Annotated in this window: 113 protein-coding genes (1 of these 113 running past the window's edge); 55 read left to right on the top strand and 58 right to left on the bottom strand. The window is 71.8% G+C overall.

Features of this window, described 5'->3' with window-relative positions; all coding sequences use genetic code 11:
- Positions 1-283: the beginning of a dienelactone hydrolase family protein gene (locus AB0I15_RS29855; protein ID WP_358102411.1), read on the bottom strand. 392 nt of this gene lie to the left of the window's left edge; the window shows 283 of its 675 coding nt (coding positions 1-283); its start codon is at positions 281-283; the stop codon falls past the left edge of the window.
- A 137-nt stretch (positions 284-420) separates the two neighbouring features.
- Between AB0I15_RS29855 and AB0I15_RS29850 the strand changes: the two genes are divergently transcribed.
- The gene (locus AB0I15_RS29850) at positions 421-1,257 is read left to right on the top strand and encodes a helix-turn-helix transcriptional regulator (protein ID WP_358102342.1); all 837 of its coding nucleotides are present in this window, start codon (positions 421-423) and stop codon (positions 1,255-1,257) included.
- Here the strand turns inward: AB0I15_RS29850 and AB0I15_RS29845 are convergent.
- A complete protein-coding gene (locus AB0I15_RS29845) occupies positions 1,226-1,900 on the bottom strand; it encodes a LysR family transcriptional regulator (RefSeq protein WP_358102340.1) in 675 nt (224 codons plus the stop codon). The genes AB0I15_RS29850 and AB0I15_RS29845 overlap by 32 nt on opposite strands.
- A gap of 72 nt (positions 1,901-1,972) precedes the next feature.
- On the opposite strand from AB0I15_RS29845, the gene AB0I15_RS29840 reads away from it, so the two are divergent.
- Both AB0I15_RS29840 and AB0I15_RS29835 read left to right on the top strand, forming a co-directional pair.
- Positions 1,973-2,641: a type 1 glutamine amidotransferase domain-containing protein gene (locus AB0I15_RS29840; protein WP_358102338.1), complete on the top strand. Its 669-nt coding sequence runs from the start codon at positions 1,973-1,975 to the stop codon at positions 2,639-2,641.
- A 96-nt stretch (positions 2,642-2,737) separates the two neighbouring features.
- Positions 2,738-3,703: an alpha/beta hydrolase gene (locus AB0I15_RS29835; RefSeq protein WP_358102336.1), complete on the top strand. Its 966-nt coding sequence runs from the start codon at positions 2,738-2,740 to the stop codon at positions 3,701-3,703.
- Positions 3,704-3,752: 49 nt separating this feature from the next.
- On the opposite strand, the gene AB0I15_RS29830 is transcribed toward AB0I15_RS29835, so the two are convergent.
- Complete coding sequence (locus tag AB0I15_RS29830; RefSeq protein ID WP_358102334.1) at positions 3,753-4,808, bottom strand: helix-turn-helix domain-containing protein; 1,056 nt, start codon at positions 4,806-4,808, stop codon at positions 3,753-3,755.
- 29 nt (positions 4,809-4,837) lie between these two features.
- Here AB0I15_RS29830 and AB0I15_RS29825 point away from each other — a divergent pair, with 29 nt between their 5' ends.
- From AB0I15_RS29825 to AB0I15_RS29810, 4 genes are read left to right on the top strand one after another with little or no spacing between them, the layout of a single operon-like run.
- Positions 4,838-5,938, top strand: coding sequence for an acyl-CoA dehydrogenase family protein (locus AB0I15_RS29825; RefSeq protein WP_358102332.1), 1,101 nt, complete (start codon positions 4,838-4,840; stop codon positions 5,936-5,938).
- A gap of 52 nt (positions 5,939-5,990) precedes the next feature.
- Positions 5,991-7,025: an acyl-CoA dehydrogenase family protein gene (locus AB0I15_RS29820; RefSeq protein WP_358102330.1), complete on the top strand. Its 1,035-nt coding sequence runs from the start codon at positions 5,991-5,993 to the stop codon at positions 7,023-7,025.
- Complete coding sequence (locus AB0I15_RS29815; RefSeq protein ID WP_358102328.1) at positions 7,022-7,843, top strand: TIGR03619 family F420-dependent LLM class oxidoreductase; 822 nt, start codon at positions 7,022-7,024, stop codon at positions 7,841-7,843. The genes AB0I15_RS29820 and AB0I15_RS29815 overlap by 4 nt, the downstream gene beginning before the upstream one ends.
- Before the next feature lie 2 nt (positions 7,844-7,845).
- Positions 7,846-8,004, top strand: coding sequence for a hypothetical protein (locus AB0I15_RS29810; protein WP_358102326.1), 159 nt, complete (start codon positions 7,846-7,848; stop codon positions 8,002-8,004).
- A gap of 177 nt (positions 8,005-8,181) precedes the next feature.
- On the opposite strand, the gene AB0I15_RS29805 is transcribed toward AB0I15_RS29810, so the two are convergent.
- The 7 genes from AB0I15_RS29805 to AB0I15_RS29775 all read right to left on the bottom strand — a co-directional run bounded on the left by AB0I15_RS29805 (position 8,182) and on the right by AB0I15_RS29775 (position 17,016).
- The gene (locus AB0I15_RS29805; RefSeq protein ID WP_358102324.1) at positions 8,182-10,140 is read right to left on the bottom strand and encodes a CHAP domain-containing protein; all 1,959 of its coding nucleotides are present in this window, start codon (positions 10,138-10,140) and stop codon (positions 8,182-8,184) included.
- Positions 10,141-10,403: 263 nt separating this feature from the next.
- Positions 10,404-11,153, bottom strand: coding sequence for a glucose 1-dehydrogenase (locus tag AB0I15_RS29800; protein ID WP_358102322.1), 750 nt, complete (start codon positions 11,151-11,153; stop codon positions 10,404-10,406).
- Positions 11,140-13,170 (bottom strand): acetate--CoA ligase family protein, encoded by a 2,031-nt coding sequence (locus tag AB0I15_RS29795; RefSeq protein WP_358102320.1) that lies wholly within the window; start codon positions 13,168-13,170, stop codon positions 11,140-11,142. The genes AB0I15_RS29800 and AB0I15_RS29795 overlap by 14 nt, the downstream gene beginning before the upstream one ends.
- The gene (locus tag AB0I15_RS29790) at positions 13,167-14,675 is read right to left on the bottom strand and encodes a class I adenylate-forming enzyme family protein (protein ID WP_358102319.1); all 1,509 of its coding nucleotides are present in this window, start codon (positions 14,673-14,675) and stop codon (positions 13,167-13,169) included. The genes AB0I15_RS29795 and AB0I15_RS29790 overlap by 4 nt, the downstream gene beginning before the upstream one ends.
- A gap of 36 nt (positions 14,676-14,711) precedes the next feature.
- Entirely contained in the window at positions 14,712-15,035 is a 324-nt protein-coding gene (locus AB0I15_RS29785; protein WP_358102317.1) for a VOC family protein, read from the bottom strand.
- Positions 15,032-15,394, bottom strand: coding sequence for an OB-fold domain-containing protein (locus tag AB0I15_RS29780; protein WP_358102315.1), 363 nt, complete (start codon positions 15,392-15,394; stop codon positions 15,032-15,034). Before AB0I15_RS29780 ends, AB0I15_RS29785 begins: the two co-directional genes overlap by 4 nt.
- A gap of 11 nt (positions 15,395-15,405) precedes the next feature.
- Entirely contained in the window at positions 15,406-17,016 is a 1,611-nt protein-coding gene (locus tag AB0I15_RS29775) for a protein kinase (protein ID WP_358102313.1), read from the bottom strand.
- 152 nt (positions 17,017-17,168) lie between these two features.
- On the opposite strand from AB0I15_RS29775, the gene AB0I15_RS29770 reads away from it, so the two are divergent.
- Positions 17,169-17,759, top strand: coding sequence for a cysteine hydrolase (locus tag AB0I15_RS29770; RefSeq protein ID WP_358102311.1), 591 nt, complete (start codon positions 17,169-17,171; stop codon positions 17,757-17,759).
- Entirely contained in the window at positions 17,759-18,496 is a 738-nt protein-coding gene (locus AB0I15_RS29765) for an SDR family NAD(P)-dependent oxidoreductase (RefSeq protein WP_358102409.1), read from the top strand. Before AB0I15_RS29770 ends, AB0I15_RS29765 begins: the two co-directional genes overlap by 1 nt.
- 5 nt (positions 18,497-18,501) lie before the next feature.
- Here the strand turns inward: AB0I15_RS29765 and AB0I15_RS29760 are convergent, their stop codons facing one another.
- Positions 18,502-19,665 (bottom strand): serine hydrolase domain-containing protein, encoded by a 1,164-nt coding sequence (locus tag AB0I15_RS29760; protein ID WP_358102309.1) that lies wholly within the window; start codon positions 19,663-19,665, stop codon positions 18,502-18,504.
- 31 nt (positions 19,666-19,696) lie between these two features.
- Here AB0I15_RS29760 and AB0I15_RS29755 point away from each other — a divergent pair, with 31 nt between their 5' ends.
- On the top strand, positions 19,697-20,608 hold the full coding sequence (locus tag AB0I15_RS29755) for a cyclase family protein (RefSeq protein ID WP_358102307.1): 912 nt from the start codon (positions 19,697-19,699) through the stop codon (positions 20,606-20,608).
- Between the two features lie 35 nt (positions 20,609-20,643).
- Here AB0I15_RS29755 and AB0I15_RS29750 read toward each other — a convergent pair whose 3' ends face one another.
- The 3 genes from AB0I15_RS29750 to AB0I15_RS29740 form a co-directional block, all read right to left on the bottom strand.
- A complete protein-coding gene (locus AB0I15_RS29750; protein ID WP_358102305.1) occupies positions 20,644-22,128 on the bottom strand; it encodes an AMP-binding protein in 1,485 nt (494 codons plus the stop codon).
- Positions 22,125-23,201, bottom strand: coding sequence for an LLM class flavin-dependent oxidoreductase (locus AB0I15_RS29745; RefSeq protein WP_358102303.1), 1,077 nt, complete (start codon positions 23,199-23,201; stop codon positions 22,125-22,127). Before AB0I15_RS29745 ends, AB0I15_RS29750 begins: the two co-directional genes overlap by 4 nt.
- Positions 23,202-23,346: 145 nt before the next feature.
- Positions 23,347-24,525 carry an MFS transporter gene (locus AB0I15_RS29740; RefSeq protein WP_358102301.1) on the bottom strand — a complete coding sequence of 393 codons (1,179 nt, stop codon included), beginning with the start codon at positions 24,523-24,525 and terminating at the stop codon, positions 23,347-23,349.
- Positions 24,526-24,597: 72 nt separating this feature from the next.
- Here AB0I15_RS29740 and AB0I15_RS29735 point away from each other — a divergent pair, with 72 nt between their 5' ends.
- Positions 24,598-25,620 carry an ROK family transcriptional regulator gene (locus AB0I15_RS29735; protein WP_358102299.1) on the top strand — a complete coding sequence of 341 codons (1,023 nt, stop codon included), beginning with the start codon at positions 24,598-24,600 and terminating at the stop codon, positions 25,618-25,620.
- Positions 25,621-25,735: 115 nt separating this feature from the next.
- Here AB0I15_RS29735 and AB0I15_RS29730 read toward each other — a convergent pair whose 3' ends face one another.
- From AB0I15_RS29730 to AB0I15_RS29715, 4 genes are all read right to left on the bottom strand, one after another.
- Entirely contained in the window at positions 25,736-26,866 is a 1,131-nt protein-coding gene (locus AB0I15_RS29730; protein ID WP_358102297.1) for a M20 family metallopeptidase, read from the bottom strand.
- 14 nt (positions 26,867-26,880) lie between these two features.
- Positions 26,881-28,425, bottom strand: a complete 1,545-nt coding sequence (locus AB0I15_RS29725; RefSeq protein WP_358102296.1) for an AbgT family transporter — start codon at positions 28,423-28,425, stop codon at positions 26,881-26,883.
- Positions 28,426-28,490: 65 nt separating this feature from the next.
- Entirely contained in the window at positions 28,491-29,918 is a 1,428-nt protein-coding gene (locus tag AB0I15_RS29720; RefSeq protein WP_358102294.1) for an ATP-binding protein, read from the bottom strand.
- A complete protein-coding gene (locus tag AB0I15_RS29715) occupies positions 29,915-31,564 on the bottom strand; it encodes an FAD-dependent oxidoreductase (protein ID WP_358102292.1) in 1,650 nt (549 codons plus the stop codon). The genes AB0I15_RS29720 and AB0I15_RS29715 overlap by 4 nt, the downstream gene beginning before the upstream one ends.
- Before the next feature lie 81 nt (positions 31,565-31,645).
- Between AB0I15_RS29715 and AB0I15_RS29710 the strand changes: the two genes are divergently transcribed.
- Complete coding sequence (locus AB0I15_RS29710) at positions 31,646-32,218, top strand: helix-turn-helix domain-containing protein (RefSeq protein WP_358102290.1); 573 nt, start codon at positions 31,646-31,648, stop codon at positions 32,216-32,218.
- Here AB0I15_RS29710 and AB0I15_RS29705 read toward each other — a convergent pair.
- Together AB0I15_RS29705 and AB0I15_RS29700 are read right to left on the bottom strand one after the other, a co-directional pair.
- On the bottom strand, positions 32,208-32,969 hold the full coding sequence (locus AB0I15_RS29705) for an SDR family oxidoreductase (protein WP_358102288.1): 762 nt from the start codon (positions 32,967-32,969) through the stop codon (positions 32,208-32,210). The two genes, AB0I15_RS29710 and AB0I15_RS29705, sit on opposite strands and share 11 nt — an antisense overlap.
- A 33-nt stretch (positions 32,970-33,002) precedes the next feature.
- The gene (locus tag AB0I15_RS29700) at positions 33,003-34,139 is read right to left on the bottom strand and encodes an RNA polymerase sigma-70 factor (protein ID WP_358102286.1); all 1,137 of its coding nucleotides are present in this window, start codon (positions 34,137-34,139) and stop codon (positions 33,003-33,005) included.
- 38 nt (positions 34,140-34,177) lie between these two features.
- Here AB0I15_RS29700 and AB0I15_RS29695 point away from each other — a divergent pair, with 38 nt between their 5' ends.
- Entirely contained in the window at positions 34,178-34,852 is a 675-nt protein-coding gene (locus AB0I15_RS29695) for a ThuA domain-containing protein (RefSeq protein WP_358102284.1), read from the top strand.
- Positions 34,853-34,858: 6 nt separating this feature from the next.
- Here AB0I15_RS29695 and AB0I15_RS29690 read toward each other — a convergent pair whose 3' ends face one another.
- Positions 34,859-35,260, bottom strand: coding sequence for a TIGR03668 family PPOX class F420-dependent oxidoreductase (locus AB0I15_RS29690; RefSeq protein WP_358102282.1), 402 nt, complete (start codon positions 35,258-35,260; stop codon positions 34,859-34,861).
- A 78-nt stretch (positions 35,261-35,338) separates the two neighbouring features.
- Here AB0I15_RS29690 and AB0I15_RS29685 point away from each other — a divergent pair, with 78 nt between their 5' ends.
- A complete protein-coding gene (locus tag AB0I15_RS29685; RefSeq protein ID WP_358102280.1) occupies positions 35,339-36,226 on the top strand; it encodes a hypothetical protein in 888 nt (295 codons plus the stop codon).
- On the opposite strand, the gene AB0I15_RS29680 is transcribed toward AB0I15_RS29685, so the two are convergent.
- Complete coding sequence (locus AB0I15_RS29680) at positions 36,223-36,843, bottom strand: MerR family transcriptional regulator (RefSeq protein ID WP_358102278.1); 621 nt, start codon at positions 36,841-36,843, stop codon at positions 36,223-36,225. The two genes, AB0I15_RS29685 and AB0I15_RS29680, sit on opposite strands and share 4 nt — an antisense overlap.
- A 15-nt stretch (positions 36,844-36,858) precedes the next feature.
- Positions 36,859-37,707 (bottom strand): LysR family transcriptional regulator, encoded by an 849-nt coding sequence (locus AB0I15_RS29675; protein ID WP_358102276.1) that lies wholly within the window; start codon positions 37,705-37,707, stop codon positions 36,859-36,861.
- A gap of 285 nt (positions 37,708-37,992) precedes the next feature.
- Between AB0I15_RS29675 and AB0I15_RS29670 the strand changes: the two genes are divergently transcribed.
- From AB0I15_RS29670 to AB0I15_RS29660, 3 genes are all read left to right on the top strand, one after another.
- Positions 37,993-39,063: an acetyl-CoA acetyltransferase gene (locus tag AB0I15_RS29670; RefSeq protein ID WP_358102274.1), complete on the top strand. Its 1,071-nt coding sequence runs from the start codon at positions 37,993-37,995 to the stop codon at positions 39,061-39,063.
- Positions 39,064-39,151: 88 nt separating this feature from the next.
- Positions 39,152-39,685, top strand: coding sequence for an RNA polymerase sigma factor (locus AB0I15_RS29665; protein ID WP_358102272.1), 534 nt, complete (start codon positions 39,152-39,154; stop codon positions 39,683-39,685).
- Entirely contained in the window at positions 39,682-40,599 is a 918-nt protein-coding gene (locus tag AB0I15_RS29660; RefSeq protein WP_358102270.1) for a hypothetical protein, read from the top strand. The genes AB0I15_RS29665 and AB0I15_RS29660 overlap by 4 nt, the downstream gene beginning before the upstream one ends.
- Here the strand turns inward: AB0I15_RS29660 and AB0I15_RS29655 are convergent.
- On the bottom strand, positions 40,563-41,510 hold the full coding sequence (locus AB0I15_RS29655) for a BadF/BadG/BcrA/BcrD ATPase family protein (protein WP_358102268.1): 948 nt from the start codon (positions 41,508-41,510) through the stop codon (positions 40,563-40,565). The genes AB0I15_RS29660 and AB0I15_RS29655 overlap by 37 nt on opposite strands.
- A gap of 60 nt (positions 41,511-41,570) precedes the next feature.
- On the opposite strand from AB0I15_RS29655, the gene AB0I15_RS29650 reads away from it, so the two are divergent.
- From AB0I15_RS29650 to AB0I15_RS29625, 6 genes are all read left to right on the top strand, one after another.
- Positions 41,571-42,443: a MurR/RpiR family transcriptional regulator gene (locus AB0I15_RS29650; RefSeq protein WP_358102266.1), complete on the top strand. Its 873-nt coding sequence runs from the start codon at positions 41,571-41,573 to the stop codon at positions 42,441-42,443.
- Positions 42,440-43,186 (top strand): SIS domain-containing protein, encoded by a 747-nt coding sequence (locus AB0I15_RS29645; RefSeq protein ID WP_358102264.1) that lies wholly within the window; start codon positions 42,440-42,442, stop codon positions 43,184-43,186. Before AB0I15_RS29650 ends, AB0I15_RS29645 begins: the two co-directional genes overlap by 4 nt.
- A 109-nt stretch (positions 43,187-43,295) precedes the next feature.
- Positions 43,296-44,651, top strand: a complete 1,356-nt coding sequence (locus AB0I15_RS29640) for a cellulose binding domain-containing protein (protein ID WP_358102262.1) — start codon at positions 43,296-43,298, stop codon at positions 44,649-44,651.
- 75 nt (positions 44,652-44,726) lie between these two features.
- A complete protein-coding gene (locus tag AB0I15_RS29635; RefSeq protein ID WP_358102260.1) occupies positions 44,727-45,977 on the top strand; it encodes an extracellular solute-binding protein in 1,251 nt (416 codons plus the stop codon).
- Positions 45,978-46,862, top strand: coding sequence for a sugar ABC transporter permease (locus tag AB0I15_RS29630; protein ID WP_358102258.1), 885 nt, complete (start codon positions 45,978-45,980; stop codon positions 46,860-46,862). It begins immediately after the preceding gene.
- Positions 46,859-47,677 (top strand): carbohydrate ABC transporter permease, encoded by an 819-nt coding sequence (locus tag AB0I15_RS29625; RefSeq protein ID WP_358102256.1) that lies wholly within the window; start codon positions 46,859-46,861, stop codon positions 47,675-47,677. The genes AB0I15_RS29630 and AB0I15_RS29625 overlap by 4 nt, the downstream gene beginning before the upstream one ends.
- A gap of 10 nt (positions 47,678-47,687) precedes the next feature.
- Here the strand turns inward: AB0I15_RS29625 and AB0I15_RS29620 are convergent, their stop codons facing one another.
- Positions 47,688-48,176, bottom strand: coding sequence for a GntR family transcriptional regulator (locus AB0I15_RS29620; protein WP_358102254.1), 489 nt, complete (start codon positions 48,174-48,176; stop codon positions 47,688-47,690).
- Between the two features lie 103 nt (positions 48,177-48,279).
- Positions 48,280-48,585, bottom strand: a complete 306-nt coding sequence (locus tag AB0I15_RS29615) for a hypothetical protein (RefSeq protein ID WP_358102252.1) — start codon at positions 48,583-48,585, stop codon at positions 48,280-48,282.
- A 110-nt stretch (positions 48,586-48,695) separates the two neighbouring features.
- Here AB0I15_RS29615 and AB0I15_RS29610 point away from each other — a divergent pair, with 110 nt between their 5' ends.
- Entirely contained in the window at positions 48,696-49,172 is a 477-nt protein-coding gene (locus tag AB0I15_RS29610; protein WP_358102250.1) for a winged helix-turn-helix domain-containing protein, read from the top strand.
- A 25-nt stretch (positions 49,173-49,197) separates the two neighbouring features.
- Here the strand turns inward: AB0I15_RS29610 and AB0I15_RS29605 are convergent, their stop codons facing one another.
- Entirely contained in the window at positions 49,198-50,274 is a 1,077-nt protein-coding gene (locus AB0I15_RS29605) for a BadF/BadG/BcrA/BcrD ATPase family protein (protein WP_358102248.1), read from the bottom strand.
- Positions 50,275-50,353: 79 nt separating this feature from the next.
- On the opposite strand from AB0I15_RS29605, the gene AB0I15_RS29600 reads away from it, so the two are divergent.
- The 7 genes from AB0I15_RS29600 to AB0I15_RS29570 are packed head-to-tail and all read left to right on the top strand — an operon-like array spanning position 50,354 to position 56,326.
- Entirely contained in the window at positions 50,354-51,223 is an 870-nt protein-coding gene (locus tag AB0I15_RS29600; RefSeq protein WP_358102246.1) for a MurR/RpiR family transcriptional regulator, read from the top strand.
- Entirely contained in the window at positions 51,224-51,958 is a 735-nt protein-coding gene (locus tag AB0I15_RS29595; RefSeq protein WP_358102244.1) for an SIS domain-containing protein, read from the top strand.
- A gap of 19 nt (positions 51,959-51,977) precedes the next feature.
- Positions 51,978-53,390, top strand: coding sequence for an N-acetylglucosamine/diacetylchitobiose ABC transporter substrate-binding protein (gene ngcE, locus AB0I15_RS29590; protein ID WP_358102242.1), 1,413 nt, complete (start codon positions 51,978-51,980; stop codon positions 53,388-53,390).
- On the top strand, positions 53,390-54,301 hold the full coding sequence (locus tag AB0I15_RS29585; RefSeq protein WP_358102240.1) for a sugar ABC transporter permease: 912 nt from the start codon (positions 53,390-53,392) through the stop codon (positions 54,299-54,301). Before ngcE ends, AB0I15_RS29585 begins: the two co-directional genes overlap by 1 nt.
- Positions 54,301-55,218: a carbohydrate ABC transporter permease gene (locus AB0I15_RS29580; protein ID WP_358102238.1), complete on the top strand. Its 918-nt coding sequence runs from the start codon at positions 54,301-54,303 to the stop codon at positions 55,216-55,218. Before AB0I15_RS29585 ends, AB0I15_RS29580 begins: the two co-directional genes overlap by 1 nt.
- A gap of 16 nt (positions 55,219-55,234) precedes the next feature.
- A complete protein-coding gene (locus tag AB0I15_RS29575; RefSeq protein ID WP_358102236.1) occupies positions 55,235-56,080 on the top strand; it encodes an aminoglycoside phosphotransferase family protein in 846 nt (281 codons plus the stop codon).
- Between the two features lie 45 nt (positions 56,081-56,125).
- Complete coding sequence (locus AB0I15_RS29570) at positions 56,126-56,326, top strand: hypothetical protein (protein WP_358102235.1); 201 nt, start codon at positions 56,126-56,128, stop codon at positions 56,324-56,326.
- Here the strand turns inward: AB0I15_RS29570 and metE are convergent.
- Positions 56,317-58,464, bottom strand: coding sequence for a 5-methyltetrahydropteroyltriglutamate--homocysteine S-methyltransferase (gene metE, locus AB0I15_RS29565; RefSeq protein WP_358102233.1), 2,148 nt, complete (start codon positions 58,462-58,464; stop codon positions 56,317-56,319). The two genes, AB0I15_RS29570 and metE, sit on opposite strands and share 10 nt — an antisense overlap.
- An 84-nt stretch (positions 58,465-58,548) precedes the next feature.
- Here metE and AB0I15_RS29560 point away from each other — a divergent pair, with 84 nt between their 5' ends.
- Positions 58,549-59,388 carry a LysR family transcriptional regulator gene (locus AB0I15_RS29560; protein WP_358102407.1) on the top strand — a complete coding sequence of 280 codons (840 nt, stop codon included), beginning with the start codon at positions 58,549-58,551 and terminating at the stop codon, positions 59,386-59,388.
- Here the strand turns inward: AB0I15_RS29560 and AB0I15_RS29555 are convergent.
- Positions 59,381-60,061: a DNA alkylation repair protein gene (locus AB0I15_RS29555; RefSeq protein ID WP_358102231.1), complete on the bottom strand. Its 681-nt coding sequence runs from the start codon at positions 60,059-60,061 to the stop codon at positions 59,381-59,383. The two genes, AB0I15_RS29560 and AB0I15_RS29555, sit on opposite strands and share 8 nt — an antisense overlap.
- Complete coding sequence (locus tag AB0I15_RS29550; RefSeq protein WP_358102229.1) at positions 60,058-60,726, bottom strand: TetR/AcrR family transcriptional regulator; 669 nt, start codon at positions 60,724-60,726, stop codon at positions 60,058-60,060. The genes AB0I15_RS29555 and AB0I15_RS29550 overlap by 4 nt, the downstream gene beginning before the upstream one ends.
- 96 nt (positions 60,727-60,822) lie before the next feature.
- Between AB0I15_RS29550 and AB0I15_RS29545 the strand changes: the two genes are divergently transcribed.
- From AB0I15_RS29545 to AB0I15_RS29530, 4 genes are read left to right on the top strand one after another with little or no spacing between them, the layout of a single operon-like run.
- On the top strand, positions 60,823-61,998 hold the full coding sequence (locus AB0I15_RS29545; RefSeq protein WP_358102227.1) for an acetyl-CoA C-acetyltransferase: 1,176 nt from the start codon (positions 60,823-60,825) through the stop codon (positions 61,996-61,998).
- A gap of 4 nt (positions 61,999-62,002) precedes the next feature.
- On the top strand, positions 62,003-63,367 hold the full coding sequence (locus AB0I15_RS29540) for an alkaline phosphatase D family protein (protein WP_358102226.1): 1,365 nt from the start codon (positions 62,003-62,005) through the stop codon (positions 63,365-63,367).
- Between the two features lie 26 nt (positions 63,368-63,393).
- The gene (locus AB0I15_RS29535; RefSeq protein ID WP_358102224.1) at positions 63,394-64,968 is read left to right on the top strand and encodes a glycoside hydrolase family 3 N-terminal domain-containing protein; all 1,575 of its coding nucleotides are present in this window, start codon (positions 63,394-63,396) and stop codon (positions 64,966-64,968) included.
- A 2-nt stretch (positions 64,969-64,970) separates the two neighbouring features.
- Positions 64,971-65,642 carry a pentapeptide repeat-containing protein gene (locus AB0I15_RS29530; protein WP_358102222.1) on the top strand — a complete coding sequence of 224 codons (672 nt, stop codon included), beginning with the start codon at positions 64,971-64,973 and terminating at the stop codon, positions 65,640-65,642.
- A 20-nt stretch (positions 65,643-65,662) separates the two neighbouring features.
- Here the strand turns inward: AB0I15_RS29530 and AB0I15_RS29525 are convergent, their stop codons facing one another.
- The 4 genes from AB0I15_RS29525 to AB0I15_RS29510 are packed head-to-tail and all read right to left on the bottom strand — an operon-like array spanning position 65,663 to position 68,896.
- Positions 65,663-66,691, bottom strand: a complete 1,029-nt coding sequence (locus tag AB0I15_RS29525) for a nitronate monooxygenase (RefSeq protein WP_358102220.1) — start codon at positions 66,689-66,691, stop codon at positions 65,663-65,665.
- Positions 66,688-67,410: a CoA-transferase gene (locus AB0I15_RS29520; protein WP_358102218.1), complete on the bottom strand. Its 723-nt coding sequence runs from the start codon at positions 67,408-67,410 to the stop codon at positions 66,688-66,690. Before AB0I15_RS29520 ends, AB0I15_RS29525 begins: the two co-directional genes overlap by 4 nt.
- A complete protein-coding gene (locus tag AB0I15_RS29515; protein WP_358102405.1) occupies positions 67,407-68,159 on the bottom strand; it encodes a CoA-transferase in 753 nt (250 codons plus the stop codon). Before AB0I15_RS29515 ends, AB0I15_RS29520 begins: the two co-directional genes overlap by 4 nt.
- A gap of 8 nt (positions 68,160-68,167) precedes the next feature.
- A complete protein-coding gene (locus AB0I15_RS29510) occupies positions 68,168-68,896 on the bottom strand; it encodes an enoyl-CoA hydratase family protein (RefSeq protein ID WP_358102216.1) in 729 nt (242 codons plus the stop codon).
- A 46-nt stretch (positions 68,897-68,942) separates the two neighbouring features.
- Here AB0I15_RS29510 and AB0I15_RS29505 point away from each other — a divergent pair, with 46 nt between their 5' ends.
- Together AB0I15_RS29505 and AB0I15_RS29500 are read left to right on the top strand one after the other, a co-directional pair.
- The gene (locus AB0I15_RS29505) at positions 68,943-69,674 is read left to right on the top strand and encodes an SDR family oxidoreductase (RefSeq protein ID WP_358102214.1); all 732 of its coding nucleotides are present in this window, start codon (positions 68,943-68,945) and stop codon (positions 69,672-69,674) included.
- 31 nt (positions 69,675-69,705) lie between these two features.
- Entirely contained in the window at positions 69,706-70,608 is a 903-nt protein-coding gene (locus AB0I15_RS29500) for an SDR family oxidoreductase (protein WP_358102212.1), read from the top strand.
- Between the two features lie 12 nt (positions 70,609-70,620).
- Here the strand turns inward: AB0I15_RS29500 and AB0I15_RS29495 are convergent, their stop codons facing one another.
- The 3 genes from AB0I15_RS29495 to AB0I15_RS29485 are packed head-to-tail and all read right to left on the bottom strand — an operon-like array spanning position 70,621 to position 72,869.
- Complete coding sequence (locus AB0I15_RS29495) at positions 70,621-71,691, bottom strand: hypothetical protein (RefSeq protein WP_358102210.1); 1,071 nt, start codon at positions 71,689-71,691, stop codon at positions 70,621-70,623.
- Complete coding sequence (locus AB0I15_RS29490; protein ID WP_358102208.1) at positions 71,688-72,173, bottom strand: SigE family RNA polymerase sigma factor; 486 nt, start codon at positions 72,171-72,173, stop codon at positions 71,688-71,690. Before AB0I15_RS29490 ends, AB0I15_RS29495 begins: the two co-directional genes overlap by 4 nt.
- 42 nt (positions 72,174-72,215) lie before the next feature.
- Positions 72,216-72,869: an NIPSNAP family protein gene (locus AB0I15_RS29485; protein WP_358102206.1), complete on the bottom strand. Its 654-nt coding sequence runs from the start codon at positions 72,867-72,869 to the stop codon at positions 72,216-72,218.
- 205 nt (positions 72,870-73,074) lie between these two features.
- Between AB0I15_RS29485 and AB0I15_RS29480 the strand changes: the two genes are divergently transcribed.
- From AB0I15_RS29480 to AB0I15_RS29470, 3 genes are all read left to right on the top strand, one after another.
- A complete protein-coding gene (locus AB0I15_RS29480; RefSeq protein WP_358102204.1) occupies positions 73,075-73,362 on the top strand; it encodes a hypothetical protein in 288 nt (95 codons plus the stop codon).
- Positions 73,363-73,405: 43 nt separating this feature from the next.
- Positions 73,406-73,663 (top strand): hypothetical protein, encoded by a 258-nt coding sequence (locus AB0I15_RS29475; RefSeq protein WP_358102202.1) that lies wholly within the window; start codon positions 73,406-73,408, stop codon positions 73,661-73,663.
- Between the two features lie 98 nt (positions 73,664-73,761).
- Positions 73,762-74,577, top strand: coding sequence for a hypothetical protein (locus AB0I15_RS29470; RefSeq protein ID WP_358102200.1), 816 nt, complete (start codon positions 73,762-73,764; stop codon positions 74,575-74,577).
- On the opposite strand, the gene AB0I15_RS29465 is transcribed toward AB0I15_RS29470, so the two are convergent.
- From AB0I15_RS29465 to AB0I15_RS29430, 8 genes are read right to left on the bottom strand one after another with little or no spacing between them, the layout of a single operon-like run.
- The gene (locus AB0I15_RS29465) at positions 74,578-75,324 is read right to left on the bottom strand and encodes an SDR family oxidoreductase (protein ID WP_358102198.1); all 747 of its coding nucleotides are present in this window, start codon (positions 75,322-75,324) and stop codon (positions 74,578-74,580) included.
- Positions 75,325-75,358: 34 nt separating this feature from the next.
- A complete protein-coding gene (locus tag AB0I15_RS29460; RefSeq protein ID WP_358102196.1) occupies positions 75,359-76,564 on the bottom strand; it encodes a hypothetical protein in 1,206 nt (401 codons plus the stop codon).
- Positions 76,565-76,598: 34 nt separating this feature from the next.
- Positions 76,599-77,894 carry a DUF2252 domain-containing protein gene (locus tag AB0I15_RS29455; RefSeq protein ID WP_358102194.1) on the bottom strand — a complete coding sequence of 432 codons (1,296 nt, stop codon included), beginning with the start codon at positions 77,892-77,894 and terminating at the stop codon, positions 76,599-76,601.
- Positions 77,895-77,927: 33 nt separating this feature from the next.
- Entirely contained in the window at positions 77,928-78,962 is a 1,035-nt protein-coding gene (locus tag AB0I15_RS29450) for a hypothetical protein (RefSeq protein ID WP_358102192.1), read from the bottom strand.
- Complete coding sequence (locus AB0I15_RS29445; RefSeq protein ID WP_358102190.1) at positions 78,959-79,300, bottom strand: PadR family transcriptional regulator; 342 nt, start codon at positions 79,298-79,300, stop codon at positions 78,959-78,961. Before AB0I15_RS29445 ends, AB0I15_RS29450 begins: the two co-directional genes overlap by 4 nt.
- A gap of 32 nt (positions 79,301-79,332) precedes the next feature.
- Positions 79,333-80,130 (bottom strand): SDR family oxidoreductase, encoded by a 798-nt coding sequence (locus AB0I15_RS29440; RefSeq protein ID WP_358102188.1) that lies wholly within the window; start codon positions 80,128-80,130, stop codon positions 79,333-79,335.
- A gap of 12 nt (positions 80,131-80,142) precedes the next feature.
- Positions 80,143-81,267 (bottom strand): acyl-CoA dehydrogenase family protein, encoded by a 1,125-nt coding sequence (locus AB0I15_RS29435; protein WP_358102186.1) that lies wholly within the window; start codon positions 81,265-81,267, stop codon positions 80,143-80,145.
- Complete coding sequence (locus tag AB0I15_RS29430; protein ID WP_358102184.1) at positions 81,254-81,775, bottom strand: flavin reductase family protein; 522 nt, start codon at positions 81,773-81,775, stop codon at positions 81,254-81,256. The genes AB0I15_RS29435 and AB0I15_RS29430 overlap by 14 nt, the downstream gene beginning before the upstream one ends.
- Positions 81,776-82,023: 248 nt before the next feature.
- Between AB0I15_RS29430 and AB0I15_RS29425 the strand changes: the two genes are divergently transcribed.
- The 5 genes from AB0I15_RS29425 to AB0I15_RS29405 all read left to right on the top strand — a co-directional run bounded on the left by AB0I15_RS29425 (position 82,024) and on the right by AB0I15_RS29405 (position 86,860).
- The gene (locus tag AB0I15_RS29425) at positions 82,024-83,193 is read left to right on the top strand and encodes an acetyl-CoA acetyltransferase (RefSeq protein ID WP_358102182.1); all 1,170 of its coding nucleotides are present in this window, start codon (positions 82,024-82,026) and stop codon (positions 83,191-83,193) included.
- Positions 83,193-83,627, top strand: coding sequence for a zinc ribbon domain-containing protein (locus AB0I15_RS29420; protein ID WP_358102180.1), 435 nt, complete (start codon positions 83,193-83,195; stop codon positions 83,625-83,627). The genes AB0I15_RS29425 and AB0I15_RS29420 overlap by 1 nt, the downstream gene beginning before the upstream one ends.
- Positions 83,628-84,466: 839 nt before the next feature.
- Positions 84,467-85,204 (top strand): GntR family transcriptional regulator, encoded by a 738-nt coding sequence (locus tag AB0I15_RS29415; RefSeq protein WP_358102178.1) that lies wholly within the window; start codon positions 84,467-84,469, stop codon positions 85,202-85,204.
- A 201-nt stretch (positions 85,205-85,405) separates the two neighbouring features.
- Positions 85,406-86,008 (top strand): GNAT family N-acetyltransferase, encoded by a 603-nt coding sequence (locus AB0I15_RS29410; protein WP_358102176.1) that lies wholly within the window; start codon positions 85,406-85,408, stop codon positions 86,006-86,008.
- A gap of 171 nt (positions 86,009-86,179) precedes the next feature.
- The gene (locus AB0I15_RS29405) at positions 86,180-86,860 is read left to right on the top strand and encodes a copper homeostasis protein CutC (protein WP_358102174.1); all 681 of its coding nucleotides are present in this window, start codon (positions 86,180-86,182) and stop codon (positions 86,858-86,860) included.
- Positions 86,861-86,863: 3 nt separating this feature from the next.
- Here the strand turns inward: AB0I15_RS29405 and AB0I15_RS29400 are convergent, their stop codons facing one another.
- Genes AB0I15_RS29400 through AB0I15_RS29375 form a run of 6 tightly spaced genes read right to left on the bottom strand, consistent with a single transcriptional unit; the run spans position 86,864 to position 94,174 of the window.
- A complete protein-coding gene (locus AB0I15_RS29400) occupies positions 86,864-88,006 on the bottom strand; it encodes an aldolase (RefSeq protein WP_358102173.1) in 1,143 nt (380 codons plus the stop codon).
- Entirely contained in the window at positions 87,990-89,300 is a 1,311-nt protein-coding gene (locus tag AB0I15_RS29395) for an FAD-dependent oxidoreductase (protein WP_358102171.1), read from the bottom strand. The genes AB0I15_RS29400 and AB0I15_RS29395 overlap by 17 nt, the downstream gene beginning before the upstream one ends.
- Positions 89,301-89,308: 8 nt before the next feature.
- On the bottom strand, positions 89,309-90,484 hold the full coding sequence (locus AB0I15_RS29390) for an AMP-binding protein (RefSeq protein WP_358102169.1): 1,176 nt from the start codon (positions 90,482-90,484) through the stop codon (positions 89,309-89,311).
- A gap of 33 nt (positions 90,485-90,517) precedes the next feature.
- Complete coding sequence (locus AB0I15_RS29385; protein WP_358102167.1) at positions 90,518-92,041, bottom strand: AMP-binding protein; 1,524 nt, start codon at positions 92,039-92,041, stop codon at positions 90,518-90,520.
- A 10-nt stretch (positions 92,042-92,051) separates the two neighbouring features.
- Positions 92,052-93,107 carry a hypothetical protein gene (locus AB0I15_RS29380; protein ID WP_358102165.1) on the bottom strand — a complete coding sequence of 352 codons (1,056 nt, stop codon included), beginning with the start codon at positions 93,105-93,107 and terminating at the stop codon, positions 92,052-92,054.
- Complete coding sequence (locus tag AB0I15_RS29375; protein ID WP_358102163.1) at positions 93,107-94,174, bottom strand: LLM class flavin-dependent oxidoreductase; 1,068 nt, start codon at positions 94,172-94,174, stop codon at positions 93,107-93,109. The genes AB0I15_RS29380 and AB0I15_RS29375 overlap by 1 nt, the downstream gene beginning before the upstream one ends.
- 94 nt (positions 94,175-94,268) lie before the next feature.
- On the opposite strand from AB0I15_RS29375, the gene AB0I15_RS29370 reads away from it, so the two are divergent.
- The gene (locus AB0I15_RS29370; RefSeq protein ID WP_358102161.1) at positions 94,269-94,751 is read left to right on the top strand and encodes a hypothetical protein; all 483 of its coding nucleotides are present in this window, start codon (positions 94,269-94,271) and stop codon (positions 94,749-94,751) included.
- A gap of 110 nt (positions 94,752-94,861) precedes the next feature.
- Positions 94,862-96,157 (top strand): NB-ARC domain-containing protein, encoded by a 1,296-nt coding sequence (locus AB0I15_RS29365; RefSeq protein ID WP_358102159.1) that lies wholly within the window; start codon positions 94,862-94,864, stop codon positions 96,155-96,157.
- A gap of 51 nt (positions 96,158-96,208) precedes the next feature.
- Here the strand turns inward: AB0I15_RS29365 and AB0I15_RS29360 are convergent, their stop codons facing one another.
- Entirely contained in the window at positions 96,209-97,153 is a 945-nt protein-coding gene (locus AB0I15_RS29360) for an acyl-CoA dehydrogenase family protein (protein WP_358102157.1), read from the bottom strand.
- 132 nt (positions 97,154-97,285) lie between these two features.
- On the opposite strand from AB0I15_RS29360, the gene AB0I15_RS29355 reads away from it, so the two are divergent.
- Positions 97,286-97,957 carry a hypothetical protein gene (locus AB0I15_RS29355; RefSeq protein ID WP_358102155.1) on the top strand — a complete coding sequence of 224 codons (672 nt, stop codon included), beginning with the start codon at positions 97,286-97,288 and terminating at the stop codon, positions 97,955-97,957.
- A gap of 74 nt (positions 97,958-98,031) precedes the next feature.
- A complete protein-coding gene (locus AB0I15_RS29350) occupies positions 98,032-99,777 on the top strand; it encodes a proline--tRNA ligase (RefSeq protein ID WP_358102153.1) in 1,746 nt (581 codons plus the stop codon).
- Positions 99,778-99,859: 82 nt separating this feature from the next.
- On the opposite strand, the gene AB0I15_RS29345 is transcribed toward AB0I15_RS29350, so the two are convergent.
- The 4 genes from AB0I15_RS29345 to AB0I15_RS29330 are packed head-to-tail and all read right to left on the bottom strand — an operon-like array spanning position 99,860 to position 103,659.
- Positions 99,860-101,386 (bottom strand): tripartite tricarboxylate transporter permease, encoded by a 1,527-nt coding sequence (locus tag AB0I15_RS29345; RefSeq protein ID WP_358102151.1) that lies wholly within the window; start codon positions 101,384-101,386, stop codon positions 99,860-99,862.
- 1 nt (position 101,387) lies between these two features.
- The gene (locus tag AB0I15_RS29340) at positions 101,388-101,831 is read right to left on the bottom strand and encodes a tripartite tricarboxylate transporter TctB family protein (protein ID WP_358102149.1); all 444 of its coding nucleotides are present in this window, start codon (positions 101,829-101,831) and stop codon (positions 101,388-101,390) included.
- On the bottom strand, positions 101,828-102,814 hold the full coding sequence (locus tag AB0I15_RS29335) for a tripartite tricarboxylate transporter substrate binding protein (protein WP_358102148.1): 987 nt from the start codon (positions 102,812-102,814) through the stop codon (positions 101,828-101,830). Before AB0I15_RS29335 ends, AB0I15_RS29340 begins: the two co-directional genes overlap by 4 nt.
- Complete coding sequence (locus AB0I15_RS29330; protein WP_358102146.1) at positions 102,811-103,659, bottom strand: hypothetical protein; 849 nt, start codon at positions 103,657-103,659, stop codon at positions 102,811-102,813. The genes AB0I15_RS29335 and AB0I15_RS29330 overlap by 4 nt, the downstream gene beginning before the upstream one ends.
- 68 nt (positions 103,660-103,727) lie before the next feature.
- Here AB0I15_RS29330 and AB0I15_RS29325 point away from each other — a divergent pair, with 68 nt between their 5' ends.
- Entirely contained in the window at positions 103,728-104,831 is a 1,104-nt protein-coding gene (locus AB0I15_RS29325) for a DUF5937 family protein (protein ID WP_358102144.1), read from the top strand.
- Here the strand turns inward: AB0I15_RS29325 and AB0I15_RS29320 are convergent.
- Both AB0I15_RS29320 and AB0I15_RS29315 read right to left on the bottom strand, forming a co-directional pair.
- The gene (locus AB0I15_RS29320) at positions 104,808-105,320 is read right to left on the bottom strand and encodes a ferritin-like domain-containing protein (RefSeq protein ID WP_358102142.1); all 513 of its coding nucleotides are present in this window, start codon (positions 105,318-105,320) and stop codon (positions 104,808-104,810) included. The two genes, AB0I15_RS29325 and AB0I15_RS29320, sit on opposite strands and share 24 nt — an antisense overlap.
- Positions 105,317-105,796 (bottom strand): hypothetical protein, encoded by a 480-nt coding sequence (locus AB0I15_RS29315; RefSeq protein WP_358102141.1) that lies wholly within the window; start codon positions 105,794-105,796, stop codon positions 105,317-105,319. The genes AB0I15_RS29320 and AB0I15_RS29315 overlap by 4 nt, the downstream gene beginning before the upstream one ends.
- Before the next feature lie 311 nt (positions 105,797-106,107).
- Here AB0I15_RS29315 and rimP point away from each other — a divergent pair, with 311 nt between their 5' ends.
- The 4 genes from rimP (at position 106,108) to infB (ending at position 111,189) form a co-directional block, all read left to right on the top strand.
- Positions 106,108-106,593: a ribosome maturation factor RimP gene (gene rimP / locus AB0I15_RS29310; RefSeq protein ID WP_358102139.1), complete on the top strand. Its 486-nt coding sequence runs from the start codon at positions 106,108-106,110 to the stop codon at positions 106,591-106,593.
- A gap of 12 nt (positions 106,594-106,605) precedes the next feature.
- Positions 106,606-107,610 carry a transcription termination factor NusA gene (gene nusA / locus AB0I15_RS29305; RefSeq protein WP_358102137.1) on the top strand — a complete coding sequence of 335 codons (1,005 nt, stop codon included), beginning with the start codon at positions 106,606-106,608 and terminating at the stop codon, positions 107,608-107,610.
- Positions 107,594-107,893: a YlxR family protein gene (locus AB0I15_RS29300; protein ID WP_358102135.1), complete on the top strand. Its 300-nt coding sequence runs from the start codon at positions 107,594-107,596 to the stop codon at positions 107,891-107,893. The genes nusA and AB0I15_RS29300 overlap by 17 nt, the downstream gene beginning before the upstream one ends.
- 125 nt (positions 107,894-108,018) lie before the next feature.
- Complete coding sequence (infB, locus tag AB0I15_RS29295) at positions 108,019-111,189, top strand: translation initiation factor IF-2 (RefSeq protein WP_358102133.1); 3,171 nt, start codon at positions 108,019-108,021, stop codon at positions 111,187-111,189.
- The last annotated feature ends 119 nt before the right edge of the window (positions 111,190-111,308 follow it).

Here is a 111,308-nt window from a genome sequence, read left to right as displayed (position 1 = left end):
CGGCCCGGACGCCGTCGGCGGTGACCTGCTTGACGTGCGTCATGAAGTCGAAGTCGTCGCCGCGGTCGCCGAGACCCGCCGTGCGGCCGAAGTAGTCGATCGCGATCGTCCTGAACCCGGCCTCGGCGAACCGCACGGCCAGGTCGCGGTAGTAGGGATGCAGCCCGCGTACGTCGGGCAGGATCACCATGCCGCGCCCGTTCGGCTCCGCCGGCTCGGCCCGGTAGGCGAGGAGGCGGTTGCCGTCGGCGGCGGTCAGCTCTATCTGCTCGTGCAAGGCCACCTCACCCTGAACGGGCGGAGCGGGCGGCCTGCTGTCGGTGGAATGACACATGACGCCAGCATGCCCACCCGGGCCCGCGTGATCCAGGTACACGGAGGGCCATGCTGGGCGTGTCGGGTCATGGGCAGACTTATGGCATGAACAGGGAGCTGGGCGCTTTCCTCCGGGCGCGAAGGAGCGAGGTCGCGCCGGAGGACGTGGGGATGGCCGGCGGGCCGCGCAGGAGGGTGCGCGGGCTGCGCCGCGAGGAGCTGGCCGAGCTGGCGGGGATCAGCGTCGAATACCTGGTCCGGCTCGAACAGGGCCGCACCACGCAACCCTCCGGGTCCGTGCTGGAGTCGTTGTCCACGGCGCTCGGCCTGACCGAGGCCGAGCGGGCCCACCTGTTCGACCTGGCCGCGCCGCGCGCCCGCCCGCGGCCGTCCGACGGGGTGCGGCCCGAGCTGGCCCGGCTGCTGGAGCGGGTGGCCGGCGCCGACGTGCCCGCGCTCGTCACCGGCTACCGGCTGGACGTGCTCGCCTGGAACCGGCTGGCCGACGCGCTGTTCGCCGGGCTGTGCCGTCCAGGGGCGAACCTGGCCAGGTACAATTTCCTGCACCCGCAGGCGTCCGCCTTGTATCCGGAGCGCGAGGAGGTCCTGCGTGCCACGGTCGGGCAGCTTCGCCTGGCCACCGGCCGCCACCCCGACGATCCCGTGCTGCTGTCCCTGATCGGCGAGTTGTCCGTGCGCAGCGAGCGTTTCCGTGTCCTGTGGGCCGGGCGGGTGGTGAAAGAGCGCACCCATGGCGTCAAGCGGTTCCGGCATCCCGTGGTCGGGGAGCTGTCGCTGCGCTATGAGACGTTCGACGTGCCGGGCGGCGCCGGGCAGCGGCTCAGCCTGCTGCACCCGGAACAGGACGGCGTGTCGGAGGAGTCGCTGGGCCTGCTGGCCTCCTGGGGGCTCAGTACGACGGAGCCGCCCGCAGCTCCTTGACCAGATGGGCGCGTACGCGGGCCACGGCGGGCCGGGCCTCGGCTCCGGAGCGGACGGCCAGGTAGCCGGTGTCGATCGGCGCCTCCTCCGGCTCCGCCAGCCTGACCAGGGTCCCGGCGGCCAGGTCGCGCCGACACAGGTACGCGGGCAGCACCGACACCCCCATGCCGGCCCTGACCGCGCTCAGCACCCCGCGCAGCCGGGGCCGGATCGTGGACAGCACCAGGTCCAGCCGGCCCGCCGCGAGATCGGTCAGCAGGTCGTCGGACAGGCCCAGGGTGAAGCGCAGGCGCAGCCCGTCGCGTACGAGGGGGGCCAGCATGGGCATCACCACCTCGCACAGGAACTCGGCGGGGCCGCCCAGGTGCACCGCCTCGCCGGTGGGCAGCTCAGACTCCACCACCTCGTCCAGCGAGTCGAGCGCGGGCGCCACCCGGCGGGCCAGCTCGTCGGCGGCCGGCGTGGGCGCCACGCCGCGCGGCAGCCGGTCGAACAGCGGCCGGTCCAGCGTCGACTCCAGCGCCTTGACCTGCGCGGTCACCGCCGGTTGGGACAGCCCGAGGGTCTGGGCGGCGGCCGTGACGGAGCCGGTCCTGTGCACCGCGAGAAAGGTCCGCAGCAGGTCGAGCGAGAGAGGCGACATATCAAGATTCTGATACCTGAAGGCGTCTTTCGTGATTTGTGGCTGATGGCTCGGGGCGTGATGCTGTGAGACATGAGCCAGCGCATTCTGATCGTTCTGACCAGCCACGACGACCTCGGCGGCGTGGAGCGGACCGGATATTACGTGCCCGAGGCGGCCCACCCCTGGGAGATCTTCCGCAAGGCCGGATTCGAGGTCGACGTCGCCAGCGTGCGGGGCGGCGAGCCGCCTCAGGACGGCTACGACCCTGAGGACCCCGCGCAGGTCGCCTTCGTCGCCTCTCCCGAGCAGCGCGACACCGCCCGCCTGGCCGACGTCGACGCCTCCCGCTACGACGCCGTGCTCTACGCCGGCGGCCACGGCACCATGTGGGACTTCCCCGACGACCCGGACGTGATCCGCGTCGGGCGGGAGGTATACGAGCGGGACGGCGTCGTGGCGGCCGTCTGCCACGGCCCGGCGGCGCTGGTGAACCTGACGTTGTCGGACGGGTCGTACCTGGTGGCGGGCAAGCGGGTGGCGGCCTTCACCAACACGGAGGAGGACCTGCGTGGCGTGTCGCACGTGGTGCCGTTCCTGCTGGCCGACACGCTGGTGTCCCGGGGCGCCGAGCACCGGCCGGGCGAGACCTGGCAGGCTCAGGTGGTGGTGGACGGCCGCCTGGCGACCGGCCAGAACCCGGCCAGCGCCGCGCCCCTGGCCGAGCGGGTGGTGGAGCTCCTCGCCGAACGGCGGGCCTGAGGCGGGCAATCGCCGCCGGATGGCGGTTGTGCGACCAGGGCGTGAGCTCTGACCATCGAGGGGTAAGCCCTGTACCCCCCGTGGAAGGGAAACCTCATGGCATACCACCCCAACCTGGATCCGGAGATCCGGGCCACGCTCGAGACCACGCCTTTCCCCGCGTTCGACGTGGCGAACCTGACGGCCGAGGCGCTCGACGGGCACCGCGCCCAGATCAACGCGCTCCTGGCCGGCGGGCCGCAGCCGGACACCGACGTGGTGATCGAGAACCGGCACGTGCCGGGGCCCGACGGTGAGCCGGACGTCCGGGTCCGGATCTACCGGCCCGCCGGGGAGGTCGTGACCCGGCCGGGGCTCTACTGGATCCACGGTGGTGGCATGATCATCGGGGTGCCCGAGATGGACGACGCGATGATGATCGACTATGTCGAGCGGCTCGGCATCGTGGCGGTCTCCGTCGACTACCGGCTGGCCCCGGAGCATCCGCATCCCGCGCCCGTCGAAGACTGCTACGCGGGGCTGGTGTGGACCGCCAAGACGGCGGAGGAGCTGGGCATCGACCCGGCCCGGCTGGCCGTCGGCGGAGCCAGCGCGGGCGGTGGCCTGGCCGCCGCGACCGTGCTGCTGGCCCGCGACAGGGGCGGCCCCGACGTGGCCTTCCAGCTCCTCGTCTGCCCGATGCTGGACGACCGCAACATCACGCCGTCCAGCCACGAGTTCGCCGAAGCGGTCGTCTGGGACAGGGCCGCCAACCTGTTCGGCTGGAACGCCCTGCTCGACGGCGGGGCCGGTGGCGACGACGTGCCCGCGTACGCGGCCCCGGCTCGGGCCGCCGACCTGTCCGGGCTGCCGCCGGCGTTCATCGACGTCGGGGAGCTGGAGGTGTTCAGGGACGAGGACATGGACTACGCCCTGCGGCTCGCGCGGTCGGGGGTGTCCACCGAGTTCCACCTCTACCCGGGGGCCTTCCACGGGTTCGACGGCATGGTGCCCGACACCGCGCTGAGCAGGCGGGCCAAGGAGGCCAGGGTGGCGGCGCTCAAGCGCGCGCTCGGCCTCTGACGGTTCGGCCTCTGACGGTTCGGCTTCCGCCGGCTCGGCCTCTGACGGCTCAGCCTCTGATCGGGGGGTTCGCCCGCAGGCGGGTCAGGGCGAGGGCCAGGTGGGCGCGCAGCCGGCCGGCCGGGTCGGCGAGCGAGAAGCCCAGCACGGACTCCGCCCGCGCGATACGCGCGGCCATCGAGCTGTGGTGCAGGTGCACGGCGACGGCGGCGCCGCGCACCGAGCCCGCCAGGCACAGCGCCCGCACGGCGAGCAGCGACTCCTCGCCCAGCCTGGTCATCGCCCGGACGTCGGCCAGCTCCGCGACCGCCGCCGCGGGCATGTCGGCGAACAGCGCCAGCGCGCCCAGGTCCGGCCAGCGCATCACCCGGTCGAGCGGGCCGGTGAAGCGCAGCGCGGTCCGCGCGCCCGCCCACGACTCGGCCGCCCGCGCCCCCGGCAGCTCGGGGCCGATGCCGATCCTGGCCTCCCCGGGCAGCTCGGGCAGGGTGGTCGCCACCAGCACCGCTTCGGTGTCGCCGATCCTGGCGGCCCGGACGTGGTGGCCCATCGTGCGCAGCCCGGCGGCCCGCCCGGGGCCGGGCAGCGCGATCGCCAGGGCCTGGAGGGGCGTGGCCGGGTCGAAGCCCAGCAGGCGCAGCGCGCGGGCCCGCTCGGCCTCGCCGGTCTCGGCCGACAGCACCAACTCGACCAGCGCCGGATCCTGGCCCGCCTGCGTCAGGGCGGCGGCGCGTTCGAGGGTGACCTCGGCCGCGGCCGCGTAGCGTTCCAGCACGATCTCGTCGAGCCCGTGCGCGGGCCCTTCGCGTTCCATCCAGACCGCCCCGAGCCCGGAGGACAACTCCCTGGTCACGCCGGGGAGGGAGGCGGGCGTGTCGGCCGAGCCGCCCGGCGAGGTGCGGAGGCGGCGGCCGGTGGCCGCGTCGAGCAGGCCCACCGGGCACTGCGTCAGGCGGGCGGTGGCGGCGAGCAGCACCGGGACGCTGACGTGGTCGCGCACCAGCGAGTCGAAGTAGGCGATGACCCGCACCGCGCTCTCCGCGTCGGCGTCGAGCGTCGAGAGCCGCAGCAGCAGTCCCTGCACACCACCCAGACTACTGGCCATGATACCAAGCGTGCGCTAGGTTGGTTTTTGTGGATCTCGACTTCTCCCCGGCCGAGCGGGACTTCCGCGCCGAGGTTCGCGACTGGCTGAGCACCAACGCGCCGGGGCCGCTCCCGTCCATGGACACCCCCGAGGGCTTCGAGGCACACCGCGCCTGGGAGGCGCTGCTGGCGGACGCGCGGCTGTCCGTCGTCTCCTGGCCCGAGGAGTACGGCGGCCGCGGCGCCTCCCTGATCGAATGGCTGATCTTCGAGGAGGAGTACTGGGCCGCCGGCGCCCCCGCCCGCGTCACCCAGAACGGTATCTTCCTGCTGGCCCCGTCCCTGATGCGGTTCGGCACCCCCGGGCAGCGCGAGCGGTGGCTGCCGAGGATGGCCAGGGGCGCGGACGTGTGGGCCCAGGCGTGGTCCGAGCCGGAGGCCGGCAGCGACCTGGCCGCCCTCACCGCCCGGGCCGAGCCCGCCCCGGGCGGCTGGCTGCTGTACGGGCACAAGACGTGGAGCTCCCGCGCCGCCCACGCCACCCACGGGTTCGGCCTCTTCCGCACCTCGGGGACACGGCACAAGGGACTGACGTACTTCCTGTTCCCGCTGACGGAGGTCGGCGTGCGGCCGATCGCGCAGCTCGACGGGCTGCCGGGCTTCGCCGAACTGCACTTCGACGGGGTGTTCGTGCCCGACTCCCTGGTGCTGGGCGAGGCCGGGGAGGGGTGGCGGATCGCGATGGCCACCACCTCCTCCGAACGCGGCCTGACCCTGCGCAGTCCCGGGCGCTTCCTGGCCACCGCCGACCGGCTCGTCCGCCTGGCCCGCGACGCCGATCCAGCGCTCGCCGACCGGGCCGCCCGGTGCTGGGCGGAGGCGGAGGCGTACCGGCTGCACACGTTCGGGACGGCGCGCCGGATCATGGCGGGGGAGGAGCTCGGGTCCGCGGCCAGCCTGGGCAAGGTCTTCTGGTCGGAGCTGGACCTGCGGATGCACACGCTGGCCATGGAGCTGCTGGGGGAGCGGGCGGCGGAGGCGGGCTGGCTCGACGGGTTCCTGTTCTCGCTGGCCGGGCCCATCTACGCGGGGACGAACGAGATCCAGCGCAACATCATCGCCGAGCGCGTGCTGGGGCTGCCGCGATGAGGCGGGCCGGGCTCGCTCCCGGGGCCGCCACGATTTCGGGGGTGGTGTCGCGATGAACTTCGGTTTCACCGACGAGCAGCTCGCGCTGGCCGCGACCGTGCGCGACGTGCTGCGGGCGCACTGCCCGCCGGCCGCCCTGCGCCGTGAGCGGCGGCCGGCCTGGAAGGAGCTGGCCGAGCTGGGGTTCTTCGGGCTGCTGCTGCCTGAAGGGGCCGACGGGCTGGGGCTCGGGCTGGCCGACGTCGTGCTCGCGCTGGAGGAGACCGGGCGGGCCTGCCTGCCGGGACCGGTCGTGGAGACGGCGGTGGCGGCGCCCTTCCTGGTGGCCGGGGCGCCCAAACTGGCCTCCGGCGCGGTGTGCGTCGCCGTGCTGCCGCCCGGCCAGGCGTACGCGCCCGACGCCGACCTCGCCGACCTGCTTGTGGTGACGCGGGCCGACGGGGTACGCGTGGTCGCCAGGGAGTCGGCGCGGCTGGTCGCCCGGCCAGGGACGGATCCGTGCCGGCCGCAGTTCGAGGTGGGCTTCGAGGAGTCCGAGCCGCTGGCCGTGCCCGTCGAGCCGGCCCTGCGGCGGGCCACGGTGGCGACCGCCGCCCAGCTCGTCGGGGTCGCCAGGGAGCTGCTCGCGGTGACCGTCGCGTACGCGCGGGCGCGTACCCAGTTCGGGGCGCCGATCGGGTCGTTCCAGGCGGTCAAGCACCAGCTCGCCGACGTGGCCGTGGCCGTGGAATTCGCGGCACCGCTGGTGTACCGGGCCGCCCTGACGGTGGACAGGGCGGTGGACAGGGCGGTGGACAGGGCGGTGGACGGTGCTGCGGACAGGGCGGTGGACGGCGCGGTGGACGGCGCGGTGGCGAGGGTGGAACGTGACGTGAGCGCGGCGAAGGCCGCCGCCGGGGAGGCCGCCGTGCTGGCGGCGCGGGTGGCGCTGCAGGTGCACGGGGCGATCGGCTACACCGAGGAGCTGGACCTGCGGTTCTGGCTCGCCCGCGCCTGGTCCCTGTCCGCCGCGTACGGCACCACCGCCACCCATCGCCGGCGCCTGCGTGCCGCCCTGCTCGGCGGCGACCTGCGGAGGTACCCGTGAAGTTCGGTGTCCCCCTGGGGCTGCTGCACCCGGCCGCCTGGAAGGACGTGGCGGTGGCCGCCGACGAGCTGGGCTTCGAGTCGGTGTGGCTGCCCGAGCACCTCGTCTTCGCCACCGACCTGTCCCTGGCCGTCTACCCGGGCACCTCGGATCCGGGCATCAAGCCGGAGACGCCCCTGTTCGACGCGCCCGCGTACCTGTGCTGGCTGGCCGCCCTCACCACCCGCGTCAAGCTCGGCACGGCGGTGCAGCTCCTGGCCCTGCGCCACCCCTTCGTCTCGGCCCGGGCGTTCGCCACGCTGGACGTGGTCTCCTCGGGCCGGGCCATCTGCGGGGTCGGCGCGGGCTGGTACCGGGGGGAGTGGGAGGCGGCCGGGGTGCCGTTCGAGACCAGGGGAGCGCGGCTGGACGAGGCGATCGAGGTGGTCAGGCGGCTCTGGAGCGAGCCCGTGGTCGCCCATTCCGGCCGGTTCTACTCCTTCCCCGAGGTCGCCTTCGAGCCCAAGCCGGTGCAGACGCGGCTGCCCGTGCTCGCCGGCGGGGAGTCGGCGGCGGCGCTGCGCAGGGCGGCGCGGCTCTGTGACGGGTGGATCAGCATGCCGCACACGATCGAGTCGATCAGGCCGCAGCTCGACCGGCTCGGGGCGGGCGTGCCGGTGACCGCGCACGCCTACGCCCTGGCCTCCCCCGACGAGGTGGCCGCCTGGGCGGAGCTGGGGGTGGAGCGGCTGATCGTCCGGCCCTGGACGCGCAGCCGGGACGCCGTCTCCCGGCTGACCGCCTTCGCCGCCGACCACGGCCTCGGGAGCACTGGGTAGTCGTGGTCGTGCCTGTCCGGCTGGTCGTACAGCAGAGCTGGTCCTCGGTCCTGACCAGGGTCGTCTTCCTGACGCAGCTCTCGGCCCGCGAGAGCGGTGTCCCGTCGTCCTCGCTGTCGCCCGCGTCGTCCTGCCGGCCGTCCCACACGATCGTGGGCTGACCGGGCTCCAGCTCGACCTTGGGGGATGTTCGCGCGCGTCCCGGCGGCCATGACGAAGGCCAGGCTCAGGGACGCGGTGCGTAAGACGGCCGGCGACAAGGAGCCCCGCCTTCCGGTTGCTCGGCTTGTCGCTGGACGGGACCACGACGTCGCGGAGTTGGAGTTCCCGATCATCGCTCAGGCCCGGTGGCGGCCTCCTCTGCCGCCCGCGCCCACCAGCCCGCCGTCCATCTCCGGCGCGCCGCGGTGGCGGCGGCCACGCGGCGTGAGCTCGTGCAGGTACGGCTCCATGCCCGGCCGGGCGGTCACGGAGCTCACCGAACGGCGGTGCCGGCGGCCACGGAGCTGCGGCTCGGCCGCGAGCAGGGCGTGCTCCTCGGCGGTGAAGCGGCGCCGGCGGCCCTGGTAGGTGGCGCTGATGTCGGACACGTCGAGGATGTCCCCGCCCGCTCGGCCGCCGTCGCCCCCACGCCTGCCCCCGGCCGGGGCGAAGGCGTCGAACGCGCTGGTCGCGCCCGGGATGACGATGCGCTCGAACGGGCCGGTGTCGACGACGCGCCGGAGCGGTCCGGTGTCGAGGACGACCTCGAGCGGCCCGGTGTCCACGATCTTCGCCAGCGGCGCGGTCTCGTCGGTGAACTCGTAACGGCCACGGTCGAAGTCCGCCTCAAAGGGGTCGACCTCGAACACGGGCGTGTACGGGCTCGCGCCGCCGCCCTGCCGGTGCGGCACGGGACCCGTGGAGTCGCGGCCGGGCGCGGCGTCGGTGGCCAGGTCGAAGGGCCGGGTCTCGAGCGGCAGCCTGCGGTGCCGGGCACGCCGGCCGCCCACGGGCCGAACGGAGTCCGGAACGCCGGCCTGACCCGGCCGGCCGGGACGGCCCGCGGCGGGCCGTGAGGCGTCCAGGGAGGCGCTCAGCGAGGTGCTCAGGGCGGCGTCCATGGCGGCGTCCATGGAGGCGGTGGGCTGGATCGCCTCCGAGGCCGCGAGGGAGCGCAGGGCGGCCGAGGTGGCCAGACGCTCGGCGGACTCCACGAGCTCCACCGCGTTGCCCCCCTGGGCGGCCATGACCGGGGCGGTGGTCGCCCTGCGGCGACGGCGGTGGCCGGGCTTGGCGCGGACCGGGCGGGACGGCGTGCCCGCCGTGACGGTGGCCAGGCGCAGGCGGCGGCTCTTGGCCCGGGTCTTGGCCACGGCGAGCAGCGCGAGCGCGGCCACCAGCGCCGAGCCGATCAGCGTCGGGGAGTCGAGGCTCGGCAGCGGACCGCCGGCCGAGGCGTCCACGTGGGTGGGGAGCGGCTTGGCCGTCTCCGCGGTGGTGTCGGCCGTGGTCGGCTTGGCGTGCTTGCCCTTCTTCGGCGCGCTGGGCGCGGTGGAGGCCGTGGCCTGCGGGACCTTCTTCGCGGTCCCCGAGGATGCGTCGGCCTTCTTGGCGGTCTGGTCCTGGGGGCGGGACTCGCTCTTGGTCCTGCCCTTGGCGGGCGTCTCGCCCTGCCCGGGGGTCTCGAGCTGGAGCCGGTCCTGGCCCTGCTTGGCCGTGGACTCTCCGGGGTGGGCGATCAGGGGGACCACGCCCTGGTCTCCGCCGGGCCGGGGGATCTGCGAGCTGAGGGCCTCCTCGCCGATCTCGATCGGCTCCTTGGCCTTCTTCTTGGCGGCTTCCTTGTCCAGCCTGGTCTTGATGCGGTCGGGGTAGCCGTAGCCGACGACCTTGCTGGTGTCACGTTCCTTGCGTTTGGCGACACCGCCGTCGATGTTGCCCTCGATCGTGTGGATCGTATTGCCCTCGACCCTGGTCACGATCCCGACGTGGTCGATGCGGTCGATGTCGTTCGAGCCGCTCCAGTCGTAGAAGACGAACGCGCCGACCTTGGGCGTCTTTCCCCACGCCCCCTGCTCCTTGAACCATTCGGCATGCGCCACCGTCCACGCGAACTGACCGATCCACTCCTCGTAGCCGAGCTTGTGCGCGGCCCAGGAGAGGTACATGTCGCACCAGGGGGCGTTGGTGTAGTCGGCGTCGAACTCGATGTTCTTGCCGTACCAGTCGCCGAACTTGGTGTAGTCGTCCGCTTTCTCCGAGTAGCCGAGCTGGCTCTCGAGCAGATCGATGTACTTCTGCATCTCTGGCGTCATGGAAGTGTGGGGCAACCTTCCGGGCAAGACCGGGTTTGCGCACACAGCACTGGGTACGAAGGGTGACCCGGGACTGGTGTGACAAAACCGGAGGCTTGTCGTCTTCCGTGATGAGTGAGGTTACCAAGTCGTAACCCCAGGTCAAGCACGTACCAAGGGAGACCCATGTCTCTCTTGGGATAGAACCCGCAGGTCAAGGATGCTGCCAGAAATGTCCATACTCGGGTGGTTTAATGTAAAAAGATCTACCTTGAGGTGAGGTCTTAGTACCCTGCGCCCGTGAGCAGGCCCCCGTCCACCGTGAACTCGCTGCCCGTGCAGTAGCTGGACCGGTCCGAGGCCAGGAACGCCACCACGTGCGAGACCTCCACGGGCTTGGCGAAGCGCTTGATGACCATGGACTTCACGAAGGCATCGGCGTCGACCTCCTGCATGATGTCCGGATCCATGGCCATCGAGGTGTTGATCGCGCCGGGGTGCACCGAGTTCACCCTGATCTTGAACCTGGCCAGCTCCCGGGCCGCCGACTTGGTGACGCCGCGGATCCCGAACTTCGAGGCCGCGTACGCCGACAGCCCCTCGGCGCCGACGAAGCCCTCGATCGAGGAGATGTTGACCACGGCGCCGCGCCCGGCGGCCTTCATGGGTTCGATCACCGACTTGATCCCCAGCCAGGTGCCCTTGAGGTTGACGTCGATGATCCGGTCGAAGTCGTCGGGCGACATTTCGGCGATGCGGCGAAATTTCAGGATCCCGGCGTTGTTGACCAGCACGTCGAGCTTGCCGTACGCGTCCGTGGCCGTCGCCACCGCCCGCTCCCACTCCTCCACGCTCGTCACGTCGTGCCGCACGTACGTAGCCCCGGTCTCCTCCGCCAGCGCCTTGCCCTCTTCGTCCAGCACGTCCCCGAACACCACCCGCGCGCCCTCCTCCAGGAACAGCCGCACGTGCGCCGCCCCCATGCCGCGCGCCCCGCCGGTGATCAGCGCGACCTTGCCGTCAAGCATCCCCATAACGACCTCCTGCCGCGACGGCCACCGCGGCCGCCTCCATGGAGCGGTAGACGGGGATGCCCGCCGCCGCCGCGATCCGTCTCACTTCGTCCTCGACGCCCGGGGGCGCGCACTCGCCGTTCCTGGTGACGAGGGTGATCCTGGTGCCGGGCCGCGCGGCCTGGGCCGCGGCGAGCGCCCGCGCGTAGGCGTACAGGGGCTCGGCGGCGTCGCCGTAGGTGAAGAAGGCCTGGACGTTCACGTGCGCCACCACGTCCCGGTACGGCACCCCGAGCGCGTCGACGACCTCGGCCACGAGCCCGGCCCGGCCCATCGGCCCCACGGGCACCTCCAGCGGGTTGCCCGTGGCCACCACCCCGAGCCCGCGCAGCGCCTGCGCCGCGCCGCCGGGCAGCGGATCGAGCCGCACCCCGGCCACGTCGAACGCGTCGGCCGCCAGCACGCTCGCGCCCCCGCTCGGCCCCACGACCAGCACCCGGTCCCCGGAGGTGACGCGCGTGCCGTGCGCCTGAAAATAGGCCAGCACCCCGATCAGGTCGTCCTGGCTGGACACCAGCGCCGCCCCGGACTGCTCGGCCACCGCCTCCCAGATCCGCCGGTCGCTCACCAGGCCGCCCGTGTGCGAGGCCGCCGCCTGCCGCCCCTGCCCGGTGCGCCCGCCGACCAGCAGCACCACGGGCATCGCGGCGGCCCGCAGCGCCGCGTACAGCTCGCGACCGTCCCTCGGGTCCTCCAGGTAGAGGCCGACGGCCCGCGTCTGGGCGTCCCGCGCGAGCCAGCGCAGCAGCTCGGCCGGGGTGACGTCGGCCGAGTTGCCGACGGTGGCGACCCGGCTGAACGCCAGCCCGCGCCCCTCCCCGACCTTGATCACCTCGCCCGCGAGCCCGCCGCTCTGCGAGATCAGCGCGACCGTCCCCGGCGGCCCCAGCCCGCCGCCCACGAACGTCTGGCCGCCGCGCGGGCAGTACACGCCCATGCAGTTGGGCCCGAGCAGCCGGGTCCCCGCCTCCCGCGCGGCCTCGACGAGGTCCTCCTCCAGGCCGGGGCTGCCGGCTTCGCCGAACCCGCCGCTCATGACCTGCACGAACGGCACCCCGCGCGCCTGCCGCACCACCTCGGCACAGCGCTCGGCGGGCACGGCGACGAGGGCGTAGTCCACTTCCGCCTGGTCGAGCGAGGGCACGGCCCGCACCCCGGCCACCTCGTCCGCCGCAGGATGCACGGCCACCAGCGGCACGCCGGCGGCCCGGTAGAAACCGAGGAACATGTTCCCGAAGTTCGGCCGGGACGTGGACGCCCCGACGACGGCCACCGCCCTGGGCTCGAACAGCGGCAGGAAGTCCGCCGTCCGCGTCGCGGCGTCACCGGCGGGCGCCTCGCCCGGCAGGTGACGGGCGTCCACCGCGATCACGCCGGACGGGCCGGCGATGACCGGGTTCAGCTCGAACTCGCCCAGCTCCAGCCGCTCCCACAGCCCGCCGGGTCCGCCCACGGTCATGAGCAGCTTGACCACCGCGTCCACGTCCACCGGCGGGCCGCCGCGCCAGCCGTCCAGGAGCGCGGCCCCGCGCAGGGAGGCGAGCATGTGCCGCGCGTCCCGCTCGGAGATCGGGCAGAGCCGCAGCGCCGTGTCGCGCAGCGCCTCCGCCCACACGCCGCCGAGCCCGGTGAGCAGCACGGGCCCGAACGCGGGATCCCGCACCAGGCCCACGATCAGCTCCACCCCGGGGCCGGCCTGCTCCTCCACCAGGAACCCCGCGGGCTCCAGCCGCTCCCGCATCTCCGCCGCGGCCGCCTCCAGCTCGTCGAACCGCAGCCCCAGCACCACCGCCCCGGCCTCGGACTTGTGCACCAGCCCCGGCCCGAACGCCTTCAGCACCAGCGGCTCGGCCAGCCCCCTGGCCGCCGCGAAACCACCATTCGCCCCCACGCCGCTTTCCCGCACCACCACGCCGCGCGGGACGGGTACTCCGGCGGCGGCGGCCAGCGCCTTGACCTCGTGCTCGTACGCGCTCACCCGAGCAGCTCGCGGATCTTCCTGCGCAGCAGCTTGCCGGGCCCGCCGGAGGCGTCCTGCGAGTGCGGCAGTTCCTCGGCCACCACGATGTGGTCGGGCCGCTGGTGGGCGGGCAGGATGTCGGCCAGGGCCAACGCCAGCTTGGAGGCGTCGAGGCCGTGCCCGGCGCGCGGCACGACGGCCAGCAGCACCTGCTGCTCGTCCGCCCCTTCCGGCACCCCGACCGCGCCGGCCTCGGCCACGCCTTCGAGCGCCGAGGCGGCCTCCTCGATGACGGCCGGCTGGGTCCAGATCCCGCCCTTGAGTATCGAGTCCTCGCGCCGCCCGAGCACGCGCAGCACGCCGTCGTCGGAGATCGTCCCGAGGTCGCCCCCGACGTACCAGTCGCCGCGCAGCACCTCCGCCGTCCGCTCCGGCAGGCCGTCGTAGCCGGCCATCCGGTGCGGCCCGGCCAGGTTGATCTCGCCGACCTCGTCGATCACCCGCTCGCCCCGCGGGTCGGTGATCCGCACCGCGTTCCCGGTGCGAGCGCGCCCGGAGGACCCCAGCGGCGTGGAGCCGTCGTCGACCCGCCCCATGCACGTGTACGGCGCCTCGGTCTGCCCGTAGTACGAGAACACGCCCGCCTGCGGCAGCCGCGCCTTGATCCGGTCGAGCATGGTCGCGGTCAGCGGCTCCCCGCCCAGCATGATTACCTGGATCGACGACAGGTCCACGTCCTCGTGCTCCGGCGAGGCCAGCAGCGCCGAGTAGAACGAGGGGATCTGCGACACGTGCGTGACCCGCTCGCGGGGGACGACGCGCAGGAAGTTCGCCGGGCCCCAGTCCTGCTCCAGCACCAGGCGCATCCCGGCGTACAGGGCGGGCCCCACGATGGCCGGGAAGCCGATGCCCCAGATGATCGCGCCCGTCCCGAACACCGAGTCGGCGGCGCGCGGCACGTCCAGCCAGATCTGGGCGGTGGCCAGCGAGGACGCGTGCGTGTGCACGACGGCCTTGGGCAGCCCGGTCGTCCCCGAGGTGTAGTAGAGCGCCAGCGGGTCGTCGTGGAACCCGCTCAGCGGCGGCTCGTCGTCCGGCGCGTCCGGCAGCTCCCGGACGTCGATCCACGTCGTCACGCCGGGCAGCGACGCCCTGATCTGCCCGGCCACGGACTCCACGGTCGCGTCGTAGACGAACGCCGTGCACCCGGAGGCCGCCACCACGTCCCGGAGCGTCTCGACCGGCCAGTACGGGTTCAGCGCCGCCGTCACCGCCCCGATCTTGGCCTGCGCCAGATAGACCTCGGCCACCCGCAGCGTCTCGTTGAGCAGCACCGCCACCCGCTGCCCCGGTTCGATCCCGGAGGCGAGCAGGGCGTTGGCGATGCGGTTGACGCTCCTGTTGAGCCGGCCGTAGGTGAAGCTCTGCTCGCCGCAGTACGTCAGCGCCACCCGGTCGGGCGTCCGCAGTGCTCCGGCGGTCAGGATCGCGTGGCCGTAGTTTCCGTAGGGTGATCGCGCCATGGGGGTGCCTCCATGTCAGAGGGGCGTACAGAGCACTCAGAGGGGCGAATAGAGCACGAAGACGTTGCCGGAGGGATCGCGCAGCACGGCCCGCGTCTCGTGCGGCCCGGCCTCGGGCGCCCGCACCACCTCGCCGCCCCGCTCCGTCATCTCCCGCACGGCCCGCGCGACGTCGTCCACCTTGTACGAGGGCGCGGCCGAGGCCGTGACGTGCTCGGCCGGGCCGGCCAGCGCCACGGTCACCCCGCCCCCGTCGAGCGCCGCGAACCGGTCGCCGTCGCGGAACTTCACCGGCAGCCCGTAGAAGGCGATCGCCTCGTCCAGGTCGCCGACGGGGATCAGGACGTTGCCGAGCTTCACGCGGGCCTCCAATGGGGAAGGTCGTCCAGGAACGTCACCCGTACCGGCATGCCGATGCGCACGTCGTCCGGCGGGCACCCCACGACGTGCCCGAACACCCGCGCGCCCGCCGGCAGGTCCACCCAGGCCATGACGTACGGCTCGCGGCCCTGGTAGGCGGGGGCGAAGGAGCGGTGGACGACGGTGAAGGTGTGCACCACGCCCTCGCCGGAGACGGGCTCGAAGCGGAGACGGTCGCCGCCGCACCAGGGGCAGGCCGCCTCGGGCAGGTGGACGGGGCGCTCGCAGGAGGTGCAGTGCTGGATGACCAGCTCGCCGCGCCCGCAGGCGGCCCGGTAGGCAGAGGTGTCACCGCTCATCGCTAGCCAAGCTAGCGCACGCTTGGTTGGTCGACAAGGGCCGGGTCGGACGGGGTCGCGGTGCCCGTGGCCGAGGCGGTCCCCTCCGGGGCCGGCGTGGGCGGGGAGTGCGTCGGCGAGCGGGTCGGTGAGGGCGCCGGGCAGGCGGGGCCGTCCAGGGCCGCCTCGCTCACCTGCGGCCCGTTGCGCGCGGCCGGCTCGGTCATCACGAGGATCCCGGCGTAGGCCCGCCCGCCGCACGTGACCGGGCCCGGGGCGTTCGTGACGTCGACGGTGTAGGCGGTGCGTCCGCGCAGGACGCGGCTCTGCTGCAGGATCGTCCTGGCCGCGCCCTCCTCGCCGTCGCGGCGGGTGTAGGTGACGCGCAGCCGTACGCGGCTCGTGGTGTCGGTGGTGATCGTGATCCTGCCCGACGTGCCGGTCCAGCGCACGATGCCGGCGGCCCGGACGGCGGGGCGCGGCCCGGAGGTGCCGCCCTGGCGGCCCGTGGGAGTGGGCGGCCGGCTGCTGGGCGCGGGCGGCGGGGTGGCCGTGCGCCTGGGGGCGGCGGTGGTCCGGTCGGGGGTGGGCGCGCTGCTCGGGGTGGGGTCGTCCTGGGCCTGCGGGGGCGGCATCAGGATCGCGCCCGGCCCCGGCGGCATCCGCCCGCCCGACGCCATGATCGCGATCACCGTCGCGGCCACCGCCGCGCCCGCCACCCAGAGTTGCGGCGGTAACCGGGGCACCCGGAGGCGGGACGGGGCTGCGCTCTCGCGGCCGTTCCCCTTCGCCAGCGGGAAGCGGAGGGCGAGCCCGGTGGCCAGCTCCGCCAGGTGGCGGCGGCCCCGGTTCTCCCAGTCGGGGCCGTACGCGGCGGTCGCGTCCTCCTCCAGCTCCGCCGCGAACCGCCGGGCCGAGGCGTACCTGGCGGCCGGGTCCTTGGCCAGGCCGCGTTTGAGCAGGTCGCGCAGCGTGTCCGGGGCCCGCTCCAGCGGCACCGGCTCGACCAGGTGCATGTCCCGCAGGGCCGGGACGTCCTGCGCGCGGTAGGGGGGATGGCCCTTGGCCGTCTCGAACAGCACGCACGCCGCCGCGTACAGATCCGCCGGCGGCCCCGCCTCGCCCCGCGTCCACAACTCGGGCGACATGTAGGCGGGTGTGCCGGCGGGCACGCCGGGCTCCTCGGCGTGCACCACGACGCCGAAGTCGGTCAGCTTGATGCCGCCGTCGGCCTGGACCAGGATGTTGCCCGGCTGCACGTCGCGGTGCGGCACGCCCTCCTCGTGGGCCGCCGCCAGGGCCAGCAGCGTGCTCTTGAGCACCGCCAGCGCCGCCTCCGGGCCGGTCCTGCCGTGCTCCTCCAGCAGCGTGCGCAGGGACACGCCGTCCACCAGCTCCATGACCACGGCCGCCCGGGTCTGGGTCTCCACGTACTCGTAGAGCCGCACCACGCCCGGGTCGTCGATCTCCACGAGCCGGTGGGTGTCCGACCGGAAGCGGTCCATGAACTCGATGTCCCGGCGCAGGGTGGCGTTGAGGTATTTGATCGCCACGTACGCGCCCGTCGCCTGGTAGGTGGCGAGGAACACCCTGCCGGTACGGCCCGCGCCGACCTGACGTGCTTCACGGTATCCGGAGACCAAGCGCCACCCCCATGTCGTTGATTTCGACGGTCTCATCCGGGGTTCCGGTTGTCACGGATCGGCCTGTTTCGCCCCGCGTTCGGGGGGTGGCCCGGTGTTATGCTGTGGCGGTCCCAAGCAAGCGCTCGGCTAAGACCCCGAGGAGGTCGCCGGTGGAGCGGGTGGCGGTGCTGGTGATGGAGATGCAGCGAGGCGTCATCGGCGATCTGACGAAATTTCCGGAACTGGTGGACGCCTGTGCCCGCCACGACGTCGTACGCAACGCCGCCCGCCTGCTCCACGCGGCCCGGCACACCGGCATCCCCGTGATCCACTGCACGGCGGTCTTCCGCCCCGACCGGGCCGGCTCCCACGCCGGCAACAGCCCGTTCATCGTCTCGCTGCTCAAGGACCCCGCCCACATGCTGGAGGACACGCCCGCCACCGAGGTCATCCCCGAGCTGCGCTGCGGCGGCGACCTCGAGAGCCGGCGGCACCACGGCTTCTCCCCGTTCACCGGCACCTCGCTCGACATGACGCTGCGCTCGCTCGGCGTCACCACCGTGATCGCGCTCGGGGTGTCGCTCAACCTGGGCATCCCCGGCCTGGCGCTGGAGGCCGTCAACCTCGGCTACCGGGTGACGGTGGTCAAGGACGCGGTGGCCGGCATCCCCGAGGACTACGCGCGGGCCGTGCTGAAGCACACGATCAGCCTGCTCGCCACCCGCGCCACCGTGGCCGACCTGGTCGAGGCATGGACGTGATGGACGGGCTGCGCCTGGACGGACGCGTGGCCGTGGTGACCGGGGGAGCGGGCGCGATCGGCGCCGCCATCGCCACCGACCTGGCCGCGCTCGGCGCGCGGGTGCTGGTCGCGGACGTGGACCTGCCCGGAGCGGAGAAGGTGGCCACCGCGCTGGCGGGCGCGCGGGCCCTGGCCGTGGACCTGGCCTCGCCGGACTCGGTGCGGGACTTCGCGAGCGCGGCGGGGGCGGTGGACATCCTGGTGCACAACGCCGGGGTGTCGGTCGTGGAGCCGTTCGTCGAGAGCGACCCTGCGGGCTGGGACCTGATGTGGCAGGTCAACCTGCGCGGCCCCATGCTGCTGACCAAGCTGCTGCTGCCCGGCATGATGGCCGGGGGCCGGGGGCGGCTGGTGTTCATCTCCTCCGACGGGGCCAGGGCGGGATCGGGCGGCGAGGGCGCGTACGCGGCCACCAAGGCGGGCCTGTTCGGCCTGGCTAAGACGCTCGCCCGCGAGGCCGCCAGGTCACACGTCACCTCCAACGTGGTCTGCCCCGGCCCCACGGACACGCCCATGCTCCGCCGGATCTCGGAGGCGGAGCCGGGGCTGGTGGACAAGATCGCGCGGGGCATCCCGCTGCGCCGCCTCGGCACGCCCGCCGACGTGGCGGGGCTGGTGGCGTACCTGTGCACGGACCGGGCCGCGTACATCACCGGGCAGACGCTCTCGGTGAGCGGCGGCGTGACCATGCAGTGAAGCGGTCACAAGGACTCGTACACCGCCGCGATCAGCCGCGTGCCGCGCAGGTTGCCGGAGACCGCGTTGGCCATCTTGTTCATCACGTAGCCGACGGCCAGGCCGCGCTCGGTGTCGCCCAGGCCGATGGAGCCGCCCATGCCCGAGTGGCCGAAGGCGGTCTTGGACGGCGTGATGAACGTGAGCGAGGGCCGCATGAAGCCGAGCCCGAACGAGGTGTCGAGGTAAAGGACGCGGTCGGGGCCGTTGACGCGCGGGCGCAGCGCCTCGGTCAGCGTGCCGGGGCGCAGGACGTCGCCGGCCAGCAGCGAGCGGTAGAACCCGGACAGCCCCCTGGCCGTGGTGACCACTCCGGCGGCCGGCCAGCCCGCGCGCAGGATGACCGGATGGTTCGCGCCGCCCTGGAGCAGGTGCATGCCGGGGTTGCCGAGCGCCCGGTTCATCAGGCTCTGCGGGTCGAGCGCCGCCTTGGCCATCTCGGCCAGCACCCCCGGCAGCTCGGCCGGTGGCCCCGCCGTCGTCTCGGCCGGGGCCTGGCCGCCGCGTTCGCCCGCCTTGAGCCGGGCCGTACGGGCGATCACGTCGTCCGGCGCGCCCACCCACAACGCCAGCCCCAGCGGCCCGGCGATCTCGGCGGCCACCAGCTCGCCCACCGACTTGCCGGTCACCCGCCGCACCACCTCGCCCAGCAGGAACCCGTACGTCAGCGCGTGATAGCCGTGCGCGGACCCCGGCTCCCAGAGCGGCGCCTGCCCGGCGAGCCGGGCCGCGATCGCCGCCTGGTCCTCGAACTCCTCCACCGGCACCGTCTCCTCCAGCACCGGCAGCCCGGCCTGGTGGGTGAGCAGGTGCTCGACGGTGATCGCCGCCTTGCCGTGGGCCGCGAACTCCGGCCACACGTCGGCGACGGGCGCGGTGACGTCCACCAGCCCGCGCTCCGCGAGCTGCAGCAGCACGGTGGCGGTGATGGCCTTCGTGCAGGAGTAGGCGAAGGCGGGGGTGTCGCGTTCCCACGGCCGGTCGGTGTGCCGGTCGGCCACGCCGCCCCACAGGTCCACGACGAGCTCGCCGTCCAGGTGGACGGCGAAGGCGGCGCCCAGCTCCTCGCCGTCGGCCAGGTGCCGCTCGAACACCTCACGCACGCGGGAGAACCGAGGATCGCAGTGCATCAGACCTCCGCAAGAGAAAGGGAGCGCTTACTTGGTTTCCGAGCCTAACAACTGGGGGCGATTCGGCCCAGACGATCAGCGTGGCACCCTCAACCTCCTCACCCCGGCCGTGGTCCTCGACGCCCTGCGCGCCGCCACCACCGGCCAGGTGCTGAGCCTGGCCATGCCGATCAGGGGCGCCACCTCCTCACCCGCTCCCACGACGGTCCCGCACCTGCCGGGCCGCCCGCTGCCGCAGCACTTCATGTCGGTGGACGGCGGCGACTACGCGGCCGGCGCCCGGCCGATCGGCGAGGGCCTGTGCGTGGCCGACGACGCCCTGGTCGTCACCCACCACGGCACCACGACCCACATGGACGCGCTGTGCCACATGTGGTCGGGGGAGCGGCTCTACAACGACCATCCGGCCGCCCGGGTCCGCTCCTACGGCGCCACCCGGTGCGGGATCGAGCAGGTGGGCGGGGTGGTGGCCAAGGGGGTGCTGTTCGATGTGCCGCGCCATCTCGGGGGCCTCGACCAGCTTCCGGTGGACTACCGGATCCCGGCCGGGCTGCTGGCGGAGATCGCCACGCCGGGACCGGGGGACGTGGCGGTGATCCGTACCGGATGGCCGGTGGTGTGGGAGCGCTCGCGCGAGGAGTACTGGTCGGGGCAGCCGGGGCTGTCCGCCGAGGCGGGCCGGTGGCTGGCGGAGCGGGACGTGGCCGTGGTGGCGTCGGACAACGCCGCCATCGGCGGGCTCAACGCGCGCGGGCTCGCCGACGAGTCGCTCGAGGACGACCTGCACCTCATCCTGCTGCACCGGCACGGGATCCACCTGATCGAGATGCTCTGGCTGGAGGAGCTGGCGCGCACGGGGCGTACGGAGTTCGTGTTCGTGGCGGCGCCGCTGCGGATCGAGGGCGGCACCGGGAGCCCGCTCACGCCGCTGGCCATCCTGTAGAGGATGGCCGGCCGCGTCCGGTCGAACGGGGGTGATCAGGCGCCCGGGTAGTTGCCGCCGCCGTGCGCCTCGTCCAGGGCGTCGTAGTCGGGGGTGAAGCCGCGCTTGGGGACCGCGTCCACGAACGCGACGTGCCGCGGCCTCTTGTACGCCGCCAGCAGCGTCCTGACGTGCTCGACCAGGTCCGCCTCCGAGGCGGTGGCGTCCGGCTTCAGCGCCACGACGGCCTTGACCGCCTGGTGCCAGGTGGGGTCGGGCACCCCGATGACCGCGGCGTCGGCCACGGCGGGGTGGGATTTGAGCGCGCGTTCCACCTCGGCCGGGTAGATGTTCTCGGCGCCGGACTTGATCATGCGAAGCTTGGGGCCGACGAAGGTGATCGTGCCGTCGGGTTCGCGGCGGCCCAGGTCGCCGGTGTGGTGCCAGCCGCCCCGCGTCTTTTCCGCATTCAAGTCGGGCCGGGCGAAATAGCCGGAGAAGAGGGTCTTGCCGCGGGCGCAGATCTCCCCGACCTCGCCCGCCGGGACCTCGGTGCCGTCGGGGGCCAGGATCCGTACCTGCGCCAGCGGTGACGGCCGCCCCGCGAACCCGGCCCCGCCCTCCGCCAGCCCCAGGAAGGTGAGCATGCCGCCCACCTCGGTCTGCCCGTAGCCGCCCATCTTGGAGCGGCACCAGGGGGAGTCGTCCACGGTGATCATGTCGTCCCACTCGGCCGAGTGGGCGACGAACCGCAGCGACGACAGGTCGTACTTGCCGCTCTCGTTCGCCTTCGCGACCGCGTCGATCATCTGCCCGAACAGGAACGCCTGCGTCACCCGCTCGGCGTCGATCAGCCGGCAGACCTCCTCGGCGTCGAAGGCGGGGGTGAAGACGTTCGTGCCACCGATCTGGAGGGTGGCCAGGCAGAACATCATGGTGCCGACATGGAAGAGCGGGCCGTTGTTGAGGAAGGTGAAGCCGGGCTCCATCTGGCGTACGACGAGCAGCGACGTGGCGTGCGCGACCAGGGCGGCGCTGCTCAGCAGGGCGGCGTCGGGCCGTCCGTCGAAGGCGGCGGTGTAGAGCGCCAGGACGGGCTCGGCATCGTCGACCTGGGGGAACTCCTGGGGGGCGGCCTCGGCGACGAGCCGTTCGTACTCCTCGCCCGCCCGTACCCACCCGTCCGCACGCAGGGCGTCCGTGGCGTCCGACGGCTCGTACACCACGACGGCCGGGGTGAGATCGCCGGTCACGTAGCGCAGCTCGTCCTCCGACTGCCGCCAGTTGGCCGGGCAGAAGATCGCGCCCAGGCGCGAGCAGGCCAGCAGCAGCTCCAGCACGGCGTGCGCGTTCTGGCCCAGCCAGAGCACCCGGTCGCCCCGGGCGACGCCGCGCTCGCGCAGCGCGGCGGCCAGACGGGTCACCCGGGCGTCGAGCTCCGGATACGTGAGCCGTACCTCCCCGTCCACCACCGCCGTGACCTGCGGACGGCTGCGGGCGTGATCGGCGAGGACGTCCGATAGGGACAGGCTGTGGATCATGACGGATCTCCCGGGGCGGCGGCGAAGGCGGGCATGACCTCGGCGGCGAAGAAGCGCATGACGCGTTTCATGTCCTCCAGCGGCATCGGCCGGGTGCTGCCGAAGTCGCACAGGAGGTTCGAGAACCCGGCGTCCCTGAGCACCGAGATCTGCTCGATCACCCGGGCCGGATCGCCGATCACCTCCAACTGCTCCCAGCGGAAGTCGGCCGAGACCGAGCCACCCTTGAGGTAGCGGTTCTGGTAGTACTCGAAACCCTGCGCGGCCCGGCCGGTCTTCGGGTCGATGGGGGCGCTGCGCTCGTTGAAGATGCGCGAGCGGTCGAACGACGCCTCGAACCTGGCCTGGTCCTCCCGGGCCTGCTCCAGGGTGGGGGCGACGTACACGGTGCGGGCCACCACCAGGTCGGCCGGCGCCGTGTGCCCGGCCTGCGCGGCCGTCTGCCGCCAGGTCTCGGCCGCCTTGACCACCTTCCGGAACGGGGCCGCCGGGTCGGCCAGGATGGGCAGGCCGCGCTCGGCGTACATGGTGACGGTCTCGGGCGACACGGCAGCGACGTGCAGGGGCGGGTGCGGCGTCTGCAGCGGCCTGGGCACGAGCGAGACCTCGGCCCCGGTCTTGTAGAACTTCCCCTCGTGCTGGTACGCCTCCTGCGTCCACAGCCCCATGATCACTTCCAGCGCCTCGTTGAACCGATCCCGCGCCTCCGCCAGATCGATCCCGAACCCCTCGAACTCGAAGCTCTGGTATCCGCGCCCGATCCCCAGATCCAGCCGCCCCCCGGACAGCACGTCCACCTGCGCGGCCTCCTCGGCCACGTGGACGGGGTTGTGCAGGGGGAGCACGACGATGCCGGTGCCGAGCCGGAGCCGGGTGGTGCGGGCGGCGGCGTGGGCGAGCATGGTGAAGAGATTGGGCACGACGCCGTAGTCGCGGAAGTGGTGCTCGGCCAGCCGCACCCCGTCGAACCCCAGCTCCTCGGCCAGTTCGATGAGCTCCAGGTGGTAGTCGTAGACGTCCTTGAAGCTCTGGCCGTCGAAACGGTGGAAGAGGTGGAAGGTCGAGAACTTCATGCGGCGGCCCCTCAGCGGTAAACCAAGCGCTCGCTTGGGAGCGTACCACGACCGGGCCCCAAGAACATGACGCGCCCGGGACCCGGGCGCGGCTACGACGTGGAAATGGTCGTCGGCGCACGGTCGGTCCGGGAGGCGGCCCGAATCAATCCTGCGTTCCGGCGAAGCTGCCCTGCTTCTCGGGGGTGAGGGCCGACGTGCCGGCCGAGGGGCGCAGGGCCGGGGCGAGGAGGGTCAGGAGGACGACCACGGCGGTGATGACGGCGAAGGCCGCGGGGTAGGACAGGCCGCCCGCCACCCACCCCGTCACCGCCGGGGCGACGAGGCCCGACAGGTACGTGATCGTGGCCACGCCCGCCACCCCCTCGCCCGGCGTCGCCCCCCGGTTGCCCGCTGCCGCGATCGCCAGGGGCACGATCACCGCCACGCCCAGCCCGACCAGGGCGAATCCGGCGATGGCGAGGGCGGGGGTGCGGGCCAGGACGACGATCAGGCCGCCGACGGCCGCGACCGCGCCGCTCGTACGGACCGTCGCCACCGGTCCGAGGAGCCGGATGACGCGGTCTCCGAGCAGCCGTGTGCCCGCCATGAAGAGCATGAAGACCGTGTAGCCGGCGGCGCCCACCCCGGGGCCGGCGTCGGTGACCTCGGTGATGTAGAGGGCCGACCAGTTCGCGCTGGCGCCCTCGGCGAACGTGGCGCAGAAGCCCACCACGCCGATGAGGGCGATGCCGCGTCCCGGCAGTGCGAAGCGCCGGGGTGCCGGGGCGTCGGCGGGTGTGTGGTCGGTGAGCAGGCCGCGTCCGGCGAGCAGGCCGAGCAGGAGCAGGACGGCCGACATCGTCCCGAGGTGGACGCGGGCGTCGAGCCCGGACTGCGCGGCCAGGACGCCGATGCCGGCGGCGGTCAGGCTGCCCACCGCCCACATGCCGTGCAGGCCGGACATGATCGAGCGGCCGAGGTGTCGTTCGAGGACGACGGCGTGGGCGTTCATCGTGACGTCGGACATGCCCGCGGCGGCCCCGAACAGCAGGAACGCGGCGAACAGCCCGACCGGCGAAGGTGCGAGCGCGGGCAGGGCCAGGCCGGAGCACCACAGCGCGATCAGGACGCGGGTGACCCGGCGGCCGCCGAAGCGGTGGGCCAGGCGGCCGGCCATGGGCATGCCGATGAACGCGCCGATCGGCGGGCACAGCAGCGCGAGGCCGAGGATGCGGGGGTCGAGGTCCAGCCGGTCCTGGATCCAGGGGATGCGCGTGGACAGGCTGCCCGCGACCGCCCCGTGCACGGCGAAGATGGCCGCTATGGCGCGATGATGGCTCATGTGCCGGAAACTATCAGGCAGGCTTCCTGATGAAAAGAGCTTTTAGGCAGGTTCCCTGCTTAATATGGGGGCGTGAAGACCGCGACCCCGTCCATGGCCCGTGTCATCAACGACCGGCTGGCGCTGGACCTGCTGCTCGAGCGAGGCCCGCTGACCGCCCCGCAGCTACGCGAGCTCACGGGGCTGTCCCGGCCGACCGTGTCCGACCTGGTCGAGCGGCTCATGGAGGGCGGGTTGGTCGAGGCCACGGGGGAGTCCGGGGAGGCGCGGCGGGGGCCCAACGCACGGCTGTACGGGCTGGTCGCGGACCGGGCTCACGTGGCGGGTGTCGACCTGCGCAGGGAGATCGTCAGCGTCACGATCGCGGACATCACGGGCCAGGTCGTCGGCTCGGTCACCCGGGAGGTCCGGGGTGACCTGGTGGACCTGGTGGAAGGCGCGATCGCCGAGGCGGCGGGGGAGCGGGTGCTCGACACGGTCGTGGTCGGCGCGCCCGGGCTGGTGGCGCCGAGTGACGGGGAGCTGGTGTCGGCCAACGACGTGCCGGGGTGGCGGCCGGGCCAGGTGGGCGCGTGGCGACGGCGGCTCGGCATGCCGGTGATCCTCGAGAACGAGGTGAACCTGGCCGCCATCGCCGAGCTCCGCACCGGGGCCGCACAGGGGAGCGAGGACTTCGTGCTGATGTGGGTGGGCGACGGCGTGGGCGCGGCGGTGGTCCTGGGAGGGCGGCTACGGCGGGGGGCCTCGGGCGGCGCGGGTGAGATCGGCTTCCTGGAGGTGGGGGGCGCGGCGTTCTGCGATCTGGTGACCCTCAGCGTCGCGGGCTCCCTCGAGCGTACGGAGCTGGCCGCCCGCCTCGCCGCCGGCGCCTTCGCCTTCGTCACCCTCCTGGATCCCGGGCTCGTGGTGCTCGGCGGCACGACGGGCCACGAGGGCGGCGACGAGCTCGCCGCGCTGGTGGGCGCGCGCCTGCGGGAGCTGGGGCCGGCGCCCACCGAGGTCCGGGCCAGCACGGTGACGGGCAACGCGGTCCTCCAGGGCGCCGTCCTGACCGCCCTCGACCTGGCCCGGGACCACGTCTACGGCTCAGGCTGAGAGCGCTCTCGGCGACCTCTTCCCATGGAGGACGGCAAGGCCGCCACGGTCGGGGGTCAGATGGCGGGCCGTGAGGGGGTGACGGTCCAGCGGAGGGTCGTGGGGAGGCCGGGGGTCAGGTGAAGGCGGTGAGGAGGCCGATCGTCAGGGCCGTACGTTCGGGGATGTGGTCGATCAGGACGTGCTCGTGCCGCGCATGCGCCCCATCCCCCACCGCCCCCATCCCGTCCAGCACCGCCCGTCCCAGCGCCGAGACGAAGTTCCCGTCGCTGGCCCCGCCGACGGCCGCCTCGTCCAGCAGCCACCCGAACCCGGCCGCCACCTCCTGAGCCTCCTTGAACAGCCGCTGCGACGCGGGGTTCGGCGACATGGGAGGCCGGTTCCACTCGCCGGTCGCGGAGATCGAGACGCGCGGATCCGAGGCCCGCAGTTCGGCGAAGACGTCGTCGATGCGTCCCATCTCCGCCGGATCCGTCACCCGCACGTCGATCCCGCACGTGGCGTGCCCGGCCGCCACGTTCCGCCCGGTGCCGCCGCTGATCAGGCCGACGTTCACGGTGGTGCCGCGCTCGCGTGAGCCGGACCGCGCCAGGGTCGTGACGATCTCGGCCAGGGCGTGGATCGCGCTCGCCCCCGCGTACGGATCCAGCCCCGCGTGCGCCTCGATCCCCGTCACGCTCACGTTGAACAGCCCCACGCCCTTGCGCGCCGTCTTGAGCGCCCCGTCCAGCGACGCCTCGAACACGAGGGTCGCGAGCGCGTCCGAGCAGGCCGCCTCGATGTGCTCGCGCGAGGCCGGGCTGCCGATCTCCTCGTCCCCGTTGAACAGGAACCGCACACTCGGGTGCGGCAGCCCCAGCTCGCGCAGGCCGCGCAGCGCCCAGATCGACTGGACGAGCCCCGTCTTCATGTCGAACACGCCCGGCCCCGTGGCCTTGCCCTCCACCACCGCGAACGGCCACCCGGCCAGCGTCCCCGTCGGCCAGACCGTGTCGTAGTGGCTGAGCATGAGCACGGTCCCGGGGGCGGTGCCCTGATAGGTCAGCTCCAGGATGTCGCCGTGCCGCCCGCCTTCGTGCAGGACCTCGTCGTCCGGCGTGCCGAGCAGCGCCACGGCCCGGGCGCGGATCTCGCGCAGCCCCTTGACCAGCATGGCCTTGTCGTAGCTGTGGGTCTCCAGCTCCACCACGGCCTTGAGGTCGGCGAGCATGGCCGGGAGGGCCAGCCGGGTCCAGTCGATGATCAAGACGAGGGTCCTTTCTACGGAACGGGCGCTCCGGGGCCGAGCGGGATGCCGAGCCACCAGAACACGAAGAACAGCAGTGTCCAGACGACGAGCAGGGTGAACGCGAGCGGGATCGTCATCGAGGCCAGCGTCCCGATCCCGGCCGAGCGCCGGTAACGCTGGAGGAAGCCGAGCGCCATCACGAAGTACGGGCTCATCGGCGTGATCGCGTTGGTGCAGGAGTCGGCGATGCGGTAGAGCGCCTGGGTGTACTCGGGCGGGATGTCCAGCAGCATCAGCATCGGCACGAACACCGGCCCGACCAGCGCCCACTGTGCCGACCCGCTGGTGACCATCAGGTTGATGACGGTGACCACGACCAGGATGCCCAGGAACACCACGGGCCCGCTCACCCCGGCCGTCTTCAGCAGGCCGGCCCCGTCGATGGCGATGATCTCGCCGATGCCGGTCCACTTGAAGTAGGCCAGGAACTGCGAGATCGCGAAGAACAGCACGAGGATCGGCGCCATCTCGCGGATCCCGTGCACCATGAACGCGGGGATGTCCGCGCTGCTCGTGACCGTGCCGGCGGCCTTGCCGTACGCCCAGCCGACGGCCAGGAAGGCGAGCCCGAGGAAGACCGCGATCGAGGTGAGCAGCGGCGACTGCACGATGCTGCCGCCCTCGCCGCGCAGCGGGGAGCCCGCCGGCAGCACGGCGGCCACCATGGCGGCCAGGAACACCACGAGGGTGATCAGGGCGGCCCGCAGGCCGCGGCGCTCCTCGGGGGTGAGCGTGAGCGAGCCGAGGTCGTCCTCGTCGGCGTCGGGGTCGACGGGGATCGACTCGACCCGGCGCGCCAGCAGTCGCTCGGTGACCACGGTGATCGCGCCGGCCAGCACCAGGGACGAGGCCAGCGAGAAGTAGTAGTTGGCCAGCGGCGTGACGACGTAGGAGGGGTCGATCGTGTGCGCGGCGGCCGTGGTCATGCCGGACAGGATGGCGTCGACCGGGGTGACGAGGGGGCTGGCGTCGTATCCGGCGGAGATCGACACGAACGCCACCACGATGCCGAGGATCGGGCTGCGGCCCACCGCGCGGAAGGCCAGCGCGCCGAGCGGGATGAGCACCACGTACGCCGCGTCGGAGGCCACGTGCGCGACCATCCCGGTGAACGCCAGCGCGAACGTCACCCACTTCGGCGACACCCTCGACACCCCGGCGCGCAGCACCGCGGCCAGCAGCCCCGAGCGCTCGGCCACCGCGACGCCGAGCATGACGACGAGGATCGTGCCGAGCGGCGGGAACGAGGCGTAGTTCTTGATCGCGTCGCCGACCATCATCCGCACGCCGTCGGCGGACAGCAGGTTCTGGGCCGTGACGGTCTTGCCCGTCGCGGGGTTCACCGCCGACACCCCGGCCGCCGCCAGCCCCCAGCTCGCCAGCGCCAGCAGCGCGCTCAGGATGACGAACAGCCAGAACGGGTGCGGCAGCCGGTTGCCCAGCCGTTCGATGCCGCCGAGCACTCGGAGCAGCGCGCTGAGCGCACGCGAACCCGTCACGGACGTGGACGTGCTCACCGGCCTGCCTCCTTTACCGCAATTTCGGTCACCCATTACATGCGGTCAGGAAGCGATCTGACAAGTCAGGCGGGCTCGCGCAGCGGCAGGCGTACCTCGAACCAGGTCTCACCCGGCACCGAGCGCACCTTGATCTCCCCGCCGTGCCGTCCGGCCACGATCCGGTAGGAGATGTCGAGCCCGAGCCCGGTGCCCTGACCCACGCTCTTCGTGGTGAAGAACGGCTCGAAGATGCGGTCCTTGATCGCGTCGGGCACGCCGGGGCCGGTGTCGCCGATCTCGACGATGGCCTCGTCCTCGTCGTGCGCGGTGCGGATCGTCAGCGTGCCCTCCTCGCCCATCGCGTCGAGCGCGTTGTGGATCAGGTTCGTCCACACCTGGTTGAGCTCGCCCGCGTAGCAGGGGATGAGCGGCAGCGTGCGGTCGTAGTCGGTGACCACGCTGATGCCCGGCGGGATCTTCCCGCGGAAGATCGCGACCGTGCTGTCCAGCAGGTCGTGCACGTCCACCTGCTGGAACGGCGCCCGGTCCATCTGGGAGTACTGCTTGGCCGAGCGGATCAGCGTGGTGATGCGCTCGGTCGCCTCGGTGACCTCATTGAGCATCTGCGAGATCTCGATGGCCTCGGCCAGCCAGTGCAGCGCGGCCGGGGTGTGCTCCTCGCCGACCTTGCTGCGGATCTTCTGCAGGTATTCGTTGTTGAACCCGGCGTTGACGAGCGCGGGGGCCAGCTCCCACGCGTCGTGCACGCCCAGCTCTTCCAGCGCCTCGCCGAGCTCGTCCTCGGCGTCGGAGATCTCCAGCGGCGAGCGCTGCGGCTGGGTGCCCAGGTTGTTCGTGCACGCCTCCTGCGCCTCGATCAGCGTGCGCAGCTTCTCCGGCGGGATGCCGTCCTCGGCGAGCTGCGCGAGCTGGATGCGGGAGGTCTTGATCAGCGAACGCAGCTCGCTCACCGCCCGCACGGCAGCCGCGGCCGGGTTGTTCAGCTCGTGCGTGAGCCCGGCCGTGATCGTGCCGAGCGCGGTCAGCCGCTGCCGCCGGTCGATGATCTCCCGCTGCATGCGCCCGCCGGACAACAGCCCGTCGAGCAGGTGCATCGCCATCGGGAACCACTCGGCCACGATGTAGGCGAACTTCTTGGCCGGCAGCATGAAGATGCGCGACGGCGCGGTGGCCCGCAGCGTGTGCTGGTAGGTCGACGGCGCCCGCTCGCCCAGGTAGGCGCTGGTGGCGCCGCCGTAGACGCCGGGCTGCGAGGTGCGGGGCATCGCGACGGTCCCGGCGCTGACCGTCTCGCTGATCATCTGCATCTCGCCCTCGATCAGCACCGCGAAGCACTCGGCCGGCTCGCCCTGCCGCAGGACGTCCTCGTCCTGGGCGTAGGTCTGCACCCGGCCGCTGTTGGCCAGCTTGGTGAGCTGCTCGTCGGTCAGCCGCTCGAAGAGGAAGAGCTTGCGCAGTTGGTCGATGTCGATGCTCATGGTGTCGGTCATTGCTTCTCCAAGTAGCGGTGCACGAGCGCGACGGCCATCGCGCCCTCGCCGACGGCGGAGGCCACCCTCTTGATCGATTCGGCGCGTACGTCGCCCGCGGCCAGCACCCCGGGCACGTTGGTCTCCAGGTAGTACGGCTCGCGCCGCAGCGGCCAGTTACGCGGCCGCCGCCCGCCCTGCACCAGGTCGGGCCCGGTGAGCACGAAACCCCGTGAGTCCCGCTCGACCGTCTCGCCCAGCCAGGAGGTGTACGGCTCGGCCCCGATGAACACGAACAACCACTGCGCGTCGACCGTGCGCTCCTCGCCCTTGGTCGACAGCGTCAGCCGCTCCAGGTGCCCGTCGCCGTCGCCCCCGGCGACCCGGGTCGCCAGGTGCACCTCGATGTTGGGGATCGCGGCGATCTGCTCGATGAGGTAGTGAGACATGGACTTCTCCAAACCATCACTCCTCACCAACAAATGGACCTTGCTCGCGAATCCCGACAGGTAGACGGCGGCCTGGCCCGCGGAGTTGGCCGCGCCCACGATGTACACCTCGGTGTCGCGGCAGGCGGGCGCCTCGGTGAGCGCGGCGCCGTAGAAGACGCCCCGGCCGACGAACTCGTCCAGCCCCGGCGCGTCCAGCCGGCGGTAGGTGACGCCGGTCGCCAGGATCACCGCGTGCGCCGCGATCTCCCCGCCGTCCGCGAACCCGACCACGCGCGCCTGCCCGCGCGGCTCCAGCGCGGTCACCACGCGCGCGGACAGCAGCTCGGCCCCGAACTTCAGCGCCTGCCGCCGCGCGCGGTCGGCGAGTTGCTGGCCGGAGACGCCGTCGGGGAAGCCCAGGTAGTTCTCGATCCGGGAGCTCTGGCCCGCCTGCCCGCCCGAGGAGTATTTCTCGACCAGCACGGTGTTGAGCCCCTCGGACGCGCCGTAGACGGCCGCGCCGAGCCCGGCGGGACCGCCGCCCACCACGATGAGGTCGTAGAAGTCGGTGGCCGGGGTCGTGGACAGGCCGACCACCGTGGCCAGCGCCGCCTGGTCGGGCGACTCCAGCGTGGTGCCGTCGGCGGTCACCACCAGCGGCAGATGGCATCCCTCACCGGCCGCCTTGACGAGCTGCGCGCCGTCGGGATCCTCCGCCAGCATCCACTGGTACGGCACGTGGTTACGCGCCAGGAAGTCCCGCACCCGGTACGACTGCGCCGACCACCGGTCGCCCACCACCCGCAGCTCGGACCGCTCGATCCGGTCGGTCCGCAACCAGGCGTCGAGCTGCCCGTCGATCACCGGGTAGAACTTCTCCTCCGGCGGATCCCACGGCTTGAGCAGATAGTGGTCGAGATCCACCACGTTGATGGCCTGGATCGCCGCGTCGGTGTCGGCGTAGGCGGTCAGCAGCACCCGGCGGGCGTACGGATACATGTCCATGGCGGCCTCGAGGAACTGCACCCCGTTCATCTGCGGCATCCGGTAGTCGGCCAGGATCGCCGCCACCTCGTCACCCCGCAGCCGCATCTCCTTGACCGCCTCGATGCCGTCGGCGGCGGCCTCCGCACGGACGATCCGATATTCCTGGCCATAGCGGCGCCTGAGGTCACGGGCGACCGCCCGCGACACGCCCGGATCGTCGTCCACCGTCACGATGACCGGCTTATCCATCCCTACGCCCTTTCAATGGTCCCTAAGGGAAGCATGTCATGTGCTGAATTCCTGGCGGGAACACCCTCATATCATGGGCGGATGAGCACCCGTGATCGCATCATCGACGCCGCCGAGCAGGCGATTCACGAGTTCGGCATCGCGGGCGCCACCACCAAGCGGATCGCCGGGCGGGCCGGTTGCTCGGAGGCGCTGCTCTACAAGCACTTCGCCGGCAAAGAGGCGCTCCTGCTCGCGGTCCTGCTCGAGCGGCTGCCCGCGCTCGGCCCCGCGCTGACCCGCCTGCGGCAGGGCGTCGGGCAGGGCGACGTGGCCGCCGGGCTGACCGAGTTCGCGCTGGCGGCCCTGAGCTTCTACACCCGGGGCGCGGCCATCGCCGGCGGCCTGCTGGGCGACCCGCCGCTCCTGGCCGGGTTCAGGGACATGCTGGCCAAAGACCACACCGGCCCGCACGTGCCGATCCGGATGCTGGCCGAGATCCTGCGGGCCGAGCAGCAGGGCGGCCGGCTCGACCCCGCGATCGACGCCGACGCCGCCGCCACCCTGCTCATGGGCGCCTGCTTCCAGCGGGCGCACCTGTCGTGCTTCGTCGACCTGCCCGACGCCGACGAGAGCTGGGCGGCCGCGGCCGTGAGCACGCTGATCAGGAAATGACGCGGCTCTCCCCGCCGTCGACCAGCATCGAGATCCCGTTCACGAACGAGGCCCGCTCACTGGCCAGGAACGCCACCACGTCCCCCACCTCCTCGGGCCGCCCGATGCGGCCCACCGGCACCTGCTCGCCGCGCAGGCTCAGCGCCTCGTCGCCGCCCGACAGCTCGCGCAGCCGGTCGGTCTCGATCGGGCCCGGCATCACGTTGTTGATCCGCACGCCGTCGGCGCCGACCTCGCGGGCCAGCGTGCGCACGACGCCGGCCACGGCCGGGCGGGTGGCGTTCGACAGTGCCAGGCCGTCGAGGGCCTCCCTGGCCGACCTGCTGGTGACGGTGACGATCCGGCCCCAGCCGCGCGAGCGCATCTCGGGCAGCACGGCGTGGATCAGCCGTACGGTGCCCAGCAGGTTGCGCTGGATGGCGATCTCCCACTCGGCCAGCCCGACCTCGTCGAACCGGCCGGCCGGCGGCCCGCCCGAGTTGGCCACCAGGATGTCGATCGGGCCCAGCACGTCGCGCGTCTCCTCGACCATCCGGCGGGCGGCGGCCTGGTCCTCCACGTCGGCCAGCACGGCGTGCACCACCTTGCCGAACTCCTGCAGCTCCACCACCGCGTCCGCGAGTTTCTCCGGGTCGCGGGCGACGACGCAGACGTCGCAGCCCTCCCGCGCGAGGCTCTTGGCCGCGGCGAGGCCGATGCCCGCGCTGCCTCCGGTGACGAGGGCGACCTTGCCCGAGATGCCGAGATCCATAGGGGCGACTATAGATTGTTCGCCGCGGCGAACTCAGGCCGGACGCACGCGTGCGAGCTTGTCGGGATTGATCACGGTGTAGATCTCCTTGATGCGGCCGTCCTGGACGTCGATCATGACGAGCTGGAGATGCCCGGCGACCCGCGTCTTGATCGCCGGCAGGCCGTTGACGTCGATGAGCCCGGAGTCGCTGAAGTCGTAGCGGCTCAGCAGGCCGTTGATGAACGACACCACCTTGCGCTGCCCGAAGATGGGCCGCAGCGCCGACCGTACCTTGCCGCCACCGTCGTTGTACGACACGACGTCCTCGTGGAAGAGCTCGGTGAGCGCGGCCAGGTCGCCGCCCGCCGCCGCGTCGATGAACTTTGTCAGCAGCTTGGCGTGCTCCTCCGACGAGGGCTGGAACCGGTCGCGTCCCGCGGCCAGCCGTGTGGAGGCCCGGTGGTGCATCTGCCGGGCGTTGGCCACGGAGGAGCCGACGATCGCCGCGATCTCGTCGTACGGCAACTCGAACGCCTCACGCAGCACGAACACCGCCCGCTCCGGCGGCGAGAGCCGCTCCATCAGGTGCAGGGTCGCGTAGGCGACCGTGTCCCGCAACTCGGCCGTGTCGAGCGGCCCCGCCTCCGAGGTCAGCACCGGCTCCGGCAGCCACGGCCCCGTGTACGCCTCCCGCTTGACCCGCGCGGAGCGCAACTGGTCGAGCGCCAGCCGCGAGACCACGGTGACCAGGAACGCCCGCGGCTCCCTGATCTCGCTCCGGTCGATGCCCTCCCAGCGCAGCCAGGCCTCCTGTACGACGTCTTCCGCGTCCCACATGCTGCCGAGCAGGCGGTAGGCCAGCCCCAGCAGCATCGGACGGTGCTCCTCGAACTCCACGGTCGGCATCATGCCCGGCCGCCGAAGAAGGAGCCGTACCGGGGCCGCCACTCGCCGAGCCTGATCGGCGCGTCGTGCGAGTCGGTGAACGACATCACCGAGCCCCCGTCGCCCACCACCGTACTGCGGGTGCGTCTCCTGCCACGGTGGCGCCTCCTCGCCGGCGAGGCCGGGCGCGTAGGCGTAGGCCAGGCCCTGGGCGATGAACCGGGCGCCGGGGGCCGCCTCGACGAGGTTCCGGGTGGCCTCGGTCCGCAGGACGGGACAGCCGGGCCGGATGTGACGGCCCACGGGTGGAAATGCCGCGATAACCGTGATGAGCTTGGCAAGTGGCGAGAAATTTGATCCTGTCAGGAGGCCTGTTCCACGACTTCGCCGCCACGTCGGCCGCACTCGCGGAAGTGCTGGCCGAAGTGGGCGTCGAGTCGGAGATCACCGAGGACATCGCGGGCGCGCTGAGCGAGCCGTCGGAGGTCCAGCTCATCACCGTCAACGCACTGCGCTGGCAGATGGGCCAGGATCGCTTCGCCGACCTGCGTGACGAGTGGCGCTTCGGCTTACCCGCGCAGGCCCGCACGACCATCCTCGACCACCTCGACCGGGGCGGCGGGCTGCTGTGCATGCACTCGGCCTCGATCTGCTTCGACGACTGGCAGGGCTGGCCGCGCGTCCTGGGCGGCTGCTGGACCTGGCCCAACTCCCACCATCCGCCGCTGGGCTGGACGGGCGTGCGGGTGCACGGGACACATCCGGTGGTGGAGGGCCTGCGCGACTTCGACGTGGTCGACGAGGTCTACAGCGACCTCGACGTGCTGCCCGACGTCGAGCCGCTGGCGTCGTCGAACGGCCAGCCGCTCATCTGGGCGCGGCCGGTGCGGCGGGGCCGGGTGTTCTACGACGCGCTGGGGCACGACACGAGGTCGTACGACAACGAGATCCACCGGACGCTGCTGCGGCGGGCCGCGCTGTGGCTGCTGAAGCGGCCGGTCACGATCAGGGAGTAGAGCCGGTCAGGGAGTGGCCGACCACTCCGACCACCTGTCCACCTCGACGACGATCACGGGTCCGGCGGGGCGGCGCTCCCGGTACTGCGGATATTTGGCCGCCAGCGCGTCGAGCGCCGCCTCGCGGTCCGGCCCGTCCTCCATGACCGACGCCTGCCCGTCGGCACGGATCCACCACAGCCGCGTCCAGTCGTCCTCGTAGTGGTCGGCCAGCAGGCTGACCGCCGGGTGGTGCCGGATGTCGCGCAGCCGTCCGAGGTCGGTGGTCGTCTTGGGCTTGTGGTCGACGGCCGTCACCACGCGTTCGCCGAGCACGGCGAACGTGACGGGCACCAGGCGCGGCGTCCCGTCGGCCCGCACCGTGGCCAGCCGGGCGACCCGCCGCTCGCCGAACCTGGTCCTGATCATCGGTGATCTCCTCCAGGTAAGGGACCGTGTCCGGAACCTACAAGACCGGACGGCGGTGGTCTGGGCACGATGACGTACATGAACGTGAATCTTTCCGTGATCCCCGGTTTCCTGGCCGGGCATGCGCGCGTCCTGGACCGCCGTCGTCACGACCTGCTGATGGGAGAGGGTGACGCGGCCGGCGTGCTGGCGGCCCTGGACGCCTATCGCAACGCCGACGGCGGCTACGGCTGGGGCCTGGAGGCCGACCTGCGCTCGCCGGAGAGCCAGCCCGGCGCGGCGCTGCACGCGTTCGAGGTGTTCGAGGAGGTCGCCCCCGTCACCGCGCCGCAGGCCGCGGCGCTGTGCGACTGGCTGGACTCGGTCACCCTGCCCGACGGCGGGCTGCCGTTCTCGCTGCCCCTCACCGTCTCCGAGGCCACCGCGCCCTGGTGGTCGGGGGGCGACGCGACCTCATCGTCCCTGCAGATCACCGCCATCTCGGCGGCCGTCGCCCACCGCGTGGCCGTCCACGACCCGGCGGTGGCCGCGCACCCGTGGCTGGCCAAGGCCACACGCTACTGCCTCGACACGATCGCGGGGCTGGAGGAGGCGCCGCACGCGTACGTGCTGCTGTTCGCGGTGCGTTTCCTCGACTCCGTCTACGACACCCAGCCCCGCGCGGCCGACCTGCTCAAGCGGCTCGGCGGCCACATCCCCGCGGACGGGCGGGTGCGCGTCGAGGGCGGCACCGAGAACGAGGCGCTGCGGCCCCTGGACTTCGCGCCAGACCCCGGCCGGCCGGTCCGCGACCTGTTCGAGCCCGACGTGATCGCCGCCGACCTGGTACGGCTGGCGGGCGAGCAGCGGGACGACGGCGGCTGGACCGTGGACTACGCGCGGATCTCCCCGGCCGGGGCGCTCGAATGGCGCGGGGCCATCACCGTCGCGAGCCTCAGGATCCTGCGGGCCAACGGCGTGATCTAGGGGGTCAGGCGGTGGGCCGACTCCGACTCCTGGGCCATGCGGCGCAGGGTGTCGAGCGCCCTGCCGTACAGGACCGTGCCGAGCACCAGCGCCTCCACGGCGGCGTCACGCGGGCCCTGGAACGGGATGGTGTCCATCTCCACCTCCGCCACCAGTTTCCGCGCCGCCTCCGCGTACGGCGCCAGGTCGATCGGCAGGCCGAGCTGGTGCATCCTGACGAGGGTCTGGGTCAGCTCGTCCCGAGTGGGGGCGTCCGGTTGGACGTCCCAGCCCAGGCCGGCGACGAGGTCGTCCACCTGGGCGCGGGCGCGTCGCCACTCCTCGCCGGGCTCGGGCTCGACGGCCGGGCTCAGGGCGTAGTGGGCGATGCCGAGCATCTGGTGCGTGGGCAGCGACTCGTCCTCGACGGCGGCGATGACCTTCTTGATCGAGGCGACCGAGAGCCGGCCCACCTCGAGCAGGGCCCGGACCAGGCGGAGCCGGCGCAGGTGGGACTCGTCGTACTCGGCCCTGGTCGCGGCCGTCTGCTCACCCGAGTGGAGCAGGCCCTCACGCAGGTAGTACTTGATCGTCGGGAGGGCGACGCCGGACTTGGCGCTGAGTTCCGAAATGCGCATCGTTGGATAATAGCGCTATCCAGACCGTGCCAGATGGCGGGCCGCGCTCACGAGTTCCTGCACGTCAGCCTGGCGATTCCAGAGGAAGACCACCTCCAGCGGGGGCACTTCCTCCTTTATGGGGATGAAGCATAGAGCGTCCGGAACGGTCGTGCCCTCGTGCACGCACAGGGTGTAGCCGGCGCCCTCCTCGACCAGGTTGATGGCCAGGTCGTGGGTGGTCGCTGCCGGGCCGAGCCGGGGGTGGAGGCGGTGGCGGACGAAGCCCTCGAGGAAACGCCGGGCCCCGGCCACCGCGTCGGACTCCGGCATCACCAGCGGCTCGCTCGCCAGGTCCGACAGCGACAGCGCCTCGGACGAGGCCAGGTGGTGCTCGCGGTGCAGCAGGGCGCGGACCGGGAAGCGGTGGATGAGCATGCGGGCCACGCCCCTGGGCAGGGAGCCGGGCGCGTAGCCGAGCCCGGCCTGCAATGTGCCGTCCGCGATGGAGACGATCTGCTCCGCCGTGCCCATCGGGGCCACCCGCAGGCGGGCGGTCTGGAGCTGGGCGAGCAGGCGGGCGGCCACGTCGGCCAGCCCGTCGGCCACGCCCACGCGCGCGGTCTGTCCCGTGCTCCTGGCGGCCACCACGGCGCGCTCGAAGGCGTCGACCGCGACCGTGGCCTGGGCCAGGAACGCCTCGCCCGCCTCGGTGAGCTGCACGCCGCTCGACGATCGGCTGAACAGTTCGACCCCGATCTCCTTCTCCAGGGCCCGAAGCTGCTCCGACAGCGTGGGCTGTGCGATGTGCAGTGCGGTGGCGGCCCTGCGGAGGCTGCCGGCGCGTGCGATCGCCATGGCGTACCGGACGTAGCGTAAATCCATCGCTCACCTCGGCGTGATGATGATGGGCTATCGGTTGATCGCACCTCCGTATTACAAGAGCGGACAGCTTTCGTGAAGAGGTCCAGTCACCAGCAAGAAGTGACATATCTGTTCAAACCGCCAAAAATAGCTGGTCGGGTGGGGTGGCCGGCGGGTTCGGCGGCGGTGTCGTGACGGTCTGGGGACGGAAAACAGGGTGATTGCGGGCGTCCGGAATCCCTGGATCTTCCCGAGCAAGCGCTTGCCTGAAATCATGGGGCGAGGCGAGCGGGAGGAGGGCGAGGCATGCAGCCGTTCGCGGGGCGGGCGGCCGTGGCCGGGATCGGGATGACGGCGCTGAGCAGGATGTCCGGTCGTACCGAGCTGGAGCTGGCGGTCGAGGCGTGCCGGGCGGCGTGCGCGGACGCGGGGATCGTCCCGCGCGACGTGGACGCGGTGCTCAGCTACCACCTGAACGACTCGGCGCCCGTCGTGCGGGTCGCCCGCGCGCTGGGGATCGAGCGGCTCGGGTGGCACAACGACATCGCGGGCGGGGGGACGCAGGCGGCGTCGATCCTGGGGGACGCGGCCATGCTCGTCCATGCCGGCCTGGCGCGGAACATCCTGATATTCCGGGCGCTGAACGGGCGGTCCGGGAAGCGCATGAACACCGTCTCCACCGGGCCGCAGGAGCGGTTCACGTACGGGATGGCGGGGCCGATCCCGATGTTCGCCCTGGCCGCCACCCGCTATCTGCACGACACCGGGCTCACCGCCGAGCACCTGCACGCCGTCGTCGCCCAGTCCAGGGAGAACGCCAAGGCCAACCCCCGGGCGCAGCGCCGCGAGCCGCTCGGGCTCGACGACTACCTGTCCAGGCCCTACGTCTGCACCCCGCTGCGCACCGTGGACTGCTGCCAGGAGACCGACGGAGCCTGCGCCCTGCTGGTCAGCGGCGTGCTCGACGGGCCGCGCGTGCGGGCGGTGGTGCGCGGGGGAGGGCCGGGCTGCTCGTCGATGGACCGCGCGCCGGACGTCACGGCGATCTTCTCGGCGTACGTGGCGCCCATGCTGTGGGAGGCGGGCGGCATGCGGCCGTCGGATGTGGACGTGGCGCTGCCGTACGACGCGTACTCGTGGCTCGTGCCCCGGCAACTGGAGGACTTCGGGCTGGCCGAGCGGGGGGAGATGGGGGCGTACCTGCTGGAGCGCCGCCACGCCTGGGTCAACCCGCACGGCGGCCTGCTCTCGGAGGGCTACGTGCACGGGCTGAACAACGTGGCCCAGGCCGTACGGGAGTTGCGGGCGGGGCGTGAGGTGGCGCTGGTGACGGGGTTCGGCGGGAGTTACGGGAGCGCGGCTCTGCTCACGTCGTGAAAAATCAGGTGAAATGCTGACGGCGGCCTCGACATGTACGGGGTGTTCCGACCCCGAGACCTGAGGAGGCCGACCATGGGGATCACCTGTGGATGACGACCGGAAGAACCGGTTCGAGGCCGTTTACCGGCAGACGTACGAGCAGATCCTCGGCTACGCGACCCGCCGCTGCGACTCGCCGCACGACGCGGCCGACGTGGTGGCCGAGACGTACGCCATCGCCTGGCGCCGCTTCGACGCCCTGCCGGACGGCGGCGAGGCCAGGCTCTGGCTGTACGGCGTGGCCAGGAACGTGCTGGCCAACCACCGGCGCGGGGTGGCCAGGCACCGCCACAGGAGCGTGGAGCTCGACACCGACCTGGCCGACCTGTACACCTCCTCGCCGGAGAGCGGCGTCCTGCTGGGCGAGATCGGGCGCGCGTTCCGGCGGTTGCCCGACGACGACCGGGAGCTGATCTCCCTGGTCGCCTGGGAGGGGCTGGACAACGGGGAGATCGCCAAGGTCCTGGGCTGCTCCCGCAACGCCGTACGCATCCGGCTCCACCGCGCGCGCAAGCGCATGTCCAAAGCGCTGGCCGGGGCCGGCATCTCCGCCAACCACCTCGTCATGGAGTCCGCATGAACCGGTTGAAGCACCTGGCAAGGGTGAGCGACGAGGACCTGGCCGGGCGGGCGTCCGGCGCGGGGGCGCGGGCGCTGCTCTCCTCGATCACCGCCGAGGAGCCCGGCCCGGCGGACGCGCCCAAGCGCCCGGCCTGGAGCCGTCCGCGCCGTGTGCTGGTGAGCGCGGTCGCCGTGGCCGGGCTCGCGGCGGCGGCTGTGATCGGCCCCGCCGTCCTGGGCGAGCGCGGCCCCGCCACCTCCTACGCCAGCTCCGCCATCGACATCCGGCTGCGCGGCGACGTCTACGTGGCCGTCATCAAGGACCCGCTGGCCGAGTACGCCGAGTACACGAAGGGCTTCCAGGCCGTGGGCCTGGACGTGCGGCTGGAACCGGTGCCCGCCTCGCCGACCCAGGTGGGCGAGATCACCGGCATGAGCGGCTCCTTCGGGTCCGCCGCCAAGCCCGGGACCGAGGGCCGCACGATCGGCAGCGGCACCGAGCCGGCGGGTTGCGAGCTCGGTCAGGAGGGTTGCGCGATGACGATCACCGTGGAGCACGACTACGACGCGCACGCCGTGATCCGCGTGGGGCGCGCGGCCCAGCCGGGGGAGAAGTACCAGAACGCGCGTTCGGCCATGACGAAGGGAGAGATGCTCGAAGGCTTCCGCGCCGACGAGAAGACGGTGGGAGAGGTGCTCGCGGAGGCGCGTAGGCGCGGGCTGAAGGCGGTCTTCGAGGTCATCACCCCGGCGCCGGGTTACGACGGGTACGGCGTGGAGCGGGACAAGCAGTCGGCCGACGTCGGGGACGACTGGATCGTCTGGGAGGTGCAGTCGGAGCAGGCCGGCGTCCTGCGGCTGATGGTGACCAAGGAACGCCTGCCGAAGAACCCCGTTTACGGCGGGGACAGGCCGGCCGACCTCTCTTCGTGAGCGGGCCGGACGAAGCGGGCGTGGCGGGTCTCTGACCCGCTCGCGCCCAGGAGCGGGCGCGCGGCCAGCCAGGCCGCCGCGCCCGCCGCGTCACCCGCCACCGACGCACCCTCGACCAGGCCCTGTACGGCGTCACGTACGGGGCCTTCCGCCGTGAGCACGCTGCCGGCCAGCACGGTCGGCAGGCCGGGTTCGTGCACCGCGCGGGCGGTGCGCGCGAGCCGCTCGGCGGCCTGCGCGACGATCGCCCTGGCCACCGGATCGCCGTCGCGCGCCGCCCGGCTCACCAGCGGAGCCAGCTCGGCCAGCGCCAGCGGCGGCCGGGCCTGCACCGCCGCCGCCAGCCGCGCGACCGGATCGTCACCCGCCCCCTCGGGCAGCAACCGCCGGACCACCAGCCCCGCGAGCGCGCCGTCGGTCTTCGCGTCGAGCGCGCGGATGGTGGCGCGGGCGGCGGCGCGGCCGAGCCAGAAGGCCGAGCCCTCGTCGCCGAGCTGCCAGCCGTACCCGTCGGCGGTGGCCGTCGGCTCGTGGCCGGTAATTTTTGCCGCGATGGCGCCCGTCCCCGAGATGAGCACCGTTCCGGACGGGGACGCCGTGCCCGCCGCGAACGCGGTCACGACGTCGCCCACCGTCCGGACGGGCCGAGCCCCGAAGACGCGCCCGGCCAGCTCCGCGCACAGCTCGGGGCTGCCCGCCAGCCCCACCACGATCGCTCTGACCTGCGGCAGGGCGACTTCCGCGAGCGCGGCGCCGACGGCGGTGGCCAGGTGGGCGGCGGCCCGTTCCAGGCCCAGCGCGCCAGGGTTGGCGCCGCCCGCGTGGCCGCGCCGCACCAGGTCGCCCTCCAGGGTGAAGAGCGCGGCGCGTGACGACGTGCCGCCCGCGTCGACGCCCAGAACCAGCTCCATGTCAAAAATTATTGCCCAGAGAGCTTGACGGCACCAGATGCTGAGCATAATTATCACCGCGTGGAACTACTCAGCCGCATCAGAGCCGAGCGGCACGACATGCCCGACGCCCTGCGCAAGGTGGCCGACGCCATCCTCGGCAGCCCGGCCGAGGCCGCCAGGCTGACGATCGTGGATCTGGCCGAGCGGAGCGGCACGTCCACGGCCACCATCACCCGCTTCTGCCGCGCGCTCGGCTTCGCCGGCTACGCCGAACTGCGCGTCGCCATCGCGACCGAGGGCGGCCGGGTGGCGCAGCAGACCTGGGAGACCGACATCGGGCAGGAGATCCTGCCCGACGACAGCCTCGAACGCGTGCTGGGCGTCGTGTCCGGCAACGACATCCGCCTGATCCAGGAGACCCGCGACCAGCTCGACCTGGCCGTGGTCGAGAAGGTCGCGCAGGCCGTGGCCAGGGCGGGGCGGGTGCTGCTGTTCGGGGTGTCGAGCAGCGCGGCGGTGGCCAGCGAGATGGAATATCGGCTGCAGCGCATGAGGGTGCCGACCTGGAGCAGGTCCGACGCCCACAGCGCGCTGACGGACGCCGCTCTGCTCGGCCAGGGCGACGTGGCGATCGGTATCTCGCACAGCGGCAGGACGCGCGAGGTGATCGAGGTGCTCGCGGAGGCGGGCAGCCATGGCGCGATCACCGTGGCCGTCACCTCGCAGCCGCGCTCGCCGCTGGCCGAGGTGGCCGAGCTGGTGCTGACCACGGCCAGCCGGGCGACGAGTTTCAGGTCCGAGGGGTTCGCCGCGATCCACTCCCAACTGCTGGTGCTCGACGTCGTCTACGTGTCCGTCGCCCAGCGCACCTACGAGCGCACGAAGCAGGCGTTCGACGTCACCGTCCACGCCGTCGCCGGACACCGCCTGCCGGAAGAAGGAGATCTATGACCATAAGCCGGGAACGATTCGCCGAACAGATCGCGCATCTCGTCCAGACGATCCCGGGCGACCCGGAGATCCCCCGGGCCGCCGACCTCTTCACCAAGGCGCTGACCGCGGGCGGTGTCATCCAGGCGTTCGGCTCGGGCCATTCCGAGGCCGTCGCCATGGAGATCGCCGGCCGCGCCGGCGGCCTCGTCCCCACCAACCGCCTCGCCCTGCGGGACATCGTCCGCTACGGCGACGCCCCCGCCTCCGAGCTCGACCGCTACGACCTCGAACGCGACCCCGCCATCGCCCGGACCATCCTCGACCTCGCCCCCGTCCAGCCGCACGACCTGTTCGTCATCATCTCCAACTCGGGCGTGAACGGCGTGGTCGTCGAGCTCGCCGCCCTCGTCAAGGAGCGCGGTCACGACCTGATCGCGATCACCTCGCGCGCCCACGGTGAAGCCGTCGCGTCCCGTCATCCCTCGGGCCGCAAGCTCACCGACCTGGCCGACGTCGTCCTCGACAACAACGCGCCGTACGGCGACGCCGTCCTGCCCCTGCCCGATGGAGGCGCGGTGGGGGCCGTCTCCACCATCACCTCCGCGCTGCTGGCCCAGCTCGTCGTGACCCAGACCGTCCGCAACCTGCTCGAAGCCGGCGAAGTGCCGCCGGTCTACCTGTCGGCCAACGTCCCCGAGGGCGACGCGCACAACCTCCGCCTGGAGGCCCTGTACGCGGGCCGCATCCGCCGCGGCGCCTGACCTCTCCGCGCCAGGACCTCTCTTCGGCATGCACGCGATCTCTGGCGTGCCCGAAACCTTGGCATGCACGACATTCGGGGGCCGCACAACAGCAAGGAGAACCTCGCCCATGTCACGAAATTTCAGAAAAGTCCTTCTCTCCTTAGCCATCACCGCCGCGCTGACCGTCGTCGCTCTCGTCGTTCCGGCCAACGCCGCCCAGGCCGTCCGCCTCCAGTACCGGACCAGCGCCCCCGGCGCGACCACCGCCCAGGCCGAGCCCTGGCTCCGCCTGTTCAACGACGGCACCACCACGATCCCGCTCAACCAGGTCAAGATCCGCTATTACCTGACGGGCACCGAGACCTATCGCTTCGCCTGCTCCTGGGCGGTGGTGGGCTGCTCGACGGTCACCGGGCAGTTCGTCCGTCAGGAGGGCAGCGGCCAGTACCTGGAGGTGGGCTTCACCTCGGGCAGCCTGGCCCCCGGCCAGAACACCAGCGACCTGCAGCTCCGCTTCTACCGGGCCGACTGGCAGAACTTCACCCAGAGCGACGACTACTCCTACGGCTCCCAGACCGCCTACGCCAACTGGGACAAGATCACCGTCTACGTCAACGGCGCCCTCGCATGGGGTAAGCCGACGGGCAGCGAGCCCGAGCCGACACCGACCGTCACCCCGACCGTCCCGCCGGGCACGGCGGTGCTGTTCGACGACTTCACCTACTCGGGATCGGGTGACCCGCTCCTCGCCCAGCGCGGCTGGACCGTCCGCTCCAGCTCGGGAGGCCCCGGCGTGCCCGGCGCCACCTGGTCGCCCTCGGGCGTGTCGTTCCCCGGCGGCCTGCTGACGCTCGACTCCTCCACCAACGGCACCGCCGCCGGCACCGTGCAGACCGAGCTGTCCACCGCGAGCCGCAAGTTCCACGAGGGCACGTACGCCGCCCGCGTCCGCTTCACCGACGCCCCCACCAGCGGCCCCGACGGCGAGCACGTGGTGCAGACGTTCTTCACCATCACCCCGCTGCGCTACAACCTCGACCCCGACTACGGCGAACTGGACTTCGAGTACCTGCCGAACGGCGGCTGGGGCGAGCCCGCCAACATCCTGTACGCCACGAGCTGGGAGACCTACCAGGCCGAGCCCTGGCAGGCGGTCAACACCCACAGCGAGGAGCGCACCAGCTTCGCCGGCTGGCACGACCTCGTCATCCAGGTCACGGGTGGCCGGATGAAGTACTACGTGGACGGCCGCCTGTTCGCCGACCACGGCGACATCTACTACCCCGAGACCCCGATGTGGATCATGTTCAACCAGTGGTTCATCGATCTTCAGGGGGCGACCGGGACGCGGACGTACCGGCAGCAGGTCGACTACGTCTACTACAGCAAGGGCGAGGCCGTCCCGCCCGCCGACGTGCTGAGCCGCGTCGCCTCCCTGCGCGCCGCCGGCACCGCCTTCAAGGACACCGTCCCCACCCCGTGATCGCACCAATCAGCGAGTAGACCCCGCGCCCGCCGTCCCGGCGGGCGTGGGCACCCCCCATTCAGAAGGATCGCCATGAAGGACCGCATCCTTGCCCTGGCGGCCGTGTTCGCGCTCGGCGCGTGCGGCACGACCGCCCAGGAGACCCCCCAGGCCGCAGCGCCGGCGAAGCTCACCGTCTGGATCATGGACGGCAGCGTCACCCAGGACCTGCTCAAGAAGTTCGAGACCGGCTACGAGGCCGCCCACCAAGGCATCGACCTCGACATCCAGATCCAGGCGTGGGACGGCATCGGCGAACGCGTCACCGCCGCCCTGGCCAGCACCGACGCCCCCGACGTGATCGAGGTGGGCAACACCCAGGTCGCCCAGTACTCGGCCAGCGGCGGCGTCACCGACCTGACCGCCAAGATCGCCGACCTCAAGGGCGAGGACTGGCTGCCCGGCCTGGCCCAGCCCGGCAACATCGACGGCAAGCAGTACGGCATCCCCTGGTACGCCGCCAACCGCGTGGTCGTCTACAACAAGGACCTGTTCGCGGCGGCCGGCGTCAAGGAAGCGCCGAAGACCCGCGACGAGTGGCTGGACCTGACGGCCAAGCTCAACAAGAACGGCAACCAGGGCATCTACCTCACCGGCCAGACCTGGTACGCCCTGGCCGGCTTCGTCTGGGACGAGGGCGGCGACCTGGCCGTCCAGGAGGCCGGCAAGTGGAAGGGCGCCCTCGACACACCCCAGGCGCTGGCCGGCATGGACTACTACAAGCGCCTGCAGGCCCTCGGCAAGGGCCCCAAGGACGCCGACGAGGCCAACCCGCCCCAGCACGAGGTGTTCGCTCAGGGCAAGGTCGCCCAGATCATCGCCGTGCCCGGCATCGCCGCCCGCGTCCTGGAGGTGGACGCCGGGCTGAAGGACAAGCTGGGCTTCTTCCCCATCCCGGGCAAGACGGCCGACAAGCCGGGCGCCGTCTTCACCGGCGGCTCCGACCTCATCATCCCGGCCGCCTCACAGCGGCAGGGGGAGGCGTACGAGCTGGTCAAGGCGTTGGCGGGCGAGCAGTTCCAGACCGAGCTGGCCAAGGCCATGAGCTTCGTGCCGAACCGTACGTCGCTGGCCGGCGTCCTGTCCGGCGACGAGGGCACCGCCGCCATGGCGAAGGGGGCCGCCAACGGCCGGGCCACCCCCAACACCCCGAACTGGGCCGCTGTGGAGGCCACCTCGGTGGTCAAGCAGTACATGACCGCCGTCCTCACCGGCGCCGACCCGGCGGCGGAGGCGAAGAAGGTCTCCGAGACGATCACCACGACCCTGAACAGCGGCTCCTGAATGCGGACCAGGACCCGCTCGCCCTGGCCCTACCTGCTCATCGCGCCCACGGTGGCGGGCGGGGCCTTCCTCCTGCTCTATCCGCTGCTCAAGGCGGCGGTGATCTCGTTCCAGCACTTCCGCATGGGCGAGCTGATCAGGGGCGGCGCGGCGTTCGCCGGCCTGGAGAACTACGCGGAGCTCCTGACCGGCGCCGAGTTCTGGCAGGTGCTGCTGCGCACGCTCGTGTGGACCGCGACCAACGTCGTGCTCATCGTGGTCCTGTCCACCGGCGTGGCCCTCATGCTCCCGCGCCTGCGCCGCGGCCTGCGCCTGGCCCTGATGAGCGCCCTGGCCCTGGCCTGGGCCACGCCGATCATCGCGGCCACCACGATCTTCCAGTGGCTGTTCCAGTCGGAGCTGGGCGTGGTCAACTGGCTGCTGGTCACGCTCGGCCTCGACTCCTTCCAGGGCTACACCTGGTTCGCGAACGGCACGGCCACGTTCGCCGTCCTCGTGGTCCTGGTCGTGTGGCAGTCGGTCCCGTTCGCCGCGCTCACCCTCTACGCCGGGCTGACCACGATCCCGGCGGAGCTGTACGAGTCGGCCAGGATCGACGGCGGCACCGGCCGGCAGGTGTTCTGGAAGATCACCTTCCCCATGCTCAGGCACCTGTTCGCGCTGGTGACCTCGCTCGAGGTGATCTGGGTCGCCAAGTGCTTTCCGCAGATCTGGGTGCTCAGCCAGGGCGGCCCCGACGGCGCCACCACCACCCTGCCCGTGTACGCGTTCAAGATCGCCCGAGTGCTGCACCGCTACGACCTGGGCTCGGCGGTGGCCATGCTCACGGTCGTGCTCCTCGCCGTCGCCCTGGTCAGCAACCTGCGTCGAATGGTGCGCTCATGAAGCGGTTCGTGCTCAACGCGGCGGCGGTCGCCGTACTCGTCGTGATGATCTTCCCGGTGTACTGGATGTTCCTGACCGCCTTCAAGCCCACCAGGGACATCCAGGCGGCCACCCCGACGTTCTGGCCCGCCCACCCCACCCTCGACCACTTCGCCACCGCCATCGCCGCGCCGGGCTTTTGGACCTACTGGCGCAACAGCCTGCTGGTGACGGTGGCGGCGGTGCTGATCGCGCTGGTGGTGGCGCTGCTGGCGGCGTTCGCGGTGGCCAGGATGCGCTGGCGGGGCCGGGGGCCGTTCGTGGTGGCGGTGTTCGCGGCCCAGATGGCGCCGTGGGAGGCGCTGCTGGTGCCGGTGTTCATCATCGCCCGCGACACGGACCTGCTGGACTCGCTGGCCATGCTGACCGGCGTCTACTTCATGATCACGCTGCCGTTCACGATCGTGACGCTGCGTGGCTTCCTCGCCGCCATCCCCCTGGAGTTGGAGGAGGCGGCGCAGGTGGACGGCTGCAGCCGGATGGTGGCCTTCCGGCGGGTGGTCTTCCCTCTGCTCGCTCCCGGGCTCATGGCCACCTCGCTGTTCGGCTTCATCACGGCCTGGAACGAGTTCGCGTTCGTGAACGTGCTGATCATCAAGGACCAGGACAAGCGCACGCTGCCGGTCTGGCTGTCGTCGTTCAGAGACGTCTTCGGCACGGACTGGGGCGCCACGATGGCCGCCGCCAGCCTGTTCGCGCTGCCGCCGCTGCTGCTGTTCCTGTTCCTGCAGCGCCGCGTCGGCACGGGGATGACGGCGGGCGCGGTGAAGGGATAACCGCCCCCACTCAGCCGGGCCGCTCGGGCGGCCACTCCGCCGGGTCGGCGATGCAGGTGCCGCGGTGCGGCACCGTGACCACCCACCCGTGCTCCCGCAGCCGCGAGACGGCCTGCCGCGCCGTGACCTTGGCGACGCCGTAGTGCCGCATCAACGTCTGCTCGCTCGGCATCGCCCGGTTCGGGCGGAGTTCGCCCCGCCTGACCCGGGCGACGATGTCCTCGGCGATCAGCACGTAGAGCGCCCGCGTCGGCTTCAGCCGCGGCACCCCGAGCGGCCCGACGAACGTCCCCTCACCCTGCACGGTGTGGACGAGCCGACGCCGGCGCAACTCCCTGGCCACGTTGCGCGCCGTGCTCCGCGCGATGCCGAACTCCGCCTCCAGGGCCGCCTCACTCGGCACGGGCTCCCCGGTGCGCAACCTCCCACCGGCGATCCGCCCCTCGATCACCTCGGCGACCTGGACGTAGAGCGGCACGGGCCCATCACGGTCGAGCATGCTCATACCTTAGACGTCTGGATACGAGTGGCTAGATGATTGATGGTAAAAGTTGGTGGGTCGCCGGTTCACGGCTGTCAGCGCCCAGCGCGGCGCGCCGGGCTCACGCCACCATCGCCGCCAGGAGCTTGCCCCAGATGACGATCGTCTTGGTGTGCCGGCCGCGGGCGCACTCGTCGACCACGACCTCGTCGCCGATTCGCCGGGTCCTGCGGATGAAGTGCTGGCCACCGCTCTGGCAGAGCTCGTAGTAGGTCGGCTGGCAGTCGCACGTGTAGTCCCGGACGCGCGCCTTCATACCGCCCGGCCCCAGGGGCTCCCAGGTGAGCTTCTCGCAACCGGGGCCGGGGACCGGCACGTGGGGCGAGTGGTGCCGGTGGTGATCGGGCATCTGCGGCATGTACTCCATGGCGAAACGATAACTCTGGTCGTCTGCTCTTGTCTGCTTGTAGCAATCACTCTGTCTATTTAGACAGCACGATATGAGAGTTCTTGCCCGGCTTGGCCTATGTTGCCTACGTGCTCGATTACGAAGGCGACACCCACATCTACCTCCAGATCGCCGACATCCTCCGGCGCCGGGTCTCCGGGCTCGCGTCCGGGCAGCCGGTGCCGAGCGAGGCCGACATCCAGCAGGAGTTCGGGGTCGCCCGGACCACGGCCCGGCGCGCGATCCACGTGCTGCGGGAGGAGGGGCTCATCTACACCGTTCAGGGAGAGGGAGCCTTCGTCGGACCGGCGTCGGGTGCGCCTCGGCAGAAGCGGAAAGTACCGCTCTACCAGCAGATCGCCACAGACCTCATCGATCAGATCAAGGCGGGCACATTCCAGCCGCGACGCCCCATACCGGGCGAGACAGCGCTGGTCGCCCAGCACGGTGTCGCGCGTGAGACGGTACGGCGGGCCATGGCGCTGCTGCGTGAGCAAGGGTGGATCTACACCGTCGCGCAGCGCGGCAGTTATGTCTCCCCGAAGGAGTCGTGGCCCCAGGATTGAGCTCCGCGCCCGGTGCGGTGGGTGGTCAGCCGCCGGTGGTGAAGGCGGAGTGCCGGGCCTTGGCCTCGGGCTCCGTGAGCAGGGGGCGGGCCGCCAGCCAGGCAGCCGCGCCCGCCGCGTCGCCGGCCGTCGTGACCGTCTCGCCGCCCAGCAGCTCGGTCACCGCCCGCCGCACCGGCCCGTCGCTGGTCAGCACGCTTCCGGCGAGCACCACGGGGCCGGACACGTGCACCCGCCGCAGGGTCGCCACCAGCCGGTCGGCGGCCTCGTGCACGATCTTGACGGCGGTCGGGTCGCCCGCCGTCGCGGCCTGGCTGACCAGTGAGGACAGCGCGGCCAGGCGCATGTGGTCGGCCTGGGAGAGGCGCACGATGCGGTCGGCGGCGGCGCGCGGAGTGGCGGGGCGCTCGGTTCCGAGGAAGTGCTCCCCGACGAGCGCCGCCAACTCGCCGCCACTCGCCCAGGAGCCGTCACGAGCGGCCGCGGCCGGTGTGCCCGGTGACGCCGCGGCCGGTGCGCTCGGTGACGCCGCGGCCGGCATATCCGGTGACGCCTTGGTCAGGGTGCTCGGTGACAGGGCCGTCACCGGCAGTCCACGGTCGAGGGCTTCGACCACCGCCTTCACCGCGCGGCGTCCGATCCAGAAGCCGGAGCCCGCGTCGCCGAGCAGCCAGCCCAGGCCGTCGGCGATCACGCTCAGCTCGTATCCGACCACCTGGGCCGCCACCGCCCCCGTGCCGGACAGCAGCAGCGACCCGTCGGGTTCGGCGGTGCCGGCGGCGTAGGCGATGGTCACGTCGCCCGCGTAGTGCGGCCCTTCGGCGATGCCGTGTGCGGCCCAGACCTTCGCCAGCTCGGGCACCATCTCCGGGACGTGCCCCGCGACCCCCGCCAGCGACGCGGCGACCCGCCCGCCGTCAAGAGGGCCGAGCGCCTCCTCGAGCGCGGTCGCGACCGCCGTCACCGCCTTGGCCAGCCCGTGGGCGGTCGGATTGCCGGCTCCGGCCCGCGCGTAGCCCACCCGGGTGCCGTCGAGCGTGTGGACGGCGACGCGCGTGGAGGTGGCACCGGCGTCGACACCGACGACTAGCGATTGAGTCACGGTCCGAGTCTGGGGGTTGACGTGACACCGAAGCAAGAATAATTTTCGCCAGAAGACCGAGTATTCGGAAGGAATATTCGTGACTTCAGGAGCGCTCGGGCGCGTCGAGACAGAACTACCCGGTTTGCCGGAGGCATTGCGCAGGGTCGGCGAGGTGATTCTCGGGGATCCGGCCGAAGCCGCGCGGTCGACCATCATCGCGCTGGCCGAACGGGCGGGTAGCTCGCCCGCGACCGTGACCAGGTTCTGCCGGGCGTTCGGTTTCTCCGGCTACGCCGAGCTGCGCGTGGCCCTGGCCACCGAGACCGGCCGGGCGGCCCAGGCGGGCTGGGGCGCGGGCGTGGGGCACGAGATCGGCCCCGACGACCCGCTCGACTCGGCCATCGAGGTGATGGCCGCCGCCGATGCCCGGCTGATCCAGGACACCGCCGCCCAGCTCGACCTCGACGTCGTGGCGCGGGTGGCCGACGCCATCGTGGCCGCCCCGCGCGTGCTCCTCGTCGGCGTCTCCACCAGTGGGAACGTCGCCACGATGTTCGAGGGGCGGCTGCGCCGCATCGGCATCCCCGGCTGGAGCGCGGGCGACGCGCACGTGGCGCTGTCGGAGGCGGCGCTGCTCAAGGCGGGCGACGTGGCCATCGGCATCAGCCATCGGGGCCGTACACGTGAGGTCATGGAGGCGCTGGCGGAGGCGGGCAGCCACGGCGCCCTGACGGCCGCCGTCACCTCCTTCGCCCGCTCCCCGCTGGCGGAGCTGGCCGACCTGGTGCTGACCACCGCCAGCAGGGAGACGACGTTCCGGCTCGGTGGGCTGGCCGCCGTCCACTCGCAGCTCTTCGTGCTGGACGCCGTGTACGTGGCCGTCGCCCAGCGCACCTACGAGCGGACCAACGAGGCGTTCGAGCGCACGATCAGCGCCGTGGAGAGCCATCGGGTGGAGAGAGGCTGAATGACGTACGCATCCAAGGTCCTCGATCTGGCACGCCAGGTCGCCGAGAACCAGGCCGGCCCGGTACGCGAGGCCGCCGCGCTGCTCGTGGCCTCGATCAGGGCCGGTGGGCTGGTCAACGCGTTCGGGTCGGGGCATTCCGAGGCCATCGCCATGGAGATCGCCGGCCGGGCGGGCGGCCTCGTCCCCAGCAACCGCCTCACCCCCCGGGACCTCGTCCTGTACGGCGGCCGACCGGCCACAGTGCTCACCCCCGAACTGGAACGGGATCCGGCCGTCGCGCACCAGATCTACGACCTGGCGCCGGTGGAGCCCGAGGACGTGTTCGTGCTCGTGTCCAGCTCCGGAGTGAACGGCACGGTCGTCGAGCTGGCCAGGCTCGTCAAGGACCGCGGCCACCCGCTGATCGCGATCACGTCGGTCGAGCACAGCACCAGGATGACCTCCAGGCACCCGTCGGGCGGCAAGCTGCTCGACCTGGCCGACGTCGTCCTCGACAACGGCGCGCCGTACGGGGACGCGATCCTCGACCTGCCCGGCGGAGGCAGCTACGGTGCGGTTTCCACGATCACCTCCGCGCTGCTCGCGCAGATGGTGGTCACCGAGGCGGTGGACGAGCTCGTGGCGCTCGGCGAGACGCCTCCCCTTTACCTGTCGGTGAACGTGACCGGCGGCGATGAGCACAACAAAGCCCTGGAGAGCCGCTACGCGGGGCGTCTCAGGCGCGGAACATGAATAGTCAGGAGTAGCCATAATGCCTTCCACCCCCCATATCAGCAGGCGCGAACTTCTCCGGGGCGCGGCGCTCGTGCCCGTGGCAGGAGCGCTGGCCGCGTGTGCCACACCGGCCGCGCCACCGGCCGCCTCCAGTTCGGCGGCGCCGGTCGCGACCAGCGCGGCCAACCCGTTCGGCGTGGCGGCCGACAAGCCGCTCGAGGTCTGGATCTTCGACGGCGGCTTCGGCCAGGACTACGCCAAGAACATCCACCAGCCCCTGTTCAAGACGAAATATCCGAACGTCGAGGTCAAGCACAACGCGACCAAGGAGATCACCAAGGTCCTGCAGCCGCGCTTCGCCGGCGGCAACCCGCCCGACGTGATCGACAACTCCGGCGCCAACGCCATGGACTTCGGCGCGCTGGCCCAGGACAGCCAGCTCCAGGACCTGACCCCACTGCTCGACGCCCCGAGCTGGGACGACCCCAACGTCAAGATCAGGGACACCCTCGACCAGGCCGTCATCGAGATCGGCACCTACGACGGCAAGTTCTCCGTGCTCGGCTACGTCAACTACATCTTCGGCATCTGGTACTCGCAGAAGGTGTTCCGCGAGAACGGCTGGGAGGTCCCGAAGACCTGGGACGAGTTCCTCAAGCTCAACGACACGATCAAGAAGTCCGGCAAGATGGCGCCGTTCACCTACGCCGGGAAGTTCCCCCAGTACCTCTACGAGCCGCTGCTGACCATGGCCGCGAAGATCGGCGGCAACGAGGTGCTGGTCAACATCGACAACCTGGAGGACGGCGCCTGGACCACCGAGGCCATGAAGACCTCGGCCACGGCCTGGGCGGAGATCGGCGCGAAATACCTCATGGAGGGCACCGCCGGCCTCGACCACGTCCAGACCCAGACCGCCCAGAACAAGTACAAGGTGGCCATGCTGCCGTCGGGCTCCTGGCTGGAGAACGAGCAGAAGACGACCACCCCGGCCGACTTCGAGTACGGCATGTTCCCGCTCCCCGACTTCACCGGCTCCGACAAGCTGCCGTACGGCACCCTGCACACCTCGCCCGGCGAGAACTTCATCGTCCCGGCCAAGGGCGCCAACCCGCAGGGCGGCATGGAGTACCTGCGGGCCATGCTGTCGAAGAAGGCGGCCGGTGAGTTCAGCGAGATGGTCAAGACGGTGTCCGTGGTCAAGGGCGCGGGCGAGGGCCGCCAGCTCTCGCCGGGCGCGGCCAGCGCGTCGAAGGCCGTGACGGACGCGGGCGCGAACACCGTGACCTACCGCTGGCAGACCTGGTACGCCCAGATGAAGGACGAGGCCATCGCCGCCACCGGTGAGCTGATGACCGGCGGCCTGAAGCCGGAGGCGTACCTGGAGCGCCTGCAGAAGAAGTCCGACGAGATCAAGAACGACTCCTCGATCAAGAAGTACAAGCGCTAATGACCTTCAACAGGTATCGCCGCGGGCTGTTCATCACCTCGTTCCTGGCAGCCCCGGTGATTCTCTACCTGGTGTACGTGATCGCCCCGTACCTCCAGGCGTTCTACATCGCGATGACGGACTGGCGGGGCGTCACGGCCACGCCGAACTTCATCGGGCTGGACAACTTCGTCCGGCTGTTCGGCGACACCGCCTTCTGGAAGGCCGTCACCCACAACGCCGCCCTGCTGGTGTTGCTGCCGGTGATCACGATCGTCATCGCCCTGTTCTTCGCCTTCCTGCTCAACGTGGGCGGCGCGTCGGGCGTGTCGGGGATCCGCGGGTCGAAGTTCTACCGGGTGGTGTTCTTCTTCCCGCAGGTCCTGGCCGTCGCGGTGGTGGCGGTGCTGTTCCAGCAGGTGTTCAGGCCGGACGGCAGCGGCATGCTCAACGGCCCGCTGATGGCGCTCGGGATGAGCCCGATCGGGTTCCTGTCGAACCCCGACGTGGCGTTCTGGTCGGTGCTCGGGGTCATGGTGTGGCAGGCGGTCGGCTTCTACGTCGTGCTGTTCTCGGCGGGGCTGGCCAGCATCCCGAAGGACATGTTCGAGGCCGCGCAGATCGACGGGGCGGGCCGGCTCAGCCTGTTCTTCCGGGTCACGCTGCCGCTGCTCTGGGACACCATCCAGGTGGCCTGGGTCTATCTGGGCATCCTGGCCCTGGACGTCTTCGCGATCGTCTGGGTGATGACCCTCCAGCGCGGCGGCCCTGACAGGTCCACCACGGTCATGGCCGCCGAGATCTACCGCAACGCCTTCGAATACTTCCGCTTCGGCTACGCCTCGGCCCTGGGCGTGGTGATGTTCTTCTTCACCGTCGGCTTCGCGATCCTGTCGCTGCGTCTGTCCCGGCGCGAACGAATCGAGTACTGATGACAACGATGATCTCGTGGACGGCGGCGAACTCGCGCAAGATCGCCCGCCAGGAGCGGAGGCGGCGGCTCGGCCCGCTGGGCGTGCTGACGCACATCGCCCTGGTCGTCTGGACGCTCCTCGTGATGGTCCCGATCCTGTGGACGTTCCTGGCGTCGGTCAAGAGCGAGGACGAGATCTTCGGCTCCGCCTGGTCGCTGCCGGCCTCGCTGCGCTGGGACAACTTCGCCAGGGCGTGGGATCAGGCCAACATCGGCCAGTACATGCTCAACAGCGTCGTCGTGGTGGCGTTCAGCACGTTCGGGACCATGCTCATCGGGTCGATGGCGGCGTACGTGCTGGCCCGCTATCCCTTTCGCGGCAACCGGGCCGTCTACCTGCTGTTCGTGTCGGGCCTGGCCTTCCCGGTCTATCTGGCGCTGACCCCGCTGTTCTTCGTGGTCCAGAACATGGGCAACGTGCCGGTCGTCGGGCCGTTCATCGGCCTGAACACGCACGCGGGCCTGGTGCTGGTCTACATCGCGTACTCGATGCCCTTCACCGTCTTCTTCCTGTCGGCCTTCTTCCGGACGCTGCCGACGGCGGTGGGGGAGGCGGCGATGGTGGACGGCGCCTCGCACACGCGCGTGTTCTTCCAGATCATGCTGCCGATGGCGCGGCCCGGCATCATCAGCATCACGATCTTCAACGTGCTGGGCCAGTGGAACCAGTACCAGTTGCCCCTGGTGCTGCTGCAGGACCGGGAGAAGTGGGTGCTCACGCAGGGCATCGCCGACATCTCCTCGGCAGCCGGCTACGACCAGGACTGGTCGGCCATGTTCGCCGCCCTGACCCTGGCCATCTTGCCCATGCTGATCGTGTACACGGTCTTCCAGCGGCAGATCCAGTCCGGCCTGACTTCCGGGGCGCTGAAATAGTCCCCATACTGCTGAGATGACAGGCGACATCCAAGCCTTACTGTCCCACCACTTACCCGGATACCAGGTTCGCACCGTCTACCGCCTCGGCCACGGCCTGGACAACACGGTCTACGAGGTCAACGAGGAACTGCTGGTACGCCGCCGCCGGGCGGCCGACCCCGAGGCCAACCGGCAGGAGGTCGCCCGCCTGGCGGCCGTCGCGGAGCTGTCCCCGCTGCCGGTTCCCGAGGTGCTGTTCGCCGACGACGAGTCGGGCGTGATCGCGTACCGCAAGCTCGAAGGGGAGCCGCTGCACCGCAACCCCGTCGTCGACCCCGCCCGGCTGGCCGAGCCGATGGGCCGCTTCCTCAGCGCGATCCACGGCGCCGCGCCGGAGCGCATGCGCGAGGTGGCGCCTCTCGACCGTTACCCGGCGCCGACGCTGCTGCAGGACGCCGAACTCGACTACCGTGACGTCGAGCGGCACGTGCCCGTGGACCAGCGCCCCCTGGTGGAGCGCTTCCTGCGCGCCCTGCCGCCGGACGAGCCGCGCTCGCTGCGGTTCTGCCACAACGACCTGGGCGCCGAGCACGTGCTGGTGGACACGGAGTCGAGCACGATCACCGGCGTCATCGACTGGAGCGACGCCGCGATCACCGACCCGGCCCACGACTTCGCCCTGATCTACCGGGACCTGGGCCCGGAGATCTTCGAGCTGACCGTGTCCCACTACGCGCTCGGCCTGGGCGAGGAGGACCGGGACAGGGTGCGCTTCTACGCCCGCTGCGCCCTCATCGAGGACCTCGCGTACGGCCTGAGCACCGGCCCCCGCCACTACGCCGACGCCGCGCTCGCCCACCTGGCCTGGACGTTCTCGTAGAAAACGGCTCGCCATCCGCGGGCGTGATCTGCTTGGCTGCCTGCCATGACGTCGCTATGGGTGGGCGAGCGCGTGCGCCTGCGCGCCAGGGAACCCGAGGACTGGGAGGCGTTCCTGGCCTTCGAGGAAGACTCCGACGCGGTCAGGAGCGGCTGGCGGCGCAGGAGTCACTACGCGAACGGCCGCTACCACGACGAGGTCCTCTTCGGCATGACGATGGAGGAGTACACCGGACGTCACGGCTGAAGCTCGGCCCGCAGCCTGCGCGTGGCGGCGACCACGTTCGCCAGCGACGCCTCCACCTGCTCGTACGTGCGCGTCTTCAGCCCGCAGTCCGGGTTGACCCAGACCCGCTCGACCGGCAGCGCCCGCAGCGTCCTGCGCAGCAGCTCCTCGACCTCCTGCGCCCCCGGCACCCGCGGCGAGTGGATGTCGTAGACGCCCGGCCCGAGCCCGCGCCCGAACGCCTCCACCGCCCCCAGGATCCGCGCCCCGGAGCGGGCGGACTCGATCGTGGTCACGTCGGCGTCCAGGTCGTCGATGGCGGTCAGGATCTGGTCGGCGTCGGAGTAGCACAGATGCGTGTGGATCTGCGTGCGGTCACCGGCCCCCGACGTGGCCCGCCGGTACGCCGCCACCGCCCACTCCAGATAGTCGGCCTGCGCCGCCCGCCGCAGCGGCAGCAGCTCGCGCAGCGCGGGCTCGTCCACCTGGATGATCGACACCCCGGCCGCCTCCAGGTCGCGCACCTCGTCCCTGACCGCGCCGGCCACCTGGAACACCACGTCCCGCAGCGGCAGGTCGTCGCGGACGAACGACCAGGCCACGATCGTGACGGGGCCGGTGAGCATGCCCTTGACCGGCCGGTCCGTGAGCGACTGGGCGTAGGCGGCCCACCGTACGGTGATCGGGGCCGGCCTGCTCACGTCGCCGTGCAGGATCGGCGGGCGGGTGCAGCGCGAGCCGTACGACTGCACCCAGCCGTTCGCGGTGACGGCGAACCCGTCGAGGTGCTCGGCGAAGTACTGCACCATGTCGTTGCGCTCGGGTTCCCCGTGCACGAGCACGTCCAGCCCGAGGCGTTCCTGGAGCCGGACGACCCGCTCGATCTCGGCCTCGACCCGCCGCTCGTAGCCCGCCGGCGACAGCGTGCCCGCCGTCACCGCCGCGCGGGCCGCGCGCAGCTCGCCGGTCTGCGGGAACGACCCGATCGTGGTGATCGGCAGCGCGGGCAGCCGCAGGTGCTCGGCCTGCGCCGCGGCGCGCACCGCGTACGGGCTGCGTCCCTCGGCGACCACCGGCCCCGCCAGAGCCACCGACGGCCCGGCCGGCGCGGGCCCCGGGAACTCGGCCGCCGCGAGCGCCACCACCTCGGCCACCTTCTGCTCCGCGAACGCCAGCCGCTCCTTGAGCGCCGGGTCCAGCCCGGTCTCGGCCTCGACGTCGTAGGGCACGTGCAGCAGCGAGCACGACGTGCTCACCGTCACCCGCGAGGCCCGTACGGAGGCCAGCGCGGCCAGCGCCCGCTCGGGCGAGGTCCGCCACACGTCCCGCCCGGACACCACGCCCGCGACCACGGTCTTCCCCGTCAGGTCGACGGCCGGGACGCCGCCGCGCACCAGGTCGATCCCGATGGCCTCCACCGGCGTCCCGGCCAGCACCGGCAGCGACTCCCCGAGATCGCCGAAGTAGGACGCCACGAACAGCGCCGGTCGCGCGCGGAGGGCTCCGAGCCGCTCGTAGGCGGTCCTGACGGCCGCCAGCTCCTCCGGCGTCCGGTCGCCCACCAGCGCCGGCTCGTCGAGCTGCACCCACGCGACGCCCTCGGCGGCCAGCGCGGCGAGCAGTTCCTCGTAGCAGGCCAGCACGTCGTCCAGCCGCTCCAGCGCCGAGCCCAGCAGCAGGAACGTCACCGGCCCCACCACCACGGGACGCGTCTCGAACCCCAGCGCCCGCGCCTCCCGCACCTCGGCCAGCGGCTTGCCCGCGTCCAGCTTGAACACGGTGTCCGGGCCGATCTCCGGGACGATGTAGTGGTAGTTCGTGTCGAACCACTTGGTCATCCGCAGCGGCGCGAGCCCTTCGGTGCCCCTGGCCATCGCGAAATAGGGGTCGTCGGCGTCGCGGTAGCGCGACGGGATCGCCCCGAGCAGCACGGCCGTGTCCAGCACCTGGTCGTACAGCGAGAAGGTGTTCGACGGCAGCCCTTCGAGGCCGAGCTCGGCCAGCCGGCGCCAGGTCCGCTCCCGCAGCTCGGCGCCCGCCCGGTCGAGGTCCGCCCGGCTCGACCGCCCGTCCCAGTACGACTCCAGCGCCCGCTTCAGCTCCCGGCGCGGCCCGATCCGCGGATATCCGAGCACGGTGGACGTGGGGAAAGAGGACATTTCTTCGGCTCCCTCAGCAGTGGATCAGTCGCCGGCATCCTGCCGGGCAAGCCGCGCATCGTGCACCATGTATTGGTGCTGCTTATGCTTCGGGAGATCCACTGTTTTACCAAGGTCGCGGGCCGCCTCAGCTTCTCGGCCGCCGCCGCCGACCTGGGGATGTCCCAGCCCGCCATGAGCCAGGCCATCAACCGCCTCGAACGCGCGACCGGGGTCCGGCTCTTCGACCGCACCGCCCGCGAGGTACGGCTCACGGCGGAGGGCAAGGCGCTGCTGGCGTACGCGGAGCAGGTGATCGAGTCGGCGGCGGCGTTCACCGCGGAGGCCGGCCGGCTGGCCCGGCCGACCATTCACCTGGCTTATCCACCGATCGTCGGAGCGCTGGCGGCGCGGATCGTCAGACGCCTGGCCGGCCGCACGCCCGCCATCGGGGTGGAGCTGCGGGTGGCCGGGCGCGGCGCGGCGGCTCGGGCGCTGGCCGACGGCGAGGTGTCGGCGGCGATCCTGTCCACGCCGGCGCCCGCGCGGTTCGTCACGGCGGCCAGGTTCCACGTCACGGTCGACCATCTGGCCGTGCCCGCCGGGCACCGGCTGGAGTCGATGCCCAAGGTCACCGCGGCGGAGCTGGGCGGGCACCTGCTGCTCACACCAGGCAACCGGCCCTGGCCCGGGCTGCCGGGCCGCTCGCGGCTGGTCGCCGACGACGACTTCGCCGCCGCGATCGACCTGGTGGCCGCGGGCGCGGGGCTGCTGCCGATCCCGCAACTCCTGGTCAGGACCATCCGGCGCGACGACGTGCGCTTCGTGCCGCTGGAGGCGGGCGACCTGCGCATCACCTACGCCCTGGCCTGGTCGAAGGAGCGGGTGACGCCCGAGTTGATGGCCCTGGTGCAGGCCGTGCAGGACGCCCTGTGGACTAGGTGACCGGCAGGTTCTTCAGGGCCTCGCGCCGGCTCAGGCCCGAGATGCCCTTGGCCTTGACGTAGCGGACCACCTCGGCGGAGTTGGTCTTGGCGTATTCGCGTAACGCCCAGCCGATCGCCTTGCGCGCGAAGAAGTCGTTGTCGGACAGGCTCGGCTCGATGCACGCGTACAGCAGCGCGGTGTCGGTGCGGGCCTTGAACCGGTTCTGGCAGAGGATCGCCGTGCGGCGCTTCCACAGGTCGTCGTCGTGCGCCCACTCCAGCATGAGCGGCCGCATCGAGTCGGGGTAGGTCGCCAGCAGGCCGCCGACCCGGTGTGTGGCCAGCTCGTCCACCAGGTCCCACCAGGCGCCGGAGACGATCATCTCCTCGTACATGGGGACCGTGTAGAGGGTCTGGAACTCCCGGTAGCGGTGGTTTCCGGACAGTTCGATGGCGGCGTAGCGCTCCTCGCGGTATTCCGCCTCCCGCCACAGGGTCAGCACCGCCCGCCGCCACTCGGGCGCGCTCCCGAGCCGGTGCTCGGCGAACACCCGGCGCAGCGCCGCCCGCCTGGGCACGGCCTGGACGCCCAGGAAGGGCATCGCGGACTTCATGTACGCCCGCATCGTCTCGGCCTTGCCGGGCTCGGCCACCTCCTGCAGTGCCAGCCGCACCGCCTTGCCGAGGCTCATCCCTTTTGCGTGGTGCGCTCGCCCGTGGCGAGCCCGTCGAAGAGCACGGTGATGTAGTGCTCGGCCAGACCGGCCGTGTTGAGCCGGCCACCGGGGCGGAACCAGCGCACCGCCACCCAGATCGTGTCGCGGATCATCCGGTAGGTGAGCTTCGGGTCCACGTCGGACCTGAACAGCCCGGCCGCCTGACCCGCCTTGATCTGCGACACCCAGATCTGCTCGACCTCGTCCTCGGCCTTGACGAGGTAGTTGAACCGCTCGAACTGACGCAGGTAGTTCCAGTCGTTCTGCATCACCGTGATGGCGGCGCGGTGCGGCTCGAGCGTGCCGAAGCCGATGCGGACCATCTCGGACAGCACGGTGCGGGCGTCGGCGGTGGTGTCGAGCGCGGCCCGGTAGCGGGCGATGAGGTCGTCGAGGAAGGTGGACAGCACCTCGTCGACGATCGTCTCCTTGGAGTCGAAGTGGTGGTAGAGACTTCCTGAGAGGATGCCCGCCTCGTCGGCGATCTCGCGTACGGTCGTGGCCTGGAAGCCCTTGCGCGCGAAGAGCTCCGCGGCGAGCTTGACGAGGTGGTCACGGCGCTCGGACGCGGACCCCGATGAGCCGGCGCGCTGGCGCTTACCCGGGGTGGTGGTAGTGCCGGAGTTCTTTCGCGTGGTCACGACACCATTATGGCCCTCAGACAATCGCTTGTTCGCCTAACTGGCCCAGCTCATACGGCATTCCCGTGTAGACCAAGCGCTTGCTACGATGCCGGGATGAGTGAGGCGTACATCGTCGGCGCCGTCCGCACCCCCGTCGGGCGCAGGAACGGCGGCCTGGCCGCGGCCCATCCCGCCGATCTCGGCGCGCACGTGCTCAAGGAGCTGATGGAGCGCTCCGGGGCCGATCCCTCGGCCGTCGAGGACGTGATCTTCGGCTGCGTGGACACGATCGGGCCGCAGGCCGGGGACGTCGCGCGTACCTGCTGGCTGGCGGCCGGGCTGCCCGAGGAGGTGCCGGGCGTCACGGTCGACCGCCAGTGCGGCTCCGCGCAGCAGGCGCTGCACTTCGCCGCCCAGGCCGTGATGTCGGGGACGAGCGACCTCGTGGTGGCCGGGGGAGTGCAGAACATGAGCATGATCCCCATCTCGTCCGCCATGCTCGCGGGCCGCGCGCTCGGGCACGAGAGCCCCTTCGCGGGCTCCAAGGGCTGGGCCGAGCGGTACGGCACGCGGGAGGTCTCCCAGTTCGCCGGGGCCGAGATGATCGCCGCCAAGTGGGGCCTGTCGCGGGAGGAGATGGAGCGGTACGCGTACGAGTCGCACCGGCGGGCGCTGCACGCCATCGACGCCGGATATTTCCGGCGCGAGATCGCCCCCTACGAAGGCGCCGCCACCGACGAGGGCCCCCGCAGGGACACCACGCCCGAGAAGATGGCCACGCTCAAGCCCCTGGCCGAAGGCGGGCGGCTGACCGCCGCCCTGGCCTCGCAGATCTCCGACGGAGCCGCCGCCCTGCTCATCGCCTCGCCCCGCGCCGTGGAGGAGCACGGCCTGACCCCGCGCGCCCGTGTGCACCACCTGTCGGCGCGCGGCGCCGACCCGATCATGATGCTGTCCGCCCCGATCCCCGCCACCGCGCACGCGCTCGGCATGACCGGCATGTCCATCGAGGACTTCGACGCGATCGAGATCAACGAGGCGTTCGCCTCCGTCGTGCTGGCCTGGATCCAGGAGACCGGCGCCGACCCGGCCAAGGTCAACCCCAACGGCGGCGCCATCGCGCTCGGCCACCCGCTCGGCGCGACCGGCGCCGTGCTGGCCGTCAAGCTGCTGCACGAGCTCGAGCGGACCGGCGGCAGGTACGGCCTGCAGACCATGTGCGAGGGCGGAGGACAGGCGAACGTCACCGTCATCGAGCGACTCGATCCCCCCGCCCCTGCGTCACCATGAAGGTATGGCGAACCCGTTCACTCTGGGCGTCGCGTCCGGTGAGCCGCTGCCCGACGGGGTGATGCTCTGGACCCGATTAGCCGTAGACCCCTTGAGCACCGACCCCAAGCGCCCGGGAGGCATGGCGCCGAGAGCCGTCGAGGTGAGCTGGCAGCTCGCCGAGGACGAGCGCTTCACGCAGGGGCTGCGCCAGGGCACCATCCAGGCGCTGCCGGTCTGGGGGCACAGCGTGCACGTCAGGGTCGCCGGGCTGCGGGCGGGCACCGACTACTTCTACCGGTTCAGGGCGAGCGGCGGGCAGAGCCCCGTCGGGCGCACCAGGACCGCCCCCGACCCGGCCTCGTCGCGGCCCGTGCGGTTCGCGGTGGCCAACTGCCAGCGGTACGAGCACGGCTACTACACCGCCTACCGGCATCTGGCGGACGAGCGGCCCGACGTGGTCTTCCACGTGGGGGACTACATCTACGAGTCGCGCCAGGCCGCCGGCGTCGTGCGCGCGCTGGGGCCGCTGCCGGGGGAGACGAGCCGGCTGCACGAATACCGGCAGCGTTACGCCCGCTACAAGACCGACCCCGACCTGCAGGCCGCGCACGCCGCCGCGCCGTGGGTGCCGACCTGGGACGATCACGAGGTGCTCGACAACTACCGGGGCAAGGGCGACGGGTCGGCCGCGTTCCTGCGCCGCCGGGGGGCCGCCTACCAGGCGTACTACGAGAACCAGCCGGTCCGGGTCCGGCCCGAGGACGGCAACCTGCAGATGTACCGCAGGCGGACGTACGGGACCGTGGCCGACTTCATGGTGCTCGACGTGCGCCAGCACCGTGACGTCACCACCATGCTGGGGCCCACGCAGGAGCAGTGGCTGCTGTCCCGCCTGGTCATCAGCCCGGTCAAGTGGCGCGTGCTGATGCAGCCGCTGTTCTTCGCCCGCCGGGTCGTCCCCGGCGACAACCCCGGCGTACGCCGTGACTCCTGGGACGGCCACCCGGCCGAGCGCGCCCGCATCCTGGCGCTCAACGTGCCGGGACTGGTCGTGTTCAGCGGTGATGTGCACAACGCCTGGGCGGGGGAGCTGAAGTCCGACTTCGCGGACCCCGGCTCGGCCACGGTCGGGGTGGAGTTCGTGGGCAGCTCGATCAGCAGCCGCCCCCCGGAGACGGACGGGCCGGCCGTGCTCGCCCGCAATCCGCACCTGAAGTTCTTCGACCCCCGCCGGGGCTACCTGTCGTGCACGGCGAGCGCCGAGGAGCTGCGGGTGGCGTTCCGTGCGGTGGACTTCGTGGACAGGAGGGGGGCTCCCCTGTTGACCGTGGGAGAGCTCGTCACCAAAGGGAGTGGGCTGACGTTAGAAAACACCTCTAGCAAATAAGAAACTTTCCTATTAGATTTCGGGTCATGCCCCTGAGCGGTGACCTGCTTCACCTCGCCGACGCCGTACTCTTCCCCGGTTTCACCGGACACACCCCTCCCGACTGGCTCCGGCGCCGGCTCGGCGACGGGCTGGCCGGCGTGGTGCTGTTCTCCCGCAACATCGCGGACCCCGCCCAGGTGGCCCGGCTCACCGCCGCGCTGCGCGCGGAGAATCCCTCGGTGCTGATCGGCACCGACGAGGAGTCCGGCGAGGTCACGCGCCTGGAGGTGGCCACCGGCAGCAGCCGTCCCGGCGGGTACGCGCTCGGCGTCGTGGACGACGTGGCCCTGACCGAGTCCCTGGCCCGGGACCTCGGCGGGGAGCTGGCCAGGGCGGGCGTCACGATCGACTTCGCCCCCTCGGCCGACGTGAACTCCAACCCGGACAACCCGGTCATCGGCCTGCGGGCCTTCGGCGCCGACCCGGCGCTGGTCTCCCGGCACACCCGGGCGTTCGTCCGCGGCCTGCAGTCGGCCGGGGTGGCGGCCTGCGTCAAGCACTTCCCCGGGCACGGGGACACCTCGGTCGACTCCCACCACGGGGTGCCGGTGATGGCCGAGCAGGGGATCAGGGAGGCGCTGGTCCCTTTCCGCGCGGCGATCGAGGAGGGGGTCAAGGCGGTCATGACCGGCCACCTCCTCGTGCCGTCGTACGACGCCGAGCGGCCCGCCACCCTCAGCCCCAAGGTGCTCACGGGCCTGCTGCGGGAGGAACTGGGCTTCGACGGCATGATCATCACTGACGGCATCGAGATGGCGGCGGTGTCGGAGGTGTACGGGATCGGCGGCGCCTCGGCCCGCGCCATCGCCGCCGGCGCGGACGCGATCTGCGTGGGCGGTGAGCACGCCGACGAGGCCACCGCCGCCGGAATCCGCGACGCGATCGCCACGGCCGTCACCGAAGGACTGCTGCCCGAGGAACGCCTGGCCGACGCCGCTCGCAGGGTCCGCGAGCTGGCCACCTGGACCGTCTCCTCGGGCAGCCCCGCACCTCCGGCCCCCGTACCCCCGGCCCTCGTGGCCGGCCCCGCGACCGCGCCGGCCGGCCTGGACCTCATGAGGACGTCGGCGGCGGGGGCGGGAGCCGCCGCGAACGGTCACATCGGGCTGGTCGCCGCCCGCCGGGCGGTCCGCGTCACCCGCCGCTCCACCGCGCCCGTCCTCCCCCTCGCCGCGCCCCCGCACGTCGTTGAGCTCACCCCGCAGATGAACCTGGCCATCGACAGGAACACCCCATGGGGAGTGGGCGAACCCCTCACCCGGCTCCTCCCCGGCACCACCACCACCCGGCTGGCGGCCGGAGAGGCCACGGGGGCCGTCCTGGAGCGCCTCATCAGCCGCGCGACGGGCCGCCCGATGGTCGTGGTGGTCAGGGACGTACACCGGTACGCCTGGCAGTCGGAGGCCCTCAGGCACCTGCTGAGCGCCCGCCCCGACGCCGTGGTGGTGGAGATGGGCCTGCCCGCCCGCTCGGACCTGGGCGCCGTCCACATCGCCACGTACGGCGCCGCCAGGGTCTGCGGGCAGGCGGCGGCGGAGGTGCTGACGGGTAGCCTTTGATCGTGAACTTCGACGGCGAGGACCTCTCACACAAAGCCCTGTCCGACCGGCTCCCGTCCGGGGAGACGCACGTCTTCCGGGAGTGCGACCTGACGGAGGCCGACCTCTGGGGCGCGCCGCTGGCCGGCGCCCGGTTCGAGTCGTGCGTCCTGGAGCAGGCCGATTTCCGCAAGGCCGACCTCGACGGCGCGGTGTTCACGGGCGGGGGCGGGATGCGCATCCGCTTCAACGACGCCGACCTCATCGACGTGACGTTCACGGACACGGACCTGTCCTCGGCCCAGTTCGGCGGCGCGCTCCTGACGGACGTGTCCTTCACGGGGTGCCGCATGATCGGCGCGGCCCTCAGCTCGTCCCGGGGCACCGGCTTCAAGGTCGCCCGCTCCAACCTGACCCTGGCCAACCTCGGCGGCTGCTCACTGAGGGGCGAGCACCTGGAGGGCGTCCGCTTCGACGACGCCGACCTGTCGGGCTGCGACTTCACGGAGGCGGTGCTGACCGACTGCCGCCTCATCGGGACACGCCTGCTCAACACGAAGTTCGCCAAGGCCGACCTGCGCGGCGCCGACCTCGGCCAGCCCGACGACAACAAACTCCGGGCCTTCACGGGCGCCATCATCAACCAGACCCAGGCCAACGCCATCCTGGCCGCCCGTGGCATAACCGTCCTCTGACCCGCCCCACCCTCGGGTTCTCAGGGTGGCGGCAGGCGGGCCAGGGTGGACTCGGCCTCGCCCATGATCCGCTCGATCAGCTCCCCGCACGACGGCAGGTCGTCGAGCACCCCCACCACCTGCCCCGACGCCATCACCCCGAGGTCCACCCGGCCCTCCACCATGGCCGCCCGCAGCAGCACGGGGGTGTTGGCCGCCTGCAGCACCTGGGCCCAGGTCAGCTCGCGCCCCCGCCGCATCCGCCGCCCCTCCCGGAGCATCTCGCCCCACGACAGCCCCGACAGCCGCTTGAACCGGGCCCCGTTCACCACCGCCCGCACCAGCCGCGACCGTTCTAGCGAGGTCACGAAGGGGGTGCTGAGGACCCGGTGCGGCACCCCGTCCACCTTCCTGGTCACCACGGTCTCCCGCGCCGCCAGGTAGAACTTCTTCACCTCGTCGGGCACCGGAGAGTCGCTGGTCAGCAGGAACCGCGTCCCCATGGCGATCCCGCACGCCCCGTACGCCAGCGCCGCCACCAGCCCGCGCCCGTCGAAGAACCCCCCGGCGGCGATCACCGGGATGTCCACCGCATCCACCACCTGCGGCAGCAGCAGCGTGGTCGCCACCGGACCGGTGTGCCCGCCCCCTTCGCCACCCTGGACGATCACCGCGTCCACGCCCCACCCCGCCACCTTCTCCGCGTGCCGCCGGGCGCCCACCGACGGGATCGTCACCACCCCGGCGTCCCGCAGCCTGGCGATCAGTTCCCGGCGCGGCGCCAGGGCGAACGACGCCACCCGCACCCCCTCCCGGACCAGCACCTCCACCCGCTCGGCCGCGTCGTCGGCGTCGGCGCGGATGTTCACCCCGAACGGCGCGTCCGTACGCTCCTTGACCCGCCGGATGGCCGCCTCCATCTCGGTCACCGACATGGTCGCGGCCCCGATCACGCCCAGCCCGCCCGCCTGGGAGGTGGCCGCCGCCAGCCGGGCGCCGGCGACGTACCCCATGCCGGTCTGCACGATCGGATGGCGGCACCCGATCAGCGAGGTCAGCGCGGTTCTCACGCCGCGACCTCCCGGTCGCGCAGGCGGCCGGGGTCGAGGCGGGCGAGGAGGGCGAGCTCCTCGGGGGTCGGTTCGCGGGTTTGGGGGACGTCTCCGGACAGGTCGCTGAGGGGGAACCCCGTCGCCGCCACCACCTCGTCCACCGACACCCCCGGATGCACGGACACCAGCCGCATCGTCCCGTCCTCCGTTCGGAAGTCCAGCACGGCCAGATCCGTCACCACCCGCCGCAGCTCGAAGGCTCCCCGATCGGTCCCCAGCCCGCTGACCATGTCCACCTCGCGCACGAACACCCGGGTCGAGTGCCGGGGGATCCAGTAGCTGGTCGGATCGCACCGCGTGTTGCCGGGCGCCCCGCGCACGCCGAGGAGCTGGGCCTTGGGCCGGGCCCAGTCGCCGATGCAGGAGATGTTCGTGTTGCCGTACCGGTCGATCTGGCCGGCGCCGAGCATGGCGTGCCGGCGCCCGTTCAGCACCAGCCACAGGTGTTCCCTGAACGGCAGCCAGCCCTCCACCACCTCGGGCGCCTGTCCCAGCGCGGGCACGTCCCCGGTGAGCAGGCAGACGCCGTCGTGCGTGAGCAGATCGGGCTCGAACGTCAGGCGCGCGAGCCGCGCCGCCAGCACCGTGACCGGCCCGCCGATCCCGGCCGCGAGGATCTCCCCGTCGCCCCTGAACGCCTCCGCGCACGCCACCACGCAGACATCGGCCCTGCTCACCGCGACTCCTCCACATAACGCCGCTGCGCGGCCTCGTCGCGCCCGTAGTCCGGCTCGCACGAGGTGAAGCCCGCCCCGCCCGGCGCCTCCACCACGCCCGCCACCATCGAGCGGCTGATCAGCAACGACTGGACCGGCCCCTCCTTGAGCAGGTCGGCCGTGTCCACCACCCGCTCGCACGAGACGTAGCACCGCCCGGCCGCCTTGGCGTACAGGTCGTCGAAGAACGGGTCCGGCCCCAGGTACTGGGCGTTGCCCCGGGCGTCGGCCCGGTTCAGGTGCACCAGCGCCACGTCCAGGTTCAGGGCCGGCACCGCGACCAGCTCCTCCCCGTCCCCGTACGGCGACCGCACCGTCCGCAGCCCAGGATTGACCCGCAGCACGTCCGACCCCAGCCCCGCCCGCGTCGGCAGGAACGGCAGCCGGTGCGCCGCCGCCAGCAGCCCGAACATGAACATGCCCTCGTCGTACTCGACGAACTCGATCCGCCCGGCCTGCCGGGCCCGCCGGAAGTTGGGCTCCAGGGGGATGGTGTCGAGCGTGACGAACGGGGCCACGACCGTGCGCACCTTCCCGGCCGCGCAGAGCAGGCCGACGTCCGGCCCGCCGTACGAGACGATCGTGAGGTCGGTGACGGGGGCGCGGAGGAGGGCGTGGACGAGGGTCATCGGCTTGCGCCGCGAGCCCCAGCCGCCGATCCCGACCGTCATCCCGCTCTCCACCGAAGCGGCCACGTCCTCGGCCGTCATCACCTTGCTCACGTGAACTTCTCCCGGTGCCGGTCGCCGATGCCCATCAGGTTCAGCTCGAAGGTGAAGCCCTGCTCGAAGCGGTAGCTGCGGTGCACGTCGACGGGGTCGATGCCGTTGAGGGACTCCTTGGCCCGGCGGATGACGTACGGGTCCTTGCTCGCGATCTGCTCCGCCACCTCCATGGCCGCGTCCCGCAGCTTGTCGCGCGGCACCACCTCCAGCACGGACCCGAACGCGTGCAGCTCCGCCGCCGTCACGTTCCGGCACGTGTACACCATGGCCCGCATGAGCTGCTGCGGCACCAGCCTGGCCAGATGCGTGGCCGCCCCGAGCGCGCCCCGGTCCACCTCCGGCAGCCCGAAGTAGGCGTCCTCGCTCGCCACCACCACGTCCGCGTTCCCGGCCAGCCCGACGCCGCCGCCCAGGCAGTGGCCGTGCACCGCCGCGATCACCGGCACCGCGCACTCGTAGACCGCCGCGAACGCCGCGTAACACGCCCGGTTGGCCCCGACCAGCGCCGTGAACCCCTCGTCCGCCCGCATCTCCTTGATGTCGACCCCGGCGTTGAACCCCCGGCCCTCGGCCCGCAGCACGACCACCCTGGTGGCGGGGGAGTCCCCGGCCGCCCGTACGGCCCGTGCCAGCTCCTCCCAGCCCCGCACGGTCAGCGCGTTCACGGGAGGCACGTCCACGACGACCTCGGCCACCGGCCCGTCCCGTAGCGTGATGCCCATTCGGCTCCCTAGTTGCACCTAACGCTTGCTTGGTACGGTAGCACCCGTGACCGTGACTTACGACTACACGGGCAAGGCCGTCCTGGTGACCGGCGGCACCAGGGGCATCGGCGCCGGCATCGCCAGGGCCTTCCACGACGCTGGCGCGGAGGTGACCGTCTGCGCGCGCACCCCGCCCGAGGAGACGGCCTTCCGGTTCGTCCAGGCCGACGTCCGCGTGCCCGGCGACGTCGAACGGCTGATCGGCGGGTTCGGCCGGCTCGACGTCGTCGTCAACAACGCGGGCGGCTCACCGCCGGCGGCGCTCGCGGGCACCTCGCCCCGCCTGCACGCCCGCGTCATCGAGCTCAACCTGACGGCCCCGCTGCTGGTCTCGCAGGCCGCGTACCCGCTGCTCGCCGCCGTCCAGGGGGCCGTGGTGATGATCGGCAGCTCCAGCGGCGCCCGCCCCTCGCCCGGCACCTCCGCGTACGGCGCCGCCAAGGCCGGCCTGCACCACCTGGCCCGCTGCCTGGCCGCCGAATGGGCCCCCGGCGTGCGGGTCAACACCGTGGTCGTCGGCCTGGCCGCCACGCAGGACGCCGCCGCCCACTACGGCGGCCGGCGGGACCTGGACGGCAAGGCCATCCCCGCCGGCCGGATGGCGACGCCCGCCGACGTGGCCGCGGCGTGCCTGTGGCTGGCCGCCCCCGGTTACGTGACCGGCGCCGAGGTGAGGGTGGACGGTGGCGGCGAGGTTCCGGCCTGGCGGCATCTGGTCGCGGACGACATTTCCTGATATCTCTGCTTGATCCTTCCGGGAGGTCTGTGTGGGAATCTGTGCCGGTCGTGTAGTGGTCGTGACGGGCGCCGGTCGCGGCATCGGGAGGGAGCACGCCCTGGAGTTCGCCAGGCAGGGCGCCCGCGTCGTGGTCAACGACCTCGGCACCGGCCCCGGCGGCGAGGGCAGGTCCGGCGACACCGCGCTGAGCGTGGCCGAGGAGATCGGCGAGCTCGGCGGGCAGGCCGTGGCCAGCAGCGACGACGTCTCCGACTGGGACGGCGCGGCCCGGCTGGTCAAGACCGCCGTCAGCGCGTACGGGCGGCTGGACGTGCTCGTCAACAACGCCGGCTTCCTCAGGGACCGGATGCTCGTCTCCATGACCGAGCAGGACTGGGACGACGTCGTCCGCGTCCACCTCAAGGGTCACTTCCTCCCGCTGCGCCACGCGGCGGCCTACTGGCGGGAGAGGTCCAAGGCCGGCGACCCCGTCAGCGGCCGGATCATCAACACCTCGTCGGGCGCGGGCCTGCTGGGCAGCGTCGGCCAGGGCAACTACGCCGCCGCCAAGGCGGGCATCGCCGGGCTGACCCAGGTGGCCGCCGCCGAGCTGGCCAGGTACGGCGTCACGGTCAACGCCATCGCTCCCGCCGCACGTACCCGGATGACGGAGGAGGTGTTCGCCGCCACCATGGCCAGGCCGGAGTCCGGCTTCGACCCCATGGACCCCGCGAACGTCGCCCCGCTCGTCGTCTGGCTCGGCTCGGAGGAGTCGGCCCACGTGACGGGGCGGGTGTTCGAGGTGGAGGGCGGCGCGATCTCCGTGGCCACCGGCTGGCGCCACGGCCCGAAGGTGGACCGCGGCGCCCGCTGGGACCCGGCGGAGGTCGGCGAGGCCGTCAAGACCCTCCTGGCCGCCGCCCCATCCCCGGAACCGGTGTACGGCGCCTGATCAGCGCCTGAGTCACCGCACGATCCCCGGCAGCACGACGGCGCCGTCCTCGCGGGTCGCGAACATCTCGCGGCTCTCCCCGGTCCGCACGTCGATGGCGTAGACCAGGGACGGGAGGCCGTCGCGCGGCGCCTGCGGCACGGCGAGCACCGTCACCTGGTGCTCGTTCAGCCACGCCCCCATCCGAGCCGGGCGCAGGCCCTCGTGCACGCCGGAGATGAGCACGGTGGTCTCCTGGCCGCCCCGCAGGGCGTCGAAGGTGGCGATCGAGTCGGCCCGCCGGGGCCGCTCGTCGGTGGAGCCCGTGAGCCTGGACAGGGTGTGCCCGTCGGGCGACAGCAGGCTGAAGTCGTAGGTGAAGTCCGCGACGGTGATGGGCTGATGGCCCAGGACCCACACCTTCGTGGTCTTGTCGTACGGCTTGATCAGCACCACCGGCCCGTCGCCGTCGGCCACGCTCACCGGGAACCAGCCCCGCTCGAGCTCGGTCGTCGTGCCGCGCAGGACGTCCACCAGCAGGTTGGGCTGCCGTCGCCCGCCCCACCCGGAGACGACGAAGCGCAGCCCGTCGTGGGACAGCCGCAGCGTGTACTCGGCCTCGAACGCCTCCTCGGGCTCCTTGAGCGGCGCCTTCCAGGTCTTCCCGTCCGCGAGGTCGCGGATGAGGATCGTGTGCTGCTTCGCGCTGTAGTAGGCGATCCTGCGGCCGTCGGGTGTCGCGGCCATCGGCCCGGGCCCGGGGTCGAACGCGTAGACCTCGCCGTCGCGGGTCGCCAGCCGCCATTCGCGCCGCTCGCACCCGGCCTTGCACGGCATCTGGTACATCTGCTCCACCGGCCCCACCCCCTTCTCGGGCAGCGGCAGCGCCTTCGTCTCGGGCGGCGCGAGCACGATGGGCGGCTCGTGGAACACCTGCTGGAACAGCACGGTGGAGCCGGCCGCGATCAGGCACACCACGGCGGCGCTGATCGCGGCCAGCCGGGTCGCCCGCCGCCGGCGAGCGCCCCGCACCGCGCGGTCGGCCAGGTCCACACCGGGCGCCTGCGCGGCCAACTCCCGCAGGTCGTCACGGAGCGTGTTCATTGGTACGCCTCCTGCGGGTCGAGCGCGCGCAGCTTCGACAGCGCGTAGTGGGTCTGGCTCTTCACCGTCCCGACGGAGACGCCCATGAGCCGGGCGGTCTCGTGCTCGGTGCGGTCCTCGTAGAAGCGCAGCACGATCACCGCCCGCTGCTTGGGCGTCAGCCGGGCGAGCGCCTGCTGCAGGGCGAGACGGCGCAGGGTCGCGTCGTCGTGCGATCGCCCCCTTTCGGGCAGTTCGGCGCCGGGCAGCTCGACCTGCCTGCGCCGGCGCCAGGAGATGGTCTGGTTCACCAGAGCCTTACGGGCGTACGCCTCGGGGTTGCCGCTCTTGGCGAGCTTGGCCCAGTGGGAGGCGACGCGGGTGAGGACCGTCTGCAACAGGTCCTCGGCGAGGTGGGCGTTCCCGGTCAGCAGGTACGCCGTCCGCATCAGCGATTGCTGGCGGTCGCGTACGAACTCGTGGAACCCCTCATAGCGGTCCATGTACTGAAACAACTCCGCCGAGGGCTCCAGGGTTGGAAACCCTCATCGTAGGGACGAGCGGGCCGTCGGCCGCAGCCGAAGCCGCTCGGGGGCGGCGGTGGAGAAGGGTTCGAGCATCGGCAGGTCCACCTCCCGTTCCTCCTCGGGTGTGTCGAAGCGGGCGAACCACACGAACACCTTCTCCCCGGTCCGTACGGGCAGGCGCGGGAAGTCGTTCTCGGCGGGCTCGGTCTCGAGGCAGGCGATGGGCGTCACCCCCGCCTCGGCCAGCACCGGCGCGGCCTTCAGGGAGAAGGTTTCGGCGAAGCCGGCCTCGACGTGGTGGATCGTGGCGACGTACAGCGACGGGGGCAGGTCGGTGGCGCCCACCGGCGGGCGTTCCCACGACGGGAATTCCGGGCCCGCGGAGCGCAGCAGGAGCACGTCGTCGGAGTCGATCATGGTGGCGTTCGCCGCGTCGCGGTGGGCCCGCCACACGGGGCCGTCGTAGAAGGCGGCCAGCGCGGCCCGGCGGGACGGCATGTCGGGGAAGGCCCGCAGCCAGGAGAACGTGTCGGGAGCGTCGGGGTCGCGGAAGGTGCCGGTCACGCGCATGCCGGTCGCCTCCTGCGACTCGACGAACTCCCGCTCGAACAGCGAGATCAGCGTGTCCCGGTGGCCCGGATGGAGCGTGTAGCGGCGTAGTTCGTGGATCATGCGCGGAGGGTATGGCCGGGTCACTGACATCCCGTGTCAGCGTATTCGCCGAACAATATTCTGATTACTTAGAGCTACAGAATGACAACGCATAGTTATATGCTCGCATTGACCTTGATCTCCTGGGGTCAAGGAAGGTCCAAGGGGAGGGTGGCGCGTCCTGGGCCCCGGGCGACCGTCTCCCCCGCCGGCGAAGGAGCAGAAGTTGATCAAAAGAGTGTGCGCCGCCGCGGCCGTGCTGACTGTGGCCGCCGGTGGCTCACTTCTCGCAGTTCCCGCTCATGCTGACGACGACTGGCTCGGCCCCCTCCCCGGTGGCGACTGGGCCACGAATCGGAGCGGCAACTACGACTCGTCCCAGTCAGGAAACAACTTCGGCGACGTCTTCGCCGGTAACCACGGCGAGGGTCACTCGACCAACGTCAACAACATCAACGGCATCGCCCCCACCGCCACGAATGGCGGGATCACGGTGACGTACATCTTCGACTGACCGGCTGACGTCCGGCAATACAGCACTCTGAAAGGACTTCCAGATGATGAAGAAGCTCTGCGTGACCGGCGTCATCGCCGCCGCGGCCGGCCTGACCCTGCTGTCGGCCCCCGCCTACGCCGACACCAACGCGGGCAACTCCAGCCGCAACACCGACTCCTCGCAGTCGGGCAACAACTTCGGCAACGTCGTCAACGCCAACGTGAACGGCCACGGCGCCACCGGCGTCAACAACGTCAACGGCAACGCCGTGACCGCCACCAACGGCAGCGACGTGGTCACCGACGACCTGAACGACTGATCGAAGCGGGGCGCGCCGCCCGGCGCCTGGGCGGCGCGCCCGGAGCCGTGCGAGCCGGGTCCGATATGGCCCGGCTCGTGCCGTATTAGCATCTGTGTGTGACTATCTGTGCTTATGCCACCTTTGAGGATCTCCGGGGTGAGGACGACGAGCGCGACCCGGTCCTGGCGGCCTGGCGCGAGGCGGGCATCGACGGGCGGGCCGAGCGCTGGGACGATCCGGCGGTCGACTGGAGCGCCTACGACGCCGTGGTCGTCCGCTCGGTGTGGGACTACGTCCTGCGCCGGGAGGAGTTCCTCGCGTGGGCGCGCGAGGTGGAGTCCGTCACCAGGCTGCTGAACCCGTACGCCGTGCTCGAGTCCAACACCGACAAGACCTACCTGCGTGAGCTGGGCGTGCCGACCGTGCCCACGCACTGGTCGTCCGAGGGGCTGCCGGACTGGCCCGAATACGTGGTCAAGCCGTCGATCTCCGGAGGCGCCCGCGACACCACCAGGACCGCCGACCGCGCCGAGGCCGCCGCGCTGGCCGCCGCCCTGGAGGCCGCCGGGCGCACACCGATGGTGCAGCCCTACCTCGACATGGTCGAGTCGGAGGGCGAGACCTCGCTGCTGTACTTCAACGGCCGCCTCAGCCACGCCGTCCGCCGCAACCCCATGCTCGTCCCCGGGACGACGCTCGACGACAACGCGCGGGCCCAGCTCCGCACCCCAGCCCCGGACCAGGTCGAACTTGCCGAGAAGGTGCTTGCCGCCGTACCCCATGTCCTTCTCTACGCCAGGATCGACCTGGTCCGGCTTTCCGGCGGCGCGCCCGCGGTCATCGAGCTGGAGCTGACCGAGCCCTACCTCTACCTGGGCCACCGGCCGGAGGCGCCGGCGAGCTTCGCGCGGGCGCTGCGCGAGCTGCTCTGATCAGCAGGAGATGCCGCCGTCCACGGGGATGACCGTGCCGGTCAGGTACGCCCCCGCCCGCGACGACAGGTAGATCGCCGCACCCGCCATGTCCTCGGGGCGGCCGATGCGCCCCAGCGGCACGTTCGAGGCGATCATCTCCCGCGTGTCGGGATCGCCGAGCGCGAACGCCATCATCTTCGAGTCGAAGGGCCCGGGAGCGATGGCGTTGACCGTGATGTGCTCCTTGGCCAACTGCCTGGCCAGGTGCCGGGTCAGCATGTGCACGGCCGCCTTCGTCGAGGAGTAGGCGTAGCTCTCCAGCGCGGGCACCCTGAGGCCGTCGATCGAGCCCACGTTGATCACCCGGGCCGGGTCGTCCGCGCTCGCCGCCTCCCTGAGCCGCGGCAGGAAGCGCTGGGTCAGGTAGAAGACGCCCTTGACGTTGATGTTCCAGAGCTTGTCGAAGGCGTGCTCCGGATACTCCTCCAGCGGGGCGCCCCACGTCGCCCCCGCGTTGTTCACCAGCACGTGCACCGGCCCGTCCACCGCGGCCACCAGGGTCTCCAGCCCCTCAGGCGTGGACAGGTCGGCCGGTACGGCGGCGCAGCCCAGCTCGGCGGCCGTCTTCTCCACCTCGGCCGTCTTGCGGGCGGAGATGTGGACCGTCGCCCCCGCCTCCACGAACCCGGCGGCGATCATGCGGCCGATGCCGCGCGAACCACCCGTGACGACGACCGTCTTGCCTTCCACCGAAAACAGAGTCATGTTCCGGCAGCATGCCATACCGACCGGTCGGTTGCTAGAAGCCCTCGTCCTTCACCCACAGCCGCAGCAGCCCGCGGAAGTGCTCGACGAACATCTCGCGCTCCTCCGGCGGGTACGTCGCGATCACCGTCTCCACCAGCAGCCGGTCGAACTCCGGCCCGGCCACCCACTCCAGCGTGACCTCGTCGATGTGCGCCAGGTGCGTCCGGCAGAACTCCTCATAGCGCTCGGTCTCGAAATACTTGTCCGCCAGCCGCCGGTATTGGCCGAGGCGCTCCTCATAGGTCCCGGTGACGGCGAAGTAGTCGTGCGTCTCAAGGTCGATCCGGGGCCGGCGCCGGGTGGCCACGCAGAACACGCTCCACTTCACCAGCGTCTTGATCGCCCACGGGAAGTAGTAGTGCAGGCTCGTCAGCGCCACGTCGGGGCAGGCGTTGGCGTAGTCGATGGGATGCACGTCCGGGCCCTTGACCAGGGTCTCGCAGGAGTTGAACTCCCACCGGAAGAACGCGTTCACCAGCTTGCCGATCGTCACGACCTCCTCGCCGACCTCCGGCGACAGGAACGCGTGGTCCACGACGTAGCGGGCGTGCATCGGCTCCTCGGGCCGGAAGCGCATCACCATCGTCTCGGCCCCGATGGACAGCGACCTGGCGAACGCGTCGTAACCCTGGACGGCCTCCTGCAGGTGCATGAGCATCTCGCCGCTCTCGTCGTAGGCCCGGTGCAGCTCCTCCCGGTCGCGTACGAGGGAGACCCCCCGCCAAGCTCCGCCGTCGTACGGCTTCATGAACAGCGGGTAGCCGACGCTCTCCGCCACCTCGTCCAGGTCGAAGGGCTGGTTGTAGCGGGCGGCGGTGTAGGCGTAGCGGGTGTTGTCGAGCGGGTTCTTGAACGGCACCAGCACCGTCCGCGGCACCTTGAGCCCGAGCCGCATCATCGCGCAGTAGGCGGTGTGCTTCTCCATCGACTGGAACGTGAACGGGCTGTTGAGCAGATAGACGTCGTCCATCATGGAGATCTTCTTGAGCCACTCACGCGGGTGGTAGTACCAGTAGGCCAGCCGGTCGATCACCAGCTCGTGCCGCGGTTCGGCCCGCAGGTCGAACGGCTCGATGGTGAGCCGCTCGACGTCGAAGCCGCCCACCCCCTTGATCGGCCCCAGCCGCCGTAACAGGGTCTCGAACGCCGACGGCCAGTCCTCCTCCGTCCCCAGCAGCAGCCCGATCAGATGTCGCACGACGCGCCTCCTCCCCGGCCTGGCCGCAGGAGGTTCACACGCCGGGAAGACGGCCGTTGCGGAACAGGTCGACGAACCTTCGATGGTCTTCACGGGCCTGTGCCCCATAACGATGCGCGAAATCCACCAGCATCCCGATGAATCCGGACCGGTCGTCTCCGATCACCGCCACGATCGCCTCCTCCGTCGAGAAGTCGACCAGGTCGTGGCTGGACTCGTCGTCGGCCACGGAGTGCATACGCGCCACCGCCCGCCCCAGGTCCTGCACGATCGAGCGCAGCTCGTCCGGCTCGTTCACGTCGTCCCAGTCCAGGTCGGCCGAGTAGGGCGAGACCTCCGCGACGAGCTGCCCGACCCCGTTGAGGGTGGTGTAGCCCAGCCAGGGATCGGCGTAGGCCTGCAGCGCCCGCTGCGACTCGGCCGTGCGGTGCCCCTGGTGCAGGAAGTAGGAGGTCACCGTCTCGTCGGCGACGTATCGCGCGACCGCCGGCACCGCCGCCTGCTTCATGTACAGGATGACGTCGTTCTCCAGCGCCTGCGAACGCCCCTCCAGCAGCAGGTTGTACGAGGGCAGTCCCGCCGACCCGATTCCCACGCCCTTGCGCAGCGCCACATCCTTGATCACGTGCTCGACGGGGTTGCCGGGCACGGGCAGCGAGGCCAGGTACTCCTCGAACGCGGCCAGCACGTCGCGCCTGGTCACCGCGTCCACGTGCTCGCGCCCCTCCATGAGCGCGAAGCGCCGGTCGTAGTCGTCGATCACGGTCTCGACGTCGAGCAGCGCCACCCGGGTGCTCAGCCGCGCGGTCTGCAGCACCCGGTGCAGCACGCCGGTGGTGGTGCCCAGCGTGAGCGAGCCGATGGCCTCCTCGCCGCCCGCGGCGATGCCGGACAGCTCGACCAGGTACGCGCCGGCGAAGTCGGTCACCAGCATGCTGATCGAGTCGTCGGACAGCGCCTTGGCGTATCCGAGCAGGGCCACGCTGGCGGCGAACCGCTTGAGGTCCCAGACGTAGGGCCCCACGTACGCCTCGTCGAAGTCGTTGACGTTGAAGACCAGGACGCCCGAGGCGTTCATGTAGGTGCCGAAGTTCTCGGCGTGCAGGTCGCCGTGGATCCACACCCTGCTGGTCGGGCCGTCGAGGAAGGACTCGTCGGCGAACGGCCCGGCCATGTCGGCGTAGAACAGGCAGGCGCTGCCCCGGTAGAAGGCGAAGGGGGAGGCCGCCATCTTCCGGAATTTCCGCCTGAACGCGGGAGGGTCTCGCTTGATCGATTCGCCGAACTCCGCCATGAGGACATCGAGCAGGAAGGAGGAGCGTGTGCCCATGCACCGGACACTAGATCGCGATCCTGCCGTCGCCTACCCCGATCTTTCCCCGACCTGATCCGGTCCGGGCAAAACCGCGGCGCGCCCGCCCGGCAGGGCCCGGACCCCCGCCCAGGCCAGCGCGGCGGCCAGCACCCCGAGCAGCACGCACTGCGCGCAGGCCATGGCCCACGGGACCCCCTCGGGCATGTAGTCGAGCAGCGGCAGCCGGTCGGCCAGCAGGAGCAGCCCGAAGGCCGACATCGCGAGCGCCGCCGAGGGCGGGCGGCGCCGGGCCGGCAGGGCCACCGAGGCCGCGGCCCACACCGGGATCGTCATCCCGGCGAGGTCCAGCCACAGGTAGAGCCAGGGCGACAGGTAGAGCCGCAGCGCGCCGGCCACCTCGACCCAGCCCAGTGCCACCACTCCGGCGGCGAGCGGCGCCAGGGTGAGCGCCCAGGAGCGGCGCCGGGGCGGGACGTCGCCGTGGAAGCCCAGCAGCAGCGCGATCACCGGCACCGCGGTGAACACCAGGCCGCCCGCCTCGGAGAGCGCCCGGCCTCCGGAGGGCCCGAGCACGAGGATCGACATGAGGAAGGAGGCCGTCACGGGCGCGACGCCGAGCACCGCGGCGATCTTGGCCACCCCCGCCCGGCCCTGCATGATCGCGATGAAGGCGAAGGCCGAGCAGACGACCATGCCCGACCCGCCGACGATCAGCAGTCGCTCGAAGGAGCCGGGGGCGCCCACGAATCCGGGGTCGCCGTCGAGCGTGACCCGGCGGAACAGATCCGCCACGGTGAAGACGGCGTACAGGCTCTGGAAGGCCAGCCCGAGCAGCGCGACGAGGCGGACGGCCTCACCCCAGGCGAAGGAGCGCGGGGAGGCGCTGGAGGCGCCGAGCCGCACCCGCACGGACAACGCCAGCACGCTGGCGACCTCACCCCACCGGGGATGGGCGTTCAGCTCGTCGGGCACCTCACCCGACAGCTCCATGAACGCGGCCACCATCTCCTCCTCGCGCTCGGCGCGGTAGGAGGCGGGCAGCAGGCGCAGGACCGACCGGTAACGCTGCTCGAGCAGGCTCATGCGGCACCTCCGGCGGCCTGGGAGCGCAGGCGGGCGCGCAGCCGGGCGTTGGCGGCGCCGGCGTTGGCGGCCATCCTGGCGGCCTCCTCACGCAGGGCGTCGGCGCCCTCGTCGGTCAGCCGGTAGTAGCGCCGCAGGCGGCCCTGCCGCACCTCCTCGCGGTCCAGCGCGACCAGCCCCTCTGCGGAGAGCCGGTCGAGCACGCCGTAGAGCGTGCCGATCTTGAGCTGCACCCGCCCCTCGGACAGCCGATCGACCTCCTGGACGATCCCGTAGCCGTGGCGTGGCTCGTCCACCAGCGCCGTCAGCGCCAGGAACATGGGCTCCGTAATGTTCACCGGCCCACTATATCCTGGTGCTCAGGATATCGTCAGGGATGTTGCGAGGAGACGGAGACGACCTCACCCGTCATGTACGACGAATAGTCGCTGGCCAGGAAGACGATCACGTTCGCCACCTCCCACGGCTCCGCGGACCGCCCGAACGCCTCCTTGGCCGTCAGCTCCGCCAGCAGCTCCTCACTGGTCACCTTCGCCAGGAAGGGATGCACGGCCAGCGAGGGCGCCACGGCGTTGACCCGCACACCGTGCTCGGCCGCCTCCAGCGCCACGCACCGGGTCAGCGCCATCACCCCGGCCTTGGCCGCCGCGTAGTGCGCCTGGCCCCGCTGGGCCCGCCAGCCGATCACGGAGGCGTTGTTGACGATGACGCCGGAGCCCTGGTCGATCATCTGCCGGAGGGCGGCCCTGGTGCAGCGCATCGTGCCGTTGAGGGTGACGTCGATGACCGCGTGCCACTGGTCGTCGGACATCTCGGCCAGCGGCGCCGTACCGCCGAGGCCGGCGTTGTTGATCACGACGTCGAGCCGTCCGTGCGCCTCCACCACCGCGTCGAACAGCGCCAGCACCTGCGCCTCCGACGTCACGTCACACGGCACCGCGAGGGGCTTGACGCCGGTGAGCTCGGTCAGCGACTCCGCGGCCTCGGCCAGGCGGCGCTCGTGCCGGTCGGAGACGACGATCGTGGCGCCCTCCTCGGCGCAGCGCCGCGCGGTCGCGTAGCCGATGCCCGCGCCGGCGGCCGCCGTCACCAGCGTCACCTTGCCGTCGAGCAGCCCGTGGGCCCTCGGATAGGATGGGGGCGTCGGCGGCCTGGTCGGCGGGGTCATCGGCGGCTCCAATCAGCGGGGAAGTCCCAGGGTGCGCTCGGCGATGATGTTCCGCTGGATCTCGCTGGATCCGGCATAGATCGTGTCCGCCCGGCTGAACAGGTAGAGGCGCTGCAGCTCGTTCAGCCCGTCCTCGTCGCCCACGAGCCCGGCCCTGCCCTGTACGGCCTGCGCCAGCTCGCCCAGCCCGCGGTGCCACTCCGACCAGTACAGCTTGGCGATCGACACCTCGGCTCCCGGCTCGGGCCGCAGCATCCGCAGTGCGTTGAGCCGCATGATCTCCAGCTCCAGCCACGCCCTGACCAGCCGGTCGCGCAGCACGGGATCGCGGTCCGCGCCGGTCCGCTTCGCGGTCTCGACGATCTTGGCCAGCTCTCGCCGGAACCCGATCTGCTGGCCGAGCGTGGACGCGCCGCGCTCGTGGCCCAGCGTGGCCATCGCGACCCGCCAGCCGTCGCCCGGCGCTCCGAGGATGTTGCCCGCCGCCGTCCTGGCGCCGTCGAAGAACACCTCGTTGAACTCCGAGGTCCCGGTGAGCTGCACGATCGGCCGGACGGTCACGCCCGGCCCGTCCATGGGGACCAGCAGGTACGACAGCCCGTGATGCCGCCGGGAGCCCGGCTCGGTCCGGCACAGGACGAAGCACCAGTCGGCCACGTGCGCCAGCGAGGTCCACACCTTCTGGCCGGTGACGACCCACTCGCCGTCCTCGAGATGGGCCCTGGTCTGGACGTTCGCCAGGTCGGATCCGGCCTCCGGCTCGGAGTAGCCCTGGCACCACAGCTCGTCGCCGCGCTGGATCGGGGGCAGGAAGCGGTCCTTCTGCTCGTCGGTGCCGAACTCGAGGATCGTCGGGCCGATCAGGCCCTCGCCGATGTGGTCCACGCGGGCGGGGGCGTCGGCTCTGGCGTATTCCTCGTGGAAGGCGACCTGGTCCTCCAGGGAGGCGGCGCGGCCGCCGTACCGTTCCGGCCAGCCCAGGCAGGTCCAGCCGGCCTTGCCCAGGTGGCGCTCCCACGCCTGGCGCAGCTCGTGACCCTCGTGCTCGCGCCCGGGCCCGCCGAGCCCTCTGACGTGGACGAACTCGCCGCCCAGGGCCTCCTCCAGCCAGGCCCGCGCCTCCTCACGAAGGCTCAAAGAACCCTCCGTACCCGCCGCGGAAGAACACCAGCGGGCCGCCGTCGGCGTGGGTGTCGAGCTGGAGCACCCGGGCCACCACGATGTTGTGGTCGCCCGCCGGGTGCTCGGCCTCGACGATGCAGTCGAGCCAGGCGAGCGCGCCCTCGAGCACCGGGTTGCCGCCGGGGGAGCCGGTCCAGGCCAGGCCCGCGAACTTGTCGCCGCCCTTGGTCGCCATCTGCGTGCACACCTCACGCTGGTCCTCGGCCAGCACGTTGACGGTGACGACCTTGGCGCCGCGTACCCGGGGCCAGCTCGTGCTGGTGTGGGCCACGCAGAACGCCACCAGCGGCGGGTCCAGCGACACCGAGGTGAAGGAGTTGGCCGCCAGGCCGCACGGCTGCCCGTCCTCGGGGTCCACGGCCGTGATCGCCACCACTCCGGTCGCGAACCGGCCGAGCACCTGCCGGAAGCGGCGGCTGTCGAGGTGGCCGTTGCCGCTGTGGTGGGAAGGGCCCGTCGGCATGGTCGCTCCGTTGCGAGTCCTGCGCTGATATGGCGTCGGAAGGCCGCGACAGCCGTCCGGCGCGATGAGCCGGGCAGCGTGTGTGCTCATGGTCCGCCTCCTCGTCCACCTACTGCTCGCATCTTACCAAGCGCTTGCTTGGGACGATAGGGGAAGGCGGAAAAAGCTGTCAAGCCCGCGTCGACTGGGCCGATGTCGGCCCGGGTCGGCGTTGACAGGCGCGAAACGAGCTGCCTAACGTGACGAATGTGCCCAAGCGATTGCTTGACATCCGAGACCGGACCGCGATCGCGGGGGTCGGCTACACGCCGTTCACCAAGGACTCCGGCGTCAGCACGCTGACCCTGGCCTGCCGCGCGGTGCTCGCGGCCCTGGAGGACGCGGGCCTGTCGCCGGACGACGTGGACGGCCTGGCCACGCACCGGGTGGGCGACTCGGCCGCCCCGACCCTGGTCGCCCCCGCGCTGGGCCTGGCGGACCTCACCTGGCACCTCGACCAGTTCGGCGGCGGCAGCGTCTCCCACGCGGTCGTCGGCCAGGCCGCGCTCGCGGTGGCCACGGGGATGGCCGAGACCGTCGTCTGCTACCGGGCCATCAACGCCCGCTCGGAGTTCCGCATGGGCGGCACGGGCCGGGGCGTGCCGGTGAGCCCGGAGGTGCAGTATCAGGCACCGTACGGCTACGTGGCCCCACCCCAGCAGTACGCCATGTACGCCCGCGCCCACATGCTGCGCTACGGCACGCGGGCCGAGCACTTCGGCCGGCTGGCGGTCACCCAGCGCGCCAACGCCGCCAAGAACCCGCGGGCCCTCATGCGCACGCCCATCACACTTGACGACTACCTGGCCGCCAGGTGGATCGCCGAGCCGTTCCGCCTCCTGGACTGCTGCCTGGAGACCGACGGGGCCTGCGCGGTCGTGGTCACCACGGCCGAGCGCGCCCGCGCGCTGCGCCGGCCGCCGGTCCTCATCTCGGCCGCGGCCTGGGGCGGCGGGATGTCGCACCTGTCGGGCCCGTCCGCGGACCCCACGGTGACGGCGGCCGCCGCGCTGGCCCCGCGCCTCTACGCCCAGGCCGGGCTGGGGCCACGGGACATCGACGTGGCCGAGCTGTACGACTGCTTCACCTACTCGGTGATCGTCCAGCTCGAGGACTACGGCTTCTGCGCCAAGGGCGAGGGCGGCCCGTACGTGGACTCGGGCGCGACCGCCCTGGACGGCGCGCTGCCGGTCAACACGCACGGGGGCTTCCTGTCCGAGGGTTACGTGCACGGCATGAACCACATCGCCGAGGCGGTCTCGCAGCTCCGGGGCGACGCGGGGGACCGGCAGGTCAGGGGTGCGGAGGTGGCGCTCTCGACGGCCCAGCCGGGCTACATCCTGCCCGCGACGTCCGCGCTGATCCTGAGGAGGCCGTGATGGCGGCGTACCGGCCCGAGCCCGACCGCGACTCCCGGCCGTGGTGGGAGGGGGTCGCCAGGCACGAGTTCGCGGTGCAGGAGTGCGAGGCGTGCGGCCTGTCCCGCTTCCCTCCGCGGGCGTTCTGCCCGTCCTGCCGGACGGAGGAGTGGCGCTGGCGACAGGTGGTGCCCGAGGGGACGGTCGAGAGCTGGATCGTCAGCCATCAGCCGTTCCTGCCGGGTGCGCGCGATCCATACCTAGTGGTAATGGTCCGGTTGGCGGCGGTGCCGGGAGGTCTGGTCTACGGCAACTGGCGTGGCGAGGGGCCGCCGGAGTACGGGCTGCGGGTGCGGGGCGCGTACACCGAGGTGGGGGAGGGGCTGACGCTCGTGGACTGGGAGCCGGCCGGCGCCGGGAGCGTCCATCGCGCCGGAAATCCGCCGGATCGTTGACCTGAAGCCGGAAATTGGATTGGTACCGGAAAATCCCACCAGTCCCACCATCCCGAAGCTGCCCCCGGGTTGGGCTCTGAGGGTTGATGATGAGGGCAGTAGACGTCGACGCGGACGGCTCGGACTTGGCGGCAGGCGTGTGTGGCAACGGCGTGATGGCGACCGTGACCACGAGGTCACGGCTGACGATCCTGCCCGCATACCCTGCGGCCCGCGCTCCACCCCAAAGAAAAGGCCCCCATCGGTGGATGGAGGCGTCTCGGTGGTCGGTCCCTCGGAGGAAAGCGCGCCCTGGCGGGCGTGGGGGACCCGCCAGGACGCGCTTCCTGCCCCGTGTGCGACGGCGCCAGGACTCCGGCGAGGGATGGAGTCCTAGACCGTGAGCTCGCGCACGGAGTCGATGGGGGAGTGTGCAGGTTGCTGTTGCCGGAAACGTTCGGCGATGCGTCGAGCTGCACCAACCGGGTCATCAATGGGATGCGGGACGGGGGCGCCACCCTCCTCGTTCCAGACAAAGGATCCGTCGTCGCACCACGCGGTCAGCTCAGTCAACGCCGGTAGCACAGATTCGCCATTGCTCTGGTAGGTGTGGGTGAACCCATCGCGACGCAAGGCGTAACGCAGTAAACGTATTGCTTCGCGAGGGTCATGCCAGGGCAGGTATGGCGTACCCATGCGGTCCGGCAACATTGGCCTCCACCCCCTCACCGGCCTTTAGATGGATTTGTACCAACGAATGGATGATGGGCCTGTCGAGGGGGTTCGGTCAAGGGGCTGTGGCCTGCTAGAACCAGATCGTCTAAATTGTTGGAACAAAAGGGGTGAAAGTGGCAAGGTCGGTGCTGTATCAGCAGGTGGCTGCGGAGTTGAGACGAGCCATCTACTCGGGTGTCCTCGGCCCCGGGTCACAGCTGCCGACTGAGGCACAGCTCATGGAAGACCATGGCGTGAGCCGGAACACCGTAAGGTTGGCCCTGGGAGAACTCGTCAATGAGGGGCTCGTCACGCGCACGCCGCGGCGCGGAACGGTGGTCAGGGACCGCAGGCCGCTGCTGATCTATCCGCAGCGGGAGTTGGAGCCGCAACCAACAGGAGAGCTGCGGGAAGCCTTCGCCTACGCCGTGGCGCAGGAGGGCCGCGCGCCAAGCCAGTACATCGAGGTGCTGACGGTGTCTCCCGTCGAGGAGATCGCCAGCAGACTGGAATTGGCGGATGGGGAACTGGCGGTGGTGAGACGCCGTCTGCGTTTCGTGGACGGGCAGCCGTACAACACCAACGACTCCTACTTTCCCCGTGACATGGTGGCCGACTCCGAGATCGCCAGACCTGGAGACATCGCGCGAGGGGCGAACCGGGTGCTGGAAGAGCTGGGGCATGCGCAGATACGCGTCGTGGACGACATCTGGGCCCGCATGCCCAACCAGGAGGAGGCCGAGCGCCTCCAACTCGAACTCGGCACGCCAGTCATGGTCTATGTCCGAGTGGGGTACGACGGGGCAGACATGCCAGTGCGTGTCGCCGTGTCGGTTTTGCCAGCCGACAAACATCTGATCAGGTACGAGCTCGATCGCCGCTGACGAGCTCGGGGTGAAGGGGTGATTTCGCCGGCCGGGCGCAGCGAGAAATAGCCGCCTCGCTGGCCTGGGGGAGTCGTGCATACTCCCCTAAATCGCCATTTATCCATACATATCGGGTTGAGGCCCCATTTCGCCCTTGTGCGACATTGCATCATCACGCTGCGCTGTCGTGCGGATACCCCATGCAACGAAGGGTTTGCCATGCACACAAACACCTTGCTTCATCCGCTCTCTCTGCGTAGGGCGGAACCCGCGGACCTTCCCGGCGTACTGACGCTGCTCGCCGACACCGCCGAGTGGCTCTACACGCGAGGGGTGAGGCAGTGGCCCCGCGGGGGGTTCGGACCCGAGCGGATCGAACCGCTGATCGAGGAGCGGGTGCTTTTCCTGCTGGACGACGAGCTCAGATATCTCGACCCCGACGAATCGGCCCCGCCGGTCGCCACCATAGCCCTCGACGAACACGCCGACCCGGAGTTCTGGACCCCGGCCGACGACCCGGGGGCGGCACTCTACATCCACAAACTGGCCGTGGCCCGTCCCTGGTCGGGCAGCGGGCTCGGCGACGCCCTCCTCGACTGGGCCGGCGCCATGGCCCACTCCTCGGGCCTGCCCTGGCTCCGGCTCGACTGCGCCAAGGGCAACCCCCGGCTGCAGGACTACTACCGCGGCCGCGGCTTCCGCCACCTGCGCACGGTGGACCTCCCGCACCGCTCTTCGGGCGCCCTGTTCGAGCGTCCCACGGAGGACGTCCCCACCACGGTCTTCCGTGACCTCACGCTCGCCGAGCTGATCAGCGTCTGATCCCACCCCCCAGGGGCCCGGCCGTGCTCGCGCGGCTCCGGGCCCCTGCCGGTTCGCGGGCCGGTGCATCGGTCGATTCGTCGGCCGGTTCGCCTGCGCCAGGCCGTCTTCTCCCAGGTGGCAGTGCATATTCCGGCGCAAAGGCACAGATCGCCATATAACCTCTCCTCCATGACCGGATCCCTGCTCGAGGTGATCGCGCTCAACGTGCGCGACGCCGTGGCCGCCGAACAGGGCGGAGCCGACCGGCTGGAGGTCGTCGCCGACATGGCGGCCGACGGGCTGACCCCCGCGCCGGAGACGGTGGCCGCGATCGCCGCGGAATGCCCTCTGCCCCAGATGGTGATGCTCCGCTGCGACGCCGGCTTCGCCGCCGACCCCGATGTGCTCGCCCGGCTGAGCCGCGACGCCAAGGCCCTGGCGCAGGCGGGTGCGGCGGGGTTCGTGTTCGGGTTCCTCGACGGCGTGGGCACGGTCGACCTGACGGCCACCGAGGCGCTCATCCACGCGGTCTCCCCGCTCCCCTGGACGTTCCACCGGGCCGTCGACCACGCCGCCGACGTCCAGGCGGCCTGGCGGGCCGTGCGCCTGCTGCCCAACCTCGCCACCGTGCTCACCTCCGGCGCCCCGACCGGGGTGGGGGACGGCCTGCCGGTGCTGAAGACGCGCGCCGACGCGGGCGACGGCTCGATCATCCTGGCCGGCGGCGGGCTGAAGCCCGCGTACGTGCCCGCCCTGCTCGACTACGGCGTCCGGGCCTTCCACGTGGGCTCGGCCGTGCGCGCGAGCTGGTCGGACCCGGTCGAGTGGCGCCTGGTACGCCAGTGGCGGGCGCTGGTCGAGCGCGACTGAGGATCAGGGCAGGGCGGCGTCGGCGCGGCGCAGGGCGGCGGCCAGCGTACGGATCGTGGCGGGCTCGTCCATGACCCCGCCGTCGGCCGGGCGCCGCTCCTCCCAGGCCCGCACCCGCTCCCGGTAGGCGTCGTAACGGGCCAGGTGGAAGGCGTAGACGGTGGCGAACCGGCTCACCAGGTGCGACGGGTGCATGTCCCATCCCTGGTAGAAGCCGTGCCGCAGCGAATGCCGCACCAGCTCCGCGTGCCGCCGCCACAACCCGTGGACGTCGCGCGCCAGATCCGAGGCCGGCGACGCCGCCAGCGACCCGTCCGACAGCTCCACCCCCGTCCCCGCGAACGCCGTCTGCATGACGTGCCGGGCGTGGTCGCAGGCCGGATGGTCGAGCCGCTGCTCGTGGGGCGGCAGCCCGATCGCGGCCGTGTAGTCGAACACCCCGAAGTGTGCCGCCGCCAGCCGCCCGCCCAGCGACTCGTTCAGGTCGCCGCGCAGGAACGCCAGCGTCTGCGGCGCCTCCACCTGCATCTCGAACCGCAGCCGCGCCCCGAGCCCCGCCTCCAGCCGCTCCAGCACCTCCGCGAACTGCCCCAGGTACGGCTCCATCAGCACCTTGGGAAAGGTCACCGTGAACCCGCCGGGCAACTCCCCGGCCGCCGCGACCACCCCGGTGACGAACCGTTCGAGCGTGCGCACGGACCGGTCCGGGTCGCCGTCGGCGAACGACTTCACCCGCGGCCCCCACCGCCGCGGCAGCGTCCCCGCCGCGCGCATCGCGGCGATCGCCGCCACGGCCCGATCGACGTGCTCGTCCTCGACGGGGCCGGGGCGCACGCCGTAGCCGTCCTCGAAGTCGACGCGCAGGTCGTCGACGGGCTCGGCGGAGAGCTTGCGCAGCAGCCGCTCGTGCACGGCCGCGGCCAGGCCGTCGGGCACGCCGAAGACCTCGGCCAGCGAGCCGGGGTCGGCCAGATGGGCCTTGACCAGGGACAGCGCCTGGTCACCCCACTCGGCGACCGTGCGGGCGGAGAACCGGTCGGCGGGGACGTAGACGGTGTGGACGGGCTGCCAGGCGGGTTCGGCGGCGGGGTAGCGGGCCTGCTGCGCCCGGTAGGCCCGCGCGAAGCCCTCAGGGACGGCAGGCACGGAGCATGGCCTCCAGGCCCACGAGCTTGACGCGCTCTCCCCGGCTCAGCGACTTGGCCAGCTCGCCCTCGGCCGCCTCGATGGCCTGCCACTCCTCGTACGTCACCGGCCGCACGCTCCGAGAGGCCAGCAGCGCGTCGATGGCGCCGTGGCCGGTCCCCGCCCCCGGCGCCTTGCCCTCGAGGTCGGACAGGAGCGTACGGACCGTCTCTGCCGCGTCGGACTTGTTCGTGCCGATGACCCCGGTGGGCCCGCGTTTGAGCCACCCCGCCACGTATTCGCGCTCGCGTACGCGCCCGGCCTCGTTCGGCACCGTCATGGTCCGCTCCGAGAACGGCACCCCGGGCAGCGGCACGCTCTGGTAGCCGACCGAGCGCAGCACCATGCCCACCGGCAGCGTCTCGAACTCGCCCGTGCCGACCACGCGCCCCTCCTCCGACAGCCGGGTGCGCTCGAGCTTGAGCCCCTCCACCCGCTCGGTGCCGAGGATCTCCACCGGCCGCAGCCAGAAGCGCACGTCGAGGCGGCGCGGCCGGCCGACCGCCCCGCGGCCGGCCCACGACTGCAGGATGGTGATGTTGCCCTGGATCTGGCGCGGGAAGTCGCCGCCGAGGACGACGGCCTCCTCGGGGCGCACGCAGACGTCGGCGTTGGCCAGCTCGCCGAGCTCGCGCAGCTCCTTGAGGGTGAACTTGGCGTGCTCGGGGCCGCGGCGGCCGATCATGTGGATGGCCTTGACCTGGCTCGCCTCCAGGCGTTCGAGCACCTCGTGCGGCACGTCGGTGGCACGCAGCTCGTCGGCGGTCTTGGCCAGCACGCGGACGACGTCGACGGCCACGTTGCCGACGCCGATCACCGCGACCTCGGAGGTGTCGAGCGTGAACCGGGCCGGGTCGACGTCGGGGTGCCCGCAGTACCAGTTCACGAAGTCGGTCGCCGCCACGCTGCCGGGCAGGTCTTCGCCCGGGATGCCGAGCCTCCTGTCGACCATCGCGCCCGTGCAGTAGACCACCGCGTCGTAGGCGCCGAGCAGGTCGTCGACGGACAGGTCGGAGCCGAGCGTGACGCCGCCGAGGAAGCGGACCTGGGGCAGCTCCAGCACCCTGCGCAGGTAGTTCGCGATCGACTTGATCGACGTGTGGTCGGGCGCCACACCGTATCTGACCAGCCCGTAGGGGGTCGGCAGGCGCTCGATCACGTCCACTTCGACCGGTTCGGCAGACTGCTTGACGAGTGCCTCGGCCGTGTAGATCCCGGCCGGGCCCGACCCGATGACCGCCACGTGCAACGCCACGCTGCCTCCTAAGACTCGGCTGCCCGAGACATGCGTCCCACCAGATGCAACCGGCCAGTGTGATCGATGTATCCCCGGTCGCCGGTGCGGATGAACCCGTCCTTGGCGAATACCGAGCGATCGGGGCTCCTGCCAACGTAGCCGCTCATCACCGCTTCCGAGCGGAGAAGCACCTCACCTTGATCCTCGCACGGGAGAACGCGGCCCTCCGCGTCCCGGATCGACACGGCGACGCCGCCCCGCGGGCGGCCCACACACACCTCGGCGTCCTCCGGGGGATCGTCGGGGCGCGTGCCGAGGCCCAGCCCGGCCTCCGTGCAGACGTACCGGTTGCACACGGGCACGCCGTACCTGTCGCGCAGCGCCCCGATCAGCTCGGGTGTGGCGGGCGCGCCGCTGGACAGGATGAGCGTCAGTTCCGGCAGGTCCTCGCCGCGCTCCAGCACCCGCTCCAACTGGTACGGGCTGCCCTGCAGCACCCCGATCCCGTGCTCGCGCAACTCCCGCAGCGCGGCCTCGGGGCTCCACTCGGGCAGCACGTGGCAGGTCCGCCCGGTCTGCAGGAACACCGGCAGCCGCGTGGCGAACCCGATCCGCCCGAGCCCGTACGGCACCAGCCGCGCGTCCCCGGTGCCCCAGCGCGCCCCGGCTCCGTGGGCCCGGATCGCCTCGAGCTGGCGGTTGCCGAACACGACGCCCTTCGGCGGCCCCGTCCGGCCCGACGTGAACGTGATCACCACGGGCCGCCCCGGATCGGGCGGGAACGGCGGCGGCGGGGCCTCGTCCCTGCGCAGCCCGCCGAGCACGGCCGGGTCGAACGGACGCGGTCCCCGGCGCAGGGGCAGCGTGACCACGTCGAGCCCCGCCATGGCGGGAAGCACCCTCGGGGCGGTGATGACGAGCGTCGGGTCCAGCTCGGCCGGCAGCCCGGCGCGTCCGGCGCCGACGCCCGCCGTGACCGCGCCGATCTTGGCCGCCGCCACGTAGCAGATCACGAACTCGGGACCGTCGGGCAGCGCGAGCACCACGACGTCGCCGATACGGATCCCCCGGTGGGCCAATCCGGCGGCCACCTGGTCGGAGAGCCGGTCGAGGTCGGCGAAGGACAGGACGGAAGAGCCGGTGACCATGGCCGCGCGCCCCCCGAACCTACGTGCGGCCTCTCCGGCCAGCAGGCGCAACATGGCAGCTCCTGGGGCAAAAGGCGCACTACTACGCTACTCGCCCGAAGCCTCGCGGCGGCGCAGGGCCGGCTTGTCGATCTTGCCGTTCGCGTTGGTGGGCAGGGAGCCGACCACGACGATCCGCTTGGGGATCTTGTAGTTGGACATGTTGGCCTTCGCCCAGGCGAGCAGGGCGGCGGGGTCGGGCGTCCGGCCGGGCCTCGGGACGACGTACGCCAGGCCCGCCTCGCCCGAGGCCGGGTCGGGGACGCCGATGACCGCCGCCTGCGCCAGCGAGCCCTCCCGGAGCAGGAGCGACTCGACCTCGGCGGGGGAGACGTTGAACCCGTTGACGATGAACAGCTCCTTCTTGCGGTCCACGATGGCGAGGTTGCCCGCCGCGTCCAGCACGCCGACGTCGCCGGTGTGCAGCCAGCCGCCGGCGTCGACGACCTCGGCCGTTCTGCCGGGTTCGTCCCAGTAGCCGCGCATCACGCCGTAGCCCCGCTGCAGGACCTCGCCGCGCTCGCCGGTCGCGACCTCCTTGCCGTCGTCGTCGACGACCTTGACCTCGATGCCCGGCACGGGCCTGCCGGTGGTGTTCGCGATCACGTCGATGGGGTCGCCGGCCCTGGTCATGGAGACGACCGTGCCCTCCATCAGCCCGTACGCGTTGATCATGCGTTCCAGCCCGACCCGCTCGACCAGCCGGGTGATCAGGCCGGCCGGCACGGCGGCGGCCCCGCAGATGGCCACCCGCAGCGACGACACGTCCCAGGATTCGCGGTCCAGCTCGTCCAGCAGCCGATGGAACAGCGTGGGCGGCCCGGCCAGGATCGTGATCCGCTCGGCGGAGATCAGCGACATCAGCGCGTCCGGCGTGAAGATCGGGATCGGCAGCATCGTGGCCCGGCGCAGCACGCACGCGATCAGCCCGGCGTTCAGCCCGAAGCCGTGGCTGAACGGCGCGATCACCGGGTAGCGGTCGTGCTCGTCCAGGGTGACGATCTCCGACCAGTCCCAGTAGCCGCGCAGGACCTGGGCGTGGTCGAGCATGACGCCCTTGGGCGCCCCGGTGGTGCCCGAGGTGGACATGATCTCGCACAGGTCGTCCGGCCGGACGGCCAGCGCGCGCTCCTCGGCCTCCCGCCCGGACGCCTTCGCCTCCGCCGCGAGGTCGGTGGCCTGGATCAGCCCGGGAACGGGCGGCAGGAGCCCGGCGAGCGGGGTCTGCGCGGGGCTCGCGCCGGTGATGAGCACTTTCGCGCCGGTCTTCTCGACGAGCTGGGCGGCCTCGATCCCCTTGAAACGGGACGAGAGCGGCACGATGACCGCCCCGGCGTCCCAGATCCCGAACGCGTGGCGTACCCAGTGGGCGGAGTTCAGCCCCCACAGCGCGACCCGGTCGCCGGGCCCGACGCCGAGCGCGATGAGGCCGCGGGCGACCTCGGCGGCCTGCGCTCTCAGCTCCGCCATCGTCACGCGCGCGCCGCCGTCGGCGAGCACGGTCGCTCCGGGATGGCGCTCCGCCTGGTCGCGCAGCATGCGGGGGAGCGTGCCCCAGTCCTCCGGTGCCATCGAAGACCCCCTAGGAGAGCAGGGCGCGGTCCCGTCCCAGGTGGTGGCCGCGCAGGTCGTTCACCGTGCCGGGCACGGGGGTCTCGGAGACGTCCTGGGCGATCTCGACGGTGATCGAGATGGGGGTCAGCGCGCGTACGGACTGCTCGATCCGCGCCTTCCACATGGGGTTGCGGACCAGGCTCTCCCGGCCGAACCGCACCGTGAGCGCCGCCGCGTCCAGCGTCCCCTGCCGGCTGACCGCCAGCTCCCAGCCCGTCACGCCGTCGATCTTCGCCAGCGCCTTCTCGATCCGGGGCAGCGCCAGCCACACGCCCCTGACCAGCACGTGATCGCCCACCGTGTGCGCGGGCACGCCCTGACCGCCCGCCTTGGCCACCAGGCCGGTCCTGAGCACGACGTCGCCGAGCGCCGAGTGGGCGCGGGGGGTGACGATCAGCTCGGCGAGCGGGGCGGCGGAGTCGGCGGTGTCGTCCTTGGTCAGCGCGGCCAGGCCCACCAGGTCGTCGGCGAGTGGGGTGAGCGGGTCGTCCTCCGACGCCCGCCAGGCCAGCGCGTCCCCGCCGAACGGGCTGGCCAGGACCTCCGTGACCGTGGCCCCGAACTCGCCCGCCAGATGCCCCATCGTGCGCCTGGAGGCGATCTCGCCGGTCAGGACGATGTTCCTGAGCCCGAGGTCCAGCGGGTCCAGCAGGAACTCCAGGTGCAGGCGGGACAGAAAGTCCATCGCGCCCGTCGGCGTGATGACCAGCGTGGTGGCCCTCAACGCGGTCAGCGCGTGGTGCAGGCGCATCCGTCCGCGCGGGCCCACGCCGGCGGCGGCCCCGGCCACGTCGGCCGCCGCGGCGGCCCAGATGGCGCCGGCGGGCTCGGCGAGGGCCACGACCACGCGGTCGCGCGGGCCGGTCCCGGCCTGAAGCAGTGCCTTCCCCGTCCGCGCCACGGCGTCCGCGCGGTCCGCGGGGCCCAGCGGGAAGACGCTCGAGACGTCGGGGGAGACGAGCAGCAGCCCGGTGGCGGTGTGCGCGGCGCCGCCGAGATCGTCCCGGGTGAGCCAGCGGGTCATCAGCGCACCACCTCGGTCATGAACAGCGTCATCGAGTCGCACACCCGGTCGTGCGCCAGCCCGCCGACCTGCGCCTGGATGATCAGGTCGGTCGCGCCCGCCTCGGCGATCCTGGCCAGGGCCTTGCGCGAGCCCTCCACATCGTCCACCACGACCATCAGGTGCTCGCGCAGCGTGGCCATGGACTCGTCCGGCGGCAGCCCGGCGGCGAGCTGGCCCAGCACGCGGTGGGTGGCGTGGCGGGCGTCGTAGTAGTCGGGCGGGGTGACGAGGTTGACCTGGCGCCGGATGTACCACAGGACGGGGTCGGCGGCCGTGGCGTTGGCCTCGTCACGCGTGGGGGCGACGAACCAGGGGATCATCAGGGCCACGCGGCGGCTGGCCGGGTCGAAGCCGTGCTCCGCCAGGCATTCACGATATTTCGCGATGTCGGCGGCGACGTCGTCGATGCCCTTGAGCATTGTCATGCCGAGCAGGTTGTACCCGTGCCGGGCGGCCGCCAGATAGCCCTCCAGCGAGGTGGAGGCCACCCACACCGGGGGATGGGGCTCCTGGGCCGGGCGGGGGTAGACGGCCACGTCGGGGATCTCGAAGAACTCGTTCGACCGGCTGATCGGCTCGCCGTCGGCGCGCCAGATGGCCAGCGTGGCCTCCAGCGAGTCCTCCCAGATCTGCCGCGACTTCTCGAACGGCCGCTGGAACGCCTGATACTCCAGGGGTGAGGCGCCCCTTCCCGTGCCGAACTCGACCCGGCCGCCGCTCAGCACGTCCAGTGTGGCGACGCGCTCGGCGGTGCGGATCGGCGACTGGAACGGCAGCAGCACGACCCCGAGCCCCAGGTGGATGCGCTCGGTGCGCTGGGAGATGGCGGCCAGGACCAGATCGGGGGCGGAGGAGTGGGAGAAGCCCCTGGTGAAGTGGTGCTCCACGAACCATGCCGTGTCAAAGCCCAGCCGGTCGCCCAGCACCACCTGGTCGATCACGTTCTGGAACGCCTGCTGCTCGACTGCGCGGGTGCGACCGCGGACCTCCAGTTCATACCCCAGGCTGATCCGTAGGGACGTCATCGCGCCTCCGGCGTAATAGGAAACCAAGCGCTCGCTTGGTAGAGCGTATCAGCGGCAAAGACTTGCGGGAAGGGCGCGGCGGCGATCAGAGTGGATGCTCGTGAAGCGAAAGCACGCGCTGCGGCGGCCGAAGGATGGCTTGTTCCCCGACCACGGCGACGACCTCTCGCTCACCAGCGCCCGCGGCTACGAAGCGTTCGGCCGCGTGATGGCCGCGCTCGCCACCGAGGCCGACTTCATCGAGTCCTGCCGCGACCTCACGTGGTGGCGCGGCGCCGACCACAGCTGGCACGTCGAGTGGCGCGACGGACCCTACGCCTCGGAGGTGGCCTGCCTGCTCGCCGAACAGGTGTGCGACCCCGACTTCGAGGGCTCACCGGTCACCGAGGCGGGCCCGGGCAGTGACGGCTCGGCCGTGCTCGACGTGATGGGCGTGCGGTTCGAGCTGCGCGCGATCGACCCGATGGGCCGGGCCTCCGTACGCGCCCGCTCCGGCCTCTGGCGCCTGGCCGAGGCCCTCGACACCACCCGCCGCACCAACGCCCGCCACCCCTGGGAGGAACTGCTCGGCGGCTGAAATACGCCGGAGGGCGTACACCGGTTCCCGCTCGGGGGCGGACGCCGGCGGAGCCGCGCGAGCGGAGACTGATGGTCCGGACAACGCCGACCGGACAAGGGGTCACGCACATGCGGGCAAGAGACGAGCCGGAGTTGGCGGAACTACTGCGGCGGTGGCGGGCACGCGCGCTGCTGACGCAGGACCAACTGGCCGAGCGTGCCGGGTTGAGCACCCGTACCGTTCGCCGCCTGGAGGGGGGCGCGCTGCGCCGCCCGCGCAGCGAGTCGCTGCGGCTCCTGGGTGAGGCGCTGGAGCTGGACGACGAGGAGTACGCCAGGCTCACCGCCCTCGCCCGCGGGGGCGCGCCGGCCGCGGGGGCGCTGGGGACGGTGCCGGTGGGGACGGTGCTGGTGGGGACGGTGCTGGTGGGGGTGGTGCCGCGCGAGCTGCCCGCCGACGCGGCGCCGTTCATCGGCCGGGTGAGCGAGCTGGCCGAGCTGGCCAAGGACGGCGACCACGAGTGCGCCTCGCCGACCGTGCACGCGATCGACGGGATGGCGGGCGTCGGGAAGACGGCGCTGGCCGTACGCGCGGCGCACCGGCTGGCCTGCCGGTTCCCCGACGGGCAGCTCTTCCTCGACCTGCACGGCCACACCCAGGGGCGGACGCCGGTCGAGCCGGAGCACGCGCTCGGCCGCATGCTGCGCTCCCTGGGCGTGCCCGGCGACCTGCTCCCGCCGGCGCCCGAGGACCGCGCCGCGCTGTGCCGCACGCTGCTGGCCGACCGGAAGGTCCTGATCGTGCTGGACAACGCGGCCGGCGAGAGCCAGGTGCGGCCGCTGCTGCCCGGCGGCCGGCAGTGCCGCGTGCTGATCACCAGCCGGCGCCGCCTGACCGGCCTCGACGGCGCCCTCACCATGTCGCTCGACGTCCTGCCCCTGGAGAACGCCGTCGCGCTGCTGACCATGACCGCGTCGGCCGACCAGGTGGCGGGCGCGCTGGCCGGCACGCTGACCGACACCGTACGGCGCTGCGGCCTGCTTCCCCTGGCCATCCGCATCGCCGCCGCCCGGCTGCGCTCCCATCCCGCGTGGACGGTGGAGCACCTGCTCGAACGGCTGGGCGGGCACGATCGGCGGCTGGCGGAGCTGGAGGCCGGGCAGCGCAGCGTCACGGCGGCCCTCGACCTGTCCTACCGCGAGCTGCCCGGCGCGTCGAAGCGGGCGTACCGGCTGCTCGGCCTGCACGTCGAGCCGGAGTTCGCCGCCGACACGGCGGCCGCCCTGCTGGACACCACCGAGTCGCAGGCGGGGCGGGTGCTCGAACGGCTGCTGGACGCGCACCTGCTGCGGGAGGCCACGCCGGGCCGCTACCACTTCCACGACCTGGTCCGCGAGCACGCCCTCGGCGCCGACGCGGCCTGACCCGTACGCGCGGCCGTCGGTTTCGTGCGGGCCTTCGCTGGGGTGACGCGGTCAGTCGTCCTCGCCGAAGACGTGCGCGGCCAGGCGGGCGCGGTGGGCCTGGGGCGGGCAGAAGAGCTGGGCGTCGGAGGTGGCCCGTTTGAGGTAGCGGTGGGCGGGATGCTCCCAGGTGATCCCGATCCCGCCGTGCACCTGGATGTTCTCGCCCGCCGCCGTCAGGTACGCCTCCGTGCAGTACGACCCGGCGATCGCCGCGAAGATCCCGTCCCCGGCCGCCGCCTCCGCCGCCGACCTGGCCGACTCCACGAGCAGGAGCAGGTCGGCCAGCTTGTGCTTGATCGCCTGGAACGAGCCGATCGGCCGCCCGAACTGGTGGCGCCGCTTGGCGTGCTCGACCGCCATCTCCAGGCACCGCCGGGCCCCGCCCGCCTGCTCGGCGGCCAGCGCGGCGATCCCGAGGTCGCGTATGCGGGCCCACGACGTGCCGTCGCCGAGCCGCCGTACTGGGGCGTCCTGGAAGGAGAGCTCCTGCAGCGGCCGGCTCTCGTCCACCGTCCGGTACGCCGTCCGCCGCGTCGGCACCGCCTCCACCAGCAGCCCACCGGCGTAGACGAGCACCACCTCGCCCGTCAGCGCGTACGGCACCACCCCGGTGAGCAGGTCGCCCTCCAGCCGCAGCGCACCGTCCCCCGGCAGCACCACGGTCGCCGTCACCACCCCTTCGGCCAGCGCGGCCAGCAGCCCGGCGTCCCCGGCCTCCCGGGCCGCCCCGACGGCCATGACCGCCGACTGCAGGAACGGATGCGGCGACAGCGCCCGCCCCAGCTCCTCCGCCACGGCGGCCATCTCGGCCGGGCCGCAGCCCGCGCCGCCGTGCTCCTCGGGGACGAGCAGCCCGGCGATCCCGACGTCCCGCGCGAATGCCTGCCACGGCGCGCCGGGACGGTCGGCGAGGTAGGCGCGGACGACGGCGCGGAGTTCATCGGGAAGTGCCACGCCAGCATCGTAACCAAGCGATTGCTTGTTTTGGCATGCGGATGACCGAAATTTGCCTTTTTTGTAGGGTCACATAATCTGCAAGTGGTCATCCCTGCATTTATCCGGGGATGGGTTGACCAGGGGATGGAGATGAACAACACCACCGTCGACTATGCCGACTTCGCCGAATACGACCGGCGGCAGCGTGCCATCGAACGCCATTTGCTCGGGGCGTTCCTGGGAGGACTCGTCGTCGGCCTGCTCGGCATTGCCACCTCCGGCAACGGCCCCGACTGGCTCGGCCAGGTCTACGACCCGTACGCCTATCTCGCCCTGGCCCTGGCCGTGGGCGCCAGCGCGTCGGGGTTCGGGTGGGCGCTGCTGACCACGTTCCTGGCGGCGGTGTCCACCATGGTCTCGGCCCTGGGCGCGAGCGCCCTGCGCGGCCAGGACGCCTTCGCGATCATCGGCGGCAGCCCCGCCGGCCTCAACTGGACGCTCGCCCTGCTCGTGGGGCTGGGCCTGCTGGCCTACACCACACGCAGGGACGACGCCTGGGGCGACGTGGCGGCGGGCGCGGTCGGCGCGGCCCTGATCGCCGACGTCGTGGGCCGATCCACCCCCGGCTTCATCGACAGCGAGCGGTCCTTCTGGCCCGGACCCGCCCTCGCGATCGGGCTGCTGTCCGTCGCGCTGGTCTTCGCGCTGCGCAGGAACCCGCGCGGCCGGGTGCGCGCGCTGGCCGTGTCGGCGCTGTTCGCCGGCCTCTTCACGGTGACCCTGGCGGCCTTCGTCGCGGGCTGGATCCCGCTGGAGGTCTGATAAGCCCGAGCGCTCGGCTCCTCCGAGTCGATAGCCTGTAGTCCTTCACATCCAGGTTCGAGCAAGGAGTAGCCGTGTTGCTGCGCATGTCGTCGTTGTTTCTTCGCACCCTGCGGGACGACCCGGCAGACGCGGAAGTGCCGAGCCACAAGCTCCTGGTCCGCGCCGGCTACGTCCGCCGCGTCGCGCCCGGCATCTACTCCTGGCTCCCCCTCGGCAAGATGGTCCTGGAGAACGTCGCCAGGGTCGTCCGCGAGGAGATGAACAGGATGGGCGGCCAGGAGGTGCTCTTCCCCGCACTGCTGCCCCGCGAATACTACGAGGCGACCGGCCGCTGGACCGAATACGGCGACACGCTGTTCCGGCTCCAGGACCGCAAGGGCGCCGACTACCTCCTCGGCCCCACGCACGAGGAGCTCTTCACCGACATGGTCAAGGGCGAATACTCCTCCTACAAGGACTATCCGGTCACCCTTTACCAGATCCAGACCAAATACCGGGACGAGGCGCGGCCCAGGGCCGGCATCCTGCGCGGCCGCGAGTTCCTGATGAAGGACTCCTACTCCTTCGACCTCGACGACGACGGGCTCAAGCACTCCTACGAGCAGCACCGCGAGACCTACATCCGGACGTTCGACCGCCTCGGCATCCGCTACAAGATCGTGTTCGCCCAGTCGGGCGCGATGGGCGGCTCGGCGTCGGAGGAGTTCCTCGCGCCCACGCCCACCGGCGAGGACACGTTCGTGGCCTGCCACTCGTGCGGCTACGCCGCCAACGCCGAGGCCGTCACGACCACCGCCCCGGCCGCCCGCTCCGTCGACGACGCGGCGCCGCAGCGGGTGCTCGACACCCCCGACACCCCGACCATCGACACGCTGGTGTCCTACGTCAACGAGCACCACGGCCTGTCCGTCACCGCCGCCGAGACGCTCAAGAACGTCGTCGTCAAGGTCACGACGCCCGGCTCCGACAAGGTCGAGACGCTGGTCATCGGCGTGCCCGGCGACCGCGAGGTCGACTTCAAGCGCCTGGAGGCGGCGCTGTCGCCCGGCGAGCCCGCCATCTTCGAGGCCGCCGACTTCGCCAAGCACCCCGGCCTCGTACGCGGCTACATCGGGCCGCAGATCCTGCGCGAGCTCGGCATCCGCTACCTCGTCGACCCCCGGGTCGTCACCGGCACCTCCTGGGTGACCGGCGCCAACGAGCCCGGCAGGCACGCCGCCGACGTGGTCGCGGGCCGCGACTTCATCCCCGACGGCACGATCGAGGCCGCCGAGGTCCGCGCCGGCGACCCCTGCCCCCGCTGCGGCTCCGAGCTGTCCATCGACCGGGGCATCGAGATCGGCCACATCTTCCAGCTCGGCCGCAAATACGCCGACGCCGCCGGCCTCGACGCGCTCGGCCCCGACGGCAAGCCGATCCGCGTCACCATGGGCTCCTACGGCATCGGCGTGTCCCGCGCGGTGGCGGTCATCGCCGAGCAGGCCTACGACCAGCTCGGCCTGGTGTGGCCGCGCGAGGTCGCGCCCGCCGACGTGCACATCGTCGGCACCGGCAAGGAGAACCAGGTGGAGGCCGCCCTCGAGCTGGGCGCCGAGCTGGAGTCGCGCGGCCTGCGGGTCCTGGTCGACGACCGGCCCCAGGTCTCGCCCGGCGTGAAGTTCAAGGACGCCGAGCTGCTGGGGCTGCCCACGATCGTGGTGGTCGGGCGCGGCCTGTCGCAGGGCGTCGTGGAGCTGCGCGACCGCGTCTCCGGCGAGAAGTCCGAGATCCCCCTCGCCGAGGCAGCCGACCGCATCCAGGCCGCCGCCGGCGCCTGACGTCCATGCGCCCTGACATATGGGCACTGATGCCTACACGCTGACGCCAACCCGCTGACGCCGGCGCCCTGATCGGCCGGCGTCAGCGGGTGATGTCCGTGAGCGTCGTGGATTCGTCCACGGCGCTCCGCTTCGTGCGCCGCCGTACGATCACCGGCCCCACCAGGCAGGCCACCGCGATGAGCAGGATGACGAGCGACACCGGCCGCGTCACGAACACCGAGGGATCCCCCTCGCTGAACGCCAGCGCCCGCCTGAACTGCACCTCCATCAACGGCCCCAGCACCGCACCCAGGATCAGCGGCGCAACCGGATACCGGGCCCGGTGCAGCACCCACCCCAGCAACCCGAACCCGTAGGCCACCAGCACCTCGAACACGCTCTGCGAGATCGAGTAGACCCCCAGCGTCGCGAAGGTCAGGATGGCGGCCGTCAGCAGCGCCGCCGGCACCCGCAGCAGCTTCACCCACAGCCGGATCAGCGGCAGGTTCAGCACCAGCAGCATCACGTTGCCGATGTAGAGGCTCGCGATCAGCGTCCACACCAGCACCGGCTGCTGGTCGAAAAGCTGCGGCCCGGGCTGCACGTTGTAGATCTGGAACGCGATCAGCAGCATGCTCGCCGTCGCCGACGTCGGGATGCCCAGCGTCAGCAGCGGCACCAGCACCCCGGAGAACGCCGCGTTGTTGGCCGCCTCCGGCCCCGCCACGCCCTCGATCGCGCCCTGCCCGAACTCCTCCTTGTGCTTGGACAGCCGCTTCTCGACGTTGTAGCTCAGGAACGTCGGCAGCTCGGCCCCGCCCGCGGGCAGCGACCCGATCGGCAGCCCGAACAGCGTCCCGCGCAGCCACGGCTTCCAGGACCTGCGCCAGTCCTCCCGCGTCATGCCGATCTTCCCGTCCAGGGTGATGGGCGGCGGCTGGGGCTGGTGCCGGGCGGCGGCCGTGGAGACCGCCTCCGCCACCGCGAACAGGCCGACCGCGACCGCGACCACCGACAGCCCCTCGTACAGCTCCGGCACGCCGAACGCGAACCGCGGCTGCCCGGTCATCTGGTCGATCCCGACCATCCCGATCGTCAGTCCGAGGAACAGGCTCGACAGCCCGCGCACGATCGAGTCGCCCATCAGCGAGGTGACCGTCACGAACGCGAGCACCATGATCGAGAAGTATTCGGCGGGCTGGATGAGCTTGGCGATGTTCGACATGCCGGGGGCCAGGAACGTGATGACGACCGTGGAGATCGTCCCCGCCACGAACGACCCGATGGCCGCCGTCGCCAGCGCCGCCCCCGCCCTGCCCCGCCGGGCCATGGGATAGCCCTCGAGCGTGGTGGGGATGGAGGCGGTCTCGCCGGGGATGTTGAGCAGGATCGCGGTGGTGGAGCCGCCGTACATGCCGCCGTAGTAGATCCCGGCGAACATCACGAACGCCCCCACCGGATCGAACACGAACGTCAGCGGCAGCAGCAGCGCGATCGTCGTGGCGGGCCCGAGCCCCGGCAGCACGCCCACGAGCGTGCCGACGGTGACGCCGAGGACGGCCAGGAGCAGGTTCTGCAGGCTCAGCGCGTGGCCGAAGCCGTCGAGCAGATTGCCGAGCACGTCCATCTCAGATCGCCAATCTGATCAGGCCCGGCGGCAGCGTGATGCCGAGGAGCCGGTCGAACAGGAAGTACGTGGCCAGCGCCAGCACCAGCCCCGCCACCACGTCGCGCACCAGCCTCCTGCTGCCCAGCACCCTGGCCACGGCCACGAAGAACACGGTCGTGGCCTGCCAGTAGCCCACGGGCACGAGGATCAGCGCGTACGCCGCCAGCGCGCCCACCAGCAGCAGCACGGACGGCCAGTGCGTCTCCTCCGGCGCGGCGGCGCCCGCCTTGAACGCCTGGACGACCCCGAACACCGACACCACCGCCAGCCCGGCCCCCACCAGCAGCGGGAACGCCCGGGGCCCCACGGCCTGGTAGCCGCTGCCCTGCGGGATCGCCAGCGCCTGGGCCAGCACGACCACGGCCGCCGCCAGGAAGCCGAGCGAGACGATGCGCTGCGTCACTTGCCGAGCCCCAGCTCACCGAGGAGGGCGGTGACCTGCGTACGCTGCTCGGTCAGCACCTTGCCGAACTCCTCGCCCGGCTTCCAGTCCTCGGTCCAGTTGTTGCGCTCGAGCACCTTCTTCCAGCACGTCGTCTGGCGCACCTTGTCGAGCAGGCCGACGACGTCCTGCTGCTGCTCCTTCGACAGCCCCGCCGGCGCCAGCACGCCGGCCAGCGTGGAGATCGCCTCCTCGCCCAGGCCGAGCTCCTTCATCGTCGGCGCGTCGATGCCGTCGACCCGCTCCGCGGAGTCCACGGCCAGCACCCGGAGCTCGCCCGCCTCGATCTGCGGCCGCAGCTCGGCGACGGTGTCCACGCCGATCGTGGCGGCACCGCTGAGCAGCAGGTTCAGGGACTCGCCACCACCCGCCGTGGGCACGAAGTTGATGTCCTTGGCCGCCAGGCCCTTACTCTTGGCCATCGCCGCCACCGTCATGTGGCCGGGCGCGCCGAGCGAGCCGCCCGTCCACTTGATGCTCTGGGGCTTGTCCTTCATCGCGTCGAGCAGGGCCGTCAGCTCCTGGTACGGCGACTTCTTCGGCACCACGAACGCGCTCGGCCCCCGGCTCAGCCCGGCGACGGGGGTCAGCGTGGACAGGTCCACCGGCGACTTGTTGTTCACGATGCCGCCCAGCATGGTCACGCTGTCCATGACCATGAGCTGGTAGGGGTCACCCTGCCGCTTGGCGAACTGCGCCAGCCCGATCGTGCCGCCCGCGCCCGGCACGTTGGTCACCGTGGCGTCCACGTCGGCCACCTTGCACTCGCTGAGCGAGCTGGCGATGCCCCGCGCCCGCGTGTCCCACCCGCCGCCGGGGCTGCCCGGCGCCATGATCGACAGGGCCTTGCTCGGATATTCGCCGCCCGCGTCGGCGCTCTCGCCCACGGCACAGCCGGTGAGAGAAACGGCCACCGCGAGGGCGGCCGCCAATGTGATCTTCATGATGACTCCTGGGGGGTGAGGATCGATGTGAAGAAGTCCTTGACCGGCTCGAGCACCTGCATCGGGTCGTGGCCCACGCCCGGCACGACGTCGAACCGCACGCCGATGCCATGGGCCGCGAAGTTGTCGCGCAGCGCCTTCAGCCGCTCGATACGCGTGACGCCGTGGGCGTCGGCGCCGTCCATCCAGTTGGAGTCGCCCGCGTTGTTGATCTCCCAGGTCTCCACGTCGAGAGCGCCCACGACCATCTGCACCGGCACGTCGCGCAGTTCCTCCGCCCTGGGAGCGCAGCCGAACTCCTCCTCGAACCCCTTCAGCCCGATCCACCACGGGTTGTTCGGGTCGATGTACGTTATCCGCCCTGGTGCACCAATCGACAATCCGGCGAGCCGGTCGGGGTGCAGGTAGGCGAACCGGTGCACGAACTGGCCACCGCCGGAGAAGCCGTGCAGCAGGAACCGCTCGGTCCGTACGTTGAAGCGCTCGCCGACCTCGTCGACGATGGCCAGCAGGGCGTGGTCGAAGCGGATGTCGCCGTACCGGAGGAATTTGAAGCCGTGCAGATCGTGCGGGTCGTCGCCGATGCCGGCGGGGAAGAGCGGGGCCAGCACCACGCAGCCGCGCTCCTCGGCCCACTCGGCGAAGTTGTCACGGTACTGCGGGCCGCGCCGGCCGGTCCCGTGCTGCAGGACGGCCAGCGGCAGGGCCGCCCCGTCCGGGTCGTGAGCGGACGGGACGTACAAGCAATAGGAGAATCTCTGGTCGTATCTCGACGCGAAGACGGTCGTCGCACCCGCCGAATAGAAGCCGGTCGGATGCTTGACCACGTGCAGTACCTCAGCCATGACGCCACAGCCTGCGCAAACACGAGTAACCCCACAAGGAGATTGCCGCGAACGCGGTAATCTGCAGGGTGGCCGTCACGCTCCTCCTCGACTCACCCGGCACCGGATCCGTCGCCGTGCAGCAGTCACCCCTGGCCGAGCTGTGCGCCTGCCTGCACGTCTTCGACGAGCCCGGCCACCATCCGGCCAGCGCGGGCTGGGTGGCCAGGGCGCACGCCGAGCTCGACACCGCCCTGCTGGCCACCGCCGCCGTGTGGGCGCCGCTCTGGGGCGCCTTCCGGGCCCGCTACCTGCTGCCGCTGTCCGCCGGCTCCCGGCGCACGCTGGACGACGAACTGCGCGAAGTGGCCGGGCTGCCCATCGGCGACTTCGTCGCGATGACCGCGCAGGCGCTGATCGGCAAGAACGACACCGAGCTCGGGCCGCGGCTCGGCGACGACGTGCTGCACCGGCTGCGGCTGATCTCCTCCAGCCGCATGGAGATCGGCGCCCGGCTGCGCGCCGACCCCGAGGGCGTACGCGGAGAGCTGCTCGACTTCCTGGCCGCCTTCGCCGCCGCGGCCTTCGACGCCGAATGGCCGGCGCTGCGCCGCGAGCTCGAACGCGACGGCGCGCTACGCGAACGCGAACTGCGCAGGAAGGGCGCCATGGTGCTGGCCGACTTCCCGACCGCGTCAGTAGCCGGGTCCGCCACTGGGTCCGCCACTGGGTCCGCCACTGGGGCCTCCCCGGGGCGGCTGCGCCTGGTGTTCGACAAGCTCTACAACGCCACCGCCCGCGTCGACGACCACCGGCCCTGCCTGCTCGTCCCGACCGTCCACGGCCGGCCGCACTTCGTGATCAAGCACTATCCCGGCTACCCGGTCGTCATCCAGTACAGCGCCGACGGCACCACCACACCGACCCTGGAGACGGCCCGCCGCCGGCTCGCCGCCCTCCAGGACCCCACAAGGCTGCGGCTCTGCTACGCCATCCTGCGCAACCCGGTCGCCACCGCCGAGCTGGCCACCCAGCTCGGCATGACCGCCCCCCAGGTCTCCCGGCACCTGCGCAGGCTCAGGGAGGCCCAGCTCGTCCACACACACCGGCGCGGCTCGGTCGTCTACTACCAGCTCGACGCCGACGCCATCGAACGCCTCGGCCCCGACCTACTCTCCGTCCTGTACCGCTGAGGGCGCGTTGCTCCCGATGGGCGAGGCGGGCGGCGCGGCCTGGGCGGGCATGCCGGGGAAGGCCGCCGGCTGGGCCGGCTGGAAGGTGTAGGACCGGGTCACCGCCTCCTGCATGGCCAGCGCGGCGTACCGGCGCAGCGCCGCGTCCTGCGCGGCCACCAGCTCCAGGTACGCGGCGCTCACCCCGCTCTCCAGGTGCACCGCCAGCTTGACGGCCAGCGCGGCGCTGGAGGGGAAGAACGGCAGCGCGTAGGAGGCGTCGGGCTCGACCGGTTTGCCGCCCCGGCTCGTGATGTAGCCGCGGAGCTGGTCGCGCCGGGCCCGGTGGGCGTCGAAGGCGGCGACGATCCTGGCCCGCAACGACCCCGACGTGCGCCCGCCGAGCAGCCCGTACGCGAACAACGCCGCATGCTCGGCCGCCAGCGCCTTGCGCAGCTTCTCGACGTCCTCAGCGCCCTCTCCCGCAGCGCCCTCTCCCGCAGCTTTCACAACGACCTCGGCAGGGCGGCGACGTGGGCGGCCTCGCAGGCGCCGATGCTGGCGATGAGCTGGGCCAGCCCCGGCGAGACGGCGGCGAGCTGGCGCGGACGCCGGGCAGCCGCCTTGCGCTCGACGTCGCGCAGCCGCGACAGCGACGGCTTCGGAGACGCCTTCGCGCTCGCGCTCGCGGACGGCGACGCCGGCGAGGACGCCGCGGGGGAGGCCTTCACGTGCTTGCGCAACTCGTTCACATGGGCCTGGTGGCGCTCACGGAACGGGACGAGCTTCTTCCCGCCCCTGTCGATCAGGGATGAATAGAGCGCGATCGTGCGTTCCTTCTCCGCGATGAGGTCCTTCAGCAGCAGGGTCTCGGGAGAGTCGGTGGCCTGAGCCGACGGCTCCGGAGGGCCGGACGCGCTGCAGGCGGTCAGAGCCGCCGCTCCGCCCGCCAGCAAGGTTCGCCGGGAGAGGTGACGCGGGCGCACGGGCTTGGACCTCCAGTGACGGTGGAGCAGACCGACGAGGAACCCGCCCATCAGAGCGCCGACGCCCGGCCATGCCTGATCGACGCCGCAGCGGCGGTGCGCCCGGCGGCTTTCTCATCGCTAGCATCGTACGGGTTGACGCCCGGGATCGCTCTCAGGCGACGCTCCGCCATTCGACCGTGACGAGTGGCGCTCTTTCCGTGCCCTCATACGGATAGGGTGTCAACTGTCGTCGCTGGCTGAGCGGCCAGACGGCGGAGAGCCTGAGGCGAGGTCCGCCCGGCTGAGACATGACAATAGGGGAGGTCGATATGGGCAGCGCATCACCCCGCGACCACCTGATGAAGCTCCTGGAGCCCGTGGTCAGCGCGGAGGGCCTCGACCTGGAGGACATCACGGTCACCCAGGCCGGCAAGAGACGGCTGTTGCGGGTGATCGTCGACCGCGACGGCGGCGTGAGTCTCGACGACGTGGCCGACGTCAGCCAGGCCGTCTCCACGGCCCTCGACGACGACGATTCGATGGGCCAGACGGCCTACACACTTGAGGTCTCCTCCCCGGGCGTCGATCGCCCGCTCACCGAGCCCCGCCACTGGCGCCGTGCGGCCAAGCGGCTGGTGAAGGCGGAACTGACGAACGGCACCGTGGTGGAGGGCCGCATCATGGCCGCTGACGAGAGCGGCGTCGACCTCGACGTCGAGGGCGCGGCGCACAGGCTTGGTTACGAAGACCTGACCCGGGGACGGGTACAGGTGGAGTTCCGCCGCATCGACGACGTCGACGGCGACGAAGGCTAAGGGGGAGCCGTCGTGGACATCGACATGAGCGTCCTGCGCAGCCTCGAACGAGAAAAGGACATCTCCTTCGATCTGGTCGTCAAGGCGATCGAGGACGCGCTGCTGATCGCGTATTTCCGCACCGAGGGTACGGGCGCCAAGGCGCGGGCCGAGCTTGACCGCGGCAGCGGTCACGTCACGATCTGGGCCGCCGAGCTCGACGAGGAGGGCGAGGTCGTCAGGGAGTTCGACGACACGCCCAACAATTTCAGCCGGATCGCCGCGACCACCGCCAAGCAGGTCATCCTGCAGCAGCTCCGCGACGCCGAAGACGAGATCAACTTCGGTGAGTTCGCCAGCCGCGAGGGCGAGCTGGTCTCCGGCGTGATCCAGCAGGGCAAGGATCCGCGCGTGGTGCTGGTCGACCTCGGCAAGATCGAGGCCGTGCTCCCGCACGCCGAGCAGGTCCCGGGCGAGGAATACGTGCACGGCGAGCGCATCCGCGCCTACGTCGTGCAGGTGAAGAAGGGCCACAAGGGCCCCTCCGTCACCCTGTCGCGCACGCACCCCGGGCTGGTGAAGAAGCTGTTCGCGCTCGAGGTGCCGGAGATCGCCGACGGCACGGTGGAGATCGCGGCCGTGGCGCGCGAGGCCGGCCACCGTACGAAGATCGCCGTCAGGTCGCGCAAGCCCGGCGTCAACGCCAAGGGCGCGTGCATCGGGCCGATGGGCTCGCGCGTGCGCAACGTGATGACCGAGCTGCACGGCGAGAAGATCGACATCATCGACTGGTCCGAGGACCCGGGCGAGTTCGTGGGGAATGCGCTGTCTCCGGCACGCGTTTCCCACGTTGAGGTTCTCGACCTCGAAGGGCGGGTGGCGCGGGTCACCGTCCCCGACTACCAGCTCTCGCTGGCCATCGGGAAAGAGGGCCAGAACGCGCGGCTGGCCGCTCGACTCACCGGATGGCGAATCGACATCCGGCCCGATACACAAGCCGAGGACGCCGCCGGTTCCGTAGATGCGTCAACACGGTAAGCTGGAATATGGTGGCCAAGCGGTCCCACAGCGCACCTGTGTGGGCTGCAGGGCTCGCACGGCTAAGTCCGAGCTGCTCCGCCTGGTGCGGGTCGAGGATCATGTGGTCCCTGACCTGCGCGGACGGCTTCCAGGCCGCGGTGCATCGCTGCATCCGGCCGTGAGCTGTCTGGAGCTTGCCGAGCGTCGCCGAGCGTTTCCGCGCGCGTTCCGCGTGCCGGGGCCGCTTGACGTGTCGCCCGTGCGGGCGCACCTGGAGGGAGAACCACGAAATGTCATGTAGGACGCCGAGTTGATGGGCGGAGTCAGATTGCTATGAGCGCCTGATGAGCACGCGGCGATGAAGACGTCAAGGTAGCGACGGTCCGGACGGCACAGCCAGCCTCCCGGGCCGAGTAAGGGAGTGCAGTGGCGAAGGTCCGGGTATACGAGCTCGCTAAGGAGTTCGGCGTAGAGAGCAAGGTCGTCATGGCCAAGCTCCAAGAGATGGGAGAGTTCGTCCGTTCGGCGTCCTCGACCATCGAAGCGCCGGTGGTCCGCAGGCTCACCGAAGCTCTGGGCGCATCCAAGGGTGGGCCCTCCAGGGGCGGCGGACAGCCGTCCAACAGACCGCAGCCGCCCAAGGCTGCGCCCCGGCCGGCGGACAGCCAGGCCGGTAACGGCGCCGGGCAGGCGTCGACCCCAGTTTCACCGCGTCCGGGCCCGAGGCCCGGCCCGCGCCCCGGCCCCGGGGCTCCCGGGGGTTCCGGTGGTCCCGCAGGTTCCGGCGGCCCCAGTGGTCCCGCCGCCCCCGCGGGCGGCGCTCAGCAGCGTCCGCCGGTGCCGATGCCGCACCAGCAGCCCCAGCAGCCTGAGGCCGCTCGTGGCGAGGCTTCCTCGGCTCCGCAGGCGCGTTTCGAGAGTGGCGCGCCCACGCGTCCGACGCCGGGCCCGCGGCCCGGTCCTGCCGCCCGCCCGGGTCCCAAGCCCGGCCCGGCGCCCCGTCCGGGGCCCTCGGGTGGCGGCGGCGGTGGCGGTGGTTCCGCTCAGGCGCCGCGTCCCGGCGCCTCTTCCGGCGGTGGCCCGCGTCCCGGCCCCAAGCCTGGTCCGCGCGGTCCGCGTCCCGGTAACAACCCGTTCTCGTCCAACGCCAGCGGCATGGGCCAGTCCCGTCCGCCGCGGCCGGGCGGCAACCGCGAAGGCGGCGGCGGTCCCGGTCAGCGTGAGCGTCGTGACGGCCCGCCGCGCGACGGCGCGATGCCGCGTCCGCCGCAGGGTCGTGGCGGTGGCGAGGGCAGGCCCGGTGCGGGTGGCCCGCGTCCCGGCCCGCCCGCCGGTGGCCCGCGTCCGGGTCCCGGTGCCGGTGGCCCGCGTCCTGGCGGTCCGCGTCCCAACCCGATGATGATGCCGCAGGGTCGTCCTGCCGGTCCCGGTGGCGGCGGCGGTGGCGGCGGAGGCCGTCCCGGCGGCGGTGGCGGTGGCGGTCGTCCCGGCGGTGGCGGCGGAGGCCGTCCCGGTGGTGGCGGCGGTGGCGGTCGTCCCGGTGGTGGCGGCGGTTTCGCCGGTCGCCCGGGTGGCGGCGGCACCGGTCAGCGCACCGGCACCGGTGGTCCCGGTGGCGGCGGCGGTTTCGCCGGTCGTCCCGGTGGCGGTGGCCGTGGCCGTGGCGGCGGCACCGCGGGAGCCTTCGGGCGTCCCGGCGGCCGTCCCGCGCGTGGCCGTAAGTCGAAGCGTCAGAGGCGCCAGGAGTTCGACAACATGTCGGCGCCGGCGATCGGCGGTGTGCAGGTCGCTCGCGGCAACGGCGCGACGATCCGCCTTCCGCGCGGTGCGTCGCTGTCCGACTTCGCCGACCGCATCGGCGCGAACCCCGCCTCGCTCGTGCAGATCATGCTGCACCTGGGCGAGATGGTGACCGCCACGCAGTCGGTCAACGAGGAGACGCTGCAGCTTCTCGGCGCAGAGCTCGACTACAACATCCAGGTCGTCAGCCCGGAGGAGGAGGACCGCGAGCTTCTCGAGGCCTTCGACATCGAGTTCGGCGAGGACGAGGGCGACGAGGCCGACCTGGCCGCGCGTCCGCCGGTCGTGACCGTCATGGGTCACGTCGACCACGGTAAGACCAAGCTGCTCGACGCCATCCGCAAGACCAACGTGGTGGCGCGCGAGGCGGGTGGCATCACCCAGCACATCGGTGCCTACCAGGTCTCGGCCACGCACGAGGGCGAAGAGCGGAAGATCACCTTCATCGACACCCCGGGTCACGAGGCGTTCACCGCCATGCGTGCCCGAGGCGCGAAGTCGACCGACATCGCGGTGCTGGTGGTCGCGGCCGACGACGGTGTGAAGCCGCAGACGATCGAGGCTCTCAACCACGCCCAGGCGGCCGACGTGCCGATCGTGGTCGCGGTCAACAAGGTCGACAAGGAGGGCGCCGACCCGAACAAGGTGCGGGCCCAGCTCACCGAATACGGCCTGGTCGCGGAGGAATACGGCGGCTCGACGCTCTTCGTCGACATCTCGGCGAAGAACGCCACCGGCATCGACGAGCTCCTCGAGGCGATCGTGCTGACCGCCGACGCCGAGCTCGACCTGCGCGCCAACCCGTCGATGGGCGCCCAGGGCATCGCGATCGAGGCTCACCTCGACAAGGGCCGCGGCCCTGTCGCGACCGTCCTGGTCCAGCGCGGCACGCTGCGCGTCGGCGACTCGATCGTGTGTGGCGAGGCCTACGGCCGCGTCCGCGCGATGCTCGACGACAACGGCGACGCGGTCGAAGAGGCCACGCCGTCCCGTCCGGTCCGGGTGATGGGTCTGACGGCCGTGCCGGGTGCCGGTGACAACTTCATCGTCGTCACCGACGACCGGATGGCCAGGCAGATCGCCGAGCAGCGCGCGGCGCGCAAGCGCAGCGCCGACATGGCGAAGTCGAGCCGTCGCCTCACCCTCGAGGAGCTGTTCAGCAACCTCGAGAAGGGTCGCGTCGACGAGCTCAAGCTCATCATCAAGGGTGACGTGTCCGGTTCGGTGGAAGCCCTGGAAGACGCCCTGCTCAAGATCGACGTCGGCGACGAGGTCAGGCTTCGTGTCCTGCACCGCGCGGTCGGCGCCATCACCGAGTACGACGTCAACCTGGCCGTCGCCGACGACAACGCGGTCATCATCGGCTTCAACGTCCGGCCTGAGCCCCGGGCGCGCGACCTCGCCGAGCGCGAGGGCGTCGACATCCGCTACTACTCGGTCATCTACCAGGCGATCGAGGAGATCGAAGCGGCACTCAAGGGCATGCTCAAGCCCGAGTTCGAAGAGGTCCAGATGGGCACCGCCGAAGTCCGCGAGGTCTTCAAGGTGCCGAAGATCGGCAACGTCGCCGGTTCGCTGGTCCGCTCCGGCGTGATCGTCCGCAACAGCAAGGCCAGGATCATCCGCGACGGCGTCGTCATCGCGGACAACCTGTCCGTCTCGTCCCTGCGTCGCTTCAAGGATGACGCGACCGAGGTCCGCGAGGGCTTCGAGTGCGGTATCGGTGTCGGCTACAACGACATCCGGATCGACGACGTGATCGAGACGTTCGAGATGCGGGAGAAGCCGCGCGCGTGACGCGCGGCCGGGGCGCCCGGCGGGCGGGGCCGTCCTCGACGGAGATCCTGGCGATGTCCTCGTAGTATTGGCGGCAGCTCGAGTAGCCCGCGAACGCCGAGTTGGCGAACACGGCCGCC

Origin of the sequence: Nonomuraea sp. NPDC050643, assembly GCF_040654715.1 — a bacterium.
Taxonomy (GTDB): domain Bacteria; phylum Actinomycetota; class Actinomycetes; order Streptosporangiales; family Streptosporangiaceae; genus Nonomuraea.
The sequence above is the reverse complement of the archived record's forward strand: the minus strand, read 5'-3'. Positions and strand labels throughout refer to the sequence as shown.

Excerpts from the sequence above, each read along its gene's own strand:
- AB0I15_RS29655 (WP_358102268.1), bottom strand. The coding sequence starts at position 41,510 with ATGGAGCTGGTTCTGGGCGTCGACGCGGGCGGCACGTCGTCACGCGCC.
- AB0I15_RS29380 (WP_358102165.1), bottom strand. The coding sequence starts at position 93,107 with ATGACCCGCTGGCTCACCCGGGACGATCTCGGCGGCGCCGCGCACACC.
- AB0I15_RS29720 (WP_358102294.1), bottom strand. The coding sequence starts at position 29,918 with ATGACCGACACCATGAGCATCGACATCGACCAACTGCGCAAGCTCTTC.
- AB0I15_RS29670 (WP_358102274.1), top strand. The coding sequence starts at position 37,993 with ATGCAGCCGTTCGCGGGGCGGGCGGCCGTGGCCGGGATCGGGATGACG.
- AB0I15_RS29455 (WP_358102194.1), bottom strand. The coding sequence starts at position 77,894 with ATGGGCACACGCTCCTCCTTCCTGCTCGATGTCCTCATGGCGGAGTTC.
- AB0I15_RS29540 (WP_358102226.1), top strand. The coding sequence starts at position 62,003 with ATGGCGAACCCGTTCACTCTGGGCGTCGCGTCCGGTGAGCCGCTGCCC.
- AB0I15_RS29375 (WP_358102163.1), bottom strand. The coding sequence starts at position 94,174 with ATGACGTCCCTACGGATCAGCCTGGGGTATGAACTGGAGGTCCGCGGT.
- AB0I15_RS29765 (WP_358102409.1), top strand. The coding sequence starts at position 17,759 with ATGGACGGGCTGCGCCTGGACGGACGCGTGGCCGTGGTGACCGGGGGA.
- AB0I15_RS29715 (WP_358102292.1), bottom strand. The coding sequence starts at position 31,564 with ATGGATAAGCCGGTCATCGTGACGGTGGACGACGATCCGGGCGTGTCG.
- AB0I15_RS29440 (WP_358102188.1), bottom strand. The coding sequence starts at position 80,130 with ATGACCCCGCCGACCAGGCCGCCGACGCCCCCATCCTATCCGAGGGCC.
- AB0I15_RS29745 (WP_358102303.1), bottom strand. The coding sequence starts at position 23,201 with ATGAAGTTCTCGACCTTCCACCTCTTCCACCGTTTCGACGGCCAGAGC.
- AB0I15_RS29555 (WP_358102231.1), bottom strand. The coding sequence starts at position 60,061 with ATGAGCCTCGGCAAGGCGGTGCGGCTGGCACTGCAGGAGGTGGCCGAG.
- rimP (WP_358102139.1), top strand. The coding sequence starts at position 106,108 with ATGGGCAGCGCATCACCCCGCGACCACCTGATGAAGCTCCTGGAGCCC.
- AB0I15_RS29685 (WP_358102280.1), top strand. The coding sequence starts at position 35,339 with ATGAACGTGAATCTTTCCGTGATCCCCGGTTTCCTGGCCGGGCATGCG.
- AB0I15_RS29595 (WP_358102244.1), top strand. The coding sequence starts at position 51,224 with ATGACGTACGCATCCAAGGTCCTCGATCTGGCACGCCAGGTCGCCGAG.
- AB0I15_RS29570 (WP_358102235.1), top strand. The coding sequence starts at position 56,126 with ATGACGTCGCTATGGGTGGGCGAGCGCGTGCGCCTGCGCGCCAGGGAA.
- AB0I15_RS29705 (WP_358102288.1), bottom strand. The coding sequence starts at position 32,969 with ATGGATCTCGGCATCTCGGGCAAGGTCGCCCTCGTCACCGGAGGCAGC.
- AB0I15_RS29830 (WP_358102334.1), bottom strand. The coding sequence starts at position 4,808 with ATGGCCAGTAGTCTGGGTGGTGTGCAGGGACTGCTGCTGCGGCTCTCG.
- AB0I15_RS29690 (WP_358102282.1), bottom strand. The coding sequence starts at position 35,260 with ATGATCAGGACCAGGTTCGGCGAGCGGCGGGTCGCCCGGCTGGCCACG.
- AB0I15_RS29580 (WP_358102238.1), top strand. The coding sequence starts at position 54,301 with ATGACAACGATGATCTCGTGGACGGCGGCGAACTCGCGCAAGATCGCC.
- AB0I15_RS29675 (WP_358102276.1), bottom strand. The coding sequence starts at position 37,707 with ATGGATTTACGCTACGTCCGGTACGCCATGGCGATCGCACGCGCCGGC.
- AB0I15_RS29390 (WP_358102169.1), bottom strand. The coding sequence starts at position 90,484 with ATGTTGCGCCTGCTGGCCGGAGAGGCCGCACGTAGGTTCGGGGGGCGC.
- AB0I15_RS29430 (WP_358102184.1), bottom strand. The coding sequence starts at position 81,775 with ATGCCGACGGGCCCTTCCCACCACAGCGGCAACGGCCACCTCGACAGC.
- AB0I15_RS29300 (WP_358102135.1), top strand. The coding sequence starts at position 107,594 with ATGCGTCAACACGGTAAGCTGGAATATGGTGGCCAAGCGGTCCCACAG.
- AB0I15_RS29355 (WP_358102155.1), top strand. The coding sequence starts at position 97,286 with ATGAACAACACCACCGTCGACTATGCCGACTTCGCCGAATACGACCGG.
- AB0I15_RS29680 (WP_358102278.1), bottom strand. The coding sequence starts at position 36,843 with ATGCGCATTTCGGAACTCAGCGCCAAGTCCGGCGTCGCCCTCCCGACG.
- AB0I15_RS29545 (WP_358102227.1), top strand. The coding sequence starts at position 60,823 with ATGAGTGAGGCGTACATCGTCGGCGCCGTCCGCACCCCCGTCGGGCGC.
- AB0I15_RS29835 (WP_358102336.1), top strand. The coding sequence starts at position 2,738 with ATGGCATACCACCCCAACCTGGATCCGGAGATCCGGGCCACGCTCGAG.
- AB0I15_RS29515 (WP_358102405.1), bottom strand. The coding sequence starts at position 68,159 with ATGACGGCCGAGGACGTGGCCGCTTCGGTGGAGAGCGGGATGACGGTC.
- AB0I15_RS29370 (WP_358102161.1), top strand. The coding sequence starts at position 94,269 with ATGCTCGTGAAGCGAAAGCACGCGCTGCGGCGGCCGAAGGATGGCTTG.
- AB0I15_RS29575 (WP_358102236.1), top strand. The coding sequence starts at position 55,235 with ATGACAGGCGACATCCAAGCCTTACTGTCCCACCACTTACCCGGATAC.
- ngcE (WP_358102242.1), top strand. The coding sequence starts at position 51,978 with ATGCCTTCCACCCCCCATATCAGCAGGCGCGAACTTCTCCGGGGCGCG.
- AB0I15_RS29330 (WP_358102146.1), bottom strand. The coding sequence starts at position 103,659 with ATGGCTGAGGTACTGCACGTGGTCAAGCATCCGACCGGCTTCTATTCG.
- AB0I15_RS29485 (WP_358102206.1), bottom strand. The coding sequence starts at position 72,869 with ATGATCCACGAACTACGCCGCTACACGCTCCATCCGGGCCACCGGGAC.
- AB0I15_RS29640 (WP_358102262.1), top strand. The coding sequence starts at position 43,296 with ATGTCACGAAATTTCAGAAAAGTCCTTCTCTCCTTAGCCATCACCGCC.
- AB0I15_RS29345 (WP_358102151.1), bottom strand. The coding sequence starts at position 101,386 with ATGGACGTGCTCGGCAATCTGCTCGACGGCTTCGGCCACGCGCTGAGC.
- AB0I15_RS29450 (WP_358102192.1), bottom strand. The coding sequence starts at position 78,962 with ATGAGCCTGCTCGAGCAGCGTTACCGGTCGGTCCTGCGCCTGCTGCCC.
- AB0I15_RS29790 (WP_358102319.1), bottom strand. The coding sequence starts at position 14,675 with ATGGCGCGATCACCCTACGGAAACTACGGCCACGCGATCCTGACCGCC.
- AB0I15_RS29410 (WP_358102176.1), top strand. The coding sequence starts at position 85,406 with ATGCACACAAACACCTTGCTTCATCCGCTCTCTCTGCGTAGGGCGGAA.
- AB0I15_RS29630 (WP_358102258.1), top strand. The coding sequence starts at position 45,978 with ATGCGGACCAGGACCCGCTCGCCCTGGCCCTACCTGCTCATCGCGCCC.
- AB0I15_RS29560 (WP_358102407.1), top strand. The coding sequence starts at position 58,549 with ATGCTTCGGGAGATCCACTGTTTTACCAAGGTCGCGGGCCGCCTCAGC.
- AB0I15_RS29805 (WP_358102324.1), bottom strand. The coding sequence starts at position 10,140 with ATGACGCCAGAGATGCAGAAGTACATCGATCTGCTCGAGAGCCAGCTC.
- AB0I15_RS29490 (WP_358102208.1), bottom strand. The coding sequence starts at position 72,173 with ATGGACCGCTATGAGGGGTTCCACGAGTTCGTACGCGACCGCCAGCAA.
- AB0I15_RS29660 (WP_358102270.1), top strand. The coding sequence starts at position 39,682 with ATGAACCGGTTGAAGCACCTGGCAAGGGTGAGCGACGAGGACCTGGCC.
- AB0I15_RS29510 (WP_358102216.1), bottom strand. The coding sequence starts at position 68,896 with ATGGGCATCACGCTACGGGACGGGCCGGTGGCCGAGGTCGTCGTGGAC.
- AB0I15_RS29845 (WP_358102340.1), bottom strand. The coding sequence starts at position 1,900 with ATGTCGCCTCTCTCGCTCGACCTGCTGCGGACCTTTCTCGCGGTGCAC.
- AB0I15_RS29495 (WP_358102210.1), bottom strand. The coding sequence starts at position 71,691 with ATGAACACGCTCCGTGACGACCTGCGGGAGTTGGCCGCGCAGGCGCCC.
- AB0I15_RS29750 (WP_358102305.1), bottom strand. The coding sequence starts at position 22,128 with ATGATCCACAGCCTGTCCCTATCGGACGTCCTCGCCGATCACGCCCGC.
- metE (WP_358102233.1), bottom strand. The coding sequence starts at position 58,464 with ATGTCCTCTTTCCCCACGTCCACCGTGCTCGGATATCCGCGGATCGGG.
- AB0I15_RS29405 (WP_358102174.1), top strand. The coding sequence starts at position 86,180 with ATGACCGGATCCCTGCTCGAGGTGATCGCGCTCAACGTGCGCGACGCC.
- AB0I15_RS29535 (WP_358102224.1), top strand. The coding sequence starts at position 63,394 with ATGCCCCTGAGCGGTGACCTGCTTCACCTCGCCGACGCCGTACTCTTC.
- AB0I15_RS29335 (WP_358102148.1), bottom strand. The coding sequence starts at position 102,814 with ATGAAGATCACATTGGCGGCCGCCCTCGCGGTGGCCGTTTCTCTCACC.
- AB0I15_RS29385 (WP_358102167.1), bottom strand. The coding sequence starts at position 92,041 with ATGGCACCGGAGGACTGGGGCACGCTCCCCCGCATGCTGCGCGACCAG.
- AB0I15_RS29420 (WP_358102180.1), top strand. The coding sequence starts at position 83,193 with ATGGCGGCGTACCGGCCCGAGCCCGACCGCGACTCCCGGCCGTGGTGG.
- AB0I15_RS29365 (WP_358102159.1), top strand. The coding sequence starts at position 94,862 with ATGCGGGCAAGAGACGAGCCGGAGTTGGCGGAACTACTGCGGCGGTGG.
- AB0I15_RS29620 (WP_358102254.1), bottom strand. The coding sequence starts at position 48,176 with ATGCTCGACCGTGATGGGCCCGTGCCGCTCTACGTCCAGGTCGCCGAG.
- AB0I15_RS29635 (WP_358102260.1), top strand. The coding sequence starts at position 44,727 with ATGAAGGACCGCATCCTTGCCCTGGCGGCCGTGTTCGCGCTCGGCGCG.
- AB0I15_RS29645 (WP_358102264.1), top strand. The coding sequence starts at position 42,440 with ATGACCATAAGCCGGGAACGATTCGCCGAACAGATCGCGCATCTCGTC.
- AB0I15_RS29740 (WP_358102301.1), bottom strand. The coding sequence starts at position 24,525 with ATGAGCCATCATCGCGCCATAGCGGCCATCTTCGCCGTGCACGGGGCG.
- AB0I15_RS29625 (WP_358102256.1), top strand. The coding sequence starts at position 46,859 with ATGAAGCGGTTCGTGCTCAACGCGGCGGCGGTCGCCGTACTCGTCGTG.
- AB0I15_RS29760 (WP_358102309.1), bottom strand. The coding sequence starts at position 19,665 with ATGCACTGCGATCCTCGGTTCTCCCGCGTGCGTGAGGTGTTCGAGCGG.
- AB0I15_RS29475 (WP_358102202.1), top strand. The coding sequence starts at position 73,406 with ATGATGAAGAAGCTCTGCGTGACCGGCGTCATCGCCGCCGCGGCCGGC.
- AB0I15_RS29615 (WP_358102252.1), bottom strand. The coding sequence starts at position 48,585 with ATGGAGTACATGCCGCAGATGCCCGATCACCACCGGCACCACTCGCCC.
- AB0I15_RS29465 (WP_358102198.1), bottom strand. The coding sequence starts at position 75,324 with ATGACTCTGTTTTCGGTGGAAGGCAAGACGGTCGTCGTCACGGGTGGT.
- AB0I15_RS29840 (WP_358102338.1), top strand. The coding sequence starts at position 1,973 with ATGAGCCAGCGCATTCTGATCGTTCTGACCAGCCACGACGACCTCGGC.
- AB0I15_RS29820 (WP_358102330.1), top strand. The coding sequence starts at position 5,991 with ATGAACTTCGGTTTCACCGACGAGCAGCTCGCGCTGGCCGCGACCGTG.
- AB0I15_RS29585 (WP_358102240.1), top strand. The coding sequence starts at position 53,390 with ATGACCTTCAACAGGTATCGCCGCGGGCTGTTCATCACCTCGTTCCTG.
- AB0I15_RS29710 (WP_358102290.1), top strand. The coding sequence starts at position 31,646 with ATGAGCACCCGTGATCGCATCATCGACGCCGCCGAGCAGGCGATTCAC.
- AB0I15_RS29780 (WP_358102315.1), bottom strand. The coding sequence starts at position 15,394 with ATGAGCGGTGACACCTCTGCCTACCGGGCCGCCTGCGGGCGCGGCGAG.
- AB0I15_RS29800 (WP_358102322.1), bottom strand. The coding sequence starts at position 11,153 with ATGGGGATGCTTGACGGCAAGGTCGCGCTGATCACCGGCGGGGCGCGC.
- AB0I15_RS29850 (WP_358102342.1), top strand. The coding sequence starts at position 421 with ATGAACAGGGAGCTGGGCGCTTTCCTCCGGGCGCGAAGGAGCGAGGTC.